This is a genomic window from Pseudomonas sp. NPDC090201 (assembly GCF_044746825.1).
Classification (GTDB): Bacteria; Pseudomonadota; Gammaproteobacteria; order Pseudomonadales; family Pseudomonadaceae; genus Aquipseudomonas; species Aquipseudomonas putida_AD.
In genome coordinates this window covers 435,583-548,896 of sequence record NZ_JBIVCX010000001.1, presented here as the reverse complement: position 1 = coordinate 548,896, position 113,314 = coordinate 435,583, and the positions used below count along the sequence as shown (strand labels likewise).

The window sequence follows — 113,314 nt, the reverse complement described above, 5'->3', positions numbered from 1 at the left end:
CCCGGCCTACCGGCGTTAACCTGTTCTGGGCGCTGAACCGCATGCGCGAGCGCCTCTATCGCCTCAAGGATCACGAAGATCCGCGCGCCGTCATGGAAGCCGAGGCGCTGGCGATCCACGAAAGCGACCGCGAAGCCAACCTGACCATGGCCCAGTTGGGCGCCGAGCTGATCCGCAAGCATCAGGGCAACCTGCAGACGGTGTTCACCCATTGCAACACCGGCGCGCTGGCCACCGGCGGTTTCGGCACGGCCCTGGGCGTGATCCGCGCAGCTTATATAGAAGGCATGATCGAGCGCGTGTATGCCGGGGAAACCCGCCCGTGGCTGCAGGGCTCGCGCCTGACGGCCTGGGAGCTGGCCAACGAAGACATCCCGGTCACGGTGACGGCGGATTCGGCGGCTGCGCACCTGATGAAGACCAAGGGCATCACCTGGGTCATCGTCGGCGCGGATCGCATCACCGCCAATGGCGACATCGCCAACAAGATCGGCACCTATCACCTGGCGGTGGCGGCGATGCACCACGGCGTGCGTTTCATGGTGGTTGCGCCCAGCTCGACCATCGACATGAACCTGGCCAGCGGCGAGGACATCCTGCTCGAGGAGCGCGACGGTCGCGAATTGCTGGAGCTCAACGGCCAGCCGGTCGGTGCGCAGGTCGATGCCTTCAACCCGGTGTTCGATGTGACGCCTGCGGACCTGATCGATGCCATCGTGACCGAGAAAGGCATCGTCGAGCGTCCCGATACGGCCAAAATGGCGCAACTGATGTGCCGTAAGCGCCTGCATTGAGCCCATTGTCGTCAGTGCTACCGACGTTCCGGGGGAGGGCTGTCGGGCCCTGTAAGCCCTTCTCAGGCGCCTAATGGCGAAATGGCTCACTTTCAAGGGCTTCAAACACTTCGTGCCTGACGGCGTTTGTGGTAATATCCGGCGGTTTCCAGGAGGGCGCACTGCGGCCCTCTTCATTGCGCAAATCCATGGCTTAACTCGCTGATTTGTCGTAAGTCGCCCCAGGCACAGGCCTGCGGCGGCGAGCTTCGTTTATCCCGGATGGATGCGCGAAGTTTCACCAGAAAAAGGAATCAGGCTTCTCATGGGCGAACTGGCCAAAGAAATCCTCCCGGTCAATATCGAAGACGAGCTGAAACAGTCCTACCTCGACTACGCGATGAGCGTCATCGTCGGACGTGCTCTGCCCGATGCGCGCGACGGCTTGAAGCCCGTGCACCGGCGTGTTCTGTACGCGATGAGCGAACTGGGTAACGACTGGAACAAGCCGTACAAGAAATCCGCCCGTGTGGTCGGTGACGTCATCGGTAAGTACCACCCCCATGGCGACACCGCTGTCTACGACACCATCGTGCGTATGGCACAACCTTTCTCCCTGCGCTACCTGCTGGTAGACGGCCAGGGCAACTTCGGTTCGGTCGACGGCGACAACGCCGCGGCCATGCGATACACCGAAGTGCGCATGACCAAGCTGGCCCACGAGCTGCTGGCGGACCTGCACAAGGAAACCGTCGACTGGGTGCCCAACTACGACGGCACCGAGCAGATCCCGGCGGTCATGCCGACCCGTATCCCCAACCTGCTGGTCAACGGTTCCAGCGGTATCGCCGTGGGCATGGCGACCAACATCCCGCCGCACAACCTGGGCGAAATCATTGATGGCTGCCTGGCGCTGATCGACAACGGCGACCTGACCGTCGACGAGCTGATGCAGTACATCCCCGGCCCCGATTTCCCGACTGCGGGCATCATCAACGGCCGCGCCGGCATCGTCGAAGCCTACAAGACCGGTCGTGGCCGCATCTACATGCGCGCCCGTTCCACTGTCGAAGACATCGACAAGGTCGGTGGCCGCCAGCAGATCGTCATCACCGAGCTGCCGTACCAGCTGAACAAGGCGCGCCTGATCGAGAAGATCGCCGAGCTGGTCAAGGAGAAGAAGCTCGAAGGCATCACCGAGCTGCGCGACGAGTCCGACAAGGACGGCATGCGCGTGGTCATCGAGCTGCGTCGTGGCGAAGTGCCTGAGGTCATCCTCAACAACCTCTACGCCCAGACCCAGCTGCAAAGCGTGTTCGGCATCAACATCGTTGCGCTGATCGACGGTCGTCCGCGGATCCTCAACCTCAAGGACCTGCTGGAAGCCTTCATCCGTCACCGTCGCGAAGTGGTCACCCGCCGCACCGTGTTCGAACTGCGCAAGGCTCGCGAGCGTGGTCACATCCTCGAAGGCCAGGCGGTTGCCCTGTCCAACATCGACCCGGTCATCGAACTGATCAAGGCTTCGCCGACCCCGGCCGAAGCGAAGGAAGGCCTGATCAGCACGCCGTGGGAATCGAGCGCCGTGGTGGAGATGGTCGAGCGCGCTGGCGCCGAGTCGTCCCGCCCGGAAAACCTCGATCCACAGTACGGCCTGCGTGACGGCAAGTACTTCCTGTCGCCGGAACAGGCCCAGGCCATCCTGGAACTGCGTCTGCACCGCCTGACCGGTCTGGAACACGAAAAACTGCTGACCGAGTACCAGGAAATCCTGACTCAGATCGGCGAGCTGATCCGCATCCTCAACAGCTCCACGCGCCTGATGGAAGTCATCCGCGAAGAGCTGGAACTGATCCGTGCCGAATACGGCGACGTGCGCCGCACCGAGATTCTCGATGCGCGCCTGGACCTGACCCTGGGCGACATGATCCCGGAAGAAGAGCGCGTCGTGACCATCTCCCACGGTGGCTACGCCAAGACTCAACCGCTGGCCGTGTACCAGGCCCAGCGTCGCGGAGGCAAGGGCAAATCGGCTACCGGCATCAAGGATGAGGACTACATCGCTCACCTGCTGGTCGCCAACAGCCACACCACGCTGTTGATGTTCTCCAGCAAAGGCAAGGTCTACTGGCTCAAGACCTACGAGATTCCGGAAGCGTCCCGCGCTGCCCGTGGTCGTCCGCTGGTCAACCTGTTGCCGCTCAGCGAAGGTGAATACATCACCACCATGCTGCCGGTCGATCTGGAAGCCATGCGCAAGCAGGCTGACGAAGAAGAGGCCGAAGGCGTCGAGTCCGATGTCGACGACATCGAGAACAGCAACGAGACCGAAGAAGAGCGCCGTGCGCGCATCAAGGCCGCCGACAAGAAGAAGGCTCCGTTCATCTTCATGTCCACCGCCAACGGTACGGTCAAGAAGACCCCGCTGGTGGCCTTCAGCCGTCAGCGTAGCGTCGGTCTGATCGCCCTGGAGCTGGACGAAGGCGACATCCTGATTTCCGCCGCCATCACCGACGGCGAGCAGGAAATCATGCTGTTCTCCGACGGCGGCAAGGTCACCCGCTTCAAGGAATCCGACGTCCGCGCCATGGGCCGTACGGCTCGCGGTGTGCGTGGCATGCGCCTGGCCGAGGGCCAGAAGCTGATCTCCATGCTGATTCCGGAAGAGGGCAGCCAGATCCTCACCGCCTCCGAGCGCGGTTATGGCAAACGTACCGCCATCACCGAATTCCCTGAGTACAAGCGTGGCGGCCAGGGCGTGATCGCCATGGTCAGCAACGAGCGTAACGGCCGTCTGGTCGGTGCGGTTCAGGTGCAGGACGGTGAAGAGATCATGCTGATCTCCGACCAGGGCACCCTGGTTCGTACCCGCGTCGACGAAGTGTCGAGCCTGGGCCGCAACACTCAGGGTGTGACCCTGATCAAGCTGGCCAAGGACGAGAAGCTGGTGGGTCTGGAACGTGTCCAGGAGCCTTCCGAAGTCGAGGGCGATGAGCTCGAGGGAGAAGGTTTCGACGGCGAAGTGCTGGAAGGCGAGGTCACTCACCTCCCTGACGCCGACGACGCTGCCGGCGACCTGCAAGCCGATGCCGGAGCCGACGAAGAAGAGTCGCAGGACTGATAGACGTTGTATTTGAGGGCCCATTCGTGGGCCCTCTTGGCTTTGGCCAGAACTGCAGCTTCGTCGCCGGGCGCGTGGTTGCGGATGTTTCGAATTCAACGATTTGACGAGAGTGGATATGAGCAAGCGAGCCTTTAACTTCTGCGCTGGTCCCGCCGCGCTTCCTGAAGCAGTCCTGCAGCGTGCCCAGGCCGAAATGCTGGACTGGCGTGGCAAGGGCTTGTCGGTGATGGAGATGAGCCATCGCAGCGACGATTACGTGGCCATTGCCGAGAAGGCCGAGCAGGACCTGCGTGACTTGCTGTCCGTCCCCTCCAACTACAAGGTGCTGTTCCTGCAGGGCGGCGCCAGCCAGCAGTTCGCCGAGATCCCGCTGAACCTGCTGCCGGAAACCGGCACCGCAGACTACATCGAGACCGGTATCTGGTCGAAAAAGGCCATCGAGGAAGGGCGCCACTTCGGCAACATCAACGTTGCTGCCAGTGCCAAGCCCTACGATTACCTGGCGATTCCGGGCCAGAACGAGTGGCAGCTGACCAAGAACGCCGCCTACGTGCACTACGCCTCCAACGAAACCATTGGCGGCCTGCAGTTCGACTGGGTTCCAGAGACAGGCGACGTGCCGCTGGTGGTCGACATGTCTTCGGACATCCTCTCGCGCCCGATCGACGTTTCGCAGTACGGCCTGATCTACGCCGGTGCGCAGAAGAACATCGGCCCGAGCGGCCTGGTGGTGGTGATCGTGCGTGAAGACCTGCTGGGCCGTGCCCGCAGCAGCTGCCCGACCATGCTCAACTACAAGGTCTCGGCCGACAACGGCTCGATGTACAACACCCCGGCGACCTACTCCTGGTACCTGTCGGGCCTGGTGTTCGAATGGCTCAAGGAGCAGGGCGGTGTCGAGGCCATGGAGCAGCGCAACCGCGCCAAGAAAGACCGCCTGTACGGCTTCATCGACAGCAGCGACTTCTACACCAACCCGATCAGCCACAACGCCCGTTCGTGGATGAACGTGCCGTTCCGCCTGGCTGACGAGCGCCTGGACAAGGCGTTCCTGGCCGGCGCCGACGCCCGTGGCCTGCTCAACCTCAAGGGCCACCGCTCGGTGGGCGGCATGCGCGCCTCGATCTACAACGCCCTGGGCCTGGACGCGGTCGAAGCCCTGGTGGCCTACATGGCTGAATTCGAGAAGGAACACGGCTGATGTCTGAACAAGAGCTCAAGGCGCTGCGGGTTCGCATCGACAGCCTGGACGAAAAGGTCCTGGAGCTGATCAGCGAGCGGGCACGCTGCGCGCAGGAAGTGGCGCGAGTCAAGATGGCCAACCTGGCCGAGGGCGAGGAGCCGGTGTTCTACCGTCCCGAGCGTGAAGCCGCCGTGCTCAAGCGCGTGATGGAACGCAACCGTGGCCCGCTGAGCAACGAAGAGATGGCGCGTCTGTTCCGCGAAATCATGTCCTCGTGCCTGGCGCTGGAGCAACCCCTGAAGGTCGCTTACCTGGGCCCTGAAGGCACCTTCACCCAGGCTGCGGCACTCAAGCATTTCGGCCATGCCGTCATCAGCAAGCCGATGGCTGCCATCGACGAAGTGTTCCGCGAAGTGGCCGCCGGTGCGGTCAACTTCGGCGTGGTGCCGGTGGAAAACTCCACCGAGGGTGCGGTCAACCACACCCTGGACAGCTTCCTCGAGCATGACATGGTCATCTGCGGCGAGGTCGAGCTGCGCATTCACCACCACCTGCTGGTGGGTGAAAACACCAAGACCGACAGCATCAGCCGCATCTACTCCCACGCCCAGTCGCTGGCCCAGTGCCGCAAGTGGCTGGACGCCCATTACCCGAATGTCGAGCGCGTGGCGGTGTCCAGCAACGCCGAAGCGGCCAAGCGGGTCAAGGGCGAGTGGAACTCGGCGGCCATCGCCGGTGACATGGCGGCAAGCCTGTATGGCCTGACGCGCATTGCCGAAAAGATCGAAGACCGTCCGGACAACTCGACGCGTTTCCTGATGATCGGCAACCAGGAAGTGCCACCGACCGGCGACGACAAGACGTCGATCATCGTGTCGATGAGCAACAAGCCTGGCGCGCTGCATGAATTGCTGGTGCCTTTCCATGAAAACGGCATCGACCTGACCCGTATCGAGACCCGGCCTTCGCGCAGCGGTAAATGGACCTACGTGTTCTTCATCGATTTCGTCGGCCACCACCGTGATCCTCTGATCAAGGCGGTGCTGGAGCGGATCAGTGGCGAAGCCGTGGCCCTCAAGGTGCTGGGTTCCTACCCGAAGGCCGTGCTCTAAACGGTTTTGATCTTGTAGCAGCACGGCTTGCCGGCGGGGGCGTCCTCAAGATCGCCCCCGCCGGCAAGCGGAGCGCCGCCCGGCCGGGCTGCTACGGTCCGGGTAACCATCGATCTGCGTTTTAGAAGAGGTAAAGCGGTAAATGAGCGGCGACTTCCTCGCGCTGGCACAGCCTGGCGTGCAAAAACTTTCGCCATACGTTCCCGGCAAGCCGGTGGACGAGTTGGCCCGTGAGCTGGATATCGATCCGGCGCGCATCATCAAGCTGGCCAGCAACGAAAACCCCATGGGCGCCAGCCCCAAGGCGTTGCAGGCCATCCAGGATGCGCTGGTCGAGCTGACCCGCTACCCTGACGGCAACGGCTTCGACCTCAAGCAGGCGCTGTCGGTGCGTTGCGGCGTCACGCCCGCTCAAGTGACGCTGGGCAACGGCTCCAACGACATTCTTGAAATCGTCGCGCGCGCCTATCTGGCGCCGGGCTTGAATGCAGTGTTCAGCGAACACGCCTTTGCGATCTATCCAATCGTCACCCAGGCCGTGGGCGCCAGTGCGCGCGTGGCCAAGGCCAAGGACTGGGGGCATGACCTGCCGGCCATGCTGGCGGCCATCGACGGCAATACTCGGGTGGTGTTCATCGCCAACCCGAACAACCCTACCGGCACCTGGTTCGGTCCGCAGGCCCTGGCTGACTTCCTCGCCGACGTGCCCAAGGATGTTCTGGTGGTGCTGGACGAGGCCTACATCGAGTACGCAGAAGGCGCCGAGTTGCCCGATGGTCTGAACTTCCTGGCCGATTACCCGAACCTGCTGGTGTCGCGGACCTTCTCCAAGGCCTACGGCCTGGCCTCGCTGCGGGTCGGCTATGCGCTGTCTTCGCCGGCGGTGGCCGACGTGCTCAACCGCGTCCGCCAGCCATTCAACGTCAACAGCCTCGCGCTGGCCGCTGCCTGTGCCGCGCTGGACGACGCCGAGTACGTCGCCCAGAGCCGTCTTTTGAACGAAGCCGGCATGCAGCAACTGGAAAGTGGCCTGCGCCAGTTGGGGCTGGGCTGGATCCCCTCCAAGGCCAACTTCATCGCCGTGGACCTGGGCCGTGAAGCGGCGTCGGTCTATGACGGCCTGCTGCGTGAAGGCGTGATCGTGCGCCCGGTTGCCGGCTACGGCATGCCGAACCACCTGCGGGTCAGCATTGGCCTTGCGGATGAGAACACCCGTTTCCTCGAAGCATTGAGCAAGGTTCTGGCGCGTGGTTGATGTCATTGCAGTGCAATCCGCTGCACCTATGATCGGCCGCCTGGTGGTGGTCGGTCTCGGTCTGATCGGGGGCTCGTTCGCCAAAGGCTTGAAGGAAAGCGGCCTGTGTCGCGAAGTGGTCGGCGTCGATCTCGACCCGCAGTCGCGCAAACTGGCCGTCGAACTGGGTGTGGTCGACCGTTGTGAAGACAATCTTGCTACAGCTTGCGTCGGGGCCGATGTCATTCAGTTGGCCGTGCCGATCCTGGCCATGGAGAAACTGCTGGGCGTGCTGGCCAAGCTCGACCTGGGCGATGCCGTGCTGACCGACGTGGGCAGTGCCAAGGGCAACGTCGTGCGTGCTGCACGGGAAGCCTTCGGCGAAATGCCTGCGCGTTTCGTGCCCGGCCACCCGATTGCCGGTTCCGAGCAGAGCGGGGTGGAGGCCTCCAACGCCCAGTTGTTCCGTCGCCACAAGGTCATTCTTACGCCGCTGCCGCAAACCGATGCCGACGCCCTGGCGCTGGTGGACCGCATGTGGTCGGCGCTGGGTGCCGATGTCGAGCATATGCAGGTCGAGCGTCACGACGAAGTGCTGGCCGCGACCAGCCATCTGCCGCACCTGCTGGCGTTCGGCCTGGTGGATTCGCTGGCCAAGCGCAATGAAAACCTGGACATCTTCCGTTACGCAGCCGGCGGTTTCCGCGATTTCACCCGCATCGCCGGCAGTGATCCGGTGATGTGGCACGACATCTTCCTCGCCAACCGCGAGGCGGTGCTGCGCACCCTGGACACCTTCCGCAGCGATCTGGACGCCCTGCGCGACGCCGTGGACGCTGGCGACGGTCACCAACTGCTGGGCGTGTTCACCCGCGCCCGGGTGGCCCGCGAGCATTTCGGCAAGATTCTGGCCCGCCGCGCCTACGTTGAAAAAGTCTCTGCCCAAGAGCAGGTCTTTGTCGCCCAGCCTGGCGGCAGCGTCAGCGGGCAGATTCGCGTGCCGGGCGACAAGTCGATTTCCCATCGCTCGATCATGCTCGGCTCGCTGGCCGAAGGCACGACCGAAGTCGAGGGTTTCCTCGAAAGCGAAGACGCCCTGGCGACCTTGCAGGCGTTTCGCGACATGGGCGTAGTCATCGAAGGTCCGCACCACGGGCGCCTGACGATTCACGGCGTCGGCCTCAATGGTCTGCAACCCGCGCCGGGTCCGATCTACCTGGGCAATTCCGGCACTTCGATGCGCTTGCTGGCCGGGCTGTTGGCGGCGCAACGCTTCGACAGCGTGCTCACTGGCGATGCGTCATTGTCCAAGCGTCCGATGGAACGCGTGGCCGAGCCGCTGCGACAGATGGGTGCGGTCATCGAAACCGCAGCCGACGGGCGCCCGCCGCTGACCATTCGCGGCGGCAAGCCGCTGTCGGGCATCAGTTACGTCATGCCGATGGCCAGCGCCCAGGTCAAATCCTGCCTGTTGCTGGCCGGTCTTTATGCAGACGGCACCACCACCGTGACCGAGCCTGCGCCGACCCGCGACCATACCGAGCGCATGCTGCGCGGTTTCGGTTATGCGGTGGCGGGCAACGGCGCGACGGCTTCGGTGAAGGCGGGCGGCGCGCTCGTGGCATCGCGCATCGAGGTCCCGGCGGATATTTCCTCGGCGGCGTTCTTCCTGGTTGCGGCGTCCATCGCCCAGGATTCGGAATTGTTGCTTGAGCATGTCGGCGTCAATCCGACTCGTACCGGGGTGATCGACATTTTGCGTTTGATGGGGGCGGACATCGCCGTGCAGAATCTGCGCGAAGTCGGTGGCGAGCCTGTGGCGGACCTGCGTGTTCGTCATGCCAGACTCAAGGGCATCGAGATTCCAGAGGCCCTGGTGCCACTGGCCATCGACGAGTTCCCGGTGCTGTTCGTCGCCGCAGCCTGCGCCGAAGGGCGTACCGTGTTGCGAGGCGCCCAGGAGTTGCGCGTCAAGGAGTCCGACCGCATCCAGGCGATGGCCGACGGTCTGACCGTGCTGGGCATCAAGGTTGAACCCACCGCCGATGGCCTCATCATTGAAGGTGGCACGCTCGGTGGTGGCGAAGTCGATGGTCACGGCGATCATCGCATTGCCATGGCATTCAGTATCGCGTCGTTGCGCGCAGCGGCCCCGATCCGTATTCGGGACTGCGCGAACGTCGCGACTTCATTCCCCAATTTCCTGGCCCTGTGTGGCCAGGTGGGTATTCGTGTAGCGCAAGAGGGGCAATCGTGAAAGTTCAAGCTCCGGTCATTACGATCGACGGACCAAGCGGTTCCGGGAAAGGGACGGTAGCGGGCCTGTTGGCCAAGCGCCTTGGGTGGTGCCTGCTGGATTCGGGCGCGCTGTATCGTCTGCTGGCGTTCGCTGCCCGCAATCACGGCGTAGACCTGACCAACGAGGAAGCGCTCAAGCTTCTGGCCGCGCATCTGGATGTGCAGTTCGAGGCGGCGACCGACGATCATGGTCAGCGCATCATTCTCGAAGGTGAAGACGTCACCCTGGCGATCCGCAACGAACAGATCGGCAGCGGCGCCTCGCAAGTGGCTTCGCTGCCTGCTGTGCGTGAAGCCTTGCTGCAGCGCCAGCGGGCATTCCAGGAGTTCCCAGGCCTGATCGCCGACGGCCGCGACATGGGTACCGTGGTGTTCCCGGCCGCGCCGCTGAAGGTTTTCCTGACCGCCAGCGCCGAGGAGCGTGCTCGTCGGCGATATTTGCAGTTGAAGGCCAAGGGCGACGATGTTAGTCTGTCGAGTCTGCTAGATGAGATACGTGTCCGTGATGAACGCGACACCCAGCGAGCGGTAGCCCCGCTCAAGCCGGCGCAAGACGCCATTCAGCTGGATTCCACCGAATTGTCCATCGAGCAGGTGCTGGAACGCATCCTGAGTGAAGTCGCCCTTCGCGATCTCGCTGGATGACCAGAAAGCCATACGGGAAGACCAGTCATAGTCCCGTAGGCTTTCTTTCATATGAACGAAACCCACGTGGTCTGGAACGTGGCAGATGGGCGGCTACTTCGCCCTTATCCAACAGGAATTAAAATGAGCGAAAGCTTTGCAGAACTTTTTGAAGAAAGCCTGAAGACCCTCAACCTTCAGCCAGGTGCCATCATCACCGGTCTGGTTGTCGATATCGACGGCGACTGGGTTACCGTACACGCTGGCCTGAAGTCCGAGGGCGTCATCCCGCTCGAGCAGTTCTACAACGAAGCTGGCGAGCTGACCATCAAGGTCGGTGACGAAGTTCACGTTGCGCTGGACGCGGTCGAAGACGGCTTTGGCGAAACCAAACTGTCCCGCGAAAAAGCCAAGCGTGCTGAGTGCTGGATCGTTCTGGAAGCGGCTTTCGCAGCTGAAGAAGTGGTCAAGGGCGTTATCAACGGTAAGGTTAAAGGCGGCTTCACTGTCGACGTTAACGGCATCCGTGCGTTCCTGCAGGTTCTCTGGTTGACGTCCGTCCAGTGCGCGACACCACGCACCTGGAAGGCAAAGAGCTGGAATTCAAGGTCATCAAGCTGGACCAGAAGCGCAACAACGTTGTCGTTTCCCGTCGCAGTGTCCTGGAAGCCGAGAACAGCGCCGAGCGCGAAGCTCTGCTGGAATCCCTGCAGGAAGGTCAGCAAGTCAAGGGTATCGTCAAGAACCTCACCGACTACGGCGCATTCGTCGACCTGGGCGGCGTCGATGGCCTGCTGCACATCACCGACATGGCCTGGAAGCGCATCAAGCATCCATCGGAAATCGTCAACGTTGGCGATGAGATCGATGTAAAAGTCCTGAAGTACGATCGCGAGCGCAATCGTGTTTCCCTGGGTCTGAAGCAACTGGGTGAAGACCCATGGGTTGCTATCAAGGCTCGTTACCCGGAAAGCACCCGCGTTACCGCGCGTGTAACCAACCTGACCGACTACGGCTGCTTCGCAGAGCTGGAAGAAGGCGTGGAAGGCCTGGTACACGTTTCCGAAATGGACTGGACCAACAAGAACATCCACCCATCGAAAGTCGTTCAGGTTGGCGACGAAGTGGAAGTCATGGTTCTGGACATCGACGAAGAGCGTCGTCGTATCTCCCTGGGCATCAAGCAGTGCAAATCTAACCCATGGGAAGATTTCTCTGGCCAGTTCAACAAGGGCGACAAGATCTCCGGCACCATCAAGTCGATCACCGATTTCGGTATCTTCATTGGTCTGGACGGCGGCATCGACGGTCTGGTTCACCTGTCCGACATCTCCTGGAACGAAGTGGGCGAAGAAGCCGTACGTCGCTTCAAGAAGGGCGACGAGCTCGACACCGTGATCCTGTCTGTTGATCCAGAGCGTGAGCGCATCTCGCTGGGTATCAAGCAGCTGGAAAGCGATCCGTTCTCCGAGTACGTCACTGTCAATGACAAAGGCGCTATCGTTCGCGGTACCGTTAAAGAAGTTGACGCCAAAGGCGCCATCATCACTCTGGCCGACGACATCGAAGCTACCCTCAAAGCCTCCGAAATCAGCCGTGACCGCGTTGAAGACGCGCGTAACGTTCTGAAAGAAGGCGAAGAGATCGAAGCCAAGATCATCAGCGTTGACCGTAAGAGCCGTGTGATTTCTCTGTCCATCAAGTCGAAAGACGTTGAAGACGAGAAAGAAGCCATTCAGAGCCTGCGTAGCAAGCCTGAAACCGCAGAAAACACTGGTCCTACCACTCTGGGTGACCTGCTGCGTGCTCAAATGGAAAAACAGAACTGAGTTCTGTCTGACCATTGAAAAAGGGCGACTTCGGTCGCCCTTTTTTGTGGGCGGTGTTTTTTTCGGCAATCACCAGGCGCAAGTGATCACATAAGTGGGGCAGTGGGGCTGTTCAAATCCATTCGGTCATGCTAAAACCTTCAAAGCGCTTTACCTAGCTGCTTGAAAAAGAAGGGAAAAATATGACGAAGTCGGAGTTGATCGAACGAATTGTCACCCATCAAGGACTGCTCTCATCCAAGGATGTGGAGCTGGCCATCAAGACCATGCTTGAGCAGATGTCGCAATGCCTCGCCACAGGCGACCGTATCGAGATACGGGGCTTTGGCAGCTTTTCCCTGCATTACCGCGCGCCTCGTGTAGGCCGCAATCCAAAGACCGGACAGTCGGTCAGTCTGGACGGCAAGTTCGTCCCGCACTTCAAGCCCGGCAAGGAATTGCGTGATCGGGTGAACGAAGAGGAGGAGCATGAGCTCCAATAGCGTTCTAAAGGAGTGCTGAATGCGAAATCTCAAACGCCTGGTTTTTTTTATAGTCGTCGTGCTGATCGTCTCGGCGACGGTAGTATTCATGCTTGAAAACCAGCAGCCGGTGGCGTTGGTGTTCTTTGGCTGGTCGGCGCCCGAGTTTTCGGTGGCTGTACCGGTGATACTGGCGTTGTTGCTGGGCATGGCGATTGGGCCTGCTCTGGCATGCCTGATGAAACTTAAAAGAAAATCCACCCCGAGGGCTCCCGCCACTCGTCAGGTTTAGACATGGCTGCGGCTGCCGCGCAGCACACATTTTCAATACTCGTTGCCGTTCACGTCTGTGCCCCCCCGCTCGAGAGGTGCAGCGCTGTGCGTTCTTCGATTTCTTGACCCCACACGTTAGGACAAGGCCAGCCACAATGGCAAATAGCTCATCGACTGAAAAAACAACTGACGAAATCGATGTCATGGAAGTACTGACGGTGCTTTGGCAGCAGAAAGTGCTCGTGCTGGCCGCCATTGTCGTCTGCACGCTGATCGCGGCCGCCTATGTGTCGCAGATCAAGCCGGTGTACGAGGCGCGAGGGTATCTATTACCTCCGACCAATGACGACATCAAGGAGATGAACAAGGGCCGCGGTGAGGAGTTGAGCCTCAAGCCCTTTACCGACAAGGACATGTATGACGTCTACACGCGCGAGCTTCAGGCAGAGGCAACGCGCAAGGCCGTATTTGACCGGGTCGTCCTGCCCGCCAACGCCGCTGCGGCTAACGGTGAGTCCCGGGAGGCGGCCTATGAACGCTTCCTGAAATCCGTGACCGTTTCGCCTGTCGGTGCCGAGCTGGACAAACGCTTTGCGATCACCGTTCAAGGCCAGGACCCGGCGCAGGCCGCCGCAGTGATCAAGGCCATGATTTTCGAGGCCCAGGAGGTAGCCGTTCCGGAAGTGATCGCATGGAGCGGGCGCCAGACCACCGTGGCCCTGGCCGATATTTCCCGGGACATCGCTCATCTGCGCGAAATCGAGAGCGAGACGCGCGAAGATGAGATCACTCGTCTTCAGGAGGCCCTGTCTGTCGCGCAGGCGATGGGTCTGGAGAATCCGGCCCCTGTCTCGGCATCGGGCAAGGCCCAGGTGGATGCGCTCGTGAATGACAAGCTCAGTTACATGCGCGGGACCAAAGCCCTCGCTGCGCAGATCCAGGTGCTGTCGGAGCGCAAGTCCGGTGACCCCTTCATCCCGAATCTGCGGACCCTGCAGATGAAAGAGCGCTTCATCGACAATCTCCAGATCAATCCCGAGCGTGTTCGCCTGTATCGTCTTGACGGTTCAATCGATGTACCTACCCAGCCGATGAGTTCGCGCAAGCGCCTGATTCTCGCGATGGGCGTGTTGGGCGGAGCGGGTCTGGGTGTATTCCTGGCCCTGGCCCGTTATTTCCTGATGGGCCGCCGCAAGATAAGTTGAGCCTGAAGGAGCATGTCGGCTAGCTGGATGAATGTCCGGCTCGCCGACATGGCTTGTAAGATTTTTGCCCAAACAGTCGGTCAAGTGCTCTGTAAGCTTGCGCACCCTTATATGCAGTGTTGCCATGGTGTAGTGTAAAGAGATGTCAATGCGCCATGAATGATCCGGCATCTGTAACCCTGGCGGGGCAATTGTGTAATGGGCGGGAGCGCAACGGTCGAAATATTTATCGGCGACCAACTCTTTCAGATAATCGAAGGCATAATGTCCGGCAGTTCGGCGTCATGTGTTCAGACTTTGGCGACGGCGGGCGCAGGCACGTATCTTCCTTGATGTGGCGTGCAGGCGGAGCGGGCTGAAGAAAGCGGGCAATGTTCGGCCAATAGCCGTAACAAATAACGATTATGGTCTCGCTGCTATCAAATTCATGATCTGAAGGTATGACAGGATGGCTTATCTTACGGACTCCCAGTTGGCCGAGGCAGGCTTCAGGAAACTGGGTAAGCACGTGAAAATCAGTGACAAGGCGTGCATCTACAATGCCGACCAGATCGAGATAGGAGACTACTCCCGTATCGATGACTTCTGCGTGATTTCAGGCAACGTGCGGCTGGGCAAATATAACCATATTACGCCCATGTGCCTGATCGCCGGAGGAGTGCCCGGTGTCTTCCTCGAAGACTTCTGTACGCTGGCTTATGGCGTCAAGGTCTTTTCGCAGTCTGACGACTACAGTGGTCACACCATGACCAACTCCCTGGTGTCGAAGAAGTTCAAGAACGAGACCTTTGCCGCCGTGCATCTGGGCAAGCATGTGATCATTGGTGCCTCTGCTGTCGTCTTCCCAGGTGTGACGGTTGCCGAAGGCTGTGCGATTGGCGCCATGGCGCTCGTCACCAAAAGCACCGCCCCATGGGGTGTGTACGCGGGGATACCGGCCAGGAGGGTCAAGGACAGGGAGAGAAGAATTCTGGAACTGGAGCCCTTGTTCCTCGAGGAACAGGCTCTGGCGGGCAATTCATAGGAAGGTGCCGTCAGCGGCACACATTCCCCCCATGGTTCGCTGATGCGCAGCGACCAGGGGCGTAAACACTTAAAGATTTGACTTAAGGCTATAGAATGAAAAGTATCGAAAACATCAAGTTGGCCATCGTGGGCCTGGGTTATGTAGGACTTCCGCTTGCCGTGGAGTTCGGCAAGATCCGCTCGGTGGTGGGATTTGATATCAACCAGTCCCGCATCGATGCCCTGAACGCCGGGCAGGATTCGACCCTGGAAGTCAGCGAAGAAGAACTCAAGCAGGCCAGACACCTGGTCTACAGCGCCGACCTGGAACAGCTCAAGCAGTGCAACACCTACGTGGTCACGGTGCCTACTCCGATCGACGAGTACAAGCAGCCTGACCTGACCCCCTTGATCCGTGCATCCGAGACCATCGGCAAGGTGCTGAAGGCCGGCGACATCGTCATCTACGAATCGACTGTCTACCCGGGTGCGACCGAGGAAGACTGCGTGCCGGTACTCGAGCGCGTCTCGGGCCTGAAATTCAACGTGGACTTCTTCGCGGGCTACAGCCCCGAGCGCATCAACCCGGGCGACAAGGAGCACCGCGTCACCACCATCAAGAAGGTGACTTCCGGTTCCACCCCTGAAATCGCCGAAGTGGTCGATCAGCTCTACAACCAGATCATCATCGCCGGTACTCACAAGGCCAGCAGCATCCGCGTTGCAGAAGCGGCCAAGGTCATCGAGAACACCCAGCGCGACCTGAACATCGCCCTCATCAACGAACTGGCCATCATCTTCAACAAGATGGGCATCGACACCGAAGAAGTGTTGAAGGCAGCCGGCACCAAGTGGAACTTCCTGCCGTTCCGTCCAGGTCTGGTCGGTGGCCACTGCATCGGCGTTGACCCGTACTACCTGACCCACAAGGCCCAGGCCATCGGCTACCACCCTGAAATCATCCTCGCTGGCCGTCGCCTCAACGACAGCATGGGCGCTTACGTCGTTTCCCAGATGGTCAAGTCCATGCTCAAGCGCCGCATCCATGTCGAGGGCGCGCGCGTCCTGGTCATGGGTCTGACCTTCAAGGAAAACTGCCCGGACCTGCGCAACACCCGCATCGTGGACATCGTTCAGGAACTGGCTGAGTACAACATCAGCGTGGACGTCTTCGATCCATGGGTCGATATCGCAGAAGCGCAGCATGAATACGGCATCACCCCGGTCACTGCTCCTGCAGAGGGCCAGTACGACGGCATCTTCCTGGCCGTGGCGCACAATGAATTCCGTGAACTGGGCGCGGCCCGGATTCGCAAGTTCGGCAAGGCGGAACACGTTCTCTACGACTTGAAATACCTGCTGACGGCTGAAGAATCGGATATCCGTCTGTAATCCGGGTGTTTCAAATTGCGTGTATCTGTCACGCTGAATGATTGGTTCAAGAGGTAAACATGAGTCGATATGACGAGGTTTTGAAGTCCCTTGCTTCAGAACCGAAAAAATGGCTGGTCACCGGGGTGGCCGGCTTCATCGGGTCGAATCTGCTGGAGACCCTGCTCAAGCTGGGTCAGACCGTCGTCGGCCTGGACAACTTCGCCACCGGCCATCAGCGCAACCTCGATGAGGTCAAGTCGCAGGTGGGTCCGGAGCAGTGGGGCAACTTCACTTTCATCGAGGGCGACATCCGCACGCTCGATGATTGCCACCGCGCCTGTGCCTCGGTCGATTACGTACTGCACCAGGCTGCGCTCGGGTCTGTTCCGCGTTCCCTGAATGACCCGATCACGACCAACGCGACCAATATCGACGGCTTCCTCAATATGCTGGTGGCTGCCCGTGACGCGAAGGTGAAAAGCTTCACCTACGCGGCCAGCAGCTCCACCTATGGCGACCATCCCGGCCTGCCCAAGGTCGAGGACGTGATTGGCAAGCCGCTGTCGCCCTACGCTGTGACCAAGTACGTCAACGAGCTGTACGCCGACGTGTTCGCGAAGAGCTACGGCTTCACCACCATCGGGCTGCGCTACTTCAACGTCTTCGGCAAGCGCCAGGACCCGGATGGTGCCTACGCCGCCGTGATTCCGAAGTGGACCTCGGCGATGGTCAACAATGAAGACGTCTTCATCAATGGCGATGGCCAGACCAGCCGCGACTTCTGCTTCATCGAGAACACCGTGCAGGCCAACATCCTGGCAGCGGTCGCCGAGGATGAGCAGGCGCGCAATCAGGTCTACAACGTGGCAGTCAGCGGCAGGACTGACCTGAATCAGTTGTTCGACCTGATCAAACTGAACCTGGGTGCGAACGGCGTGGTCTACGACAAATCGCCTGTATACCGCGATTTCCGTGCCGGCGACGTCCGTCATTCCCAAGCGGACATCGGCAAGATCACCCGCATCCTGGGGTATCAGCCAGATTTCGACATCGGGCAAGGAATTGCCAAAGCCATGCCGTGGTATATCGACTTCCTGTAAGTTCGATAAGGGGCCAGGTTTTCAGCGGTAACCTGGCCCTCTCTACGGAAAAAGCAAAAATTATAATGATAGTGACCGAATCATGATTCCATTCAACCGCCCTCCCTACACTGGTAACGAAGACCAGTACATTCTGTCTGCCATCAAGAGCGACAAGATTTCCGGCGACGGTGCATTCAGCAAGCGATGCCAGGCCTGGTTCGAAGAAGACCTGGGCTGCGCCAAGGTACTCCTGACCTCTTCGTGCACCCATTCGCTCGAAATGGCGGCGATCCTGATCGACGTGCAGCCTGGGGATGAAATCATCATGCCCAGTTACACCTTCGTCAGCACGGCCAACGCATTCGTACTGCGCGGCGCCACGATCGTGTTCGTCGATATCCGCCCGGACACGATGAACATCGACGAGACGCTGATCGAACAGGCCATCACACCCCGGACCAAGGCGATCGTTCCCGTTCACTACGCCGGCGTGGCCTGTGAAATGGACACCATCATGGACATCGCCAGGCGCCATGACCTCTACGTCGTCGAGGATGCCGCACAGGGCATGACGTCTTTCTACAAAGGCCGTCCACTGGGCACCATCGGTCACCTGGGTGCGTTCAGCTTCCACGAGACCAAGAACTACACCAGCGGCGGCGAGGGCGGGTTGCTCATCATCAATCACGAAGACTTCGCCAACCGGGCGGAAATCATTCGTGAGAAAGGCACCAACCGCAGCCAGTTCTTCCGCGGAATGGTCGACAAGTACACCTGGGTGGACGTGGGCAGCAGTTACCTTCCTTCGGACTTGCAGGCCGCATACCTGTGGGGGCAACTGGAGAAGTGCGACGAGATCAAGCGCAACAGACTGGCGACATGGAACACCTACCATGAGCTTCTGACGCCGCTGATGGCTGCCGGGCATATCGAGCTGCCGACGCTGCCAGAGGGCTGTGAACACAACGCCCACATGTTTTACGTGAAGGTGAAAGACATCGACGTGCGGACGGCGCTGCTCAAGCATCTGTCCGAGAACGGTGTCTACGCAGTGTTCCATTACGTACCTTTGCACACCGCGGTCGCCGGGCCTCGGTTCAGCCGTTTCCATGGGCAGGACACCTACACGACCCTGGAAAGCGAACGGCTCATCAGGCTGCCGATCTTCTACGGCCTGAGTTCGACCGACTTGCAACACATTGCCTCGCAACTGGAGAGGTTCTTCAGTTGAAGTTGAAGGCGGTTGCTGTTTATGCCACCGGTACGGTACTTGGCGCTTTCTTCAGCTTGTTCACCCTGCCGGTCATGGCATGGTTCTTCAGTCAGGAGGATGTAGGTCGAATCGCACTGTTTCAGGTCGTGCTGTCGCTAGCGGTCGTCGGACTGAGCCTGGGCCTGGATCAGGCGTACGTCAGGCGGTTCAACGAGGAGCAGGGCGGCGAGCGGCTGGCCAAGACCTGCCTTGTGCCGGGCCTTGTGCTGCTGCTGGTGCTCGTCGCGGTGCTGGCCTGCTTTGGTGACAGGCTGTCGGGGCTGCTGTTCGATCTGGACAGTTTTGCCCTGTACGGACTGGCCGCGCTGACCCTGCTGATTCTGTATCTCGAACGCTTCCTGTCCGTGTTCCTGCGGATGAAGGAAATGCCGTTCGCGTACTCGTTGACCCGAATCATCCCCAAGGCGCTGATCCTGGGGATGGTCGCGGCCGTCTACCTGTTTCCCGCCTACAAGAACTTCACCTACCTGGTGATAGCGCAAGTCGTGGGCTGGGGCATGGCGGTCGCGATCATGTTCTATTACTTGCGGCCCAGTCTGACCCGGTACTTCGGTGCGCCCGTCGACAAGGCGAGTATCAGCACCCTGTTGTCGTTCGGCCTGCCTCTGGTGATCAATGGCATCGCGTTCTGGGGGCTGAGCTTCATGGACCGGATCATGGTCAAGGCGTACTCCTCGCTCTCGGAGTTGGGCGTGTACGCCCTGGCGTCGACCCTGGCCGGTATTGCCATCCTGTTTCAGCAAATATTTTCGACCATCTGGCACCCGATGATCTATAGATGGGTGGCAGAAGGCGTTTCGGTCGACAGGATTGTCGAGGTGAGTGAAGGCCTTCAGGTCTTTTCCTTCGTACTGGTGTGCATCGTCGCCATGTTCGCGTGGTGCGTGCCTTACTTTCTGCCGGCAGGTTATGGCGCTATCGAGTACATCCTGATGGCCTGCCTTCTACCGCCGTTGTTCATCATGATTGCAGAGGCGACAGGTGTTGGAATCAACATCTCCAATGCCACCAGGTTCGCGCCTCTGGTGACGTTGCTCGCGCTGCTGATCAATGCCGGACTCAATGTGTGGCTGATTCCAGCCCACGGCGCTGCCGGTGCTGCTGCCGCTTCGGCGATTTCGTTTTATGCGTACGTGGTGTTTCGCACGGAAGCATCGATCCGGGTGTGGAAATATATGCCAAGACTACGTTTTTACTCCTGCGCCCTTATCGTGACTGCGATGGCCTGTGCCCAGGCATTGGCAGGGACGCTGCTGGGTTCCTATTCGCCTGTGATGTGGGTTTTTGCCTTGGTCACCTGTCTCATTGCTTATCGGCATAGCCTGGTGGCGTCGGTTTTGTATATACGGAAATTTGATTGATATGCTTCTAATCCATGGTTCGTTGGCGATTGGCGGGATTGAGACATTCTTCGTGCGCCTGGCAAAGGAGAGGGCTGCCCAGCATCTGCCCACCAGTATTCTCCTGTTGAGCCCTCCGTCTAAAAGTAATGCGGAACTGGTTGAGAAGGCGCGTCTTTACGCAAACGTCTATTTCCTGACCGACTGGATCAACCCTGTGCTGGGTCCCTTGACTCGCCGGGTGCCGTTTCACCTGTCCTCCATGCTTCCGTTGAACAGGAAAGCCGTGAAGGATGCATTTGCAACTGTTGACTCAGTCCATGTTTCCAACGGGTTCTGTGCGCACTTTGCATTTCGCCTGATGGCGCTGGCCAAGGTCAATGTGCCCATCAGCATGGGACTTTATCATTCGCTCGAGTACTGCTGGGGCGCCCCCCGCCTGCCGCACTACGAGCGATGCAATCGTCGGCTGTTTTCCCAGGTGCTGCAGCGCAACAACCTGCTGTTCTTCAATGAAGTGCTGGTGGATTTCTACCAACGCCAGTACCAGCAGAGTTTCGCCGACGTGAATGTGTTCCCGTTGGGTGTCATCGATTTGAACACCCGGCAGACTTACGAACGCGCACCCGTGCCTGAATTTGTGCTGGGCAGTGTGGGCAGGCTGGTGACGTTCAAGAGTTACAACTTCTGGATGCTGGATGTCGTCAAGGCACTGCGTGACCAGCAGATTCCCGCGAAATATGTCATCTATGGGGAAGGGCCGCAGAAAGAAGAGATGGCCAGCAAGATCGATGCATTGGGTATTCAGGAGTATGTCAGCCTGAAGGGTAATCTGGAGCACTCGAATTTTGTCCGCGAAGTGAGCCAGTTCGACGTCTTCGTAGGCTCCGGTACTGCCATCGTGGAAGCCGCGGGTGCGGGTGTTCCGTCCGTCATTGGCATTGAGAACCTCAACGAGCCCCTGACTTATGGCTTCTTCAGCGACATCCCCGGTTTCTCGTACAACGAAGATGGCCTGTACCCGAAACAGCAAGCCCTGCAACTGTTGCTCGACTACTACGCCTCGTCGCCAGAGCAGAAGCGTGAACTGAGCACCCGGCAGGTAGAGAAGGCTGCGCTGTTTTCCATCCAGCAGTGCTCGAACAACTTCCGTGACCTGAAGTTGACACCACTCAGTGATGCCGAGATCCAGAAACGAGGCGGCTTTCTGTTCCGCCTGGCGTACGGCACCAGCTTCCTGATGTTTTCGATAGGGGTCAGGCTGAGCGGGAAAACCTTGAACGATGTTATCAGCACACCCGCCGGTGGCTGAGCAGTTAAATAGAGCAGGGATTTATTCAAGGTGAGATCTAACCTTATGTACCCACCGGTGACCTTTCAGACGATTGTTCATCATCATCGCTACAGGTGTCTGTTCCTGGCTTTCGTCTTCGCGGCCATCCTGGCAAGCCTGCCAGTGGACATGTTTATCGATCGCGATAACTACATCCTGTACGCCATTGACGCCGTGAACGTGTTCAAGTCGAACTTGAGCCAGGGCTGGCTCAGGAGCCTGACCAATGAACCGGTCTGGCTGGGCATCAACATACTGCTGGGGAATCTGGCCGACCCGAAGGGCGTCCTGCGGATCATCATCTTCATATCGTCGTTCGTGGTCGCTTATCTGACGTTGCAGACCGAGCCCCGTGCGCTGATTATCCTGGTGCTGTTCCTGTTGCTCCCGCAGATCCTCAAGAACCATGTGATCCACTTGAGACAGGGCGTCGCGGTGGCGGTGTTCCTGCTGGCGTGGTTCGGTGCAAGCAAGTCCACCCGGGTCGTGCTGTTGTGCCTGACACCGCTTATTCATGCCTCGTTCTTTTTCGTCATCTTTCTCTACGCATTGAACTGCTTTTTCGTCAGGTTCAACTTCTCCGCCGGGTTGCGGCTTCTCACCTACCTGATCGTCAGTTTGCTGCTGGCCGGTACGAGTCTCTGGCTGGCCTCGCAACTGGGCGCCAGGCAGGGTGATCAATACCAGTCTGCCGCGTTGGAGATCAGTGGCCTGGGCTTCGTGTTCTGGCTGGGCTTTTTCACGCTCTTTATCTTGCAGGGTCCCACTTTCCTGCGAGCCAACAGCTTTCAGGCGGGGCTCTTGCTGTTCTACCTGGTCAGCTACTTTGCGCTTCCGATCGGGGCGAGGATCTTTGAAAGCGGACTGATCCTCATCATGTTGGCTGCCCTGCAACTGACAGGCTGGCGCAAGCAGGCCTTCTATCTGATGTTTGCTTTCTACTTCTGCATGCAATGGTTGCCGAGACTGTTCTTGCCCGGGTTCGGCTGGGCGGTCTGAAAAAGAGCTGTGCATGCACGCTCTCTTGAATTCGGCCTTCTCGAGAGCAATGGCGATGTCACGTATGATGCCGGATGGACGTAAATGGAGTTGCAATGAATCGCCGTATTTTGTTTGTAGTCAATGACCCTGCTTTTTTCGTATCCCATCGCATGGCGATCGCGTTGAAAGTCAGTGCCATGGGCTGGGATACCCACGTGGCGACCATGCCGGGCGCCGCAGTCGAGGAGATAACGGCACAGGGTTTGAAACACCATCCCCTGCCTCTGGATCGAAGTGGTCGTAACCCGTTGAAGGAGCTGGTGCTGTTCTGGGCGATTTTGCGGCTGTTTCGCTCACTGAAACCGGATCTGGTCCATCTAGTGACGATCAAGCCTGTGATCTATGGCGGTATAGCGGCTCGCATTGCCCGCGTGCACTCCGTCGTCGTCGCGGTGTCGGGGCTGGGTTTCATCTTCATGGCCCAGGGCTTGAAAGCCCGCATCGTGCGGACACTGGTCACGACCCTGTACCGCATTGCACTGGGCAAGCGAAACCTGACCGCCATTTTCCAGAACACCGACGACCGCGACACGCTGATCGAGGCTGGCGCCCTGTCGGGTGAAAAGGCCTGCATCATTCGCGGTTCGGGGGTGGATCTGTCCCTCTACAAGGCCAGTGACGAGCCTGTGGGCGACCGTGTTGTCGTCGCCATGGCGGCCCGGCTGTTGAATGACAAAGGGGTACGGGAGTTCGTGCGCGCCGCGCAAATTCTCCAGCAGCGCAATGTGCCCGTGCACTTTCGCCTGGTGGGCGACATCGACCCGGGCAACCCGACCTCGGTTTCGGCGCAGGAGCTGGACGTCTGGCGTCAGGCCGGTACCGTGGAAGTGATGGGCTATCGCCGGGATATTGCCGGGATCTTTGCCGATTCGAACATTGTCGTGCTGCCGTCCTATCGCGAAGGCCTGCCCAAGGTACTGGTCGAAGCGGCTGCGTGCGCCCGGGCGGTGGTGACCACCGATGTCCCGGGATGTCGCGATGCCATCGAGCCCGGCACCACCGGGCTGCTGGTTCCCGTTCAGGACGCCGAGGCCCTGGCGGACGCCATCGAACGCCTGGTCAGGGATGCCGAACTTCGCACCCGGCTGGCACGCAACGGCTGGGAGTTGGCGCAAAGAGAATTTGGCATCGACAAGATCGTCGATGCGCACCTGCACATCTACCAGCAGTTGGAGGCCCGAGCGTGAGCCAGGAACGTGATGGCAAGATCCTGATTACCGGCGCCAACGGTTTTGTGGGTGGGGCTTTGCTCCAGGCATTGCTCGAGCGCGGCAGTGGCGAACTGGTTGCCGCCGTCCGCCGTGCAGATGCCCATTTGCCCGATGACCCGCGTGTCAACAGGCTGGTGTTCTCGCTGGCCCCGGAGTTTTCCTGGGCCCAAGGGTTGGCAGGGGTTTCGACCGTCATTCATGCGGCCGCCCGGGTTCACATGATGGACGACCAAAGCGCCGATCCGCTCAGCGAGTTCAGGAAGGTCAATGTGGCGGGCACCCTGACCCTGGCTCGCCAGGCTGCACAAGCGGGTGTGAAACGCTTCATCTTCATCAGTTCGATCAAGGTGAACGGGGAGGGGACACCCCCATCCTCGGCGTATACCGCGAACGACACGCCGATGCCGGCAGACCCCTACGGCATCTCGAAGCACGAGGCTGAACAGGGCTTGCTGGAACTGGCTGCGGCCACCGGGATGGATGTCGTCATCATTCGCCCGCCTCTGGTCTACGGGCCGGGCGTGAGGGCCAACTTCCTGAGCATGATGCGCTGGCTCGACAAGGGCGTTCCCTTGCCGCTGGGGGCGATCCACAACCGACGCAGCCTGGTGGCGCTGGGCAACCTGGTGGATCTGGTGGTGACCTGTATCGAGCATCCTGCGGCTGCCAATCAGGTCTTCCTGGTCAGCGATGGAGAAGATCTGTCCACCAGCGATCTGCTGCGCCGGATGGCCCAGGCCCTTGGCCGGCCCGCGCGCCTGTTGCCGGTACCAGAAAGCCTGTTGCGCGCCGGTGCCGGGTTACTGGGCAAACAGGCTTTTTCACAACGACTCTTCGGGTCGTTGCAAGTTGATATCAGCAAGACTCGCTCCCTGTTGGGATGGGAGCCTCCGTTGGCGGTGAATGATGCATTGAAGCTCGCCGCCAGGCATTTTCAGGAACATCAAGACAAATGATCTATTGGTTACTGTTTCCCCTCGTGGCCGTCGTTTCGCTGCTGCTGACCTGGCAACTGCGTCGCTATGCGCTGGCCCGCAGCATCATCGATATCCCCAACGCGCGCAGTTCGCACACCATCCCCACGCCACGCGGTGGCGGGGTGGCGATCGTCGTCTCGTTCATCGCGTCGCTGCCACTGCTGTACGGGGCAGGTCTGGCCACAGCCAGCCAGGTCATTGCCATCGGCGGGGCAGGGGCACTGATCGCCGTGATCGGTTTCATGGATGACCACGGTCACATCGCCGCAAGATGGCGCCTGCTGGGGCATTTCGCGGCTGCTGTCTGGGCGTTGTTCTGGATGGGCGGGTTGCCGACCGTGATTCTGTTCGGGGTGAGCATCGAGCCGGGCTGGATCGGCCTGGTGCTTGCTGCCTTCTATCTGGTCTGGATGCTCAACCTGTACAACTTCATGGACGGTATCGACGGGATCGCCAGTGTCGAGGCGATCTGTGCGTGCCTGGGCGCGATTCTGATCTACTGCTTCAGTGGCGCCGCCGATCTGATCTGGCTGCCACTGGTGCTGGCCATGGCAGTGGCTGGCTTCCTGTACTGGAACTTTCCGCCTGCACGTATCTTCATGGGCGACGCCGGCAGCGGGTTCCTCGGGATCGCACTGGGCATCATCGCGCTTCAGGCGGCATGGTCCTCCACGCAGCTGTTCTGGGCCTGGTTGATCCTGCTGGGCGTGTTCATCGTTGACGCGACCTTCACCCTGGGCCGTCGCCTGCTGCGTGGAGACAAGGTTTACGAGGCTCACCGCAGCCACGCCTATCAATACGCATCGCGCAAGGTCGGCAGGCACTTGCCGGTGACGCTTGCAGTTGCCGCGATCAACCTCTTCTGGCTGCTGCCGGTGGCATGCTGCGTGGCGCTGCTGGGCCTGGATGGCATCGTCGGGCTGGTCCTGGCGTACGTGCCGCTGGTTCTGCTGGCGGTCAAATACCACGCCGGCGAACTCGAGAAGGCGGCGTAGACAGGCCATTGGCCATGCGGACCCGGGCCAGCCAGGCACGGGTTCCGCTCATCGACAACTGGCGGTTTTCCTTGCGATCCGCGCAGCTATGACGTTATCTGAAACGATTGCCCCTGGTGGTTGCCAGACTTTGTAACACTTTGTGTGATCGGTACGATCGGACATGTGTACAGCGCTATCTTGGCAGGGTGAATGTTCAGCAACTAACAATAATCAAGCTCGCGTGATTGCAAGGACGGTGACATGACGAAAGCTAGTGCGACTACCCCCACCCATGAACAGGAAATCAAGACCGGCGAACGATTCGAGTTTGGCGAAAACTGGACCCGTTTCCTGAAGTTGCTCGATGAATCAAGAATCCAGCAGGCCGTCGACAGCCTCAAGCAGATGTTGGGTGTCGATGATCTGACCGGGAAGCGATTCCTCGATATTGGCAGTGGCAGTGGCCTGTTTTCCCTCGCGGCACGGCGCCTGGGCGCAAAAGTGGTTTCCTTCGACTATGACCCCAAATCGGTCGCGTGCGCAGTAGAGCTGCGCAGACGCTATTTTCCTGCCGACCGCGATTGGGACGTGCAGACAGGTTCGGTGCTTGATCGTCAGTATCTGGCAGGCCTGGGGACTTTCGATATCGTCTACTCGTGGGGTGTGCTGCACCATACGGGCAAGATGTGGGAAGCCCTGGCCAATGTCGACGCCAATGTGGCGGAGCAGGGGAAGTTGTTCATAGCCCTGTACAACGACCAGTCATTCGTCAGCCGGTACTGGACCTTCGTCAAGAGGACCTACAACAAGTACTCCTTCACCCGCCCGCTCTTCGTTTTCATCCACGGCCTGTATCCAACACTCCCCAGCATACTTCTGAAGGTATTGAAGAACAGGACCTATCCTCGGGGAATGAACGTCTGGTATGACCTTTACGACTGGTTGGGCGGTTATCCGTTTGAAGTCTCCAGCCCTGGGCAGATCTTCGACTTCTATAAAAACCGGGGCTATGAGTTGCGCACACTGAAAACAGTGGGCGGCAAGATGGGCTGCAACGAATACGTGTTTCAAAAGAATCGCGCAATAACCTCTCCCCAATAAAAAAGCCGCCGGGAAGTTCCGGCGGCTTTCTTTCAGGTCAGGGGCTGCTGATGTGCTGTAGCCCCTGTTCTGCGTGTCTCGGTCCGTCTCAGACCAGTGCTGGTCTGAGCCGTGGCCGTTCTTTCATTTGCCAGAGCCAATACCATCCGAGTGCCGAGAACGAGTACATGACTGGCATCATGAATACCCGCTGGCGCGTACTCCATTCGCCAAAGAACACGATGTAGGCTACGGCGATAATGCCCAGGAGTGCGACCAGCATCAGGGTTTTCAGGTTTCTCCTGGCCATGATGATCAACCCCAGCAGCGTGCCCGGTAGCGCGATGACCCAGGTCGTCGCTGCCAGCATGTAGAGCTCGAGCTGGTTGTTGCCGGCCAGGCCGTGGGTGAGGGCGACCCATGGGTACGGCGCAAGCAGCGTGCGAACAACGGCCCGCGCCAGTGCGCTGACGGGTTGGTCATGCAGGTAGGAACGCCAGCCGATCACCGAGCCGTCCGCCCCTTCCTCGTTCGCCGTGGCGGTCAAGGTAGTGGTCTGGCCCTGAAGGGTGGTGGCCTGTGCCTTGAGGGTGGTCGTTACTGTGGTGGTCAGCGAAAATGAGGCAGTTTCGGTCGGCTTGCTTGCGCTTGGGGCAGCAGGCGGCGTGGTCTTTGCCGGAGGAGCGGCGGTCAGTACCTGCTCTACCTGAGCGGGAGTGGCCTTCGCTGGAAGCGGCGCGGTGGCCACGGTCGCCGGTTGGGTCAGCTTCTGCTCGAATGGCACGTAGTAGAGCACGCCCCATATCATGACTGCCGCCATTGACGCCGAAACGAAGGCCGCTGCCGTTGCCCTGGGCTTCTTCACGACAAAATAGAGCGCCAGCACGCAGAAGACCATGCAGAAGGAGATGAACGCGACGTACTTGACCGCTGCCAGAAAGCCCAGCGAGACAGCAAGGATACTGGCGAACTTGAGGGTCGGTCTGTTGCACAGTTGGCAGGCGCTGATGATGACGACCATGCACAGCAACGTGGCCAGGGTGTCTTTCAGCAACCAGGCACTGTTCAGTGCGATGGACGGCTCAAGGGCGACCAGCAGTGCTGCAAAGTGGCACACCTTCGGTGGCCCGCCCAGTTCACGGGTAATGATATAGGTAGCGGCCGGGAAGGCGCCTGTCAGTATGGAGTTGGCGATGATTGCCGAGGCAAGGCTGTTGCCTGCCAGCGTCCACAGGCCAAGCAGGCCCGAGAATATCCACTCGTGGCTGCCGAACACGCCCGCGTAGGGAATCTGGTCAGTGGGCAGCCAGACGGGATGCCCGCCGTGTGTCCACATGTTGAGCAGTCCCGCCAGCTCGTACACATTCGCGTCGACGGACTGGCCCGTCCAGTGGAGAAACAGCGCCTGGGCGTGGTGTTGATAGATGAGCGAGTCCAGAGGGGTGTCCAGCCACTGCGGGGTCATCTGGATCAGCAGGCTCTTGCAGACCCCCAACGAAATGCCGATCAGCGTCCAGCAGGCAACCGTTTTCCGGATCTCTTTGTCGGCCAGCATCTTCATTGAAAACACCAGCACCACGACGACTACAGCCAGGCTCAAAAACGTTGAATTCATTGTCTTCCGTTGATATTCGTGGGGCAGAAATTAGTGTCGAGAGCGCGTTCACCCAGGCCAGATTCACTGCGGGGCGCACTGTGCAGACTGCCATGTCTGATTTTTCGCGTTTGCTGACCCCGTGTCGGTGGCAGATTGTAGGAGATGTGGTTCGTGAACTCCAGAAACAAGTTGTTGTCCCTTGCAATCGGGTTTTTCGCAGACCTGCTGTAATCCCCGATTATGCTGGGCGAAGAGGCGATTTGATGAGGTAATGATGCGCCTCGAAAGATGGCGGGTGACATGTTCTGTGCGTGGCCTGCAACCGGTGATCCGCTGTTGAGGGCATCGGCAATGTGGCTGATATTTTCACTTGGCACCTGAGCGTTAATATGTTTCCTTGAAGATGGAATGCTTCTCAAGGGTCCATGCTTGTGGCAGTATGGGCGCGCAGTCTGCGCTAAGTCTTTAATTAAAAGGCGCATTTTTACTCTTCTATTGGCTTGTTTTTGTTTTAGTTGCGGTTCTTTAAATGAAGCAGCAGTTGATTGCAGTGGTGGTATTGACGGCCTGTTCTCAGTTGGCCGCTTTTTTCAAGTTGTGGTTTACTGCGGGCGTCTTTGGTGTTGGTAGTGAACTGGACGGTTATAACCTGGCGCTGGTCGCCCCGACTTTTCTGTCGGGCGTTCTGTCTGGCGTGCTTCAGGTAGGTTTTTTTCCGGTCCGGGCACGCTTGCATGCCGCCGGGGATGCCGCCGCCACCATGGCGTTCGAACGTGCGGTGTTCTGGTGCTGCGGATTGATCGGAGTGCTTGTTGCACTTGCGATTGCACTGGGCAGCCCGTTGTTGGCTCATTATTTTGTGCCTGATAATCAATTGGCGGTTCGCGATACTTTCTTGTTTGTATTGCCGTTAGTTGCTTTTCTGATTCCGCTGAACATGGCCGGTGACAGTGCCGGTTATATGCTCGCCATGCGTGACCGGTTCGGCTACGCGGCGGGGGCGCCCATCGTCAACGGTATAATCGGCGGATTGTTGCTGTTTGCCTTTCCTGAACTTGGAATGGTCAGCATGGTATTGGGCACGCTGATCGGTTTGTTGGCGCAGTTTCTGATCTGCATCTATGGCCTGCACCTGAGCGCATTTTCGTTTTTTGGCCGATTGCCGACCCGCAGCAGTTTTCTGGAATCGGGCAAGTCCATGCTGACCCTGGGCGGGTGGATTCTTCCCGGGATTTTCTTTTCCAATATCGTCGCCTCGATACCGCCAGTGTGGGCTGCATCATATGGCGAAGGTGTGGTTTCGGCGTTCGGATATGCCTACCGGTTGCACATGTCGGTGGTTCAGCTTTTGATCATGTCGAGTTCAACCCTGATTCTTGCGCGATTTTCGACACTGGTTTCACAGAATGACCAGGCGGGCATCAAGATTCTGGTGAAGCAGGCGACATTAATGTCGATCGTGCTGGGCGTGATATGTCCGCTCTGCGTGCTGTTGCTCGGCGAGCCGGTTCTTGCGTTGCTGTTCAGCGGGCGTTTTGACGCTGCCGCAGCGCATCAGGTGACGCGTCTGTGGTTCTGGCTCACGATCGGAATCGGCCTGATCATCCTGAGCAATGTGTTTGGCAAGCTTTGGCAGGCGCAGGCGCGGCCCAAGCTGATGTCGATGATGTCGGCGTTCAGTTTGCTGGGTGTGTACGGCTCATATTTCATCTTTCGGCAATTTCTGGATGAAAGGTCAGTGGCCCTTGCGCTGCTGGGAAGCCCTGCAGCGGTCATTTTCGTCGGCTTCTGGCTTCTCAATCCGTTGAAACGGGCAAAGTCTGAAAGAACGTCTTGATGTGTGCCGGTTTCTCGAAAACAATCTGAGTTTTTTGGTGGCGTGGTCGTACGCTTTTTCACTTTAGTGGTTTTTGGTCCCCAGAGCGTAATATGAAATTGCTTTATGTCATCGGTTCCATGGAGGTTGGAGGCGCAGAGCAACACTTGCTGCGCGTCTCCAGTGAGCTACGCCAGAGAGGCTTCAAGCCGGCGGTGTTCGCGATAACGACTGGTGGACCTCTCACCCAAGCCTTTGTCGAGGCGAATGTTCCCGTACACGGCATCAAGCTGCCTGCCTGGATCAGGAAAATCCTGCCGAGCGAGCGAGCGCGAGTGCGCGTCGAGCTGGTGTATGCATCCTTTGCCCTGTGGTGCCTGTACTGGCGGATGCGCCCTCAGGTCGTCCATTTCTTTCTTCCCGCAGCGTATATCGTGGGCGGCATCACCTCGCTGGCTGCACCTCGCGCCCGCCGTATCATGAGCCGCCGGAGCCTGAATCATTACCAGGCCAAGCATCTGACCCTGTCACGCCTGGAGCACTGGCTTCATACCAAGATGGACGCTGTTTGCGGCAACTCCAAGGCGGTAGTGCGTGATCTCGAGGGAGAGGGTGTCAGGTCGGAGCAGCTGCGACTGATCTACAACGGCCTGAACCTGCAGCGTTTTGCGCGCACCCGTACCCGTTCCCAAGTCAGGGCCGAGCTGGGTATTGCGGACGGTGCCCTGGTGTTCACCATCGTCGCCAACCTGATTCCCTACAAGGGTCATTCCGACCTGATCGAGGCGTTTGGCATGATCCGTCAGGCGCTGCCACAGGACTGGCACTGCCTGTTCATTGGCAGGGACGACGGCATCGGTGCATCGCTCAAGCAGCAGGCCGAATCGCTGGGCATCGGCGAGCGCATCCATCTGCTGGGATCCAGAAAAGACGTGCCGGATCTTCTCAATGCTGCGGACATCGGTATCCTCGCGTCCCACGAAGAAGGTTTTTCCAACGCGATCCTCGAGGGGATGGCTGCCCGGCTTCCCATGGTGGTTACCGATGTCGGCGGAAATGCCGAGGCGGTCCTGCACGAAGTCACCGGGCTGGTAGTGCCTGCGCGTGCTCCCCGCGAGCTTTCGCAAGCGTTGCTTGCCGTTGCCAGCAACCCAGAACGGAATCTCATGGGAGAGGCCGGGTTCCACAGGATCGAGACCGTGTTTTCCATGGAAGCCTGCCTGCAAGGTTATGCTGACTTGTACGTCGCTCCTGCGATCCCCGAGATTTCCCTTAAAAAAATCAAGTGACCTAATTACCTATGTGCGGAATCGCTGGACAGTTGAAATGGCCCGGGCAGGCGACGCAAGCGTCGCTGCACGACGAATGTTTGCGGATGGCCGATGCCATTCTTCATCGCGGCCCGGACGATCATGGTGTCTGGGTCAGCCCTGACGTCAGCGTGGGCCTTGCCCACCGTCGCCTGGCGATCGTCGACCTTTCCCCGGCCGGCCACCAGCCGATGCTGGCGGATTCGGGGCGGTACACCATGGTGTTCAACGGTGAGATCTACAATCACCTGGACCTGCGCCGCCAGCTCGATGAAACGGGCAGGGTGCATGCATGGCGCGGTCATTCCGACACCGAGACGCTGCTGGCTGCGTTCGATGCCTGGGGCATCGAGCAGACCCTGAAACAGTGTATCGGCATGTTCGCTATTGCCCTGTGGGACCTTCAGGAGCAGACGCTGATCCTCGCCCGCGATCGTCTGGGCGAGAAGCCGCTGTACTACGGCTGGCAAGGGCAGGGCGAGCAGGCGGTGTTCATGTTCGGTTCGGAATTGAAGGCCCTGCGCGCGCACCCTTCGTTCAGCCCGTCCATCGACCGCAACGCCTTGGCGTTATACTTCCGACACAACTACATCCCTGCGCCGCATTCGATCTACCAGGGCATCAGCAAGCTGCAGCCAGGCTGCATCCTGCGTGTGTCGGTCAAGCAGCCAGAGCCTGTCATCCAGGAATACTGGTCGGTGCTGCAGGTGGTGCAAGACGGTTCCGCCTCGCGCCAGCAGGAGCGCGACCCCGTTCAGGCGGTCGACGAGCTTGAAACGCTGCTCAAGTCGGCTGTTTCGCAACAAATGATGGCGGACGTTCCCCTGGGCGCGTTCCTGTCGGGCGGCATTGACTCCTCCACCATCGTGGCGCTGATGCAGGCGCAGTCGAGCCGGCCGGTGAAAACCTTCACCATCGGTTTCCACGAAAAGGGCTACAACGAAGCCGAACATGCCAAGGCCGTGGCCGCCCACCTGGGCACCGACCACACCGAGCTGTACGTGACTTCACAGCAGGCGCTCTCGGTAATTCCGTCGCTGCCGGGCATCTACGACGAGCCGTTTTCCGACTCTTCGCAGATTCCGACCTTCCTGGTTTCCCAACTGGCGCGCCAGCACGTCACCGTGTCCCTGTCGGGCGATGCCGGGGACGAGCTGTTCAGCGGATACACCCGTTACACCGCCGGTGCCAGTGCCTGGAGCAAGATCGAGCGTCTGCCTGTGGCCCTGCGCAAGCCGCTGGCCAGTGCCATCACGTCGATCTCGCCGGATACCTGGTCGAAACTTGCCGGCTGGCTGCCATCGCCGATCTTCCGCAACCGCTTCGGCGACAAGGTGCACAAGGGCGCTGGCGTGCTGGCAAGCACCTCGATCAACCAGTATTACCACGCGCTGGTGTCGCACTGGTCCGACCCTGCACAGGTGGTGATTGGCGGCCAGGAACCGACCACCTGGCTGACCGGAAACGTCCCGCAGATCGACGCCCTGGACCCGATCGAGCGCATGATGGTCCTGGACCTGTTGACCTACCTGCCCGATGACATCCTCACCAAGGTGGATCGTGCCTCGATGGCGGTGACGCTCGAGTCCCGTGTGCCGATGCTCGACCATCGTGTGGTGGAGTTCGCCTGGCAGTTGCCGCAGTCGCTCAAGCAGCGTGACGGCGTGGGCAAGTGGGCCTTGCGCCAAGTGCTGTACCGGCACGTGCCGCAGTCCCTCATCGACCGTCCGAAGATGGGCTTCGGCGTACCGATCGACGCCTGGCTGCGTGGCCCGCTCAAAGACTGGGCTGAGGCGTTGCTGGACGAGGGGCGCTTGCGCAGGGAAGGCTATCTGCACCCTGAGCCGATCCGGCAGAAATGGGCCGAGCACCTGAGCGGTAGCCGCAACTGGGCCTACCACCTGTGGGATGTCCTGATGTTCCAGGCCTGGCTGGAAGAAAACCCGGTTTGATCCGTTCTGCGCCACTCTGGCGCGGATGCACCTGCCGTCTCGAATCCAGCCCCGTCGTGCTGGATTCGAGGCGTGCAGGCCCCTTCGCTACACCTTCCTCACGCTTTTCCCGCCGTTCGTCACTTGCTGCGCGATGCACGCAAAGGGCCGGGTTTGAGCACTCGAGCACATTTGACACCCCTGCAAACACATTCAGCCAGGCACTGCCTTGCCAGCGCCGCAGGTGCGGCTATCGTTCTTGCCGTACAGGGCAGGTGTGAGGGTGGCCGAGATAAATGTCGTGGTATTGATAACAAATCCGCTTTTTCGGTGCCTAAGGGTCGCCTCACGCTGTTATGCACGAGGGTAGCGTGCAGTCCGTTCAGAGGGCTGCTTCATACTAAACAGAGGAGCCTTCGGGCTGTTTCGTCGCATAGGTCTTACACATGAAACCCGACTATCCCGTAATTCAGACCCGTTGTTTCAAAGCCTACGATATTCGCGGGCAGGTCCCAACCGATCTGGACGCCGACATCGCCTATCGTATCGGGCGCGCCATGGTGGCGCAGTTGGGCGCGAAAACTATCGTCGTCGGCAGGGACATGCGTCTTGAAAGCCCTGGCCTGGCCCAGGCTCTGATGAATGGCATCCAGGAAGCAGGCGCGGATGTGATCGACATCGGCCTTTGCGGAACCGAAGAAGTGTATTTTGCCACCAGCCACTACAAGGCTGATGGCGGGGTGATGGTCACCGCCAGCCACAACCCCAAAGGCTACAACGGCATGAAACTGGTGCAGCGCGAATCCCGTCCCATCAGCGGCGACAGCGGCCTGGACGCGATCCGCCAGCGTGTCGATGCCGGTGATTTCGGCCAGGCTTCAGCCACGCCAGGCAAAGTCAGACAGGCGCCGGACAAGTCCGCCTACATCGCTCACTTGCTGACCTACATCGAAGGCGCGCAACTGCGCCCGCTGAAGATTCTCGCCGACCCGGGCAACGGTGCAGTCGGCCCGGCACTGGAAGCGATCAAGGGCAAGCTGCCCTTTGAATGGGTGATCATCAACGCCGAGCCTGACGGCAACTTCCCCAATGGCGTGCCCAACCCGCTGCTGCCGGAAAACCGCACCATCACCCGCGAAGCGTTGCTCAAGCACGGCTGCGACATTGGCCTGGCCTGGGACGGGGACTTCGATCGCTGCTTCTTCTTCGACGAGCGCGGGCGTTTCGTCGAAGGCTACTACCTGGTAGGGCTGCTGGCGGAAATGTTGCTCAAACAACATCCGGGTTCCAAGATCATCCATGACCCGCGCCTGACCTGGAACACCATCGATCAGGTCCAGCTTGCCGGCGGCACGCCAGTGCTGTGCAAAACCGGTCACGCGTTCATCAAAGAGCGGATGCGCAAGGAAGACGCCGTGTACGGCGGCGAAATGAGCGCACACCACTATTTCCGCGATTTTGCCTACTGCGACAGCGGGATGATTCCGTGGTTGCTCGTCACGGCGCTGATGTCGGTGTCGGGCAAGCGCTTTTCCGAGCTGGTCGATGAGCGCATGGAGGCCTACCCGTGCAGCGGCGAGATCAACTACAAGGTGTCGGACGTCAAGGGGATCCTGGCCAAGGTGCTGGAGCATTATTCGGCCTTGAGCACGAACGTCGATAAAACCGATGGTATCAGCGTTGAATTTGCCGAGTGGCGGTTCAACCTGCGTGGCTCCAATACCGAGCCGCTGTTGCGTCTGAACGTGGAAAGTCGCCGTGACATGCCGCTGGTCGAGGCCAAGGTAAAGGAAATCGAAGCGCTGTTGAACGCCGGGTAACGCCCGGCCCATGACGGCCACCGGACCTGAACGTCAGGTGGCCGTCAGGGTTTTTTTCTGTTTCCCACGACATCTGTCCGGCAATCGCGAGGTGAATTTCTCGCGGTTTTCCAGTGTATGGCTTATTCTTGCCCAGAATTTTGTCGTAGACACTGCAGTTACCCTCATTTGCCGGCCTCAGTGCGGCAGCAAAGTATTGGGGCTCCGGGAAGCAGTGCCGTCTCACCGTTGAACCACGGTGAGCACAGCTTCAGGTGATGCCTGATGTCGGTGTGATCATTTTCTGGTCGTTGTCACTCGCCAAGCTGTCGCGATTTGCGCGCATGATGTCCGCGTCGTCGGGCAGCCATGGAGCCGTCGTGGGGCACGAGGATGGCTGTAGTCAGCGCTGAGGCGATTTTTCCGCCTTTGTGGGGACCCTTGCATGGCAGGGATAGATTCCCGGTATTTGCGGGTCGATAGGAGATAGAACATTTGTTCGAGGGAAGCATGGATAAAGTACGCGCTTTGCTGCTCGCGTTGCCACGTCGCAAGAAACGCATCATTCAGGTCATCACAGACATCTTTCTAGTCTGGTTCTCGCTGTGGATGGCGTTCGTGGTTCGTCTCGGCATCGACGAGATGATCAACCCGTTTGAAGTGCATACCTGGCTTTTCCTCTGCGCCCCCGTCGTGGCCATTCCCTTCTTCGTCCGTTTCGGCATGTACCGTGCGGTCATGCGCTACTTCGGCAACGATGCCCTGGTGGCGATCATCAAGGCCGTCAGCCTGTCTGCACTGAGCCTCGGCATGGTGGTGTACCTCTACAGCAACCACCAGCATGTAGTGCCGCGCTCGCTGATGTTCAACTACTGGTGGCTCAGCCTGGTCATGATCGGTGGCCTGCGGCTGGCCATGCGCCAATATTTCCTGGGTGACTGGTTCTCGGCCGCGCAGCACGTGCCGTTCACCAGTCGCGACAATGGCCTGCCAAGGGTTGCGATCTACGGCGCAGGCGCTGCCGGCAACCAGTTGGCCACGGCACTGCGCATGGGCCGGGCGATGCGTCCGGTCGCGTTCATCGATGACGATTCCTCGATCTCCAACCGGGTCATTTCCGGCTTGCAGGTCTACAAGCCCAAGCACATCCAGCAGATGATCGACGTGACGGGGGCGCAGGAAATTCTCCTGGCCATCCCTTCGTCGGCCCGGGCACGGCGCCGGGAAATCCTGGGTTTCCTCGAAGGTTTTCCGCTGCATGTGCGCAGCGTTCCGAATTTCTCCGACCTGGCCACTGGTCGGGTCAAGGTCGATGACCTGCAGGAAGTCGATATCGCCGACCTGCTCGGCCGGGACTCTGTGCCCGCCCAGGAGGGCCTGCTGGAGCACTGCATCAAGGGCCAGGTCGTACTGGTGACCGGTGCGGGCGGCTCCATCGGCTCGGAGCTGTGCCGGCAGATTCTCTCCCTGCACCCCAGCACCTTGCTGCTGGTCGATCACGGCGAGTTCAACCTGTACTCGATCCTGTCCGAGCTTGAGCAGCGGGTGAATGCCGAATCCCTGCGGGTGAATGTGCTGCCCATCCTTGGCTCGGTGCGCAATCACGAGAAGCTGCTGGACGTCATGAAGACCTGGAAGGTCGACACCGTCTACCACGCCGCCGCCTACAAGCATGTGCCAATGGTCGAGCACAACATTGCCGAAGGTGTGATCAATAACGTCATCGGCACGCTGAATACGGCGCAGGCTGCGTTGCAGGCCGGTGTGGCCAACTTCGTGCTGATTTCCACCGACAAAGCCGTGCGGCCCACCAACGTGATGGGCAGCACCAAGCGCCTGGCCGAGATGATCCTGCAGGCCCTGAGCCGCGAAGTGGCACCGGTGATGTTCGGTGACCGCTCCCGGGTTCACCAGGTCAACAAGACACGCTTCATCATGGTCCGCTTCGGCAACGTGCTGGGGTCATCGGGCTCGGTCATTCCGCTGTTCCACAAGCAGATCAAGTCAGGTGGCCCGGTAACGGTCACCCATCCGCGCATCACCCGGTACTTCATGACGATTCCGGAAGCGGCCCAATTGGTGATCCAGGCGGGTTCCATGGGGCAGGGCGGCGATGTGTTCGTGCTCGACATGGGTGAGCCGGTCAAGATCATCGAGCTGGCGGAGAAGATGGTGCACCTGTCGGGCCTGAGCGTTCGGTCCGAAAAGAACCCTCACGGCGACATCGCCATCGAGTTCACCGGGCTGCGGCCGGGTGAAAAGTTATACGAGGAGTTGCTGATCGGCGATAACGTCGTTGCCACCAGCCACCCGATGATCATGAGTGCCCACGAAGACTTCCTGCCCTGGGAAGGCTTCAAGCTGGTGCTCTCGGACCTGCTCAAGGCCGTGGAAGAGGACGACTACGACCGGGTCCGGCAGATTCTGCGGGACACCGTGAGTGGCTACGCACCGGAAGGCGAAATCGTCGACTGGATACACCAGCAGCGCCGCCAGGAGCCCTGATCCGGATCCCTGATGCGTTGCCCCGGCTTCCCGTTGCGGGGGACATATCCGGTGACGCATCATCGCGGGTGAGTTCATGAGATTGGTCTAGGTTAGGGAAGCAGCTCAGGAAAGCTGCTCCCTAATCAACGATGTCATGGAGTATTACTCATGCGCATGTCCTACCTTTCTTCCCTCGTCTTCGCCGTGGTCGCCAGCTTCTCGATGGCTGCCAACGCACAAACCCCCGCCGCGACAGCCAGCCCGGCGCCCGCCACGACGATGGCCGCACCCGCAGCGCAGTCGGGCAAAGTCAACATCAACACCGCTTCGGCGGACGTCCTGCACAAGGAACTGTCCGGCATTGGCGCGGGCAAGGCAGCGGCGATCGTCGCCTATCGTGATGAAAACGGTGCGTTTGCGTCGGTCGACGAGTTGATTGAGGTCAAGGGCATCGGCAAGGCGCTGGTCGACAGGAACCGGGAAAAGCTGGCGCTTGACTGACCCGCGGACGCAGCAGAAGACCGATCGATGATCGGTCTTTTTTTACCCAGTGACAGTTGGGGGATGAGGGTTGCAGTCATCGCCCGGGCTTGACACTTCAAATGACAAAAATCATATAATCTTGAAAATTACGGTCGTAATATACCTCGATTGCTACGCTCAACGCCCATGGACCCAGACTCATGGGCAATCGCAGGCACGACGTTACACATCTGGCGCATGAATCTGCGCCTTTCCATGCAATGAAGGTTTAAAGGGTGAAGCCATGAACGCACGTCGCATCGTAGTCACGGGGATGGGGCTGGTGACGCCTTTGGGTACGGGAGTCGAGGCCGTCTGGCAGCGGCTGCTCGAAGGGCGCTCCGGTATCGTCCGGCTGCCTGAGGAAACAGTGGCCGATCTGCCGGCCAAGGTCGGCGGGCCAGTGCCGACGCTGGCCGAGGATCCCGAAGCCGGGTTCGACGCTGACGCCGCAGCGCCGCCCAAAGAGCAGAAGAAGATGGACCGTTTCATCCTGTTCGCCCTCGGTGCGGCCCAGCAGGCGGTGGCGCAGGCGGGCTGGGCGCCTTCCACCGATGAGGAGCGCGAGCGCACGGCAACGATCATCGGTTCCGGGGTGGGCGGCTTCGTCTCGATTGCCGATGCGGTACGCACCACCGATTCCCGTGGGCCACGCCGGCTTTCGCCGTTCACCATTCCATCGTTTCTGGTCAATCTGGCGGCCGGGCACGTTTCTATTCAGCATGGTTTCCAGGGACCGCTTGGCGCACCAGTGACCGCTTGCGCCGCAGGTGTGCAGGCGATCGGCGATGCGGCGCGGATGATCCTCGCCGGTGAGGCGGACATCGCCATATGCGGCGGGGCCGAGGCCTGCATCGACCGAGTGTCGCTGGGTGGATTCGCGGCGGCCCGGGCGCTCTCCAGTGGCTTCAACGACACGCCAGAGCGCGCCTCGCGGCCGTTCGATCAGGACCGCGACGGCTTCGTGATGGGTGAGGGTGCCGGCATCATGGTCATCGAGTCTCTTGAGCATGCGCTGGCGCGAGGTGCCAAGCCAATTGTCGAACTGGTGGGTTATGGCACCAGCGCCGACGCCTATCACCTGACCGCCGGCCCCGAGGACGGCAGCGGCGCACGTCGGGCCATGCAGGCGGCCATCCGCCAGGCCGGCATCAAGCCGTCCGACATTGAGCATCTGAACGCCCACGCCACTTCAACGCCGGTGGGTGACAAGGGCGAGATGGCGGCGATCAAGACAGTGTTCGGCGATCAGGGCGGGGTGGCGGTGACGTCGACCAAGTCAGCGACCGGGCACCTGCTGGGTGCGGCGGGTGGCATCGAGGCGATTTTCACCGCACTGGCCATTCGGGATCAGATAGCGCCGATGACGCTGAACCTGGAGAAGCCGGATGAGGCGGCAGCGGGCATCGATATCGTCCACGGCAAGGCGCGTCCGATGAAGATCGAGTATGCGCTGTCCAACGGCTTCGGCTTTGGCGGCGTCAATGCGAGCGTGTTGTTCCGCCGCTTCGAAGCCTGATTGAAACGCCATGCCCCTGCCTGTGGCGGCAGGGGCATTTCACCTCATGCCTGAGGGATCTGCAGCTTGAGCTGCTCGCGGGTGGTCTTGAGGATGCGCTCGGCCAGTTGCGGGTCTTTGGCGCTACGGGCCAGGACCAGAGCGCCGACCAGGCTGGACATCATCATCACGGCCTTGTCGCTGTTCTCGGAGCCCTCGGGCATGCCGGCCTGAAGTGCCGCGAGCATGCTGTTGATCAGCTCGTCGGTGATTTCGCTCGGCTGGCCGCGCTGGCCGAGCTCCGAGGACATGGTCGGCAACGGGCAGCCGTTCTCCGGCTCCAGACGATGAGCCGGGGCCAGGTACATATCGATGAACGCCTCGGCCGAGGTGTCATTGCCCAGCTTTTCAGCGCGCGACGCCTGCAGGCTGTCTACCGCGCAACGCAGGGCCTTTTCGACCAGATCATCCTTGGATTTGAAGTGGGCGTAAAAGCCACCGTGGGTCAGCCCCAATGCCTTCATCAGCGGCTGCAAACCGGTCGCGCCGATACCGTCACGACGAAACCGCGCGCCCGCCTCGACAAGGATGCGCTGATGGGTTTGGGCTTTATGATCTTCGGCGTAACGCATTGAAAGGAGCCTCCCGACTATGGCTCTTGAAATGTTGATCGACATTCTTACATGGATGAACAGCCGGCGCAGTATCCACGGTTCGGGAGGGGGCGACCATTGGTCAGAAGGTCACAGGGGTATTACAGACATCTGCGTCGCCTGACAGGGCCCTATCGCGAGCAAGCTCACTCCTACAGGACTGTGCATTTCAAATAATCGGTGGACCGCTGTAGGAGCGCGCTTGCCCGCGACGGCGGTGGTACATCCGCCACATCTCTATTGCCTGGCATGGCCCTGTCGCGGGCAAGCGCGCTCCTACGGGGTGTGGCAAATAATCGATGCGCCGCTGTAGGAGCGCGCTTGCCCGCGATGACGGTGGTACATCCGCCACATCTCCATCGCCTGGCATGGCCTGTCGCGGGCAAGCGCGCTCCTACGGGGTATGGCAAATAATCGGTGGACCGCTGTAGGCGCGCGCTTGCCCGCGATGACGGAGGTACATCCGCCACATCGCTATCGCCTGGCACGGCCCCGTCGCGGGCAAGCGCGCTCCTACGGGGTATGGCAAATAATCGATGCGCCGCTGTAGGAGCGCGCTTGCCCGCGACGGCGGTGGTACATCCGGTACATCTCCATTGCCTGGCACGGCCCCGTAGCGGGCAAGCGCGCTCCTACGGGGTGTGGCAAATAATCGGTGGACCGCTGTAGGAGCGCGCTTGCCCGCGATGACGGTGGTACATCCGCCACACCTCTATTGCCTGGCAGGGCCCTGTCGCGGGCAAGCGCGCTCCTACGGATGGATGCGAGGCGAGGGAATGCTGCAATCCTGTAGGAGTGAGCTTGCTCGCGATGAGGCCGGTACATCCTGCACAGCTCTCGGGCTTATTTGGGCCCCATCATCTTCGCCAGCACGTCAGGCCGTGGGGCGCCTTGTTGCTGTTGCAGGTGGCCATTGGCGTCCTTGTAGAAAATCGACGGTGTCGCCGACAGGCCCATGTCGTCCATCAGCTTCATGTTCGCATCGAGCTTGGCCTGGATGTCTTTGGGGATGGTGTCCATGGCCTTGAGCGTGCTGCTCTTGCCCGCCTGTTCGTGCTTCTGCAGGGCCAGTTCAGGGTTGGCATCAGCCAGCAGGGTGGCGGCCTTCGCGGCGCTGTCTTCGCGGATCACGCCGACCATGATGTGACGCAACTGCACCTTGCCGGACTTGACCCAGGGCCGCGCCTGTTCCCAGAAGATGTTGCAGTACGGGCAGTTGGCGTCGCTGAACAGGTAGATGACCTTGGGCGCGGTCTTGGCGCCGTCGGCGATCCAGGTGCTGTTTTCCATCTGGTTCCACATCTCTTTGGTCATGGGCTCGTAGACCAGCTTCTGCAGCGGCGCCTCGCTCAAATCTTCGCCTTTCTCGTCAAACAGATTGCCCGCCAGCACGTGCTTGCCGTCGGCGGTCAGGTACAGTGCCATGCCCTGTTTCTGGTACTCGGCGGCATAACCCTTGAGCCCGCCGGGTGCGTCGAAGCTGCCCTTGATCGTCGCACCCTTGGCTTCCAGCGCCTTGATCGGCGCGGGCAGTTCTTCGGCCTGCAACAGGGCGGTCTGGAAGGTGAGCAGGCTGGCGACGGCCAAGGTAGAAATCCGCATGTAACTCATTGAGTACTCCTGATTCGGGAGGAAGCCAGTGCCGCCGGTTCAGCGAGCTGCCCAAGGGCATGGGTCAGGCTGGCGTTGGACAGTTCGCCCAGGTGGCTGGCCGAAAGGCGGCCATCGGGGCGGTAGAAAAGGGTGGTAGGGAGCGCGGCCGAGCCGACGCGTCGGGCCAGTTCACCTGAGCCATCGAACAGCAGGTTGTCTGGTTGCAGACCCTGGTTTGTCAGAAAAGTCCCGACCTCCCGTGGGGTCTCGGCCTGATTGACGAACAGGAAGACCACATCGGGGTTCGCCTGCTGGGCCGCCTGCAACACCGGCATCTCGCGCCGACACGGCGGGCACCAGGTGGCCCACAGGTTGACGACCAGTTTCTTGCCTTGGAAATCGCTCAACTGCACAGGCATACCTGCGGCGTTGCGCAAGGTCAGGTCCGGCAGGCGCGCATCCTGTTGCGATGCGCTGACCGCAAGGCTGGCCAGCCACCAGAACACCAGGCCACTGACCACGCCTATCCCCATCGGGGTGCGCAAGGCGGGCCGCCTGAAGCCGTGCACCAGGGCGCCGATCACCACGGCGACCACCCCCGGCCAGACCAGAAACCCGCCATCGCGGATGTCGATGCTGCTCGCCGGATGGCTCTGGTACTGCGTCCAGTACACCAGCACGAAACCCACGCGCGCCAGCAACAGCCCCAGCAGAAACAGGCCGAACAGCGCGCGTTCCGGGTTGACCCCTTGGCGACGGCCGCTGAGCCAGCCGACAAAGGTCGCCAGCACCAGAGCCGCCAACAGCAGCAAGTGGTTGAGCGCCAGGGAGAAGGGCCCCAGGGAAAAACTCAGCATCAACCCTGCTCCCGGGTCGCTTGCCACTGCTGCAGGAAGCCCCTGTCATCCACCTCGCCGGTGATGCGGTGCGACCGGCGCTCGCTGCCGTCCGGGCCTAGCCACAACAGGGTTGGCGGGCCGGGGACCTTGTAGCGTTCGAGCAATTGACGGCTGGCGTCGTTGTCGGCGGTCACGTCCAGGCGCAGCAGGCGCACACCGTTCAGCGCCTCGATGACCTGGCTCTGCCCGAACACGGTCTTTTCCATGATCTTGCAGGACACGCACCAGTCGGCGTAATAGTCCACCAGCACCCATTGGCCATTGGCGCTGGCTGCGGCGAGTTCGCGGTCCAGTGTGGCCGCATCCTTGATGGTGGTGAAGGCATCGTGGTTGCTTGCGCTTTCGCTGTTGGTCCTGGAACCGCTGTAGACCTTCAGCGGTTGCCAGGGATCGTCCGCGCCCCCGGCTGCACCGACCAGCATCATCGTGCCCCACAAACCGAGAATCAGCCCGACTGGCGCACAGATCGGTGCCGCGCGTTTAAGGCTGCGGGTCTGAGCGATAGCGCTGAACGCGAGGATCAGCAGCAAGGCGCCGAACAGCGCAAGCCACAGGGGTTCGGCCAGCAGCGGACGAACCATGAAGAGTGCCGTGCCCAGCAACAGGAAGCCGAACACGCCCTTGACCAGGTCCATCCAGGCGCCCGGTTTTGGCAGAAAGCGGTTGCCCACGGTCACCACCAGCAACAGCGGCAGGCCAATGCCCAATCCCAGAATGAACAGCACTAGACCGCCCTGCAAGGCGTTGCCGCTCTGGGCGATATACAGCAGTGCGCCGGCCAGCGGCGCGGTCATGCAGGGGCCGACCAGCAACCCGGACAGCGCCCCGAGAACGGCCGCGCCCACCAGACTGCCACCCTGACGCTGGCGTCCGGCATTCTCCAAACGATCACGCACAAAGGCCGGCAATTGCAGTTCGAAAAAGCCGAACATCGGCAGCGAGAGCAACACGAACAATCCGGCGAAACTGCCCAGCAGCCAGGGTTGTTGCAGCGTGGATTGCAGGTTGCCACCCAGCAGCGCCGCGACCACGCCCAGCCCCGCGTAGATCAACGCCATGCTCAGCACATAGACCCCGGCCAGGGCGAAACCGCGACGCGGGCGGGCGCCACTGCCCACTACCACGCCGGCGAGAATCGGCAGCATCGGCAGCGAGCAGGGGGTGAAGGCCAGCAGCAGACCCAGACCAAAGAAAATCAGCAGGCTCAGGCCCAACGAGCGTTCCTGCAGCGTGCTGGCCAGCGCCTGATCCTGTGACTGGCCGTTGACCACGGTCGCACCGCCTTTGCCCAAGTCCACCACCTGGGTTTGCGGCGGATAGCACAGGCCCGCGTCGGCACAGCCTTGCCAACCCACCTTCACCTGCCCGCTGGCAGAGGCCGGGATCGTCAGCTCAAGGCCCTGCCGATAGACCTGCTGCTGGCCGAAATACTCGTCGTTGTGGTCTTCGCCAGCCGGCAGAACCGGCAGCAGGCCCGCACTGAGGCCGTCGAACTTGAGGCGCTTCTGATAAAGGTAATAGCCGTCTGCGATTTGCCAGTACAGACGGGTTTCTCCGGACTCGAGACGCTCGGAGCTGAATATGAAGGCCTGCTCGACAGGCAGGAAATCGGGCTTCTTGAACAGATCGCCGCCGGGCAACGCCTGAGCCAGCAGCGGGAACAACAGAAGCACCAGTATCAACAACTTACGCATGCGCACACCTTGCCAATCATCTATGAGCCGAGGTTGGAGCCCTGTGATTAAGTGCCGATTAACCCATCAACCAACCTGTCGAAATACCCGCCCGGGGATCATGCATAATCCACTCTTAATCCCGCGTTGTTTCAATTGCCTTTTCTGCCGAGGCCGCCCATGCACGTACTGCTTTGTGAAGACGACGACCTGATTGCCAGCGGCATCGTCGCCGGCCTCGATGCCCAGGGGCTGACCGTGGACCGCGTCGCCAACGCTGCGGGCGCGCGGGCGATGCTGTCGGCGGCGCACTTCGATGTCATGGTGCTGGACCTGGGGCTGCCTGACGAAGACGGCCTCAGGTTGCTGCGCCATCTTCGCCAGCAGGGGGTGGAAATTCCAGTGTTGATCCTCACGGCCCGCGACACTGTTACCGACCGTGTCGATGGCCTGCAGGCGGGCGCCGATGACTACCTGCTCAAGCCCTTCGACCTGCGTGAACTGAGCGCCCGGCTGCATACGCTGGTGCGGCGAATGGCGGGGCGCAGCGTCAACGTGATCGAGCATGGCCCCTTGACCTATGACCCCAGCACCCGCGAAACCCGCCTCTCGGGCCAGGCGGTTGACCTGTCCCGGCGCGAACAGGCGCTGCTTCAGGCCCTGCTCAACAATCACGGGCGCGTGCTGTCCAGCGAACAGCTCAAGGATTGCGTCTACGGCTTTGGCGATGAAGTGGAGAGCAACGCATTGAACGTCCATATCCATCACCTGCGGCGCAAGCTCGGCAGCAGGATCATCGAAACCGTTCGTGGCCTGGGCTACCGCCTGGGGCCGGCCGGCGATGTCGCGGAGCAACAGGGATGATGAGCCTGCGCACGCGCCTGAGCCTGATCCTGGGTTCGGCGTTCATCCTGATCTGGGTGCTGGCAGCGGCGTGGATGCTGCGCGACCTGCGCACGCAGATGATGCAGTCCCTTGACCAGCGGCTGGAGGCTTCGGCGCGGATGGTGGCGGGGTTGCTGGAGCAGATGCAGATGCCCGACGACGGCCAGAGCAGCTCGATGCACACCGCTGATCTGCGCATCCCCAACGGCATGGCCTGTCAGTTGAGCAGCCTGCGCGGCCAGGTGCTGGCGCGCACCGAAAGCTCGCCCGCCGAACCCTTGAAAGCTGACGCCAGCGGCTTTGTCGACCAGATGATCAACGGCGAGCACTGGCGCGTGTACACGATGATGCACGGCAACGTGCGGGTGAGCACCGCGGACCGGCAGATCGAGCGCGATGTGCTCGGCCAGTCGGTGCTGCTGGCGGCGTCGGTGCCGGTGCTGGTGGCGTTGTTCGGCAGCCTGATCCTGGTCTGGTTCGGCATTGGTCGCGGGCTGGCGCCGCTCAATCGCATGCGTGACGCCTTGAACCGGCACAGCGCCGATTCGGTCGAGCCACTGGACGTGCCGAACCTGCCCAGCGAGCTGCAGCCGTTGCTCAAGAGCCAGAACCAGTTGTTCCTGCGCATCGCCCAGACCCTGGAGCGCGAGCGCCGCCTGACCGGGGATGCGGCCCACGAACTGCGCAGCCCGCTGACCGCCATCAAGACCCACCTGCAAGTGGCGCGCATGACCGAGGGCGACAAGCGCGACAGGGCGCTGGCCCATGCCGAGGAGGGCGCTGACCGCATGCACCGCACCCTGGAGCAGTTGTTGCTGCTGGCACGGGTGGAGGGCAGTCTGTCGTTCGATGACGGCGTGCAGTGCGATGCCGAGAAGGTCGCACGGCTGGCGATTCACGATGCCAACCATGGCGATGACGAGCGCATCCAGTTGATCCTGCCGGGGCACCTGTCTACCGCCCCGGTGGAAATGCCGGCGGCGCTGGCGGTCGCTGCATTGCGCAACCTGCTGGACAACGCACTGCGCCACACCCAGCCCGGTGCGCGAGTGGAGTTGAGCCTTGAGACCTTTGACGGCCATGCGCATTTCCGGGTGCGCGACTACGGCCCGGGCATTCCGGAGCCGGATCTGGACAAGATGACCCAGCGCTTCTGGCGCAACGGCAAGAGCCCGGGCGCGGGGCTGGGGCTTGCGATCGTGCAGGCGATCGTCCAGCGCTGCGCCTGCTCGTTGCGGTTTGACAGCCGCAACGATGGATTGCGGGTCGAGTTGAGCGTGCCGTTGCGGCGAATTGACGCCTGACACGTAGGAGCGCGCTTGGTCTGGGCCGCATCCGGACGATGGCGGTGTGTCAAATGGCATTGATTGACCTGACACACCGCTGTCGCGGGCAAGCGCGCTCCTACAAGAGGGGGATTTTTGCCCCCATCCAACCGTCGGAAACCTCTGAATCTGCGACCATCCCTCCGACAACCCTTTGATTCTGCTCTCTAATCCCGGACAATCGCGCCCCTTTCCCTGTACAGAACCGGTCAGGGGCGCTGACTGCCAAGTTTTTCGACGCGCTTTTGACCTTGTAGCTATCACCGGCAACGGAGAAATCGACCGGATGAATGATCAGGCCAACAGCGTCGAGCAACCTATCGACGCCGCGCCCGCGAGCGTGACTTCCAGCCTCACCAAATGGCAGCGCCACGACACCACCTGGATGCTCGGGTTGTTCGGCACCGCCATCGGCGCAGGCACCCTGTTCCTGCCGATTAACGCGGGCATCGGTGGCTTCTGGCCGCTGTTGATCCTGGCCCTGCTGGCCTTCCCGATGACGTTCTTCGCACACCGCGGCCTGACGCGTTTCGTGCTCTCGGGCCGTGAAGGCGCGGACATCACCGAAGTCGTCGAGCAGCACTTCGGCAAGAAAGCCGGTGCGCTGATCACCCTGCTGTACTTCTTCGCGGTGTTCCCGATTCTGCTGATCTACAGCGTGGCACTGACCAACACCGTCAGCAGCTTCCTGGAACATCAACTGCACGTTCAGCCGCCTTCGCGTGCGCTGCTGGCCTTCGTGCTGATCCTCGGCCTGCTGGCCGTGGTGCGCTGCGGGGAGCAGTTGATCGTCAAGGCCATGAGCCTGATGGTCTATCCGTTCATCGTCGCCTTGCTGTTCCTGGCGGTGTTCCTGATTCCGCACTGGACCGGCGGCATCCTCACCACCGCAAGCCAGGTGCCTGCGCCCTCGGCGCTGCTGCACACCCTGTGGCTGGCGATTCCGGTGATGGTGTTCTCGTTCAACCACTCGCCGATCATCTCCGCGTTCGCCGTGGATCAGCGTCGCCAGTACGGCCCGGCTGCCGAACAGCGCAGCTCGCAGATTCTGTCCCGCGCCCACGGCTTGATGGTGGTCATGGTGCTGTTCTTCGTGTTCAGCTGCGTACTGACCCTGTCTCCTGAGCAACTGGCCGAAGCCAAGGCGCAGAACCTGTCGATCCTGTCGTACCTGGCCAACCACTTCAGCAACCCGACCATCGCCTTTGCCGCGCCGTTGATTGCCTTCGTGGCCATTACCAAGTCTTTCCTGGGCCATTACATCGGCGCCAGCGAAGGCCTCAAGGGTCTGGTCATCAAGAGCGGCAGCCGTCCGTCGCCCAAGATGCTGGACCGCCTCACCGCTGGCTTCATGCTGGTGGTCTGCTGGCTGGTGGCGACGCTCAACCCAAGCATCCTGGGTATGATCGAAACCCTGGGTGGCCCGGTGATTGCGGCGCTGCTGTTCCTGATGCCGATGTACGCCGTGCGCAAGGTCCCGGCCATGCGTCAGTACGCGGGCAAGCTGTCCAATGTATTTGTGGTGGTGGTCGGCCTGGTGTCGATTTCGGCCCTGGTGTATTCGCTGCTGCCTTGATTCATTCTCGCAGCACATGATCTCCGGGCTTGAGCCACCGCGTCAGCCGGTAAAAGCTGAAGCTGAAGCCCGGAAAGATCACCGTCACCTTGCCGCTGTTGCTCTGATACCAACTGCGGCACCCTCCCCAGGACCACACGGTGCGTTTCATCTCCCGATGAATCATTGCGGTGTAGCGCTCTTCCGCTTCGGGGCGCACTTCGATGCTGCCTTGGGCTGAGTTTCTCACGCTGGCAATACTGGCTATCACGTAATGCATCTGCGCTTGGAGCATGAACAGTGCCGAGGTGTGGCCGGTGCTGGTGTTGGGCCCGGTGATCAGGAACAGATTGGGAAAGCCCGGTACGCAGGTGCCCAGGTAGGCCCGCGGGAAGGGCTGCCAGACCTCCGCCAACCGCCGGCCGTCCCTACCCTCGATTGGATAGGGAATGGCGTTATCGGTGGTCTCGAAACCGGTGGCCCAGACGATCAGGTCCAGCGCCAGATGCTCGCCGTCCGTGGTGACGATACCGTTCTGGTCGAGCCGGGCGATGGACGCGCTGTGCAGCGTCACGTTGCTGCGCTGCAGCGCCGGGTAGAGTTCGCTGGAGAGCAGCACGCGCTTGCAGCCCAGGGTGAAGTCGGGTGTCAGCTTGCGCCGTAGCTCAGCGTTCGGCACTTGCCGCTTCAGATGCCTGCGGGCCATCCATTGCACCAGCGCAAGCCCGGCCTTCGAATACTTGAAGCCGATGAAGCGGGTCTCAAGCTTCAGGTAAATCAGCGCGCGCAGCAGGCGCAAGGCCAGGGGGCTGGTCAACAGTCGGCGTTGCAGGTGGCTGAAGGTGTGATCGGGGCGCGGCAGCACCCAGTGGGCGGTGCGCTGGAAGACGTGCAATTGGGAGACATCCGAGGCAATCGCCGGAATGATCTGCGCAGCGCTGGCGCCGCTTCCTACAATCGCCACCCTTTTGCCCCGGTGATCGAAGCCAAGGTCCCAGTGATTACTGTGGAAACTCGTGCCTTTGAATACATCCATACCCTCGAACGAGGGAATATGTGGCTGACTGAGGGGACCGCTGGCATTGATGACGAACCGGCTGCTGAACGTGCCTTTGCTGGTCTGGACTGTCCAGTGCCGAGTGGCGTCATCCCAGGTGAGCCCTTGGACCTCGGCGCCGGTTTCGATCCTGTCCAGCAGCCCGAAGCGTTCGACCACATGCCGGGTGTAGCGCTGCAGTTCTTCCTGGCCCGCGTACATCTGTGTCCAGGGAAAGGGCGCGAACGACAGCGAGTAAAGCGGCGAGGGAATGTCCACCGTGGCGCCGGGGTAGGTGTTCTGGCACCAGGTACCGCCGAAGAAGTCGCGCCGCTCCAGCAGGCGAAAGTCGTCGATGCCGGCCTTGAGCAGGTTGATCGCCGCGCACTGTCCGCCAAAGCCGCTGCCGATGATCAGCACCTCAAACGTCTTCATGGCTGGTCTCTTTCAATCCTCATGGAGGCACCCGTAGCAGTCCGGCTTGCCGGCGGCCGTCCCGTCGAAAATGCCGACGCCGGCAAGCCGGACTGCTACGGGGTTGATCGATGATTTATAGCTGGGGTTTGACCAGTCGTCTGGAAAGTGTCGCGAGGTCATGATCCGGACGTTGCCTATCGTCGATAGTGGCCACATGCTGTCACCACCTTTTTCCCCGGAACCGTGGTCGATCATGAGCATTGAATCCCTGCAGCCAGGCACCGACAGCGACGTTTACAAAACCTTGCTCGAATCGACCCGGGCGATTCCCTGGCGGATTGATTGGCAGAGCATGACGTTCAGCTACATCGGCCCGCAGATCGAACAGTTGCTGGGCTGGGAGCAGGGCAGTTGGGTCGGGATCAACGACTGGGTCGAGCGCATGCATCCAGATGATCGCGATTACGTGGTCAACTTCTGCGTGTCGCAGTCCAAGGCCGGCGTCGATCACGAGGCCGATTACCGCGCCCTGACCAGGGATGGCGACTACGTATGGATTCGCGATGTGGTGCATGTGGTGCGCAAGAACGGCGAGGTCGAGGCGCTGGTCGGCTTCATGTTCGACATCAGCGAGCGCAAGAAGACCGAAGAGCACCTAGTGCGTCTTCAGAAACAGCTCGAAGCGTTTTCCTATCAGGACGGCCTGACCGGCATCGCCAACCGACGCATGTTCGACACCGTGCTCGAACGCGAGTGGGCCAGCGCCCAGGAAACCCATCAGCCGCTGTCGTTGATCATGATGGATATCGACTACTTCAAGCAGTACAACGACCACTACGGCCACATCAAGGGCGATGAAGCACTGCGCACCGTGGCCAAGACGCTGTCGCTGGCGGCGAACGAACCGGGTGATTTCATTGCCCGTATCGGCGGCGAAGAGTTCGTCTGGCTGCTGCCGCACACCTCTCGGGACAAGGCGCACCGGGTGGCCGAGAAATGCATGCAACTGGTTCGACAGCAGCAGATCCCCCACGAAAAATCCGACGTGTCGCCGCTGCTCACCCTGAGCCTGGGCGTGGGGACTGTCACGCCGGCGGCGGGCGATAGCGCGGTGGCGTTCATCGAGAAGGTCGATGCCTTGCTCTATCGGGTCAAGCGCAACGGTCGCATGCGCGCCGAGTACGGCGAGTTCTGAGCGGGGTAGTAGCGGTTTGTGACCGGCGGGTCGCAAATCGACGAATGGTTTCTGAAGCTGGTCTATAGTCTCCCGGCGCCCTTGCGCACATCTTTTTTGGACAGGGAGGCTCAAACATGACTGACAGATCCGTAGTATCGACGAGCGCAGAAATCCTGGACTCGTCCGTGTCCTTCAAACCTGTTGACTATCCCCGTATCGGGAGAGCCAGAGCGGAGTCAGGCAATTTCGAGCTGAGCGAACTCAAACCATGGTTCACGCTTGTGGACGACGAGGAAGAAGAGGAGGAATAGCCACCTTGAGACCGCCGAGAAAGACCAGGGGTGTCACGGTCGTGCGCCTCTGGTCCCCACCCGTTTGGCTGCCCCTCTCCCAGTCTGGTTCTTTGGCTCGCATTGTCGTCATGTTTGACACTGGCGTCGTTGCCCACGCATGATCTTGCTCGTTCATGAGCGATCCAGCGTGATACCGAGGCCATTATGTCTGCCAATCCCGAAGCCTTTCCCGGCGAGCGTCAGCGTCTGATTACCGAGCGTCTGGCCGTTCATGGCCGGGTGATTGCTGCAGAGCTGGCCGCTGAATTCAACGTCTCCGAGCATTCCATCCGCCGTGACCTGGGCACGCTGGCGTCGGCCGGGTTGTGCAAGCGGGTGTACGGTGGGGCCATTTCCCTGGCCAGCGACGGGCCGTTGACGGTACGCATCGAGCACGAACCTGGACGCAAACGCGCATTGGGCGTGGCGGCGGCGGGCCTGATCGGTGCCGGTCAGCACGTGTTCATCGATGGCGGCTCGACTAACCTTGCGATTGCCCGCGCCCTCGATCCGCAGATGGCCCTGACGATCACCACTAATTCCCCGGTGATCGCCGTGGAGTTGATGAAACTGCCGCAAGTGGAAGTGATCCTGCTGGGTGGGCGACTGAGCCCGGTGGCGGGCAGCACCTATGGTTTCACCACCATTTCGCAACTGACCCACTTCAATTTCGACCTGTGCTTTCTGGGCGCCTGCGCGCTGGATGCGGTCAAGGGCGTCACTGCGTTCGACATGGACGTGGCCGAGTTCAAGCGCGCCGTGGTGGCGCGCAGCGGGCAGGTGATGGTGGCGGTGATCAACGAGAAGCTTGCCAGCATCGCGCACTATCAGGTCGCCCCCTGCGACGAGGTCGGCACGCTGGTGGTCGAGCACGACGCGCCGTCTGACCGGCTGGAGCTGTTTCGCGGCCAGGTCGCGCAGATCGTCAAGGCTCAAGCCAGCGAGTGAGCCACCACGCTGCTGCCCTGCCAGATTTCCGTGCGATTGCGCCCGTCATGCTTGGCCAGATAGAGCGCGGCGTCGGCCCGTTCGACGAACTCCTCCAGGCTGGTGCACTCGTGGGCCGCGCAGCCGTAGACCCCCAGGCTGATGCTGACGATGCCCACAGGATTGCCCTGATGTTCCAGGGCGCGGGTCAGCACTGACAGACGAATCTTCTCGGCCAGCAGGAACGCGCCCTGGGCATCGCTGTAGGGCAGGAACACGGCCATTTCTTCGCCGCCATAGCGCACCGCCAGGTCACCGGTGCGGTTGAGGTTGCTGCGCACGCACTCGGCCACCGCGACGATGCACTTGTCGCCGGCCACGTGGCCATAGTTGTCGTTGTAGCTTTTGAAGAAATCGATGTCGATCATGATCAGGCTCAGCGGGTGCAGATTGGCCTGGCCGTTGGCGAACTCCAGCCCGAGGATTTCCTGGAAATGGCGGCGGTTGGCCAGGCCCGTCAGGCTGTCCTGCAAGGCGAGTTTTTCCAGGGAGTGACTGGCGATGCGCAATTGCGATTCGGCATTGAGGCCGAAACGGATCTGCTGGAACAACAACACCCCGAACAGCAGGTTGGCCACTACCACGCAGACGATGATCGCCAGCGAACGCCAGGCGTACTGACGCCATTCCTCCAGCACTTCGTCCTCCGAGAGCCCCGCCAGCACCACCAGCGGGTAGCGGTCCAGGCGCTTGTAGCCGTACAGGCGCAGCTCGTGGTCCAGCACCGAGCGCACGGTCGCGGTGCCTTCGTAGTTTTCCTTCAGGTATTTGCGAAACAGCTCACCGTCGGCGATGGACGCGCCCCGCACGTTATCGATCGCCGGACGACGGGCCAGCACGATGCCGTCGGCCATGGCCAGGGTAATCACGCCCCGCTGGCCGATGCTGAAACGGTCGAAGAAGCGGTCGAAATACGCAAGTTCGATGGTTGCCAGCACCACCCCTGCGAAGTTGCCGGCAGAGTCGTTGACCCGTCGGGAAATGGGGATGATCCAGTCGCCGGTGGTGCGGCTGCGCAGGGCGTGGCCGATGTGGGGCAGGGTGCTGTCGATGTTCTTGTGGAACTGGAAATATTCGCGATCGGCGTTATTGGCGTTTTCCGGCATGCGGTTCATCGAGGTGGCCGCCCAGTTGCCGTCCTTGTCGTAGATGAACAGGCCCTGGATCTGTTCGACGCTGCCGGCCGTGGCCCGCAGGAATTCATGCATGCGTGAACTGGTGGCCGCGCCGAAGCCGTCATAGGACAGACGCTCGACGATGCCCGCCACCGGAATGTCAGCCTGATCAAAGGTGTCCTGGGCCTGCTGCGCCATCGAGCGCGACAGGTTGGCAACATTGGTGTCGGCCAGTTCCAGCTCGTGGATGCGCGTCTGGCGCAATTGCCACAGCGTGATACTGGTAATGGAAAAACACACCAGCACGGTGAAAAAACCGGCAAGCCAAAGCACCGGCATGCGCTTGAGGCGCCTGCTCCTTGCGTCCAGGTCCGTCCCTTCTACCTGTCTCAATCCCCGCCCTCGCTGACGAACATGACTTCAGACCCGCCCACGGGACGAACGCCTCGCGGTTCGTGGCCATGGGTATCGCAACAGCGATCATAGAATCACAGCGTAGGACAAGTACGGGATTTTGAAGGGAAAATTGTCGAATCTTGTCAGATGAAGGAGGCTCGCCGGGTTGTTCAGTGAAAATGCCTGCGTGGAGCAGGGCACAGGTGCGGCCAATGACACACCAATGTCGCTGCCGATGCGGGCCTTTCATCCCCATGACCGGTATCATTGGCCTATCTACCCGACCTCGGTGCGACATGAATTCTCCGGAACCTGGCAAGGCGCCTTCCCCTGATCGCGATCGTATTTCCGCATCCTTGCTGGGGCCGGGTTGCGAGCCTGATCCTCGCTTCACCCTGGCCAACGAGCGAACCTTCCTGGCCTGGATTCGCACGGCGCTGGCGTTCCTGGCGGGCGGCATTGCGGTAGAAGCCTTCACCGGCGATGTGTTCAGCCCGGGGCTGCGCCGTGCGGTGGCGTTGTCCTTGCTGGTGCTGGCCATGCTGGTCAGCGCCAGCGCCTGCATCAGATGGCTGAAGGTCGAGCGGGCCATGCGTGTGCGCAAGCCGCTGCCATTGCCGGTGCTGGTGCCGATCCTCTCGCTGGGCGGTGCGCTGGTGGCCGCGGGGCTGATCGTCTTTCTGATCTACGGCGCGTCGTGAGCCGCCGCGCCCAGGCGCCTGCCACGCTGGGGCACGACGACCCCGGCCTGCAGCCGGAACGCACCTTGCTGGCCTGGCGGCGTACGCTGATGACGCTGCTGGTGGTGTGCACGATTTTCCTGCGCTGGATTCCACACTTCGGGCTGATTGCCTTGCTGCCCATCGTGTTCTCGCTGATGGCCGGGATCCTGATCCAGATCGGCCTCAACGCCCGCTATCGCAAGAGCGCCAAAGGCCTGAAGCAGGAGCGCATCCCCGCGCCCTTGCGCGAAGTGGTGGTGCTGGGCGCGACGGTGATCGTGCTCAGTGGGGTGGGAATCTATGCGGTGGTGTTCGGCTAAGAAACGCCGCACGACGCAACCGCAACCCCAATCCGCCCGCAACCGCCAACGCCAACGCGAACGCCAACCCCAACCCCAACGCCTGTAGGAGCGCGCTTGCCCGCGACTGCGGTGTGTCAGGCGGTGCATGATTGACAGACACACCGCCATCGCGGGCAAGCGCGCTCCTACAGTTCAGGGCTGGCGATCGGTTGCGATGGTTTGCCCCTCTGCCGCAGCCCCTGCGCGGCTCTCCTTGCGTTCGCTCAGCCAATCGGCGACCTGCGCGCCGAATTCCGGCGGTGCCTTGCGGCCGGTGCGCCGCGCAAGGTCGAGGATGGTCTGCTGCGCCAGGGCCTCTTCCATGCGCTTCTGCGCGGTCATCATGGCGGCGTTTATCCCGCACATCCCTTCGGTTGCCCACTCGGGCGCGCAGCCGTCGAAAACTGCGCAACGGCCACGAATGTCCCGGCAATCGAAAATCAGCTTGCGCCCGTCAATCGCCGTGACGATGTCCAGCAGGGTGATTTCGTCCGAGGGCCGTCCCAGCCGAAATCCGCCGCGCACCCCTTCGGTGGCAACCACCAGCCTGGCCTTGGCCAGTTTGGTGAACACCTTGGCCAGGTATTCCTGAGGCACACCTTGCAGCTCTGCCAGGTCGCGCACGCTGGCCTCGCGGCTGTCGCCGCGTTCATCCACCAGGTACAGCAGGCAGTGAATGCCGTATTCGACACCGGCACTGTAGAGAGACATGTCGATCTCCGACTGAATTGATCGTGCAAAAGCTAACAATTTGCGCAGTTCCTCGCAAGGAACGCTGAGCCCTGGCGATCAGTGGCAGCAGCGGCAAACCTGTTCCTGCGCCAGGTCGACGGTCGGTTTCTCTTCATAATCTATTGATTAATAACGTATTTATTAAGATGCATGACGTGAATCTGGTATTGCACCTGAAAAAAGTGCTTGCCGAAATAAACTCCGATCAATACAGTCGTAGTTGCCTTGAGGCGGTCGCCAACTCCGACCCGCACACACCTGAAACGTCCTTTTGTTATTTGGAGCACACGATGAAAAAGCAGATTCTGATTGTCGGCGCGGGTTTTGGCGGCATGTGGAGTGCCCTGAGTTCCACCCGTTTGCTGGACATGCATCAGCGCCACGACGTCGAAGTCACGGTGCTGGCGCCTGAAGCGGTGCTGGGTGTACGTCCGCGTTACTACGAGCAGCAAGTGCATCAGATGCAGTCGCCGCTGGGTCCGTTGTTCGATGCCGTGGGCGTGAACTTCATCAAGGGCATGGCCGACACCATCGACGTGGCCGGCAAAAAGGTGGGCTACACCGATGCCAACGGCGTCCAGACCTCGATCAACTACGACAAACTGGTTCTGGCCACCGGCAGCCGTGTCGTGCGCCCGGCTTCCGTGCCTGGGGTCGAACATGCATTCGACGTTGACCACATGAACGAGGCGACTCGCCTTGAGCAGCACATCAAGTCGTTGGCCCAGCAGCCTGAGTCGGCGATGCGCAACACAGTCGTGGTGGCGGGCGGCGGCTTCACCGGCATCGAAACAGCGACCGAAATGCCTGCGCGCCTGCGTGAAGCCCTGGGGGCGCATGCCAAAGTGCGCGTCATCATCGTTGACCGTGGCGAGAAGGTCGGCGCTGCACTGGGCGCGAACATCAGCCCGGCCATCGTCGAAGCCACCGAGGCGCTGGGCGTGGAATGGGTCGTCGATGCGTCTGTCGCCGCCGTGGATGCCAATGGCGTGACCCTGGCGGACGGGCGTCGCATCGATGCCAAGACCGTGGTGTGGACCGTTGGCGTGCGCGCCAGCTCCCTGACCGAGCAGATCCCCGGCGAGCGCGATGCCGCAGGCCGCCTGCACGTTGACCGCAACCTGAAAGTCATCGGCCAGGCCGACATCTTCGCCACCGGCGACACCGCCTACGCCGCCACCGACGATGAAGGCAACTTCGCCCTGATGACCTGCCAGCACGCCATCGCGCTGGGCCGCTCGGCCGGCAACAACGTCGCCGCCGACCTGCTGGGCGAAGCGCCGATTCCGTACAGCCAGGTGAAATACGTCACCTGCCTGGACCTTGGCGCCTGGGGCGCGGTGTACACCGAAGGCTGGGATCGCCAGGTCAAGCTCATCAAGGAAGAAGCCAAGCAACTCAAGCAGCAGATCAACTCGGTGTGGATCTACCCGCCAGTGGCCGAACGTGAGGCCGCGCTGGCTGCGGCGGACCCGTTGATTCCTGTGGTCGCATGACAACGCTGATCGCGAGCAAGCTCACTCCTACAGGGGCATGCACCGTCCTGTAGGAGCGCGCTTGCCCGCGACCGCCTTCGTGGCGTTATCCGCTCAACGATTCATATCCAGAATCATGCAGGTGGTGGTACCGGTCGCGAACAACCGTCCCTCGGCGTCGTAGATCTTGCCTTCGGCGAGCGCGGTCGAGCGGCCGACATGCACCACGGTGCCCTCGGCGCGGATCGGGCCGCTCTTGTCGGTCAGGGCGCGGATGTAGCTGATGCGCAAATCCAGGGTGGTGTAGCCCTGGCCTTTCTTCAGGCGGGTGTGGACTGAACAGCCCATGCAGGAGTCGAGCAGGGTGGCGGCGTATCCGCCGTGCACGATGCCCAGCGGGTTGTAATGCTGCGGGCCGGGAGTGCCCTGAAAGATGAAGGAGCCGGGCGTCCACTGGATCGGCACGAAGTCCATCAGTTCGCCGATTGGCGGGTGAGGGTAGAGCCCGCTGCCGATACCGTTGAAGAACTCCTCCGGCGTCAACTGCGCCACCTCCATCAGGTTCATGCTGCCAGCCTTGCCCAGCCGGGCACGCATTTCCTTTTCCTGTGCTTGCCAGAGGGCCAGGGTTTCTTCGCGAGAGGTGCTTTGCATGGGCGTACGCTCCGGGACGCATCCGGCGGAATGTCGGATGAGAAAAATTACGGTCATAATCCCGCTGCTTGATGTCGACCGCAATATCAAAAATGTCCAACAGTGGCAAAAGCGCCCGGCAGGTTTTTGTCTGTTGCGACACATCAAGTGTCGATTTGCACGTCCGTGGTTCGACTACTGTTCGAAACCCTGGACTATGGTGTTCGGGGAACCCTCTACAGAAGGACGCCGACCATGCGATTCATGATGCTGATGATCCCCAAGGGATACGAAACCGCAGCCCCTGGCACCCTGCCCGAGGCTGACGCCGTGGAGCGGATGATGAAATACAACGAATCCTTGCAGCAGGCCGGGGTGCTGCTGACCCTCGACGGCCTGCATCCGCCGACCATGGGCGCCCGCGTCACGTTCGACAAGGGCCAGGCACAGGTAATCCAGGCGCCGTTTCCGGGCGTCAGCGAAGTGCTGGGTGGCTACTGGATGCTTGAATTGCCGTCCCTTGAAGCCGCCATCGACTGGGCGAAACGCTGCCCGGCGGGGGACAATGAAACCGTCGAAGTGCGTCAGGTGATGAGCTTCGATGATTTTACGCCGGACATTCAGCAAGCAGCGGCGGGGTTCAACGAGATGCACCAGGACAAGCCCTGAACTGTCCCGTAGCAGCACGGCTTGCCGGCGGGAGCGGTGCATCAGAGAAAAATGCGCCGCCTGACACAACGCTCCCGCCGGCAAGCCGTGCTGCTACGAGGGCGGGGCCTCACACATGCCCATCCTTCTTCACAAAATGCTTGTGCATGTCTGCTGTCAGCGCCTCGACGCGTTCGGTCAGCACCTTGGTCATCTCCGTCAGGCGAGTGTTCTGCTCCAGCAGTTCAAGCATCTGGGCGGTGTTCTGCGCGGCGCGGGCCATGCGTTCTTCGTTGGCGACGGCCAGTGCTTCGCGGTGCTGGGCGTCGGCGTCGGAACTGGCCTTGTCGCGGGCGGCCTGACGGGTCTGCGCCAGCAGAATCAGCGGCGCGGCGTAGGCCGATTGCAGGCTGAACGCCAGGTTGAGGAGGATGAACGGGTAGACGTCGAAGGTCACCAACCCCGTCATGTTCGCCCCCACCCAGAGCAGCACGATCAGCGTCTGCGCCCCCAAAAAGGTAGGCGTGCCGAAGAACCGCGCAAAGGCTTCGGCTTTCAGCGCAAAGGCGTCAGTGCCGAAGGTCGGCCCCAGGTGCGCGTGGCCCTTGTGGAAACGCAGGTGATGATCGGTCGGGGACTGGCCCGGTTCGGCGGAGGATGGCGTGGCAGACATGGAGGCTTTCCTGAGGGCAGAAACATCCGCCCACTATAGGCCGCCTCCAGGGCTCTGTGCACTGAACGCCGGTGGAACGAGCCGCCGGGTGTCAGTCCAGCGGGTCCGGATACAGGGGCTTGGAGCGGTACATGATATTGGCGTAGTCGTAGACGTACTGCCGCCCCGCGTGGCTGGTCAGGCGCAGGTTGTCGATCAGTTGCCGCTCTTTCTTGTTCAGGTATCTCACCCCTTGGAGGCCACTGGACTTGAGGCGATCTCGTTCATGGGCGTCAGGAAAGGTGATGACGTTCGTCATGAAAAATCTCCTTGATGGGGTCCATACCCGGCTCCCTGTGCCGGTGTCGCCGTTTATCGTGCGACGGCCCACCATACTCACAACAGGTCGGAGCCTTCAACCCCGCGAGCGATCGATGGCTCATGCGATCTGGATGATCTCGAAGGATTGGCGGCTGCCATTGACGGTGATTTCCAGCTCATCGCCGTCGAACTTGCCCAGCAGATTCTGCCCCAGCGGCGCCCTGGCGGTGATCACCGTCACCAGGGTCTGGTCCAGGCTGACCTTGAGGCCAGCCGCATCGGGGCCCAGGAACAGCGTCTGTTGAACGCCGGCTTCCGCTTCCAGGCTGATCAGGTCACCGGGCTGAATGCCGCGCTGGTCGTCGAAGGGCTTGAGCACCAAGCTGCGGTAGGCCGCCAGCGCCAGACGGATTTCCTCGACCCGACGCGCCTGCCCGGCGGCCAGGTACGACGCCTCCAGCCCGAGGGTGTCGTACTTGTTTTCGGCGATGTTTTCTTCATGAGTCGCGGTTTCGTAGGCCGTTTGTGCGGCGCGAATCGCGACCTCCAGGTCGATTTCCAGCTTTTCGACGATCCGTTGCAGGACCTGTTGCTTGTTCATAGGGCTTGCTTGTCTCTCGCGGTTCAGCCGCAGTACTGATAAATGGCGGCGCGGCTCTTTTCGCTCGGCGCGGTCTGGTTCTGCTGCATCCAGAACTGGCATTTGGGGCCATTGAAGCTGCGTTGGCGCTCGGCCTGTTCGGCCTCCTGCGCCTGGCGGGCTTCACTGTCGCGCAGGATCTGCCGGTACTGGTCGAACATCGGGTTGTCGCTTTCAGGTTTGGCTTTTGCCGCAGGCGGCGCAGTCAATTGCGTGGCTGCGTTGCTCACGGCCTGCGTCTGCTCGGCGGGCAGCAGCCGGTAGATCAGCCAGCCGGTCAGCGCGACGGCGAGAAACCCCAGCCAGATACCCGCGGCAATGGACAGCACCAGCTTCAGAGGACGCAGCGTGACGGACAATTCGCGATGGTTGACGTACATGGCAGACTCCCTACTTGCGCATATGAGGTCGACTCGGGCTGCAATTGTCGCATGATCGGGGGTGGTGATTGTGCGCCGGAATGAAGGACAATCCGCTTTTTTGAACAGTCTCGAGGAGCCGGGATGAAAGCCTCTTGGGATATTTTCTGCACCGTTGTGGATAACTTTGGCGACGTCGGCGTGACCTTTCGCCTGGCTCGCCAGTTGGTGGCAGAGCACGGCATGGACGTGCGCCTGTGGATCGACGATCTGTCGGCGTTCGCCCGTCTGTGCCCTGGCGCGGACGCTGAGGCCCGTCAGCAGTGGCGCGAGGGCGTCAATGTGTGTTTCTGGCCCGCAGACTGGCAGCCAGTGGAGCCTGCCGATGTGGTGATCGAAGCCTTTGGCTGCCATCTGCCGCCTGCGCAGATCGAAGCGATGAAGGCCCGCGACCCCAAGCCGCTGTGGCTGAACCTGGATTACCTCAGCGCCGAGGAGTGGGTCACCGGTTGTCACGGCCTGCCGTCGCTGCAATCGAGCGGCATCCAGAAATTCTTTTTCTTTCCGGGGTTTCGTCCGACCACGGGTGGGCTTTTGCGCGAGGCCGGGCTGATCGAGCGCCGTCACGCATTCGAGCAGGACCCGGCGGCGCAACAGGCGTTTCTGGCGCAGTTGGGCGTTTATCCACAGCCCGGCGCGCAGCTGATTTCGCTGTTTGCCTATGAGCACGCAGGGCTGGGGTCATGGCTGGACAGCCTGGCCCAGGCCGGGCAGGCCACCCATCTGCTGGTGCCCGAAGGCCGCATCATCGGTGACGTGCAGCGCTGGCTGGGTGTCCAGGGGTTGAACGCTGGGGCGCTGCATGTGCGCGACAACCTGACGATTCAGGTTCTGCCTTTCGTCCGCCAGGAGCAGTACGACCTCTTGCTGTGGTGCTGCGCATTCAACGTGGTGCGCGGCGAAGACTCGTTCGTTCGGGCGCAATGGGCGGGCCGGCCGTTCATCTGGCACATCTATGAGCAGGACGATGACGCCCACTGGGCCAAGCTCGATGCGTTTCTGGAACTGTATCTGGCGGGGTTGTCCGAGGTGGCGGGGCAGGCACTGACCCAGGTCTGGCGTGCGTGGAACGCCGGGCAGGACATGGCCGAAAGCTGGAACACCCTGCAACACCATCGCCAGGAGCTTGCAGGGCACGCCGAGCGCTGGTGTCTGGAACAGGCCTTGCAAGATGATCTGACGACTGCGCTGGTAACGTTTTACCGAAATTGGATATGATACGCGGCCTTGTATTAAGCCCTGTACGAAAAGTGGCTTTTCGTACAGGGCTTAGAAAGAACTTCAATCCAAATTCGGATACTCGTAATGAAAACTGGTAAAGAGCTTAAACCCGGCACCGTGATCCGTATCGACAACGATCCTTGGCTGGTTCAGAAAGCTGAATTCACCAAGTCGGGTCGTAACAGCGCGATCATGAAGACCAAGCTGAAGAACCTGCTGACCGGCTACAAGACTGAAACCGTCTACTTCGCCGACGACAAGCTGGACGACGTGATCCTGGATCGCAAAGAAGCCACCCTGTCTTTCATCAGCGGTGACTCCTACACGTTCATGGACACCACCGACTACACCATGTACGAGCTGAACGCCGAAGACATCGAAAGCGTTCTGCCATTCATCGAAGAAGGCATGACCGACGTCTGCGAAGCCGTTTTCTTCGAAGGCCGTCTGGTTTCCGTAGAGCTGCCGACCACCATCGTGCGTCGCGTTGACTACACCGAAGGTTCCGCTCGCGGCGACACTTCGGGCAAGGTCATGAAGCCTGCCAAGCTGGCTAACGGCACCGAGCTGCAAGTAGCCGACTTCATTGAAATCGACGACATGATCGAGATCGACACCCGTGAAGGCGGTTCGTACAAAGGCCGTGCTAAGTAAGCACTGCTTTTTGTAACGCCGGATACAAAAAAGCCCGACCATTGAGTCGGGCTTTTTTGTGGGCGGCGGTTACCAGTTCATGGGACTTTCCCTGCAAATGTTTGCTGCTTGTCGGTACGCCGTCGCGGGCAAGCGCGCTCCTACAGGAGGCGGTGCGCACCGTAGGAGCGCGCTTGCCCGCGACGGCGTCAGATGCATCTGCAACGATGCATCCGGCCTGCGCCGTTTACTTCAAATGAACCTTCAATTCCTGCGAGGCCTGCAACATTGCCGAGCGCACTTCCGGCACCTGGCTGACCACGTTCAGCAGACCGTAGTCATGAATCATGCCGTTGTAGCGCACCGCCGTGACTGGAACCCCCGCCTGGTCGAGCTTGCGGGCATAGGCTTCGCCTTCGTCGCGCAGCACGTCGGCACCGGCTGTCTGCACCAGCGCAGGCGGCAGGCCCTTCAGCTGATCCAGGGTTGCGCGCAGAGGTGATGCGTAAATCTCGGCGCGTTGCTTTGGATCGGTGGTGTAGTTGTCCCAGAACCACTTCATCATGTTGCGAGTGAGGAAGTGCCCCTCGGCGAACTGCTCGTAGGAGCCGGTATCGAAGTTGGCGTCGGTCACCGGCCACAGCAGCACCTGGTAGCGAATGGCCGGCGTGCCCTTGTCTTTGGCCATCAGGCTGACGACCGCCGCCATGTTGCCGCCGACACTGTTACCCGCCACCGCCAGACGCTTGCCGTCGACGTTGATTTCCTTGCCATGTTCAGCCACCCATTTGGTCGCTGCGTAGGCCTGGTTGATCGCCGTCGGGTAGTGCGCTTCAGGCGAAGGGGTGTAGTTGACGAACACCGCCACCGCACCGGAACCCTCCACCAGATCACGCACCAGACGCTCGTGGGTCGGGTAGTCGCCCAGCACCCAGCCGCCGCCATGGAAGTACATGAACACAGGCAAGGTGCCCTTGACCCCAGCCGGACGCACGATGGTCAGGCTGATGTTCTGGCCGTCGACCGAGATGGTCTTCTGGCTGACATCGGCCTTGGGCAGGGTCAGCTTGACCCCTGCCTGGGCGCCGGTCAGTACGGCGCGGGCGTCTTTGGGCGAAAGCTGCTCAATCGGTTTGCCGGTGCCCGAGTTCAGGGCATCGAGGAACGCTTGAGTGTTGTGCTCAACGCCGGTATCGGTTGTCGCGAAGGCATTGCCGATGGACAGCGCGAGCAGCGAACCAGCCAGAATCTTGCCGAACGTGTTCATGGTCATCTCCAGAGCAGGCGGGTGAGTTAGACGGTCACGTGCAGACGGACGTCAACGTTGCCACGGGTGGCGTTGGAGTACGGGCAGACCTGGTGAGCCGCATCGACCAGCGCTTGAGCGTCGGCTTGATCCAGACCCGGCAGGTTGATGTTCAGGTCGATGTCCAGACCGAAACCGCCAGGGATCTGGCCGATGCCGACGTGGGCAGTGATCGAGGCATCAGCCGGGATGCTGCGCTTGCTTTGACCGGCAACGAATTTCAGTGCGCCGATGAAGCAGGCCGAGTAGCCGGCAGCGAACAGCTGCTCAGGGTTGGTCGCTTCGCCACCGGCACCGCCCAGTTCTTTCGGGGTGGCCAGTTTCACGTCGAGAATCTTGTCGCTGGAAACAGCACGGCCATCACGGCCACCGGTTGCGGTTGCGACTGCGGTATAGAGAGCTTGCATGATATTTCCTCACTTGATGATGTTGGGCTGAAGCCGGTTGTGCTTCGCGCTAAAGTTTTGTGCGCTAAGCAAGTGAGATGAAATGTACTGCGCAAATAGTTTGCGCGCAAGATTAATTTTCAGATTTTCTTCGCTTGCAGCTCATTTTTTGCTTATCTATCTGATTTATAAGCGTAAAAAAATCACGTAGGAGCGGCGCTTGCCCGCGACCGCGGTGTTCCAGTGGATACATCGACATCTGACTTACCGCGGTCGCGGGCAAGCGCGCTCCTACAGCCAAAAAAAAGGCCAGCGCGATGGCTGGCCTTTCGGAAAGAGAAGCGGCTTACAGACTGTCGTGCAAATTCCCGCGCACGTTGACCAGGTCTTCCTGCAGTGCCTTGAGCTGCTCCAGCGAAATGCCGCTGGCGGAAAGTATGCACGGCGGGATGCTGCGGGCCTTGTCGTACAGGGCCTTGCCCTGATCGGTCAGGTACAGTTGCACAACACGTTCGTCTTCCTTGCTGCGAGTGCGGCGGATCAGGCCTTCGCCTTCGAGGCGCTTGAGCAGGGGGGTCAGCGATCCGGGGTCGGTCAGCAGCCGTGCGCTGATTTCGCCCACCGTGATCCCTTCGCGCTCCCACAGTACCAGCATTGCCAGGTACTGCGGATAGGTCAGGTTCAGTGCCTGGAGCAGCGGTTTATAGACCTTGGTCATCATCAGCGAGGTGGAATACAAGGCAAAACACAATTGGCTGTCCAGCAGCAATTCGTTACAGCTGCCAGCGCCGGCTGCGGTGTCGCTTGGGTCGGCGGTCATCGTGGGTGTCCTCGGGGTGTCAGTCATGGGCGCTAATTTAGTGTGGTGATGTTTAATGCACCAGATAATTTAGGCAATCGGTCATGTGGCCTTTATCTATCGGCCTGCTCACAAGGCCCAGGCGTCAATTGGAACACGAACTGTGAATCAACTCATCACAGAACGTCGATGTTATTGGCCCGCTGTGGATTTCCTCGGCCGGCCCGACTGCGTAGCATGCGCGCAGAATTCATACAGAGGACCGGTCGTGATCGTGGATGTTGTGATGTACCTGTTGTTGGGCGCGGCCATGGGCACCTTGGGCGGGCTGTTCGGAATCGGCGGCGGGCTGGTGGCGATTCCGGCGCTGGGCGTGCTGTTTGGCCTGGATCAGCAACTGGCCCAAGGCACGGCGCTGTTGATGGTACTGCCTAATGTGCTGCTGGCGCTGTGGCGTTACAACCAGCGTAACCGGATTTCCGTGCGCAATGCGATGATGCTGATCGTGCCCAGCTTCGTCGTGTCCTGGCTGACCTCGCTGTGGGCCGTGCGGGTCGACGCCCAGAGCATGCGCATCGGCTTCGTCGCGTTTCTGGTGGTGCTGACCCTGTTCAACCTGATCCAGATGTACTGGCGCAAGGGCAACGCCGATGCGCAACTGCGTCACAGCAAGTGGCTGTGGGTGCTGGGGGTAGGGTCCGGTGTGACGGCGGGCATGTTTGGCGTGGGCGGCGGGGTGATCGCGACGCCGATCCTGACCGGCGTTTTCGGCGCGACGCAGGTGGTCGCCCAGGGCCTGGCGCTGGCCCTGGCAGCCCCTGCGACGGTGATCACCCTGACCACTTACGCCTTTCACGGTCATGTGAACTGGCTGATGGGCATCCCGCTGGCCATTGGCGGCCTTGCGAGCATCAGCTGGGGCGTCGCGCTGGCCCACAGCCTGCCAGAGCGCCTGTTGCGCTCGCTGTTCTGCGTGTTCCTGGTGATCTGCGCGATCATGCTCTGCTTCAGGATCTAAAGCTTGAAGCCCTCGGCGATGTGATCGGCCAGGCATTCGGTGATCGGCGAGGGATTGTTCGGGTTGCGCAGCAGCACGATGCTGGCCGAGGGCAGTTGCGGCAAGCCCTCGTCCTCGCCGAGTACCCGCAGATCCGAGGTGATAAGGCTCTGCAGCTGGGCCGTGACCGCAAGCCCCGCGCTGACCACCGCCATGATCGCCGAGAGGCTGGCGCTGGTGTAGGCCACACGATATTCACGGCCTGCCGCATCCAGTGCGTTGCTCGCCCACAGCCTGCAGAAACAGTCGCTGTTGAACATCGCCAGCGGAATCGGCGTTTGTTCGTGTGGGCAGAATCCTGCGGCCTCAGCCCAGACGAAACGCTCCTGACGCAGGATCTGCCCGATTTCCTTCCCGGGCTCGCGGGTCACGATGCTCAGGTCCAGGTCCTGGCGTTGCAGCAACTGCGCCGATGACTCGCAGTGCACCTCCACTTGAATCAGCGGATAGGCTTGTGCGAAGCGCGAGAGAATGCCGGGCAGGAAGCGCATCACGTAATCGTCCGGCGTGCCGATTTTCACCGTGCCGACCATGTGCGGCTCGCGCAGGGTGTTGAACACTTCACTGTGCAATTTGAGGATGCGCCGGGCATACCCCAGCAGGACCTGGCCTTCAGCGGTGAGGTTCAGCACGCGGCCGTCTTTCTGGAACAGCGGGCGCTGCACGACGTCGTCTTCCAGCCGCTTCATCTGCATGCTCACCGCCGACTGCGTGCGGTTCACCACCTCGCCGGCCTTGGTGAAGCCGCCCTGATCGGCAATGGCGACAAAGGTGCGCAGCAGCTCGCTGTCGATACTTGGATAGGTGGCCATTGCATCAATCTCCCAGATGGGGTGCATCAGAAACATTCGTTGGTTTGATCTTATTCCCGGGCAGACAATCTAGCCATCCCCACTTGGAGGGCAAGACGATGAAAGGTCAAAAAGGTTATGTACTGGTACTGAAAACCCTGTCGGGTGAGTCCACCCTTGAGCGCTGGATGAAATCGGGGGTGGCCCAGGTAGCCCGCTGGCGCAAGCTGCATCACGAGCGCGCCATACTGGCGAGCCTGAGCGATGACGCCCTCAAGGACATCGGCCTGAGCCGTGCCGATGTGCTGGAGGAAACCGACCGCCCGTTCTGGGACGACCCGCTCAAGCATTGATGCGATGTCGCGGGCCCGTAGCAGCACGGCTTGCCGGCGGGGCGGTTTCAAGATCGCCCCCGCCGGCAAGCCGTGCTGCTACGGGCCCGTGTTATGCCTCACCTGATCGCACCACCCCTAAGCCCACACATGGCGGCGTTGGCCCGGATCAGGTAGCTTTGCGGATCGATCAGGAGGTTCTGAATGTCCGCAGATCTGTCGACTCAACAACTGTCCGTCAAGCAAGCACGCCGGGTAGCGCTGGTGGCCCAGGGTTTCAATGGCCGCCAGCCGCCTGCGACGGTCACTTCGCGTCACGTCACGCAACTGATCGAACGCTTGGGTGTGGTGCAGATCGATTCGGTCAACGCCCTGGTGCGCTCGCATTACCTGCCGCTCTATTCCCGCCTTGGCAATTACCCGCAGAAGCTGCTGGATCAGGCCGCATGGAGCCAGGGCCGACAACGCAAACTCTTCGAATACTGGGGCCATGAGGCCTCGTTGTTGCCCATCGAGCTGTACCCGCTGATGCGCTGGCGCATGCAGCGTGCATCCCAGGGCGAAGGCATTTATCAACAGCTGGCCAAATTCGGCCGTGAACAAGCCTCGACCCTCGCCCGTGTCCTGCAGGCCGTGCGCGACCAGGGCGCATTGGGGGCGGGCAGTATCAGCACCCGCGAAGACCGTGCCGGGCAATGGTGGGACTGGAGCGCCGAGAAGCTCGCGCTGGAATGGCTGTTCGCTGCGGGTGAGGTGACGGTCGCCGGGCGACGCGGGTTCGAACGACTCTACGATCTTCCGGAACGTGTGCTGCCGTCGCCGATCATCAATCACCCCGAACTGACCGAAGCCGATGCCCAGCGCGGCTTGCTGTTGCACGCGGTCAAGGCCTTGGGCATCGGCACCGAGAAAGACATCCGCGATTATTTCCGTCAGGATCCGGCGCCCGCCAAGATTGGACTTGCAGAACTGGTAGAAGAGGGCGCCATCGAGGTGGTTCGGGTCAAGGACTGGAAACAGCCGGCCTATATGCTGCCGAACACCAACGTGCCGCGAAAAGTCACTGCCAGTGCACTGCTTTCGCCTTTTGATTCACTGGTGTGGGAGCGGGCGCGCACCGAGCGTCTGTTCGATTTTCACTACCGGCTCGAGATCTACACCCCGGCGCACAAGCGGGTGTACGGCTACTACGTGCTGCCATTCCTGCACAACGAACGCATCGCCGCGCGCATTGACCTGCGAGCCGAGCGCGCGGCCGGGCGCCTGGCGGTGCATGCCGTGCATGAGGAGCAGCCGGGGCTGGACGAGGAGGGGATGCACGCGCTGGCCGCTAACCTGCGGCAACTGGCGAACTGGCTGGGGTTGCCAGAGGTGCTGATCAACTGCCAGCGCGCCAGTGCCGCGCGCCTGCGGGTGGCGTTTGTGGCGAAAGGGTTGGACCATTTGTAACTCTTTGATGGACGCATACCCACTGTAGGAGCGCGCTTGCCCGCGACGGCGGTTTACCTGTGACGCCTATGTCGACTGACACGACGACGTCGCGGGCAAGCGCGCTCCTACAGCAAGCGCCGGCTACCTGCGCACCTGCTTCAACGTCTCGGCGATCAGAAACGCCAGTTCCAGCGACTGATCGGCGTTCATTCGCGGGTCGCAGTGGGTGTGGTAGCGATCCGACAACCCATCCTCGGTGATCGGCCGTGCGCCGCCGATGCATTCGGTGACGTTCTGCCCGGTCATTTCGATGTGGATGCCGCCGGCATAGGTGCCTTCCGCCTGGTGCACCTGGAAGAACTGCTTCACCTCGCCAAGAATCTGCGCAAAGTCGCGGGTCTTGTAGCCGCTGCTGGCCTTGATGGTGTTGCCGTGCATCGGGTCCGAGCTCCACAGCACCTTCTTGCCTTCGCGCTCGACGGCGCGAATCAGCCCCGGCAGATGGTCGCCGACCTTGTTGGCGCCCATCCGCGCGATCAGGTTCAGGCGGCCGGGGTCGTTGTCCGGGTTGAGAATGTCGATCAGGCGAATCAGGTCGTCGGTGTTCATGCTCGGGCCGACTTTCACGCCAATCGGGTTCTTCACCCCGCGCAGGAACTCCACATGGGCACCGTCGAGCTGGCGCGTGCGGTCGCCGATCCACAGCATGTGCGCCGAGCAATCGTAGAAGTCGTTGGTCAGGCTGTCGCGCCGCACGAAGGCTTCTTCGTAGTTCAGCAGCAGGGCTTCGTGGGCGGTGAAGAAACTGGTTTCGCGCAGTTGTGGCGAGGTGTCCATGCCACAGGCGCGCATGAAGGCCAGGGTTTCGTCGATGCGGTTGGCCAACTGGCTGTACTTGTCGGACAGCGCCGAGCCCGCGATGAAGTCCAGGTTCCATTGGTGCACCTGATGCAGGTCGGCAAAACCGCCCTGGGCGAACGCGCGCAAAAGGTTCAGGGTCGCGGTGGACTGGTGATAGGCCTGCAACAGGCGATCAGGGTCCGGCACGCGGCTCTTTTCGTCGAAGCCAATGCCGTTGACGATGTCGCCGCGGTAGGCGGGCAGGGTCACCCCGTCGATGGTCTCGTCATTCGACGAACGCGGCTTGGCGAACTGACCGGCCATGCGCCCGACCTTGACCACCGGGCAGCCGGCGGCGAAGGTCATGACGATTGCCATCTGCAGCAACACCTTGAAAGTGTCGCGGATCTTCGCGGCGGAGAATTCGAAGAAGCTCTCGGCGCAATCGCCACCCTGCAACAGGAAGGCGCGGCCTTCGGTGACCTCGGCAAACTGGCGGCGCAACTCGCGGGCCTCACCGGCAAACACCAGCGGCGGATAACTGGCCAGCGTCTGCTCGACACGCAGCACGTGCTCGGCGTCAGGGTACTGGGGTTGTTGCTGGATAGGCAGGGTCCGCCAGCTGTCGGGGCTCCAGGGTTGGCTCATCATGAACTCGAAGTCAGTGCGATCGGACAGCCATGTTAGCAGCAAGCCCCGAGAATTTGCGTGACCTGCCGGGGCGCAATCGCCGACAATCCGCCGCTTATCCAGGCCGTTGTCGCGGCCCGTAGCAGTCCGGCTTGCCGGCGACCGCGTTTTTGCAGCGGCCACGCGCCTCAAGCCGTACACCCCGACCGACCATTGGCAAGAGAACAGCAATGACCCAGGAGCGTGTAGAGCGCGTGCTGGCCGAAGTCCATGATGACTTCGGCATGATCCGCGTGCTGGAAGTGGAAGACTACCGCTTCCTGGAGTTCGGCGACGCCATCGAGCAGAGCTGCACCTTCACCGCCGATCCCGCGTGGCTGGAGTACGACTACACCCGCGCCATGCTGATCGGCGCGCTGTGCCACGAAGCGCCGGAAAGCGCCCTGTTCATGGGCCTCGGCGCGGGTACGCTGACCCAGGCCTGCCTCAAGTTCCTGCCGCTGGACGACGTCGAAGCCATCGAGCTGCGTCCCGATGTGCCGCGCCTGGCCATGGAATACATGGGTCTTTCGGACGATCCCCGGCTGTACATCCGCATCGGCGATGCGCTGGAACTGCTGCCCACGGCCGAAAGCGCCGACCTGATCTTCGTCGACCTTTATACCGATACCGGCCCTGCGGTAGGCCATCTGGCGTGGGGCTTTTTGGAGAAGTGCCAGCAGCGGCTGAACCCCGGTGGCTGGCTCATCATCAACCAGTGGGCGTCGGACGACGGCAAGCCGCTGGGCGCGGCGCTGTTGCGCGGCCTCTACCACCGCCACTACTGGGAGCTGCCGGTGAAGGAGGGCAACGTGATTCTCATGGTGCCGGCCGACCTTGAGCAGACGCTGGACATCGACGCCCTGACCCAGCGTGCCGAGGCCCTGGCCCCGCAGTTGGGTTATTCCCTGCTGTCGTTGATCCAGAGCGTTCGCCCGGCCACCTAAGCCGCCTGTTCAATGGCCGGTGAAGTGCCCCGGCCTGCGTTCTATCAAGGCGCGCAGGCCCTCCTTGGCATCCTCGCTGGACATCACCTGCCTGACCTGAGCCAGCAACTGTAGCGCGGCGGCCTGCTCGCCTTCGCGCACCGCCTGGCGCGCCGAGGCCAGAGTCGCCCTGACCCCCAGCGGCGCCCGCTCGGCGATGCGCCCGGCCAGGTGCAGCGCGCAGGGCAGCAGGTCCTCCTGCGCCATGATTTCCTGCACCAGCCCAAGGCGCAGTGCTTCGTGGGCATCGAACTCATCGCCCGTCAGCAACCAGCGCATGGCGTTGCCCCAACCCGCCAACTGGTGCATGCGCAGGGTCGCGCCACCAAAGGCGAACAGGCCGCGCTGCACCTCGATCTGGGAAAAGCGGGCGTTGCTCGCGCACAGGTTGATGTCGGCGGCCAGCATCAGTTCGATCCCCAGCGTCAGGCAATAGCCCTGCGCTGCGACGATGACCGGTTTGGTGACCCTTGGCCCTGCGAAAACACCCCAGGGATCGTAGCCGCCTTCGGGCAGTTGCCAGCCATTGGCGAGGGTCGGGCCGGTGTCGGCCAGGTCCAGCCCGCCGGTGAAGTGATCACCATGGGCGAAGACCACGGCCACCCGCGCCTCTGGGTTGCGCTCGAACTCGCCGTACGCGAGGCTGAGCTGGTTGAGCATTTCCATGTCGAATGCGTTGCGCTTGGCCACGCGATCCAGCCCGATGAGCAGGATGGCGCCTCGCTGTTCCCGGGTGACGTGGCCTTTTGTCGGAGAGGTCATGTCGCAAGTTCCTGCTGATGAGTAGGAAAGGAGAGTGGGCTGCCTGACTGATCAAGATGAATCGTTTAAGCTGCTACCACCAGTAATACCGGGCACTAGAAAAATAGACAGTGGCACAGCTTTGCGCAAAGCCTGTGACACTTGGACGCAAGGTCTTATCTGGCCGAAAAAAATCCTCACATTTTTCGGCATTTCCGGTATAGTGCGCGCCGGCCTTTCATAGGGCCCTCGTCACGGTATGGTTTGTGAAGCCTTCTTCACTGGCCGGTTCGCTTGCGAACAGTCCCTGACGATCCATTCATCCATACGTTTTCGCAAATCCCCGCCGACAAAGCAGCCAGGGTGACCTTCGGGTCTTACACGGCACGCGCAGCTTTGAAGCATGGGTCTTTGCGGATGCACTCAGAGGCAGACCCATGACCCAGGAAACCGGCGGCTTCGCCGCTCTTGATCTTCACCCAAGTATTGTTGCCGCCGTAATCGCCACTGGCTACGAAGAGCCTTCGGCCATTCAGCAGCAATCGATCCCTATTATTCTTGCCGGCCACGACATGATCGGTCAGGCGCAGACAGGTACCGGTAAAACCGCAGCCTTCGCCCTGCCAATCCTGAACCGCATCGACCCGGCAAAACGTGAGCCGCAAGCGCTGATCCTCGCGCCGACTCGCGAACTGGCCCTGCAAGTGGCCACCGCGTTCGAAACCTACGCCAAGCAGATGCCAGGCGTGACCGTGGTTGCGGTCTACGGCGGTGCGCCAATGGGCCCGCAGCTCAAGGCCATCCGCAACGGCGCGCAAATCGTCGTCGCCACCCCGGGCCGTCTGTGCGACCACCTGCGTCGTGACGAGAAAGTCCTGGCGACCGTGAACCACCTGGTTCTCGACGAAGCCGACGAAATGCTCAAGCTGGGCTTCATGGATGACCTGGAAGTGATCTTCAAGGCCATGCCGGAAACCCGCCAGACCGTACTGTTCTCGGCGACCCTGCCGCAGTCGATCCGTGCGATCGCCGAGCGTCACCTGAAAGACCCGAAACACGTCAAGATCCAGAGCAAGACCCAGACCGTCACCGCGATCGAGCAGGCTCACCTGCTGGTTCACGCCGACCAGAAGACCTCTGCCGTTCTGAGCCTGCTGGAAGTCGAAGACTTCGACGCCCTGATCATGTTCGTGCGTACCAAGCAGGCCACCCTGGACCTGGCCAGCGCCCTGGAAGCCAAAGGCTACAAGGCCGCTGCGCTGAACGGCGACATCGCCCAGAACCAGCGTGAGCGCGTCATCGACTCGCTCAAAGATGGCCGTCTGGACATCGTTGTCGCGACCGACGTTGCTGCCCGTGGTCTGGACGTTCCGCGCATCACCCACGTATTCAACGTGGACATGCCGTACGATCCAGAGTCCTACGTTCACCGTATCGGTCGTACCGGCCGTGCCGGTCGCGAAGGCCGCGCGCTGCTGCTGGTCACCCCGCGTGAGCGCCGCATGCTGCAAGTGATCGAGCGTGTCACCGGTCAGAAGGTTGCCGAAGTTCGCCTGCCGGACTCCCAGGCCGTTCTCGATGCACGCATCAAGAAACTGACCAACAGCCTGGCGCCGCTGGTTGCCGACGCTGAAGCCAGCCACGGTGATCTGCTGGACCGTCTGACTGCCGACATCGGTTGCTCGCCACGTGCACTGGCCGCTGCGCTGCTGCGCAAGGCTACCAACGGTCAGGCCCTGACCCTGGCTGCCATCGAGAAGGAACGTCCACTGGTGCCGAACAGCGCGCCGCGTGGCGATCGTCCGGATCGTCCATCGGGTGACCGTCCTGATCGTGGCGACCGCGAGCGTCGTGCGCCAATGCCGCTGGCCGAAGGCCGTGCCCGTTGCCGTACCGCGCTGGGCGCGCGTGATGGCATCGCTGCCAAGAACCTGCTGGGCGCCATCCTCAACGAAGGTGGTCTGGCCCGTGAAGCCATCGGTCGCATCCAGGTGCGTGACAGCTTCAGCCTCGTCGAGCTGCCGGAAGAAGGCCTCGAGCGTCTGCTGGCCAAGCTGAAAGACACCCGCGTTGCCGGCAAGCAGCTGAAACTGCGTCGCTACCGCGAAGACTGATCAGCCCCTGTGCTGATCGTCTGAAATAAAAAATCCCCGACTGGTTCGGGGATTTTTTTTGCCTCATGGAATGCGATCCGCCGTTATCGCAGCGACGACCTTGCGACCGACCCGCCGGCAAGCCGTGCTGCTACGTGATGCAGGGTGTCATCCTTCCAGCGGTGACCACGAACCCGTAGCAGCACGGCTTGCCGGCGGGAGCGATCTCAAGACGCTCACCCAAACCGGTAGATATCCATCCCCAGCGCACCCATGGTGAAACCCTGATGCGCAATGCTGAACTCGCCACCCGCACCACGGGCGAAGTAGAGGGGCAGCAGGTGCTCGTCACTCGGATGGTTTCGCACCGCGTTCGGCGCCTGTCGGCGGTAGTCGTGCAGGGCTTCGTCGTCGCCAGCGGCGAGTCTTTCCACCATCCAGTTGCGGAATGACAGCGCCCAAGGCTCGACGCTCTCTGGCCCTGCATGCCAGTCCAGCTCGCGCAGGTTGTGGGTAATGCTGCCCGACCCGATCACCAACACCTCTTCCTCGCGCAATTTCGCCAGTGCCTGGCCGACGCGGGTCTGCAGTTCAGGGCCCAGGCGTGTTGGCAGGGATACCTGCACCACAGGGATGTCCGCCTGCGGGTACATCAACGACAGCGGCACCCAGACCCCATGGTCGAACGGTCGGCGAGTGTCCATGCGCGCAGTCAGATCTGCGTCCGCCAGCAGCTGCATGACGCGATGAGTGATGTCCAGCTGGCCCCGCGCCGGGTATTGCACGGCGAACAGCGCCGCCGGGAAGCCGCCAAAGTCATGCCAGGTTTCCGGCTGTGGGTTGCCGTTGACCAGCAACTCGTTGCTCTCCCAGTGGGCAGAGACGATCACGATGGCCTTTGGTCGGGGAAGCTCGGCCGCCAGACGTGCCAGCGCCGGGCCGCTTTCGCCGGGTTCCAGTGCAAGCATGGGGGAGCCGTGAGAAATGAACAGGCTGGGGAGCATGTCGGGAGTCCTGAGCGTATAAGATGACTGCATGATCGGGCAGATCATCGATCTAAATCTAATATAAGTTTTAGGGCTTTTTGATCGAAGTATCAGGAGTATTTATGGAGCCGCAGTTTTGGCATGAACGCTGGGCGATCAATCAGATTGGTTTCAATCAGTCGGACGTGAATCCATATCTGGTGAAGTTGTGGCCCGAGTTGAATGTGAATCTAGGTGAACGGGTCCTGGTGCCGTTGTGCGGCAAGACCATCGACATGACCTGGCTGGTTTCCCAGGGGTTGCACGTGGTGGGCGCCGAGCTGTCGGAAACGGCGGTGGCGGCCTGGTTCAGTGAAAACGGACTGACGCCGGTAATCGAGAAGCGGGGAGCCTTCAAGGTTTACCGTCACGACCATTGTGAAATCTGGTGTGGTGATTTCTTCGCGCTCAAACCGGGGGATGTAGGTCATTGCACGGCGTTCTACGACCGCGCGGCGTTGATTGCGCTGCCTGCGGACATGCGCTGGCGCTATGTCGAGCAACTGAACAGGCTGGTGGCTCAGGATTGCCGAGGCCTGCTGGTGACGCTGGACTATGATCAGTCGCAGATTCCCGGGCCGCCTTTTTCGGTCGATGAAGACGAGGTACAACAGCTGCTGTCGCCGGAATGGCGGGTGAAGATGGTCGGCGACTGGGATGTGCTGGAGCAGAGCGCCAAGTTCAAACAGGCAGGCGTGACACGCTTGATGGAATACGCCTATCGGCTGTTCCGCCGCTGATCGTAGCAGCACGGCACTGACACCGTCCCGTAGCAGCACGGCTTGCCGGCGGGGACGGACTTGAGATCGCTCCCGCCGGCAAGCCGTGCTGCTACAGAGCGGGGAGTGAAAGAAAAGGGCGACTCGAAGTCGCCCTTTCTTATCGCAGCAGCTTTGGAATCAACCGCGCCGGCGCAGGGCCTCGATGCGGTCTTCCAGGGCCGGGTGGCTCATGAACAGGCCGGCGAGGCCGTGTTTCAGGCCGCCGTTGATGCCGAAGGCGGTCAGGCTGTCTGGCATCTGTACCGGAACGCCCTGTTCGGAACGCAGGCGCTGCAGGGCGCTGATCATTGCGCCAGTACCGGCCAGGCGTGCACCGGCGTCGTCGGCGCGGTATTCACGCTTGCGCGAGAACCACATGACGATGGCGCTGGCCAGGAAGCCCAGCACGATTTCGGCGAAGATGGTCGCGATGTAGTACGCAATACCTTGGCCTTCCTCGTTCTTGAAGATCACCTTGTCGACGAAGTTGCCGATGATCCGGGCGAAGAACATCACGAAGGTGTTCACCACGCCCTGCACCAGCGCCAGGGTGACCATGTCACCGTTGGCGACGTGGCCGATCTCGTGGGCCAGCACCGCTTTCACTTCCTCGGGCGAGAAACGCTCCAGCAGGCCTTGGCTGACGGCGACCAGCGCGTCGTTCTTGTTCCAGCCGGTGGCGAAGGCGTTGGCTTCATAGGCCGGGAAAATCCCGACTTCCGGCATCTTGATGCCAGCGTCGCGGGACAGTTGTTCAACGGTCTGCATCAGCCATTGTTCGTGGCGGGTGCGTGGTTGGGTGATGATCTGGGTACCGGTGCTCATCTTTGCCATCCATTTGGAGATGAACAGCGAGAACAGCGAACCGGCGAAACCAAACACGGCGCAGAAAATCAGCAGCTGATTGAGGTTCAGGTCAACCCCGTTGGCCGCCATGAACCCGTTGAAGCCAAAAAGGCTCAGGGTGATGCTGGCAATCAGCACGACCGCAAGGTTAGTGGCCAAAAACAGCAAGATGCGCATCATGGTGTGGAGTGTCTCCTCGTGAAGAATGTGTAACGTGTTGCGGGGTATATAAGGTGATGTCGGTGGCTATTCAACCGGGCGACTATTTCAAACTGTGTCGTTTCGAGCCGCCAGGGCAATTATGGCCCATTGGCGAGAGGGCGGGGGTAGAGCGATTGGTCGCGCAGACCTGTAGGAGCGCGCTTGCCCGCGACCGCGATCTACGGGGAAATCATGTGCCTGCTGACACACCGCAGTCGCGGGCAAGCGCGCTCCTACAACAAAGCGGGGTTACTGCTTGTAGGATTTGAGGAAGTTGCCAATCCGCCCAATGGCCTGTTCCAGATCGTCCACACGCGGCAGCGTCACCACGCGGAAGTGGTCCGGCCATGGCCAGTTGAACGCCGTGCCCTGAACGATCAGCAGCTTCTCGGAAAGCAGCAGGTCGAGTGCGAACTTCTCGTCGTTGTGGATCGGGCAGACTTTCGGATCGATGCGCGGGAAGGCGTACAGCGCACCCATCGGCTTGACGCAGCTCACGCCCGGAATGTCGTTGAGCAACTCCCAGGTGCGGTTGCGCTGTTCCAGCAGGCGGCCGGGCGGCAGGATCAGGTCGTTGATGCTCTGGTAGCCACCCAGCGCGGTCTGGATCGCGTGCTGGCTCGGCACGTTGGCGCACAGGCGCATGTTGGCCAGGATGTCGATGCCTTCGATGTAGCTCTGGGCGTTGTGTTTCGGGCCCGAGATGGCGATCCAGCCGGAGCGGAAACCGGCCACGCGGTAGGACTTGGACAGGCCGTTGAAGGTCAGGCACAACAGGTCCGGCGCCAGCGAAGCGGTGCAGATGTGCACGGCGTCGTCGTACAGGATCTTGTCGTAGATTTCGTCGGAGAACACCACCAGGTTGTGCTGACGGGCGATTTCCAGCATCCCCAGCAGCACTTCTTTCGAATACACGGCGCCGGTCGGGTTGTTCGGGTTGATGATGACCATGGCCTTGGTGTTCGGCGTGATCTTGGCCTTGATGTCGTCAAGGTCCGGCCACCAGTTGGCCTGCTCGTCGCACAGGTAATGCACCGGGTTGCCACCGGACAGCGCCACGGCGGCGGTCCACAGCGGGTAGTCGGGGGCCGGGACCAGCACTTCGTCGCCGTTGTTGAGCAGCGCCTGCATCGACATCACGATCAGCTCGGATACACCGTTGCCCAGGTAAATGTCTTCGATGCCTACACCTTCGACCTGCTTTTGCTGGTAGTACTGCATCACCGCCTTGCGCGCGCTGAACAGGCCTTTGGAATCGCTGTAGCCTTGAGCGGTCGGCAGGTTGCGGATCACGTCTTGGAGGATTTCGTCCGGCGCCTCGAAACCAAACGGCGCCGGGTTGCCGATGTTCAGCTTGAGGATGCGATGGCCTTCCTCTTCCAGGCGTTTGGCGTGCTTGAGCACGGGCCCGCGGATGTCATAGCAGACGTTGGCGAGCTTGTTCGATTTGCTGAACTGCATGTGATTGATCCCAAAATATAAGGGTGCGCGCTGGATGGAAAAGGCGGACCGCTAAGCACAACGCCATCAAAATGAATTTGTATGCCTGTAAGGCCGGTGACAGACTGGCGTCAAACGAAGGCGCAATCATACGTGCCACCCGACCCGTGGAAAAGACACAGATCGGGCTTTTTCAGCTGTGGAGGTGTACCCGTGGAGAAGCTTGCGAAAACCCTTGAAGAATGGAAGCAGATGCTCGATCCAGAGCAGTACCAGGTCTGCCGCTTGAAGGCCACCGAGCGGCCGTTCACCGGCAAGTACAACAGCACCAAGACCGCCGGCGTCTATCACTGCGTGTGCTGCAACGAGCCGTTGTTCGATTCCACCACCAAGTTCGATTCGGGCTGCGGCTGGCCCAGCTTTTATGCACCGCTGGAAGGCAGCGCGGTGGTGGAGGTGCGTGACGTCAGCCACGGCATGATTCGTACCGAAGTGGTCTGCGCCAAATGCGACGCGCACCTGGGCCACGTATTCCCTGATGGTCCGCCGCCGACCGGCCTGCGCTATTGCATCAATTCGGTCTGTCTGGACCTGGTGCCCCGCCAGGCCTGATGCTCTGATATCACCGTGGATAATTCGATAGCGCGCCAATCAGTGGCGCGCTAACTTGGCGGTTTAACTCTCGAGGCATCGTCATGAGCGACAATTTGCTGAACATCCCGGTGCAGACGATCAAGGGCGAGCAAAAGACCCTCGCCGATTACGCAGGCAAGGCAGTGCTGGTGGTCAATACCGCGAGCAAGTGCGGCTTCACCCCGCAGTACAAGGGGCTTGAAGAGCTGTGGCAGCGTTACCGCGACCAGGGGCTGGTGGTGCTGGGGTTTCCCTGCAACCAGTTCGGCAAGCAGGAGCCAGGTAATGAAGGGGCAATTTCCGAGTTCTGCGAGCTGAACTACGGGGTGAGCTTTCCGCTGTTCAAGAAGATCGATGTCAACGGCAGCGCCGCCCATCCGTTGTTCGTGCAATTGAAGAAACAGGCGCCGGGGTTGCTGGGCTCGGAGCGGATCAAATGGAATTTCACCAAATTCCTCATCGGCCGCAACGGCCAGTTGGTCAAGCGCTACGCGCCGTTGACCAAGCCCGAAGACCTTGAGTCCGATATCAAAGCCCTCCTTAAGTAAACGCCCCGTAGCGGTCCGGCTTGCCGGCGTCGTCGATCATGAGGCCGCCCCCGCCGGCAAGCCGTGCTGCTACGAGTCAGCGTTCAGACTCCAATCTCGCATACGCCCACGCCCCCGTAGCAGCACGGCTTGCCGGCGGGGGCGATCTTGAGGGCGCCGGTCAGTGATCCTGCGTGACCGGGATCCACTGGTCGAGAATGGCGATAAGCTCTTCGCGATGGAACGGCTTGGCCAGGTAATCGTTCATGCCGGCGGTTTTGCAATGCTCGCGTTCTTCGGGCATGGCGTTGGCGGTGAGGGCGATCACCGGCAGGTCTGGCCATTTCTCGCTCTGGCGAATCTGCCGGGTGGCTTCATACCCGTCCATCACCGGCATGTTGCAGTCCATCAGCACCAGGTCGAACTGGCCGCGCTCAAGCTGCTGCAACGCCTCGCCGCCATGGCTGCTGACCACCACTTCACACCCCAGCTTGCCCAGCATGCCCTTGGCGACGAGCTGGTTCACCGGGTTGTCCTCGACCAGCAGAATCCGCGCGCGATACGACGCCGACTGGCTGCTGGCCAGGCGCGCACTCGGCTGTTGGCCCTCGATCCCCAGCACCCGGCCCAGCGCCCGATGCAGGACACTGCGCGACAGCGGCCGCGCCTGCTGCTGCAGCGGCGCCATCGCCTGCACCTGCTCGCCGGGCATGAAGTTGCCGTAAGCGGTCACCAGCAGGATCGGAATGCGGGTGGCGGGGCCGATGCCGATCAGGCATTCGGGGCAGTCGGTAATCAGCAGGTCGGGCTCGATCTGCGGCTGGGGCGCGTTGGCCGAAAAATGCCGATACTCGATGCCCCATTCCGGCAGCAGCCCGCTGAGCAACTCCACCAGGCCACTGCCCGGCGTGCTCACCACCACCACCCGGCCTTTCATCGCAGGCCAATGCGGTGCCGGCGTGTGAGCGGGCAGGGGCAGGTCAACATAGAAGCGGCTGCCGACCCCAGGGGTAGATTCGATGCGCAGTTGCCCGTTCATCGCTTCGCACAGGTTGTGCGTCAGACTCAGGCCCAGCCCCGTTCCGCCGTACTGACGAGTGATGGCGGCCTCGGCCTGGGTGAACGGCTGGAAGATCCTGGCCTGGGCGTCCTGGGCGATCCCGATGCCGGTGTCGCAGACCTCGATCCGCGCCTTGTCCGCCTGTTGGGTCAGACGCACGTCCACACGTCCGACCTGGGTGAACTTGAGCGCGTTGGAGAGCAGGTTGCTGACGATCTGCCGCACCCGCGTCGGGTCGCCCAGCACCAGCGCCGGGAAATGTGGATCGATCAGGCAGGTCAGCTCCACTTTTGGCGCGGCGTTCTGTGACAGCAGGTTGGCCGTGTCTTCGATCAAGGTGCCCAGGTCAAACGGGATGCGTTCGAGCTCCAGTTGGCCGGCATCGAATTTCGACAGGTCGAGAATATCGTTGAGCAGCTCCACCAGCACTTTGCCCGAGTCATGGGCGATCGACAGTTGCTGGCGTTGTTCGGCACTCAGAGGGCCGTCGAGCGACAGCGCGAGCATGCCCAGGAGGCCGTTGAGCGGGGTGCGGATCTCGTGGCTCATGTGCGCCAGAAAGGCCGAGCGGGCATTGGCCATGTCCAGTGCGGTGCTGCGGGCAATCTCCAGTTCTTCGTTGGACTGGCTCAGCCGCGTGTTGCTGGATTTGAGTTCCTGGGTGCGCGCCTCGACGATGTCTTCAAGCTCGTTGAGGTGGTCGGTCAGGCGGTTTTCCGCTTCCAGGCGCCTGCCGAACTCGCTGGCGACATGGTCGAACTGCTGGTTGGCGACGTGGATCAACACACCGATCTCGTCGTTTTCATGACCGGGCGGGCAGGGCAGCGGGGCCTGCTTGGGGCTGCGTGAATCGCGGCTGGCCAGGGCGCGGATGATCCCGGTCAACGGCTTGGTCAGCGTCAGGTAGAACAGCCCCATGAGAATGCAGGTCAGCACCAGGCTGCGCACGAAGCCGTTGAGCAGAGTGATTTCCGCCCGTTGCAGGAAGTGGCTGCCGAACGCGAAGGTGTCCACTTCCAGGAACAGCGTGCCGATGGCCTCCTTGGGCATGTGGTCCAGATGCAACACGTCCTCGAACTGCCGGCTCTTGCCAAACAGGCTGTCGCTGAGCATCCGGTAGCGGCTTTCGGCCAGCGGGCGGGACACTGCGGCCAGCAGCACATTGTTGTTATCGGTCAGGCGTGCGCTGACCACCGCAGGAGAATGCAGCAGCCCCAGGGTCAGCTCCTGGGCCAGTTCAGCGTCGATGTTGTAGGCGATGCGCGAGGCGGGGTTGTGACTGATTTGCAGCAGGGAGCGAATTTCACGATCGATCGAGGCGTCTTCGCTGGCATAATCGATGGCAATCTGAACAAAGCTGAGCAGGGTTCCCAGCAGGAAGCCGATCAGAACGGTCAAACGGGCCTGTTTGAACGATAGCCGGTGGGTGATCGGTATTTCCATAAGGGCGCTGTCACTTCCTGGGTCCTTCGCGGGCAAAGCATAGCCGATCGCAGACCGGCTTTAACCAGTTAAATCAAGGAGACATCGTGGATTCTAGGTTGAACGCATTCCTGGAACGCGCCGAATCGGTTCTGGCGCGACTCGAACCTCTGCTGCCTGCCGTGCGCGAGCCAGTGGACTGGGACAAGGCACTGGCGGCGCGCTGGGTGCGCGAGGGCCGCAGCGGCTATCTGCTGCCGCTGGACGTGACCCTGGACATGCGCCTGTCGGACCTGATCGGTGTCGATCAACAGCGCGCTCAACTGGGGCGCAACACCCAGCAATTCATCGACGGGCTGCCGGCCAACCACGCGCTGCTCTGGGGCTCGCGCGGCACTGGCAAATCATCGCTGGTACGTGCGCTGCTCGCCGAGCATGCCAAGGCCGGCCTGCGCCTGATCGAGATCGAACGCGATCATCTGGGGGACCTGCCGCGGGTGGTCGAGCAACTGCAGAAGCTGCCGCAGCGTTTCGTGCTGTTCTGCGATGACCTGTCGTTCGATTCCGGCGAAGGCGACTACCGCGTGCTCAAGAGCGTGCTCGATGGCTCGCTGGAGCAGGCACCGGACAACGTCCTGCTGTACGCCACCTCCAACCGCCGCCACCTGGTGCCGGAGAAGGAGAGCGACAACGCCCATTGGCAACGGGGCGATGACGGCGAAATTCATCCAAGTGAAGCGGTCGAGGACAAGATTGCCCTGTCTGATCGTTTCGGCTTGTGGCTGTCTTTCTATCCATTCACCCAGGAACATTTCCTGGACGTGGTGGAACACTGGATTGGCGAACTGGCGGCCAAGGCCGGGCTCTCGTGGCAGCGGGACCATGAACTGGACATCCTGGCCGTGCGCTGGGCGACCGGTCGTGGCAACCGCAATGGCCGCTGCGCCTATCAGTTCGCCCGTTATTGGGTTGGTTTGAAAATGCTGGAGCAACATCCATGATCGATTTGAGTGCAGCAGGCCAGGGTCTCGGCGGCTACCGCCTGCTGGCCGCACAGCTTGAGTCCTTGCTTGCGGACGAGCGCGATTTTATCGCCAACGCCGCGCAATTCTCGGCGTTTCTTTACACCCAGTTGGACGACCTCAACTGGGCCGGCTTTTATCTGAACCGCAACGAAGAGCTGGTGCTGGGGCCGTTCCAGGGCCAGATCGCCTGCGTGCGGATTCCGTTTGGCAAGGGCGTGTGCGGGGCTGCGGCACAAAGCCGTGAAACCCAGCGCGTGCTGGACGTGCATGAATTCCCGGGGCACATCGCCTGCGACAGCGCGTCCAACAGTGAGTTGGTGGTGCCGCTGGTCAAGGAAGGGCGCCTGATTGGCGTGCTGGACCTGGACAGCCCGAGCCTGGCGCGTTTCAGCGAGGCGGATCAGGTGGGTATCGAAGCGCTGGCGCAGATTTTCCTGCGTCTGACTGACTGCTGAGGCCTCAGCTTTAAACCGTAGCAGCACGGCTTGCCGGCGGGAGCGGTGTGTCTGTGACGAATATACCGTCTGACACACCGCCCCGCCGGCAAGCCGTGCTGCTACAGGATCAACGTCAATCGTAGATGGCTTTCTTCTTCCACTGTGCATCCGATTCGTCGGCTTTCAGGCCTTCGGTCAGCTCGTTGTGGTCGTCTTCGGTGGGGGCGATGGTGTCCAGCACCATGGCGTTGGCCCGCGCCAACTGACGCTCCATGGCCTGCAGGTGGGTTTTCCACGGTGCCGGCTCGGCCTGGTTCTTCAGGTATTGCACGCCACGCTCGAACGCCAGCCGCGCTTGCCCCGGCTGATCCTGATTCAGTGCCTGGGTGCCCAGGTTATTGAAGAACTCAATGTGCAGCAGCACCAGCATGTTGCGAATCTCGCGAATCCAGTGCTTGGCTTCGGCGGTCTGCAGGAAACCGTCGTGGGCGGCGCGCGTCACCTGACCATGCATGGCTTCGAGCAGAAAGCGCACATCCTTGGCCTTGGCTTCGGTCTGGATGGGGCTGGCCGGGTTGTCCACCTTGATGTTGTCGCCCTGGGCCACCAGCGCTTCGAGTTCGGTTTCGCGTTCCTGGATGCCAGGGTTGTTTCTTCTTTCCAGGGCGATCAGCCGTTTGACGACGTTCAGCTCCAGACGCACCAGCAACAGCTTGAGCGCCGGGCTCATCAATTGCCCGGGGAAGGTCTCGGACAATTCGCAGCAGCGACGCAGGCGATCGTTGAGCTCGACCAGCGTGCGCGCGCGCTCGACCTTCTTCGCCTCTGCGACGTGGTTCAGATAGCCGACGGCGATCAAGAGTACGATGCCTGTTACAACCATCAGGGTGATAATGAGTGGTGTCACCGTACAAGCCTCAATCCGGGTAAATGTGCGCCGAGTGTAGTGGCTATGCACTAGCACTGGAAGGGTGGTGGTCGGGATGTCTATATAGAGATACATCCGCCTGATCCCTGTATCGGCCACCCATTACCTAAATAGAGGGCGAAGTCATTGATTTGAATAAATTTTCATTGGGGGGTTGACGACCTCCCCAACCATCCATAGAATGCGCGCCACTTGCAGCGTAAAGCACACAGCGAAGCGCAGCAGGGAGTGAATGTTGTAGTGTGTCCCCTTCGTCTAGTGGCCTAGGACACCGCCCTTTCACGGCGGTAACAGGGGTTCGAGTCCCCTAGGGGACGCCAAAGCGGGAATAGCTCAGTTGGTAGAGCACGACCTTGCCAAGGTCGGGGTCGCGAGTTCGAGTCTCGTTTCCCGCTCCAATTTTTAAGCAGCTTGGCCTTCGGGCGGAGCTGAGTGAAACCAGGAAGCATCTTCGGGTGTATTTCTGGAACTGAAACACTACACCATGGTGTTTCAGGCAGTGTCCCCTTCGTCTAGTGGCCTAGGACACCGCCCTTTCACGGCGGTAACAGGGGTTCGAGTCCCCTAGGGGACGCCATATTGCGGGAATAGCTCAGTTGGTAGAGCACGACCTTGCCAAGGTCGGGGTCGCGAGTTCGAGTCTCGTTTCCCGCTCCAAATTCACAAAAACGCCGCTCAATAGAGCGGCGTTTTTGTTTGTGTGCGTTTTTTATTTCCTTCCTTTATATGGCTGCGCAAACCTGCGGCGCAGCATCTCTGCGAATCAGCGGGCCGCCTGCGTATCCTTTTTCAGTGCCGCCTGTTCGGCAGCCAGTCGAATGGCGTTGAAGTCCGGATCAAATCCCTGCGACACATCGACATGTTTGTTCAGAATGCCTTCGCGCTGATAAATGTCGGCGGTGTTTTGCAGGCCCTTGATCACGCCGTCATCAATGCTCACGCGCTCCATGGTGGTTTCCCTGGCGGTGGCCAGGTGCACTTCAACCGGTAGGCCGGTGACTTTGGCCTGGGCGGCGGCGTACTCGGCAGGGTGAGTGTTGACCCAGCGATAGGCGCGATCCAGGCGCACGACGAAGTCGTCCAGTTGAGCGCGTTTTTCGGTGATGGCCTTGCTGGTGGCGGCGAGGTAGGAGTGATTGGTCAAAAGGTCCGGGCCGTTGGGCAGGATACGTGCGCCACTCTGGGTGGCCACGGTGGTGTAGGGCGCCCAGGTGGCCCAGGCGTCGGCGTTGCCATTGTCCAGGATCAGCCGGGACTCGCTGGGCAGCAGATACACGAAGCTGACATCGCTGGATTTCAGGCCGGCTTCGTTGAGTGCGCGGATGGCCAAGTAATGCCCGATCGAGCCGCGGCCGGTGACGATGCGCTTGCCCTTGAGGTCGGCCACGCTCTTGATGGAAGAGTCGTTGCGCACGATCAGGGCCGTGGTGTAGCGGCCACTGACATGGGTGATGCTGATGACTTTCAAAGAAGCACCGGCGCCCAGTGCAAACACATAAGGCGCATCGCCCAGGGCGCCGACGTCTACGGCCCCGGCATTCAGGGCTTCACCCAAGGGCGAGGCCGACGGGAATTCGGAGAATTTGATTTCGTAAGGCACGTCCTTCAGTTCGCCCGAGGCCTGGAGCAGGACTTTGAGCGCCGATTTCTGGTTGGCGACGAGCAGGGGCTCGAGGGCTTGGGCAGCTTGGGCAGATTGATAGACGGCCAACAGCAGTAATGCGGCAGACAGGAGGCGGGTGAGAGGGATGTTCATGGGGGATCTCCAGGCTTGAATGCGAGAGCGGCCTCCGCCTGGAGAAGGGGTCGGCCATCGAATGGGTGAATGCCCGCGGTGGGGCGATTTAGGGCGATGGAAATGTGGGGGATGAGCCATCGCCGTCGCGGGCAAGCGCGCTCCTACAGCGCGCGCTGATTATTTGCCTTGCACCAATCCTGTAGGAGTGAGCTTGCTCGCGATAGCGGTGTGTCTGCGAGACATGTGCTCACTGACACACCTCAATCGCGGGCAAGCGCGCTCCTACAGGGGGGGCGGTTAGATCACGTAGAAACCATGGGTGCCGTCGCGAGCCAACTGCTCCACCAGGCCGAACTCCCAATCCAGATACGCCTGCATCGCTTCGCGGGGGGCATCGGTGCCTTCATAAGGGCGACGGTAGCGGTCGATGCGCTGGGAGGCGAGGTGGCTTTCGCCAGTTTCCAGTTCAAAGCCTGCCGCGACCCAGCTCGCCGTGCCGCCGCCCAGCAGAAACACTGGCTTGCCGGTCAGGGCCTCGACTTCCGGCACCACCAGGCGCGCCAGCTTGCTGCTGCCGCAGGTCAGCACGTACCGCTCGGCGGCGGGGATCTTCTGCAGGGCGCTTGAGAGGTTGGCGCGCAGTGTCCACCAGGCGCCGGGGATGTGCTGTTTCACGTAATTGGCGCTGGCGGTGAAATCCAGCACCGCGACGCCACCCTGTTGTTGCCACTGGCGCAGGGTGTCGGGGCTGATCTCTTCGACCTGCCACGGGGTCGGGATCGGGGCATTCCAGGCGCCTTTTTCCTTGAAGTCCTGCGGCTTGAGGCCGTCCAGCACGAAGACTTCCCAGCCCATTTGCGCCAGCCACGAGGCCGACATGTTGGCGCGTACGCCATCGTCATCCACCAGCACGATCCGGGCGCCGCGCACACTGGCGTAGTGATCGGTTTCCTGCACCAACTGGCCGCCTGGCGTCGAGCGCGCGCCCGGCAGGTGGCCTGCTTCAAATTCTTCGGGAGTACGCACATCGAACAGGTAGGTGGTGCGCGTCGTCTCGGCCTGCCAGGTGTCCAGATCAGCGCGGATGCCGCGTTTCACTTTCGCCGTGTCGGCCACTTTGCGCGCATCGGCCTGGGCGGCTTGTTGGGTCTGCTCGCTGACTGCGCCAAAGCGCCGTGCCTGGCCGTGATCCAGGGTCTGGCCAGCCAGCAGCCAGCCGATGGTGCCGTTGCGCAGGGCGGAGATCGGGTTGGGCAGCCCGGCATTCACCAGTGACTGGGTGCCGATGATGCTGCGGGTGCGCCCGGCGCAGTTGACGATGATCCGGGTCTTGGGATCCGGCGCCAGCTCGCGGGCGCGCAGCACCAGTTCGGCACCGGGCACGCTGACGCCGGTGGGTATGCTCATGGTCTGGTATTCATCGAATCGGCGGGCATCGAGCACCACCACATCAGCCTTGCTGTCGAGCAGGGCTTTGACTTCCTCGGCAGCCAGGGACGGGGTGTGGCGATGGTGTTCCACCAGCTCGCCAAAAGATTTGCTCGGCACGTTGACGTCGATGAACAGCTCACCGCCGGCCTCGCGCCAGCCTTGCAGGCCTCCTTCCAAAGCCTTGGCGTTGGTGTAGCCCAGCGCGGCCAGACGGGCGAGGGCCGGCTGGACCAGGCCTTCGCCGTTGTCATAGACCGTGATTTGCGTGTCTCGGCGCGGGATGCGGGAGAACACTTCCAGTTCCAGCTTCGACAGCGGAATGTTGGCCGCGAATAACGGGTGCGCCTCGGCGAAGGGCGCTTCCTCGCGCACATCCACCAACGCCACTTCCTGGCGAGCGAGCAGGGCATTTCGGATATCGCTGTAGGATCGAGTGCTTTGAGTCATCAGTTCTGGTTCTCTTTGGACAGGTCCCAAATGTTGGGGAGAAAGGCGTTGGAATAGCCGGAGATAAACAGTTTTTCGCTGCCGTCAGCTTGATAGACGGCACGCTTGACCGCGCCGATGTTGGCGCCGTAGACGTGGATGCTGATCGACACCTGGTCGGCGAAGGCGTTGCTGACCTGATGGATATCGTTGCTGCGTGGCGACAGGGCTTCGACGTGGCCGGGATCCAGGCGAATGGCCGGGCCTTCCTTCTCAAGCCGGCCGTCGGTGGTGCGGGCGAACCCTTGGGAGAACTCGGCACCGCGCAACATGCCGATCAGACCCCAGACCCGGTGATCGTGAATCGGCGTGCTCTGACCCGGCCCCCAGACAAAACTGACAATCGAAAAGCGCTGCCGGGAGTCGGCATGCAGCAGGAATTGCTGATAACGGGTGGGGTCGGGTATGGCGAACTCGTCCGGTAGCCAGTCGTCGTGCCTGACCAGTTGGCCCAGCAGCTTGCCGCCACGATGCAGCAGGTCGGTTTCGTGGGGGTGACTGTCCACCAGTTCAGCCAGTGCGGCGATGAAGGCCCGGAGTCGTTCGGGGTGTCGAGAGGTGCGCATGTCGGCTCCGCATCTAAGGATTACGACAATATAAGCATAATGCCGGCGTTTAATATGCTATTTATTAATGATTAGGTTATAACGAAAAGGCATTTGATAACCCAAGTGAAGGTCGGCGGGCTATCCATGGGCGGCATTTGGAATTATGCTTTTTGCCTATCTCTTGCCTTTTTTATATGTGCCTTTCGAATGAAAATTGATGATATCGATGCCTTTGTCGCGGTGATTCGCTGTCAGTCGATCAGCCATGCGGCCGAGTCCCTGGCGCTGACCCAGCCGGCGATCACCCGACGGGTGCAAAACTTCGAGCAGGCGCTGGGGGTCGAGCTGTTCGACCGCAACACCAAACCGCTCAAGCCGACGCCCATGGGTACACAGGTGTATCAGAAGTGTCTGGCCATCCTGCGGGAAATGGACTCGCTGCGCGAACTGGTGGCCAACGATACGCCGCCCAGCGGGCTTCTGCGCCTGGGCGTGCCGCAGACCATCGGCGATGTGGTGCTGCTCGATGCGCTCAAACACTTGCGCGGGCAGTTCCCGGAACTGCGTGCCCAGGTCGCCACGGGCTGGGGCAGCCATCTGGTGAGCAAGATCGAGAATGGCGAGCTTGACGCTGCAGCGGTGCTGTTTCCTGCGGGCAAGATTTTCCCGGAAGGCATCATCGGCGAGTCCATCGGCAAGATGGAGCTGGTAATGGTTTGCGCCGCAGACCGCGTGCCGAAGAAGCCGGTCAAGCTGGCTGATTGTTATGACCAGGGGTTCGTGCTCAATCCGGACGGGTGCGGTTTTCGCGCGGGGCTGCAGCGTACCCTGGCCGATCAGGGGTTGAGCCTGAAGGTCAACCTGGAAACCTTTGGCACCGAATTGCAATTGGGCCTGGTGGCTGACGGCATGGGCCTTGGCCTGGTGCCGCGACCTTTGCTTGAACGCAGCGCCCACCGGGAATCCCTGGCGGTGTTGCCACTCAAGGATTTCAAACCGGTGATGGATTTGTGGCTGATCTATCCAAGGTTCCTCGGCAACCTGCAGGCGCCGGTGGCGTCCTTCGGGCGCCTGGTGGCGGATGCGTTGAGGCAGGGCAAAGAGGCGGCGTAACGTCGCGTCGATTCAATCCGTAGCAGTCCGGCTTGCCGGCGTCGGCGTAATTGTGATCGCTGACGCCGGCAAGCCGGACTGCTACGTCAGATCGTTCCCATTTCGGTCACGCAACCTTCTCACGCTTCTCCCGTTCGCGCCGGGCCACCAGTTCGCGGGTCAGCGGGATCAGTTTCCTGCCGTAATCGATGGCATCGTCCAGCGGGTCGAAACCACGGATCAGGAAGGTGGTTATCCCCAGGTCGTAGTAATCGAGCAGCGCGTCGGCCACCTGTTCGGCAGTGCCCACCAGTGCAGTCGAGTTGCCCTTGGCGCCCAGAAGCCCAGCGATTCCGGTCCACAGGCGCTTGTCCAGGCGCGCACCCTGTGCGGCCGCTTGCAGCAGGCGTTTCGAGCCTTCGTTGGCTGGCTCCCGGCGCTCGAATCCGCTGGCCTGCGCCAATGCCTTGGCTCGCTCCAGAATACTGTCGGCGCGGGCCCAGGCCTTTTCCTCGGTCTCTGCCAGAATTGGCCGCAACGACAAGCTGAAACGTACCGTGCGCCCATGCTTTGCGGCTTCGGCACGCACTTGTTTGACGATATCCCTGACCTGCTCGTAGGTCTCACCCCACAACGCGTAGACATCGGCATGTTTGCCCGCGACTTCGATGGCTGCCTGTGAGGCGCCGCCGAAGTACAGCGGGATATGCGGCTGTTGTGGCGACTTGACCAGCGAATGGGCGCCTTCGAACTGGTAATAGGTGCCGTGGTGGTCGAAGGGCTTTTCTTCAGTCCATTCCTTGCGCACCACGCTCAGGTATTCATCGGTGCGTGCATAGCGCTCGTCCTTGCCGATGAAGCTGCCGTCGGCACGCAGCTCCTGATCATCGCCCCCGGTAATGATATGCACCGCCGTGCGCCCGCCGTTGAACACATCCAGCGTGGTGAACTGCCGGGCGGCGACGGTGGGGGAGATGAAGCCTGGGCGGTGAGCGACGAGAAACTTCAGCTTTTTCGTGACGCTGGCGGCGTAGGATGCAACGAACGCGCTGTCCGGGCTGTTGGAGTGGTAGGCGACCAATGCGCGATCGAAGCCCGCTTCCTCGTGGGCGCGAGCGACCTTTTCGACATATTCGGGCTGAATCGTCTGACCGCTGCGTGGGTGGATTTCCGAGCCGGGTTGCGTGGCGATATAGCCGATGAATTCGACGCTCATGACAATTCCTTGTGTTGATGAAAGACCGGGCGCAGAAGTCGGCGCCAGCGCTAGTCAGCAACATAAGGGGATGGGCGCAAGCTGTGAAATTCGATTTGGCGCTAAGCTAATTATAAAAATAATGCATTTACTTGAAATGCTTATATTACAAAACTGTAGCAGCACGGCTTGCCGGCGTCAGCGATCCCAGATACGCCGACGCCGGCAAGCCGGATTGCTACCTGCGTGTCGATATCAGTGGCGCGGGCCGTCCTGTCCCAAGGCCAGCAACTGCTTTTCCTGTTCCCAATCGAACGGTTCTTCGTTTTCTTCAGCCTCGAAACGGCGCTCTTCGAGGGCGGTGTACATGTCGATTTCTTCGTCGGGCATGAAGTGCAGGCAGTCGCCGCCGAAGAACCACAGCAGGTCGCGGGGCACCAGATGGGCGATCTGCGGATAGCGCTGGATCACCTGGCAGAGCAGGTCCTGGCCCAGGTACTGGCTTTTGATCGGCTCCACAGGTAGCAGGGCCATCAGTTCGTCATAACGCTCCAGGAACAGGTCATGGCTTTCTTCGGGAACCTGTTCTGCTTCACCCAGCGCGACCAGGATGCCGCGCAGGTGCGTCAGCAGGTTCAGAGTGTGGTCGAGATTGGCGTTGGCCATGATGAGGTCCTCAGAGACAAAAACAGGCGCGGGAGTATAGATCTCCCCAAGGCCTGCCGATAGTCCGCCGAGGACCTGCGGTCGTGCAAGGCGTGCGGGTTCAGTGCCAGAGGCCGGCCAGGTATCGGTGCCCGGCTTCGGTCAGGGCGATGTGGGAGAAGGTGTTGTCAGGGCTGGGCTGGCGTGTCACGAAGCCGATGAGTAACAGGGTTTGCAGGGTCTGGGTGGGTTTGCCGCTGTGAAGGTCCTCCCCCGAGGCGATTTCAGCAAGCAGGCAGCGATGAGTCATGCGTTGATCGATCATGATGCGTCCCCTTGGTGTTTTCTTGTTGTTACCGGGGAGTGTAGGACAAGGTTGGGGGATGTGCAGGCTAGAGCGGTAATCGAGCCGCCGGACGCGCAACTTTCTGTAGGAGCGCGCTTGCCCGCGACTGCGATCTTGCCGTGCCATATCGGCTGGCTGAACGATCGCGGTCGCGGGCAAGCGCGCTCCTACAGGTGTTGCCTCTAGCGGATTTTGCCCTCGGACGCGGTCAACTGCTCCTTGTCGAAATCATCCACGTCGATCACCTTGCGCCGTGCGGTTTCGGCGGCGCGCAGTTTCTCGGCTTCGGCCACCTGCAACACTCCGGCATTGAGCGCGGCATCGACCACATGCTCGCCGGCAGCGGGTTTCACCTGCCCACCTTTGAGCGCCTGATGCAGCCGAGCATGCAGCGGTTTGGCTTCGTGCAGGCGGTCCGCCGCGTGTTGCAGGGCACCGACCGGATCGTCTTCGGCGGTGGGGCGGTAACAGCCGGCCAGCACCGACTCCAGCGCCGGATCGCCCTTGGCGCGGCCGATGATCTGCGCGACCTCGGCATCCAGTGCATCGGACGGGCCTTTGTGGCGGCGGCCAAACGGGAACACGATCACCCGCAGCATCCCGCCCAGAATCCGGTTCGGGAAGTTGCTGAGCAACTCATCCAGTGCGCGTTCCGATTCGCCAAGCGCTTCCTCCATCGACCAGCGCAACAGTGGCGCCAGTGCTTCGGGGTAGTCCAGGTCGTGGTAGCGCTTGAGGGCCGCCGAGGCCAGGTACATGTGGCTCAGCACGTCGCCCAGTCGCGCCGACAGACGCTCGCGGCGTTTCAGTTCGCCGCCCAGCAGCATCATCGACAGGTCGGCAAGCATGGCGAAGGCCGCAGCCTGACGATTCAGCGCGCGGAAGTAGCCCTGGCTCAGGCGGTCCCCCGGCTGGTTTTCAAAATGCCCGAAGCCCAGGTTCAGCACCAGGGTGCTGGCGGCGTTGCGCACGGCGAAGCCGATGTGTTGCAGCAGCAGGTCATCGAATTCGACCACGGCCTGGTCGTGATCTTCACGTCCGGCCAGGGCCATTTCCTTGAGCACGAATGGATGGCAACGGATCGCGCCCTGACCGAAGATCATCAGGTTGCGCGACAGGATGTTCGCGCCTTCCACCGTGATGAAGATCGGCGCACCTTGCCATGCGCGGCCGAGGTAATTGTTCGGCCCCATGATGATGGCCTTGCCGCCGTGGACGTCCATGGCGTGGGTGATGCACTCGCGGCCGCGTTCGGTCAGGTGGTACTTAAGTATCGCCGACAGCACCGACGGTTTCTCGCCCAGGTCCACCGCATTGGCGGTCAGCATCCGCGCGCTGTCCATCAGCCATGCATTGCCGCCGATGCGCGCCAGGGCTTCCTGAATTCCTTCGAACGCCGCCAGTGGCACGTTGAACTGCTCGCGGATCTGCGTGTACTGGCCGGTGACCAGGCTCGCCTGCTTGGCCGCGCCGGTGCCTACAGCAGGGAGGGAAATCGAACGGCCCACGGACAGACAATTCATCAGCATCATCCAGCCTTTGCCGAGCATGTCCTGGCCGCCAATCAGATACTCCAGCGGGATGAACACGTCCTTGCCGGAGTTGGGCCCGTTCATGAACGCGGCGCCCAGCGGCAGGTGACGACGACCGATTTCCACGCCCGGCGTGTCGGTGGGGATCAGCGCCAGGCTGATGCCCAGATCTTCTTCCTCACCCAGCAGGTGTTCAGGGTCGTAGGCCTTGAACGCAAGGCCTAGCAGGGTGGCGACGGGCCCGAGGGTGATGTAGCGCTTTTCCCAGTTCAGGCGCAGGCCAATGACTTCTTCGCCCTGCCACTGGCCTTTGCAGATGATCCCGGTGTCGGGCATGGCGCCTGCGTCGGAGCCTGCCAGCGGGCCGGTCAAGGCAAAGCAGGGAATGTCATCGCCACGGGCCAGGCGCGGCAGGTAGTGATTGCGCTGCTCGTCAGTCCCGTAATGCAGCAGCAGTTCTGCCGGTCCCAAGGAGTTGGGCACCATGACGGTGGACGCCAGATCGCCGCTGCGGGTTGCCAGCTTCATCGCCACCTGCGAGTGGGCGTAGGCCGAGAAGCCTTTGCCGCCGTACTCCTTGGGGATAATCAGGGCAAAGAAACCGTGGGTCTTGATGTGCGCCCAGGCTTCGGGCGGCAGGTCCATCGCCTGGCCGATTTCCCAGTCGCTGACCATGGCGCACAGCTCGTTGGTCGGGCCATCGATAAACGCCTGTTCTTCTTCGGTCAGCTGACTTTTCGGATAGCTCAGCAGGGTGTTCCAGTCCGGGCGGCCGCTGAACAGCTCGCCGTCCCACCAGACCGTGCCAGCGTCGATGGCATCACGCTCGGTTTCTGACATAGGCGGCAACACTTTCTGGAACCAGGCGAACATCGGCGCGCTGAAATACTTGCGGCGCAGGTCCGGCAGCGCCAGCGGCAAGGCCACTGCCAGCCACAACGCCCAAGGGACTATCATCCAGCCATGGGCATGGCTGAGCGCCCCCATCACCAGCAGGTAAACCGCCACAATTCCAAGGGCGGGGAAGGGCGCGACGCGCCGATGGGCCAGCCAGGCCACGCCGATCACCAGAACCACGATCCACAACAACAGCATAGGAATCCCTCCATAAAGACGGCGAAACAGGCGCCATCGAGCACGCAGACAAGGCTCTGCCCTGCGCATCGATAGTGACCCCTGCCTGCCATGGGAGTTCGAACCGTGGCCGATGCGCGTGAGGGTGTGGCTCTAATACCCCCTTGGCCCTGCGGTCGGGTAGACTGCCTGCCCACAGGCATATGCCACTAATTCATTGTCACCGTACGCAGGAGAATAAAAAGATGCTGAAGATCTGGGGTCGCAAGAATTCGTCCAACGTTCGCAAGGCGTTGTGGATAGCGCAGGAACTGGGGCTCCAATACGAGTCGATCAACGCGGGCGGCGCGTTCGGCCTCAACGATCAGCCTGAGTACCTGGCAAAGAACCCCAACGGCGTGGTGCCGATGATCGAAGACGGCGACTTCGTGCTGTGGGAATCCAACGCCATCGTGCGCTACCTGGCGGCGCAGTACGGTGCCGATGCGGCGCTTTATCCTGCCGACCCCAAAGCCAGGGCCCAGGCCGATAAATGGATGGACTGGACCACCTCGACTTTCGCCGGCCCTTTCCGCACCGTGTTCTGGGGCGTGCTGCGCACCCCGGCCGAGCAACAGGACTGGAACCAGATCAACGCCGCCAGGGCGACGGTCGAAAATCTGCTGCGCATCGTCGACAAGACCCTGGCGAGCCAGCCGTACCTCTCGGGCAATGAATTCGGCATGGGCGACATCCCGCTGGGCAGCTTTATCTACGCCTGGCTGGAAATGCCGATTGAACGTAGCGAGCTGCCTCACCTCAAAGCCTGGTACGAGCGTTTGCAGCAGCGTGAAGCCTATCGCACGGCGGTCATGACGCCGCTGACCTGAATGCCCGCCGCGTTGAATTAATATCTACTATCAATAGAACTCGCTGTACTTGCGCGGCCTCGGCAAGCACCATGGCTATCCGGGCCGCGTTTGCAACGGAATGTTTCAGTGGCGGTCGTTTTGTATTAGTCCTCTTTTCCCTTTTCCTTTTATTGGTGTGTTTTCAGTCATGAGTTCAGCTCTGTCCATCCGGCAGCTAACCAAGACCTACGGCAATGGATTCCAGGCCCTCAAGGGCATCGATCTGGACGTTGCCGAGGGTGATTTCTTCGCATTGCTCGGCCCAAACGGTGCCGGCAAATCCACCACCATCGGCATCATCTCGACCCTGGTCAACAAGACCACCGGCACGGTGAACATCTTCGGCAACGACCTGGACCGCAACCCGGCGCAGCTCAAGCGCTCGATCGGCGTGGTGCCCCAGGAGTTCAACTTCAACCAGTTCGAGAAGACCTTCGACATCGTGGTGACCCAGGCCGGTTATTACGGTATCCCGCCGAAGATCGCCAAGGAGCGCGCCGAGCAATACCTGACCCAGCTCGGGCTGTGGGACAAGCGCGCAGTGCCGTCGCGGTCGCTGTCGGGCGGCATGAAACGGCGTTTGATGATCGCCCGCGCGCTGATTCACGAGCCGCGCCTGTTGATCCTCGATGAGCCGACTGCGGGCGTGGACATCGAACTGCGCCGTTCGATGTGGACCTTCCTCACCGAGCTCAACGAGAAGGGCATCACCATCATCCTCACCACCCACTATCTGGAAGAGGCTGAGCAGCTGTGCCGCAACATCGGCATCATCGACCACGGCACCATCATCGAAAACACCGGGATGAAGACGCTGCTCAACAAGCTGCACGTCGAGACTTTCCTGCTGGACCTCAAGGATCCGATGGCCGTTGCTCCGCAACTTGCCGGCTATCCGTCGCGTCTGGTGGATAACCATACCCTGGAAGTGCAGGTGGACAAGACCATCGGCATTACCGCGCTGTTCGGTCAACTGGCCCTGCAAAATGTTCAGGTGCTGAGCCTGCGCAATAAAACCAATCGCCTTGAGGAGCTGTTCGTGGGCCTGGTCGAGAAGAATCTGTCGAAGGTGGCGGTATGAGTTCGGAGCTGCGCCCCAACCTGATCGCCATGAACACCATCGTCTACCGGGAAGTGCGCCGTTTCATGCGCATCTGGCCGCAGACATTGCTGCCGCCTGCGATCACCATGGTTCTGTACTTCGTGATCTTCGGCAACCTGATCGGCCGGCAGATCGGCGACATGGGTGGCTTCACCTACATGCAGTACATCGTGCCGGGTTTGATCATGATGTCGGTGATCACCAACTCCTACGGCAACGTGGTGTCCAGCTTCTTCGGCGCCAAGTTCCAGCGCTCGGTGGAAGAGTTGATGGTGTCTCCGGTGTCGCCACACACGATTCTGATCGGCTTCACCCTGGGAGGGATGCTGCGCGGTCTGATGGTGGGCGTCATCGTCACCATTCTGTCGATGTTCTTCACTGACCTGCAGGTGCACCATCTGGGCGTGACCATCGTCGTGGTGCTCCTGACCGCAACGATCTTCTCGCTGCTGGGCTTCATCAACGCGGTCTTCGCACGTAACTTCGACGATATCTCGATCATCCCGACCTTCGTCCTGACCCCGCTGACATACCTGGGCGGCGTGTTCTACTCCATCAACCTGCTGCCGCCGTTCTGGCAGACCGTGTCCCTGGCCAACCCTGTGCTGCACATGGTCAACGCCTTCCGCTTCGGGATCCTGGGTGTGTCGGACATCAAGATCAGCATCGCCCTGGCGTTCATGGTCGTGGCGACCATCGTGCTGTACCTGGGCTGCGCCCGCCTGCTGGTGAGTGGGCGCGGGATGCGGCAATAGCTATCTGCCAACCCTGTGGGAGCGGGCTCGCCCGCGAATAGGTCCATTCGACACATTCGTTGTGCCGGTCGGGCCCGATTCGCGGGCGAGCCCGCTCCCACAGTGGATTGCCTTGAGTCTCAAGAGCTGCGTTTGTGCTGACGCGCTTTCCACTGCCGTCCCACCCACCAACGCCAATACCCCATCGTCCCGAAATACCCCACCAAGCCCAGCACAATCCCCGCCACCACAGAACCCAGCAGAAACGGCTGCCACAGCGTCGAGAGCTGGCCGCTGATCCATTCCCAGCTCATCTCGTCCGGAAAACTGCGCGGCGGCAGGCCCATCAGCAGCGCGCCGATCTTGTAGGTGCAGTAGAAAACCGGTGGCATGGTCAGGGGGTTGGTCAGCCAGCACAGGCTGACGGCAATCGGCATGTTGGCCCGTACCCAGACAGCCAGAAAGGCGGCCAGCAACATCTGCAGCGGCATGGGCATCAGCGCGGCGAACAGACCGATGCCCATGGCACGAGCCACGGAGTGCCGGTTCAGGTGCCAGAGGTTCGGATCGTGCAGCAGGCGCCCGAGAAAACGTAAGGACTTGTGTTCCCGGATGCTGTGCGGATCGGGCATGTAGCGTTTGATCAAGTGACGTGGCATTCGGTAATCCGGCGGCTGGACGGAAAAGTGCGGGCAAGTATGCATGGATGGTGACCGATGCAAATTCAGACTTTGTGACAATTAATAAAAAGCGCTCGCTGTCCAGTGGGCTAAGCCATGGGGGTGTCTTTCATACACCTGCAAGGAAAGCCTTATGCGCACAGGGATGGTGGCGCTTGCGCTGGGGCTGTTGACCCTGCGCTTTCTGCCGGAATTACCGCCGGTCTGGTTGCTGCTGGTCATGCCGGTGCTGGGGTTGATGCTGCTGCCGTTTCGCACCTATCCGCTGGCGTTGTTTCTGTTCGGGCTGACGTGGGCCTGTGTGTCGGCCAGGTCCGCGCTGGATGATCGGCTGCCCGCGCGCCTCGATGGCCAGACCTTGTGGCTGGAGGGCAGGGTGGTTGGCCTGCCGGGCGCGGTGGACGGCGTGGTGCGGTTTCAGATCGACAGCCCGCAGTCCCGGCGTACGGCGCTGCCGCAACGCATCCGTGTCGCCTGGTACAACGGCCCTGCGGTGGGTTCAGGCGAGCGCTGGCGGCTGGCGGTCAAGCTCAAGCGTCCGGCGGGCCTGGTCAATCCGGGTGCGTTCGACTACGAGGCCTGGCTGCTGGCGCAGCGTGTGGGCGCAACCGGGACGGTGATCGACGGGCAGTTGCTTCAGGCGGCTGCTCCTTCATGGCGCGATGGCGTTCGTCAGCGCTTGCTGGCGGTTGACGCACAGGGGCGTGAAGGCGCGCTGGCGGCACTGGTGCTGGGGGACGATTCCGGGCTGAGCGCCGCCGACTGGAAAGCCTTGCAGGACACCGGCACGGTTCACCTGCTGGTGATCTCCGGCACCCACATCGGGCTGCTGGCCGGATTGCTTTACGCCCTGGTAGCGGGCCTCGCACGCCTGGGCCTGTGGCCGCGCTTTGTGCCGTGGCTGCCCTCGGCGTGCGGCCTGGCGTTCGGCGGGGCGCTGGCCTATGGCCTGCTGGCGGGTTTCGAGGTGCCGGTGCAGCGCGCCTGCGTGATGCTCGGGCTGGTGCTGTTGTGGCGGTTGCGCTTCCGGCATCTGGGCATGACCTGGCCTTTTCTGATCGCCTTGAATCTGGTGTTGATCGCCGAACCGCTAAGCAGCCTGCGACCGGGGCTGTGGCTTTCGTTCGCGGCGGTGGCGATCCTCATGCTGATTTTCAGTGGTCGCCTGGGCGCCTGGGGCTGGCTGCAGAGCTGGTCGCGGGCACAGTGGCTGATTGCCCTGGGGTTGCTGCCTGCGTTGCTGGCGTTGAATCTTCCGGTGAGCCTGAGCGGTCCACTGGTCAATCTGGTGGCAGTGCCCTGGGTCAGTGTTTTCATTCTGCCGCTGGCGCTGTTCGGCACACTTCTTCTCGGGCTTGAGCCGATTGGCCAGGGATTGCTCTGGCTGGCAGGCGGCTCGATGGAGTGGCTCTTCGCGTTTCTGGGCTGGGCGGCGGACCTGCAGCCTGCCTGGACCGGTCCGGCCGTACCGCCTTGGGTCTGGCCGCTGAGCCTGCTGGGCGCGTTCCTGCTGTTGCTGCCCAGAGGCTTGCCAATGCGCCCGCTGGGTTGGCCGATGTTGTTGCTGTGTGTGTTCGTGCCGCAGAAGAGCCTGACGCCCGGCCGCGTCGAGGTGATGCAGCTGGACGTTGGGCAGGGCCTGGCAATCCTGCTGCGCACCAAGGGGCACAGCTTGCTGTATGACGCGGGGCCCAGGGTCGGGGATGTCGATATCGGCGAGCGGGTGGTGCTTCCCGCGATCCGCCGGGCGGCAGTCAGGCAACTGGACATGATGCTCCTCAGTCATGCCCATCTGGACCACATCGGCGGTGCCCAGGCCATCGTGCGCGCACTGCCGGTGACCAGAGTCCTGGCCGGTGACCATCAGCGCATGCCCCGCTCACTGCGCGGCGACGCCTGCCGGGATGGCGAGACATGGACCTGGGACGAAGTGACGTTCACCACCTGGGTCTGGAGTCAGGCGAAAGAGAGCAACCCTGCATCCTGCGTGCTGCGGGTCGAAGCCAACGGCGAACGGCTGCTGCTGACCGGCGACATCGATGTGCACGCCGAACGCGCCATGCTGGCCCAGGGGTTTGATGTCAGGGCCGACTGGCTGCAATCGCCCCATCACGGCAGCCGCAGTTCTTCGTCCCAGGTGTTCCTGCGGGCCGTGGCGCCTCGCGCTGTGTTGATATCCCGTGGACGCAACAACACCTTTGGTCATCCACACCCGCTGGTGATGGCGCGCTATCAGCGACTGGGCATGCAGATTCACGACAGTGCCGAGCTGGGTGCCATCACCTTGCAATTAGGCGAGTTCGGGGACGCCCGGGCCGAGCGTAGGACGCGTCACTTCTGGCGTGAATGAAATGGCTGGTTTTTCGTCGCCGGGTTCGGTGAGGCTGCGACGCTATGTTAGAGTACCGCCACTTTTTTTCAGGGGGTGGTCGCTGTGTGGGAGCTGGTCAAATCTGGTGGCTGGATGATGCTACCGATCATTTTGAGTTCCATCGCCGCCGTCGGGATCATCATCGAGCGCCTGTGGACCCTGCGCGCCAGCCGCATTACGCCACCGCATCTGCTCGGTCAGGTGTGGCGCTGGATCCAGGACAAGCAACTGAGCAGCGACAAGCTCAAGGAGCTGCGCGCCGACTCGCCGCTGGGTGAAATCCTGGCGGCAGGCCTGGCCAACTCCCGGCATGGTCGCGAGATCATGAAAGAGTGCATCGAGGAAGCCGCCGCCCGGGTCATTCATGATCTGGAACGCTATTTGGCAACCCTGGGCACCATCGCCGCGATGGCGCCGCTGCTGGGGCTGCTGGGCACCGTGCTCGGCATGATCGACATCTTCAGTTCGTTCACCGCCACCGGCATGACCGGCAACGCAGGCATGCTCGCCGGCGGTATCGCCAAGGCGCTGATCTGCACCGCGTCGGGCCTGACCGTGGCGATTCCGGCGATCTTCTTCCATCGTTACCTGCAAAACCGGGTCGATGAGCTGGTCGTCGGCATGGAGCAGGAAGCCATCAAGCTGGTGGAAGTGGTGCAGGGCGACCGTGACGTCGACCTGACCGACGCCCAGCCAGACCTCAAGGCCGCAGCCCGTGGCGAGGGTCGCAAGAAGTGAAATTCCGCCGTCGCAAACCCCGGGAGACCATCGACATCAACCTGGTGTCGCTGATCGACGTGGTGTTCATCCTGCTGCTGTTCTTCGTGGTCACCACCACCTTCACCCGTGAGACACAGTTGCGCGTGGATCTGCCCCAGGCCGTGACCGGGGCCTCGGCCGACGATGTCGACAAGAAGCACGTCGATATAACCATCAATGCCGATGGCGTCTATTCGGTGAACAACACCCTGCTGGCCGACAGCAAGCTGGACACGCTGATCGATGCCCTGCAGAAGGAATCCGGGGGCGACACCAGCCTGCCGCTTTCAATCAGCGCCGACGGCAAGACCCCGCACCAGGCGGTCATCACCGCCATGGACGCTGCCGGGAAAATGGGCTTCGCCCATCTGCGCATGACCACTGTCGAGGCCGCCTCGGGTAACTGATGGCACTGACCGACCGCTTGCTCGATGCCTGGTACAACGGCCATCCGGCCCTGGCCTTGCTGCGTCCGCTGGAATGCCTGTATCGCCGGGTGGTCAACGGCAAGCGTGCGCGGTTCGTCGCGGGGCAGGGCGACATCTACAAGGCGCCGGTACCGGTAATCGTGGTGGGCAATATCACGGTGGGCGGCACGGGCAAGACGCCGCTGATCCTGTGGATGATCGATTACTGCCGCCGTCGCGGGTTGCGGGTGGGCGTGGTCAGCCGTGGCTACGGTGCCAGGCCGCCGAGCCTGCCATGGCGGGTATTGGCGCAGCACAGCGCCGATCAGGTCGGGGACGAGCCGCTGCTGATCGTCAAGCGCACCGGCGTGCCCCTGATGATCGACCCGGATCGCGCACAAGCGGTCCGTGGCCTGCTGGCACAGGAGCCGCTGGACCTGATCCTCACCGACGACGGCCTGCAGCATTATCGCCTGGCCCGGGACCTTGAACTGGTGTTGATCGACGCCGCCCGTGGCCTGGGCAATCGCCGCTGCCTGCCTGCTGGTCCCTTGCGTGAGCCGGTGGAGCGCCTGCAGAGCGTCGATACGCTGCTGTACAACGGCGCCAGCGAGGACCGCGACGATGGCTACGCCTTCAAGCTGCAGCCGTCGGCACTGGTCAACCTGCTGACCGGCGAGCGCCAGCCTGTGGACTATTTCCCGGCCGGCCAGGCGCTGCACGCGGTGGCCGGTATCGGTAACCCCCAGCGTTTCTTCAACACCCTCGAAGGGCTACACTGGCGGCCTGTTCCCCATGCATTCGCCGATCATGCCGTTTTCAGCCCGCAGGCGCTGGCGTTCACGCCGGACCTGCCGTTGGTCATGACCGAAAAAGACGCCGTGAAGTGTTCATCCTTCGCGGCGGCCAACTGGTGGTACCTAGCGGTAGAGGCCGTGCCCTCCGCAGCGTTCGTCAGTTGGTTCGATTCCCAGTTAAACCGCCTTCTTCCATGACTCGTTCAGGATCTCCTATGGACACCAAATTGCTCGACATCCTCGCCTGCCCGGTCTGCAAGGGTCCGCTCAAGCTCAGCGCCGACAAGACCGAGCTCATCAGCAAGGGCGCAGGCCTTGCGTTCCCGATCCGCGACGGCATTCCAGTCATGCTGGAAAGCGAAGCCCGCACCCTGACCACCGACGAGCGCCTGGACAAATGACCGCAGCGTTTACCGTTGTCATCCCGGCGCGTTACGGCTCCAGCCGTTTCCCCGGCAAGCCGCTGAAAACCATCGCTGGCAAGCCGATGATCCAGCACGTCTGGGAACAGGCGCGCAAGAGCAGCGCCCAGCGCGTGGTGGTAGCCACCGACGATCAGCGCATCGTCGAGGCCTGCCAGGCATTCGGCGCCGAGGTCCTGATGACCCGCGACGACCACAACTCCGGCACCGACCGCCTGGCTGAAGTGGCTTCGCTGCTGGGGCTGGCCAACGATGCCATCGTGGTCAACGTTCAGGGCGACGAGCCTATGATCCCGCCTGCAGTGATCGACCAGGTCGCTGATAACCTGGCGGCGCACACCGAGGCGCGCATGTCGACCCTGGCCGAGCCTATCGATGACGTGGCCGCGCTGTTCAATCCCAACGTGGTCAAGGTCAGTTCCGACCTCAACGGCCTGGCCCTGACCTTCAGCCGCGCGCCGCTGCCATGGGCGCGTGATGCCCTGGCCAAGAGCCGCGACGAATTGCCTGAAGGCGTGCCGTACCGTCGTCACATCGGCATCTATGCCTACCGCGCCGGTTTCCTGCATGACTTCGTCAGCTGGGGCCCGTGCTGGCTGGAAAACACCGAGAACCTGGAGCAGTTGCGTGCCTTGTGGCACGGCGTGCGTATCCACGTTGCCGACGCGCTGGAAGCACCGCCCGCCGGTGTGGACACTGCCGAGGATCTGGAACGCGTGCGCCGTCTGCTGGAGGTTTGATGTTTCACGTGCAATCGGATGTTTCTCTCAAGCCGTTCAACACCTTTGGCGTTGAGGTCAAGGCGCGCTGGTTCGTCGAAGCTCACAACGACAGCGACGTGCGTGATGCGCTGGCCTGGGCCTCTGAAAAGAACATCGAAGTGCTGGTGGTCGGCGGCGGCAGCAACCTGCTGCTGACCGGCGACATCGATGCGCTGGTGCTGCGCATGGCCAGTCGCGGGATTCGCATCACCCACGAAGACTGTGGAGGGGCGATTGTCGAGGCCGAGGCAGGCGAACCCTGGCATCCCTTCGTGCAGGATATGCTGGCGCGCGGATTGTCGGGGCTTGAAAACCTCAGCCTGATTCCCGGCACGGTCGGCGCTGCACCGATGCAGAACATCGGCGCTTATGGCGTCGAGATCAAGGATGTTTTCCACAGCCTGGTCGCGCTGGACCGTCAGACTGGCGAGTTGCGCGAGTTTGCGTTGCAGGATTGCGCCTTTGGCTATCGCGACAGCGTGTTCAAGCATCAGGTGGGGCGCTGGCTGATTCTGCGGGTGCGGTTCAAGCTGAGCTTTGCTGCGACGCTGCATCTGGATTACGGCCCAGTGCGCCAGCGTCTGCAGGAGCAGGGCATCGAGCAGCCGACGCCGATCCACGTCAGCCGTGCGATCTGCGCAATTCGCAGCGAGAAGTTGCCGGATCCCGCCGTGCTGGGCAATGCCGGCAGTTTCTTCAAGAATCCTGTGGTTCCTGCTGAACTGGCGGGGCGCATCAAGCAGGAACATCCGGGGCTGGTGGCTTATCCACAGGCCGGCGGGCAAGTGAAGCTTGCTGCTGGCTGGCTCATCGAGCAAGCCGGCTGGAAGGGCTTTCGCGAGGGGGATGCCGGTGTTCACGCCTTGCAGTCGCTGGTACTGGTGAACTACGGCGCTGCCACCGGGCTTGAGTTATTGAAGCTGGCGCAGCGCATCCAGGCCGATATTCTTGAGCGCTTTGGTGTTTCGCTGGAAATGGAGCCTAACCTCTACTGAGGTTGGGCGTTCAGGCCCGGCTTTTGCTTTTACGACCTCATCGGCCATCCATGAGTAAACGCCATGAACCAGACCCTGTGCGCCATCGTCCTTGCCGCCGGGCAGGGCAGCCGCTATCGGCAGGTGGCCGGCGAGCATCGCAACAAGCTCCTTGCGCAATGCACGGGGCGTGATGGCGTCGAGCGCTGCGTCCTGGAGCATGTGCTGTTCAATCTGAGCGCAACGGTCGACAAGATCGTGTTGCTGACCCGTCCCGATTATTCCTGTGTGGCAGAGATCGGCCTGCGCCATGGCTGTGAGGTGGTGGTGCTGGATTCGTCAGGCATGGGCGACAGCATCGCTGCTGCGGTAGCGGCGCAGCCGAACCATCGCGGTTGGCTCATCGCCCTGGGCGACATGCCATTCATTCATCCGGATACCCTCGAAAAGGTGGCTGCCTCTCTGGAACCGGGGGCGATCAGTGTGCCTGTCCATGATGGGCGGTACGGGCACCCCGTGGGGTTTGGTCGAGAGTTCGGGCCTGCATTGACGGGGCTAGCCGGGGAGAAGGGCGCCAGACGCCTGTTCGAGGCCGCCAGGGTAATCGAGCTTGAGGTGAATGACCCAGGTGCGCTGTGGGATGTGGACGTGCCTTCGGCGCTGGTGTTCAGAGAAAAGCCTTGACGCACACTTCGTAGGAGCGCGCTTGCCCGCGCTTGGCCGTGCAGGCGATGAAGATGTGTGGATGTGCCCGCGACAGGGCCGTTTCCGGCGATGCAGATGTATCGGATGTACCGACGTGATCGCGGGCAAGCGCGCTCCTACAGGTTGGTGGTGTTCTTTCGTCTGTGTAGGAGCGCGCTTGCCCGCGACGGGGCCGTGCCAGGCGATGAATATGTGTCGGGTGTACCCCCGCCATCGCGGGCAAGCGCGCTCCTACAGTGTGGTGGTGTTCTTTCGTCTGGTGCAGATCCTGTAGGAGTGAGCTTGCTCGCGATTGGGCGGGTCAGACGATGGCGGATTGGCGGATGTGCCACCAAATCCCGGGCATAAAAAAGCCCCAGCTGCTTGCGCAGTTGGGGCTTTTTTTACCTGGAGATTACACGAGCGGTTTGTGCTCTTTGTTTTCTTCCAGTTCTTCACCGTTTTCAGTCACGACTTCCCGCGCTGGCTCGAAAGCTGGCGTAGGTGCTGCGGCTGCAGCGGCCTCCGCTTCTTTCTGCAGGCGTTCTGCTTCCAGGCGGCGACGGCGAACTTCACGAGGATCGTTCGGTGCGCGACCCGAGCTTGCCATCGGCAGCGCAGGCTTTTCCTCGACCGAAGCTGGAGCCGGCTCGACCGCAGCAGGGGCTGCGACGATTTCCGGTGCGGCCAGTTCAACCGGTGCAGGTGCCGGAGCCACAGGCTCGGCGACCACTGGCTGTTCTACCACTGGCTTCTCGACAACTGGCTGTTCAACCGCAGGCTGTTCAACAACGGTCTCGGCGGCTTTCGGCGCTTCGACAGGTGCCGCAACAGGGGCCTCGACGACCGGAGCCGGTGCCGGAGCAACAGGCGCTGGAGCGACAGCTTCAACCGCTGGCGCTTCAACATCAGCTGGGGCTTCAACCTGTTCGGCTTCAGCGGCGGCTTTCACCTGGCGCTCGAACGGGCTGAGGCTGGCGTCGAACTGTGCCACTGCAACTTCCGGCAGGATCGAGCGCTTGGCCGGTGCTGCTGGAGCCTCGACAACTTCCTGCTGAACCACTTCGGTTTCAACGACAGTCGCTTCGACAGCGGCAGTCGCACGCTCGGCCTGACGATTCGCATCGGCTTCGGCTGGGGCGCTGATCACGCTTTCTGCAACGGCGGCGGTCACGGCCAGGCCTGCGGCGATTTCCGCGCCGGTGCCTTCGCTGCGTACGGTTGCGTTCGCGGCGGACGGTTCCTGTTCGCCTTCGTTGCCTTCGCCGTTCTCGATCACGTCACCGTTGGCGTCACGCTGACGCTCACGGCGGTTGCTGCGACGACGCTGGCCACGGGAGCGACGACGAGGACGATCGCCTTCGGCGGCTTCCTGGTTGTCATCCTGCAGCTCTTCGCTGTTCGGCAATGCTTCGTCTTCGGCTGCTGCAGCGACCTGTTCGGCGCGTGGCTGGCGTTCTTCACGCGGTGGACGTGGCTGACGCTCTTCACGCGGGGCACGCTCAGGGCGTTCTTCACGTTGCAGGTTGACAGCTGGAGCGGCGTCCAGCGGTTCGCGCAGTTCACGCACGCGCTCTTCACGCGGCTTGCGCTCACGTGGTGCACGCTCTTCACGTGGGGCACGCGGTGCGCGTTCTTCACGCGGTGCGCTGTCTTCGCGGGCTTCACGTGGCTCGCGAGGAGCACGTTCTTCACGCGGGGCACGTTCCTCGCGCGGTGCACGCTCTTCACGAGGTGCACGCTCTTCGCGTGGGGCGCGTTCTTCACGCTCGGCACGCGGCGCACGTTCTTCACGCGGCTTGCGCTCTTCATCGCGGCGGCCGTTACGGCTGCGGCTCTGCTGGCGACCGTTGCGGCGCTCTTCGTTACGTGCAGGACGCTCGGCAGCCGGTTTCTCGACCACGGCAGCCGGTGCGACAGGCTCTTCCTTGGTGGCGAACAGGCTCACCAGGGATTTCACCAGGCCCTTGAACAGGCTTGGCTCGTGAGCGACCGGAGCAGGGGCCACCGGTGCTGCGACTTCGGTCGGGACCGGAGCGTTGGCACGGGCAGGTGCGGTCTTGACCGCAGCTTCCTGGCGAACCAGGGTGCGGGTGGCTGCGGTCGGCTGGACTTCTTCCACTTCGGCGGCAGCGGCTGCGATCTCGTAGCTCGATTGCAGGCTGTGGGCTTCAGGGCTGTCGTCACGCAGGCGCTGCACTTCGAAGTGCGGCGTTTCCAGGTGATCGTTCGGCAGGATGACGATGCGCGCACGGGTACGCAGTTCGATCTTGGTGATCGAGTTGCGTTTCTCGTTGAGCAGGAACGCGGCGACCGGGATCGGCACCTGGGCGCGGACTTCGGCAGTGCGGTCCTTCAGGGCTTCTTCTTCGATCAGGCGCAGGATCGCCAGCGACAGCGACTCGACGTCACGGATGATGCCGGTGCCGTTGCAACGCGGGCAGACGATGCCGCTGCTTTCGCCCAAGGATGGACGCAGGCGCTGACGGGACATTTCCAGCAGGCCGAAGCGCGAGATGCGGCCAACCTGAACGCGGGCGCGGTCGGCTTCCAGGCTTTCGCGGACTTTCTCTTCCACGGCGCGCTGGTTCTTGGCCGGGGTCATGTCGATGAAGTCGATGACGATCAGGCCGCCGATGTCGCGCAGACGCAGTTGACGGGCGATTTCCTCAGCCGCTTCAAGGTTGGTCTGCAGGGCGGTTTCTTCGATGTCGCTGCCTTTGGTGGCGCGCGCCGAGTTGATGTCGATGGACACCAGAGCTTCGGTCGGATCGATGACGATGGAGCCACCGGAAGGCAGTTCGACGACGCGCTGGAAGGCGGTTTCGATCTGGCTTTCGATCTGGAAGCGGTTGAACAGCGGAACGCTGTCTTCGTACAGCTTGATCTTGCTGGCGTACTGCGGCATCACCTGGCGGATGAAGGTCAGGGCTTCTTCCTGGGCTTCGACGCTGTCGATCAGGACTTCACCGATGTCCTGGCGCAGGTAGTCGCGGATGGCGCGGATGATGACGTTGCTTTCCTGGTAGATCAGGAACGGCGCGGCGCGATCCTGGGACGCTTCCTTGATGGCGGTCCACAGTTGCAGCAGGTAATCGAGGTCCCACTGCATTTCTTCGCTGCTGCGGCCAAGGCCGGCAGTGCGCACGATCAGGCCCATGTCGGCCGGGGCGATCAGGCCGTTCAGCGCTTCACGCAGTTCGTTGCGCTCTTCGCCTTCGATGCGACGCGAGATGCCGCCGGCACGCGGGTTGTTGGGCATCAGCACCAGGTAACGACCGGCCAGGCTGATGAAGGTGGTCAGGGCGGCGCCCTTGTTGCCACGTTCTTCTTTCTCGACCTGAACGATGACTTCCTGGCCTTCGCTCAGGACGTCCTTGATGTTGACGCGGCCTTCAACGGACTTCTTGAAGTATTCGCGGGAGATTTCCTTCAGCGGCAGGAAGCCGTGACGCTCGGAGCCGAAGTCGACGAAAGCCGCTTCCAGGCTCGGCTCGATGCGCGTGATCCGGCCTTTGTAGATGTTGGCCTTCTTCTGTTCGCGGGCCCCGGATTCGATGTCCAGGTCGTATAGGCGCTGGCCGTCTACCAGCGCAACACGCAACTCTTCGGGTTGAGTTGCGTTAATCAGCATTCTTTTCATGTAGTACCGTCGGTTTCCGGGCTGCCGGAAACGGCGTTCGGCACACACGACTTCTCACGGTCGGTGTCAGGGCACGTCAGGAGTGCTTGAACACTCCAGTGTCTAACGATGTTCGGCCAGCGGGGCCGGAGTCGCGACGACGTTTCCTGCTTGCTGTGGTGACAAATGACACCCTGTCAGCAAAAGCTTTGTCAGGAGGAGGAATCAACCATCGGTAGCGGACGGGGTTAAGCGTCTTGATAAAGCCTTGTGCTACACAGTCCGACGGTTGTGCGTCTCCACCCCACACGTATCCCTGATAATTCGGGTGCTGCCGCGCGCTGAATCCGCAGCGGGTTTGCATTTACGCGAGCTTCGATGGGAAGTTCGCGCCTCATGGCTCAAATTAAGGCGTGGTTTGCGAAACGTTCGCCCGGATCGATCACCAGCGACTGCACTTTGTGAACTGCCCTGGAACGTGGGCCTCGATGGCGAGTGATTGACTCTGCGATCGGACTTGGTTCAGGCCTCATGTCACCTGCGCCTGTTACGCCTGCTGACCTTCCGTTGTCACCGAAAGTCCCGTGGGACGGCCTCGCGCCCCTGTGAATTGCGTTGGTCAGGGCCGGCTGTTTTGCCGTTGGTCCGCTGTCCAGGCCGCTTTTGGCGGCGTTCGCGACTATAGCAGCAATCATTAAGTGCTTCAAATCCATAAAAAATTGTTATGATTTGCGGCATGACGAATTCTACTCCTCCAACCCCCGGCGTTCAGCTGGTAGAGGTTGCCCCGGAACTTGCCGGTCAACGCATCGATAATTTTCTGATCACGTACCTCAAGGGCGTTCCCAAGACCTTGATTTACCGCATATTGCGCAAGGGCGAAGTGCGAGTGAACAAGGGGCGGATCAAGCCGGAGTACAAGCTTCAGGCGGGCGATATCGTGCGCGTTCCACCCGTTCGAGTGCCTGAGCGCGACGAACCGGTGCCTGTCGCCCAGGCTTTGCTGCAGCGCCTGGAAGCGGCCATCATCCACGAAGACAAGGGCCTGATTGTCCTCAACAAGCCCGCTGGCATCGCGGTTCATGGCGGCAGCGGCCTGAGTTTCGGCGTGATCGAAGCCTTTCGTCAGTTGCGTCCCGACGCCAAGGAGCTGGAACTGGTCCATCGCCTTGACCGGGACACCTCGGGCCTGCTGATGATCGCCAAAAAGCGCAGCATGCTGCGTCATCTGCACGAGCAGTTGCGCGGTGACGGCGTCGACAAGCGCTACATGGCGCTGGTGCGCGGCAACTGGCCGACCTCTCAGAAGCAGGTCCGCGCGCCGTTGCTCAAGAGCAACCTGCGTTCGGGCGAGCGCATGGTCGAGGTCAACGACGAGGGCAAGGAGGCGCTGACCCTGTTCAAGGTGCTGCGCCGCTTCGGCGATTTCGCGACCATGGTCGAAGCGCGGCCGATCACCGGGCGCACCCACCAGATTCGCGTGCACGCCCTGCATGCCGGGCACAGCATTGCCGGGGACAGCAAGTACGGCGACGAAGATTTCACCAAGGAAATTCGAGATCTGGGCGGCAAGCGTCTGTTCCTGCATGCTTACGCTCTGACCGTGCCGCTGCCCGATGGCAGCAAGCTCGAATTGACAGCCCCTGTCGATGACATGTGGGCCAGTACCGTGGAGCGATTGCTGAGTGCGCCGTGATTACGATCTGCTGATTTTCGACTGGGACGGCACGCTGTCCGATTCCATTGGCCGGATTGTCGTCGCCATGCGCGAAGCCGCCGGGCTTGCCGGGCGGCCGGTGCGTGATGATTTCGCCATCAAGGGCATCATCGGCCTCGGCTTGCCGGAGGCGATCCGCACCCTCTACCCGGATATCACCACCAACGACCTGATCGATTTTCGCCAGCACTACGCCGATTGCTACATGGCGATGGATGTCGAGCCGTCGAAGCTGTTCGACGGTGTGCTTGAATCCCTGGAAGCGTTCCGCGCCGAGGGCTATCGCATGGCCGTCGCGACCGGCAAGGCCCGCCGCGGACTGGACCGGGTGCTCAAGGCCCATGGCTGGCTGGATTATTTCGATGCCACCCGCGCGGCGGATGAAACTGCCAGCAAGCCCGACCCTCTGATGCTCAATGAAATCATGGCGCATTGCGCGGTGCCCCCTGAGCGCTCGCTGATGGTGGGCGATGCGTCGTTCGACCTGATGATGGCGCGCAATGCGGGCATGGATTCGGTCGCGGTCGGTTACGGCGCCCAGGCGCTGGACTCCCTGCGCCAGTACGAGCCGCGTCTGGCCATCGAACATTTTTCCGAATTGCGCACCTGGTTGGGTGCGCGGACTGCCTAATCTCTGTTGTCGGGGTAATTGATCTATGTCGGACGAATGGAAATCACCGTCTTCGCAAGAACGCGACGATACCGGTGACGCAAAAAGCTGGAAGCTTTTGGAGAAGACCCTGCTGGCGGGCGTGCAGGAGCAGCGCCGCTCCCGTCGCTGGGGGATTTTCTTCAAATCCCTGACCTTTGTTTATCTGTTTGTTGCGCTGGCGATCTTTTCGCCGCTGATGGACCTGGGCAAGGGTGCGTCACGCAAGACCAGCCACACTGCGCTGATCGAAGTGAAAGGCATGATCGCCGACACCGAGCCTGCGAGTGCGGACAACATCGTCGGCAGCCTGCGCGCGGCCTTCGATGACGAGAAAACCAAGGGCGTGATCCTGCGCATCAACAGCCCGGGCGGCAGTCCGGTGCAGTCGGGTTACATCTACGATGAAATCCGCCGTCTGCGCGCCAAGAAGCCGGAGATCAAGGTCTATGCGGTGATCACCGACCTGGGTGCATCCGGTGCGTACTACATCGCCAGCGCCGCCGACCAGATTTATGCCGACAAGGCCAGTCTGGTGGGCTCCATCGGCGTGACTGCTGCCAGTTTCGGTTTCGTCGGGACCATGGACAAGCTCGGCGTGGATCGTCGCGTCTACACCTCGGGCGAGCACAAGGCGTTTCTTGACCCGTTCCAGCCGCAGAAGCCTGATGAGACGGCATTCTGGCAGGGCGTGCTGGATACCACTCATAAGCAGTTCATTGCCAGCGTGAAGGCTGGGCGTGGTGATCGGCTGAAGGACAAGGACCACCCTGAACTGTTCTCGGGCCTGGTCTGGACTGGTGAGCAGGCAGTCGGCCTGGGGTTGGTGGACGGGTTGGGCAGTGCCAGTTATGTGGCGCGCGACGTGATCGGCGAGAAAGAGATGGTCGATTACACCGTGCAGGAATCGCCGTTTGATCGTTTCTCCAAGAAGCTGGGTTCCAGCGTGGCGGAGAAGATTGCGATGTGGGCAGGTTTCAACGGGCCATCGCTGCGTTGATCGATGCGTTATAAAAAGAACCCGGCCATTGGTCGGGTTTTTTTGTGTGTCCGAGAATGTCCCCGCCGGCAAGCCGTGCTGCTACGGGGGAGGGAGAAAGCGCATTTTCGGATTTGACGCTTAATCGTCGTAGCAGTCCGGCTTGCCGGCGGGAGCGGTCTTGAGGGTATCGCTGGGTCAGGGGATTTTGACGCCCTCGGCGAGCAACATATCCACCAGCCTTATTAAAGGCAGGCCGATCAGGCTGGTGGCGTCTGAGCCCTCGGTGCTGCGGAACAGGCTCACTCCCAGGCCCTCGGCCTTGAAGCTCCCTGCACAGTCATACGGCTGCTCGGCTTTGAGGTACCGCGCGATGCGGTCGGTGTCCAGCTCGCGCATGTGCACGGTAAGCGCCACGCAATCGACCTGGCACTGCCCGGTCTGGCTGTTATACAGCGCAAGCCCGGTCAAAAAGCTCACGCTCTTGCCGCTGCTCGCGCTCAATTGCTCCAGTGCGCGTTCGAAGGTGTGAGGCTTGCCGAGGATCTGCTCGCCCAACACAGCCACCTGGTCGGAGCCAATGATAAGATGGCCCGCAAATCGCTCTGCCAACGCCTGCGCTTTCTCGCAAGCCAGGCGCTTGACCAGTTCGATGGCAGGCTCGCCCGGACGATGGCTTTCGTCGATGTCAGGCGATGCGCAGACGAACGGTAGGCGCAGGCGTTCGAGCAATTCCCGGCGATAGGGCGAGCTTGAGGCAAGGAGCAGAGGCAGCATGGGGTTCTCCGAAACATGAAAGTCGAGTGTAATCAGCAGGTCAGGTTGCGAACAGCCCTGAATTTCCTTTGACAGTCGCAGGGCTCGTCCCTAGAATGCTGCGCCTATGTTGAATGACCCGATTCCACCTCACGTTGACCCGCGCAAATTGGCTGATCGCGGCACTACCCTTCAAGGGGAGTTGCTGCTGGCCGATTTGGAGAGACTCTGCGACCCGCTTGCTGACAATCTCGGTACAGTGCAGGCGAAATTCGTTTTTGAACGAGACGAGCGACGCTCTGTGGTTGTCCACAGTGACATCGACGTCGAAGTCAAAATGGTTTGCCAGCGTTGTCTTGAGCTGGTCACCCTGCCGATCCACAGCGAATGCAGTTACGCCGTGGTGAAGGAGGGTGCAAATACCCAGTCGTTGCCGAAAGGCTATGACGTGCTGGAACTCGGCGAAGATCCATTGGATCTGAAGGCGCTAATCGAGGAGGAGCTTCTGCTCGCCTTGCCTATCGTGCCTGTTCATGATCCGAAAGAATGCCAGCAGCCGGCGGGCGCCGATGAGCCCGAACCGAGCGTGGACGAGGTAACGCGGTCCAACCCGTTCAGTGTATTGGCGCAGTTAAAGCGTGACCCAAACGTTTAGGAGTTAATCAATTATGGCTGTTCAGCAGAACAAAAAATCCCGCTCTGCCCGTGACATGCGCCGTTCGCACGACGCGCTCGAGGCTAGCACCCTGTCCGTGGAAAAGACCACTGGTGAAGTTCACCTGCGTCACCACGTATCGCCAGAAGGCGTATACCGTGGTCGTAAAGTGATCGACAAGGGCGCTGACGAGTAATTTCTTGTCCGCTCCGGTCATCGCGATCGACGCAATGGGCGGGGACTTCGGTCCCCGCAACATTGTTCAGGCCAGCATTGCCTGCCT

102 protein-coding genes, 4 tRNA genes and 1 pseudogene (2 of these 107 running past the window's edge) are annotated in these 113,314 nt (G+C 61.3%); 72 read left to right on the top strand and 35 right to left on the bottom strand.

The window, feature by feature from the left end:
- The 22 genes and pseudogenes from mtnA to ACIPOO_RS02385 form a co-directional block, all read left to right on the top strand.
- A protein-coding gene (gene mtnA, locus ACIPOO_RS02490) for an S-methyl-5-thioribose-1-phosphate isomerase (RefSeq protein ID WP_400604172.1) crosses the window boundary here: on the top strand, positions 1–794 show its 3' portion. The gene continues 283 nt to the left of window position 1, outside the view; the window shows 794 of its 1,077 coding nt (coding positions 284–1,077); the start codon falls outside the window, past its left edge; it ends in the stop codon at positions 792–794.
- A 304-nt stretch (positions 795–1,098) separates the two neighbouring features.
- Positions 1,099–3,894 (top strand): DNA gyrase subunit A, encoded by a 2,796-nt coding sequence (gene gyrA, locus ACIPOO_RS02485; protein ID WP_274132322.1) that lies wholly within the window; start codon positions 1,099–1,101, stop codon positions 3,892–3,894.
- Between the two features lie 118 nt (positions 3,895–4,012).
- The gene (gene serC, locus ACIPOO_RS02480) at positions 4,013–5,098 is read left to right on the top strand and encodes a 3-phosphoserine/phosphohydroxythreonine transaminase (protein ID WP_400604169.1); all 1,086 of its coding nucleotides are present in this window, start codon (positions 4,013–4,015) and stop codon (positions 5,096–5,098) included.
- Positions 5,098–6,192, top strand: a complete 1,095-nt coding sequence (gene pheA, locus ACIPOO_RS02475; RefSeq protein WP_400604167.1) for a prephenate dehydratase — start codon at positions 5,098–5,100, stop codon at positions 6,190–6,192. Before serC ends, pheA begins: the two co-directional genes overlap by 1 nt.
- 142 nt (positions 6,193–6,334) lie before the next feature.
- Positions 6,335–7,447, top strand: coding sequence for a histidinol-phosphate transaminase (hisC, locus tag ACIPOO_RS02470; RefSeq protein ID WP_400604165.1), 1,113 nt, complete (start codon positions 6,335–6,337; stop codon positions 7,445–7,447).
- Positions 7,448–7,475: 28 nt separating this feature from the next.
- Positions 7,476–9,683: a bifunctional prephenate dehydrogenase/3-phosphoshikimate 1-carboxyvinyltransferase gene (locus ACIPOO_RS02465; protein ID WP_400605163.1), complete on the top strand. Its 2,208-nt coding sequence runs from the start codon at positions 7,476–7,478 to the stop codon at positions 9,681–9,683.
- Complete coding sequence (gene cmk, locus ACIPOO_RS02460) at positions 9,680–10,369, top strand: (d)CMP kinase (RefSeq protein ID WP_274132318.1); 690 nt, start codon at positions 9,680–9,682, stop codon at positions 10,367–10,369. Before ACIPOO_RS02465 ends, cmk begins: the two co-directional genes overlap by 4 nt.
- Before the next feature lie 123 nt (positions 10,370–10,492).
- A pseudogene (gene rpsA / locus ACIPOO_RS02455) lies at positions 10,493–12,177 on the top strand (30S ribosomal protein S1).
- A gap of 182 nt (positions 12,178–12,359) precedes the next feature.
- On the top strand, positions 12,360–12,659 hold the full coding sequence (gene ihfB / locus ACIPOO_RS02450; RefSeq protein ID WP_037011901.1) for an integration host factor subunit beta: 300 nt from the start codon (positions 12,360–12,362) through the stop codon (positions 12,657–12,659).
- Between the two features lie 19 nt (positions 12,660–12,678).
- Positions 12,679–12,930 carry a lipopolysaccharide assembly protein LapA domain-containing protein gene (locus tag ACIPOO_RS02445; RefSeq protein ID WP_400604163.1) on the top strand — a complete coding sequence of 84 codons (252 nt, stop codon included), beginning with the start codon at positions 12,679–12,681 and terminating at the stop codon, positions 12,928–12,930.
- Between the two features lie 136 nt (positions 12,931–13,066).
- Complete coding sequence (locus ACIPOO_RS02440) at positions 13,067–14,116, top strand: Wzz/FepE/Etk N-terminal domain-containing protein (RefSeq protein ID WP_400604161.1); 1,050 nt, start codon at positions 13,067–13,069, stop codon at positions 14,114–14,116.
- A gap of 448 nt (positions 14,117–14,564) precedes the next feature.
- Positions 14,565–15,140, top strand: a complete 576-nt coding sequence (locus tag ACIPOO_RS02435; RefSeq protein WP_274132313.1) for an acyltransferase — start codon at positions 14,565–14,567, stop codon at positions 15,138–15,140.
- A 95-nt stretch (positions 15,141–15,235) separates the two neighbouring features.
- Positions 15,236–16,513, top strand: a complete 1,278-nt coding sequence (gene tviB, locus ACIPOO_RS02430; RefSeq protein ID WP_274132311.1) for a Vi polysaccharide biosynthesis UDP-N-acetylglucosamine C-6 dehydrogenase TviB — start codon at positions 15,236–15,238, stop codon at positions 16,511–16,513.
- A 59-nt stretch (positions 16,514–16,572) separates the two neighbouring features.
- The gene (locus tag ACIPOO_RS02425) at positions 16,573–17,595 is read left to right on the top strand and encodes an NAD-dependent epimerase/dehydratase family protein (protein ID WP_274132310.1); all 1,023 of its coding nucleotides are present in this window, start codon (positions 16,573–16,575) and stop codon (positions 17,593–17,595) included.
- Between the two features lie 82 nt (positions 17,596–17,677).
- Positions 17,678–18,808, top strand: coding sequence for a dTDP-4-amino-4,6-dideoxygalactose transaminase (rffA, locus tag ACIPOO_RS02420; RefSeq protein WP_274132309.1), 1,131 nt, complete (start codon positions 17,678–17,680; stop codon positions 18,806–18,808).
- A complete protein-coding gene (locus ACIPOO_RS02415) occupies positions 18,805–20,211 on the top strand; it encodes a lipopolysaccharide biosynthesis protein (protein ID WP_400604157.1) in 1,407 nt (468 codons plus the stop codon). Before rffA ends, ACIPOO_RS02415 begins: the two co-directional genes overlap by 4 nt.
- Position 20,212: 1 nt before the next feature.
- Complete coding sequence (locus tag ACIPOO_RS02410; RefSeq protein WP_400604155.1) at positions 20,213–21,502, top strand: glycosyltransferase family 4 protein; 1,290 nt, start codon at positions 20,213–20,215, stop codon at positions 21,500–21,502.
- A gap of 45 nt (positions 21,503–21,547) precedes the next feature.
- Positions 21,548–22,522, top strand: a complete 975-nt coding sequence (locus ACIPOO_RS02405; RefSeq protein WP_274132305.1) for a hypothetical protein — start codon at positions 21,548–21,550, stop codon at positions 22,520–22,522.
- 95 nt (positions 22,523–22,617) lie between these two features.
- On the top strand, positions 22,618–23,751 hold the full coding sequence (locus ACIPOO_RS02400) for a glycosyltransferase family 4 protein (protein WP_400604153.1): 1,134 nt from the start codon (positions 22,618–22,620) through the stop codon (positions 23,749–23,751).
- Entirely contained in the window at positions 23,748–24,731 is a 984-nt protein-coding gene (locus ACIPOO_RS02395) for a UDP-glucose 4-epimerase family protein (protein ID WP_400604151.1), read from the top strand. The genes ACIPOO_RS02400 and ACIPOO_RS02395 overlap by 4 nt, the downstream gene beginning before the upstream one ends.
- On the top strand, positions 24,728–25,747 hold the full coding sequence (locus ACIPOO_RS02390; protein ID WP_274132300.1) for a glycosyltransferase family 4 protein: 1,020 nt from the start codon (positions 24,728–24,730) through the stop codon (positions 25,745–25,747). The genes ACIPOO_RS02395 and ACIPOO_RS02390 overlap by 4 nt, the downstream gene beginning before the upstream one ends.
- Before the next feature lie 243 nt (positions 25,748–25,990).
- Positions 25,991–26,830 carry a bifunctional 2-polyprenyl-6-hydroxyphenol methylase/3-demethylubiquinol 3-O-methyltransferase UbiG gene (locus tag ACIPOO_RS02385; protein ID WP_274132297.1) on the top strand — a complete coding sequence of 280 codons (840 nt, stop codon included), beginning with the start codon at positions 25,991–25,993 and terminating at the stop codon, positions 26,828–26,830.
- A gap of 88 nt (positions 26,831–26,918) precedes the next feature.
- Here ACIPOO_RS02385 and ACIPOO_RS02380 read toward each other — a convergent pair whose 3' ends face one another.
- Positions 26,919–28,424, bottom strand: coding sequence for a hypothetical protein (locus ACIPOO_RS02380; protein WP_400604148.1), 1,506 nt, complete (start codon positions 28,422–28,424; stop codon positions 26,919–26,921).
- A 511-nt stretch (positions 28,425–28,935) separates the two neighbouring features.
- Between ACIPOO_RS02380 and ACIPOO_RS02375 the strand changes: the two genes are divergently transcribed.
- The 7 genes from ACIPOO_RS02375 to fabF all read left to right on the top strand — a co-directional run bounded on the left by ACIPOO_RS02375 (position 28,936) and on the right by fabF (position 39,790).
- On the top strand, positions 28,936–30,243 hold the full coding sequence (locus ACIPOO_RS02375) for a lipid II flippase MurJ (protein ID WP_400604146.1): 1,308 nt from the start codon (positions 28,936–28,938) through the stop codon (positions 30,241–30,243).
- A gap of 92 nt (positions 30,244–30,335) precedes the next feature.
- A complete protein-coding gene (locus tag ACIPOO_RS02370; protein WP_400604144.1) occupies positions 30,336–31,511 on the top strand; it encodes a glycosyltransferase in 1,176 nt (391 codons plus the stop codon).
- 11 nt (positions 31,512–31,522) lie between these two features.
- Entirely contained in the window at positions 31,523–33,484 is a 1,962-nt protein-coding gene (gene asnB, locus ACIPOO_RS02365; RefSeq protein WP_274132293.1) for an asparagine synthase (glutamine-hydrolyzing), read from the top strand.
- A 425-nt stretch (positions 33,485–33,909) separates the two neighbouring features.
- Complete coding sequence (locus tag ACIPOO_RS02360; RefSeq protein ID WP_400604142.1) at positions 33,910–35,283, top strand: phosphomannomutase; 1,374 nt, start codon at positions 33,910–33,912, stop codon at positions 35,281–35,283.
- 489 nt (positions 35,284–35,772) lie between these two features.
- The gene (locus ACIPOO_RS02355; protein WP_400604140.1) at positions 35,773–37,767 is read left to right on the top strand and encodes a polysaccharide biosynthesis protein; all 1,995 of its coding nucleotides are present in this window, start codon (positions 35,773–35,775) and stop codon (positions 37,765–37,767) included.
- 150 nt (positions 37,768–37,917) lie between these two features.
- Positions 37,918–38,250, top strand: a complete 333-nt coding sequence (locus tag ACIPOO_RS02350; protein WP_400604138.1) for a ComEA family DNA-binding protein — start codon at positions 37,918–37,920, stop codon at positions 38,248–38,250.
- A gap of 265 nt (positions 38,251–38,515) precedes the next feature.
- Positions 38,516–39,790 carry a beta-ketoacyl-ACP synthase II gene (fabF, locus tag ACIPOO_RS02345; RefSeq protein WP_400604136.1) on the top strand — a complete coding sequence of 425 codons (1,275 nt, stop codon included), beginning with the start codon at positions 38,516–38,518 and terminating at the stop codon, positions 39,788–39,790.
- A gap of 44 nt (positions 39,791–39,834) precedes the next feature.
- Here the strand turns inward: fabF and ACIPOO_RS02340 are convergent, their stop codons facing one another.
- The 4 genes from ACIPOO_RS02340 to dsbD form a co-directional block, all read right to left on the bottom strand.
- A complete protein-coding gene (locus ACIPOO_RS02340) occupies positions 39,835–40,401 on the bottom strand; it encodes a TetR/AcrR family transcriptional regulator (protein ID WP_274132286.1) in 567 nt (188 codons plus the stop codon).
- An 864-nt stretch (positions 40,402–41,265) separates the two neighbouring features.
- The gene (gene dsbG / locus ACIPOO_RS02335; protein ID WP_400605161.1) at positions 41,266–42,024 is read right to left on the bottom strand and encodes a thiol:disulfide interchange protein DsbG; all 759 of its coding nucleotides are present in this window, start codon (positions 42,022–42,024) and stop codon (positions 41,266–41,268) included.
- Positions 42,025–42,029: 5 nt separating this feature from the next.
- Positions 42,030–42,872 carry a prolipoprotein diacylglyceryl transferase family protein gene (locus ACIPOO_RS02330; protein WP_400604133.1) on the bottom strand — a complete coding sequence of 281 codons (843 nt, stop codon included), beginning with the start codon at positions 42,870–42,872 and terminating at the stop codon, positions 42,030–42,032.
- Entirely contained in the window at positions 42,872–44,608 is a 1,737-nt protein-coding gene (gene dsbD / locus ACIPOO_RS02325) for a protein-disulfide reductase DsbD (RefSeq protein WP_400604131.1), read from the bottom strand. The genes ACIPOO_RS02330 and dsbD overlap by 1 nt, the downstream gene beginning before the upstream one ends.
- A 159-nt stretch (positions 44,609–44,767) precedes the next feature.
- On the opposite strand from dsbD, the gene ACIPOO_RS02320 reads away from it, so the two are divergent.
- The 3 genes from ACIPOO_RS02320 (at position 44,768) to ACIPOO_RS02310 (ending at position 48,373) form a co-directional block, all read left to right on the top strand.
- Entirely contained in the window at positions 44,768–45,451 is a 684-nt protein-coding gene (locus ACIPOO_RS02320; RefSeq protein ID WP_274132280.1) for a response regulator, read from the top strand.
- Positions 45,448–46,776: an ATP-binding protein gene (locus ACIPOO_RS02315; RefSeq protein WP_400604129.1), complete on the top strand. Its 1,329-nt coding sequence runs from the start codon at positions 45,448–45,450 to the stop codon at positions 46,774–46,776. Before ACIPOO_RS02320 ends, ACIPOO_RS02315 begins: the two co-directional genes overlap by 4 nt.
- Before the next feature lie 307 nt (positions 46,777–47,083).
- Positions 47,084–48,373, top strand: a complete 1,290-nt coding sequence (locus tag ACIPOO_RS02310) for a serine/threonine transporter (RefSeq protein WP_400604127.1) — start codon at positions 47,084–47,086, stop codon at positions 48,371–48,373.
- Position 48,374: 1 nt separating this feature from the next.
- Here ACIPOO_RS02310 and ACIPOO_RS02305 read toward each other — a convergent pair whose 3' ends face one another.
- Both ACIPOO_RS02305 and ACIPOO_RS02300 read right to left on the bottom strand, forming a co-directional pair.
- Positions 48,375–49,823 carry a flavin-containing monooxygenase gene (locus ACIPOO_RS02305; protein ID WP_400604125.1) on the bottom strand — a complete coding sequence of 483 codons (1,449 nt, stop codon included), beginning with the start codon at positions 49,821–49,823 and terminating at the stop codon, positions 48,375–48,377.
- 12 nt (positions 49,824–49,835) lie between these two features.
- Complete coding sequence (locus tag ACIPOO_RS02300; RefSeq protein ID WP_274132276.1) at positions 49,836–50,060, bottom strand: hypothetical protein; 225 nt, start codon at positions 50,058–50,060, stop codon at positions 49,836–49,838.
- Here ACIPOO_RS02300 and ACIPOO_RS02295 point away from each other — a divergent pair.
- Positions 50,059–51,000, top strand: a complete 942-nt coding sequence (locus ACIPOO_RS02295; RefSeq protein WP_400604122.1) for a diguanylate cyclase domain-containing protein — start codon at positions 50,059–50,061, stop codon at positions 50,998–51,000. The genes ACIPOO_RS02300 and ACIPOO_RS02295 overlap by 2 nt on opposite strands.
- A 479-nt stretch (positions 51,001–51,479) precedes the next feature.
- On the top strand, positions 51,480–52,262 hold the full coding sequence (locus tag ACIPOO_RS02290) for a DeoR/GlpR family DNA-binding transcription regulator (RefSeq protein ID WP_400604120.1): 783 nt from the start codon (positions 51,480–51,482) through the stop codon (positions 52,260–52,262).
- On the opposite strand, the gene ACIPOO_RS02285 is transcribed toward ACIPOO_RS02290, so the two are convergent.
- On the bottom strand, positions 52,247–53,755 hold the full coding sequence (locus ACIPOO_RS02285; RefSeq protein WP_400604118.1) for a diguanylate cyclase: 1,509 nt from the start codon (positions 53,753–53,755) through the stop codon (positions 52,247–52,249). The genes ACIPOO_RS02290 and ACIPOO_RS02285 overlap by 16 nt on opposite strands.
- 353 nt (positions 53,756–54,108) lie before the next feature.
- Here ACIPOO_RS02285 and ACIPOO_RS02280 point away from each other — a divergent pair, with 353 nt between their 5' ends.
- Together ACIPOO_RS02280 and ACIPOO_RS02275 are read left to right on the top strand one after the other, a co-directional pair.
- Positions 54,109–54,513, top strand: a complete 405-nt coding sequence (locus tag ACIPOO_RS02280) for a YidH family protein (protein ID WP_274132271.1) — start codon at positions 54,109–54,111, stop codon at positions 54,511–54,513.
- Positions 54,510–54,854 (top strand): DUF202 domain-containing protein, encoded by a 345-nt coding sequence (locus ACIPOO_RS02275; RefSeq protein ID WP_400604116.1) that lies wholly within the window; start codon positions 54,510–54,512, stop codon positions 54,852–54,854. The genes ACIPOO_RS02280 and ACIPOO_RS02275 overlap by 4 nt, the downstream gene beginning before the upstream one ends.
- A gap of 174 nt (positions 54,855–55,028) precedes the next feature.
- On the opposite strand, the gene ACIPOO_RS02270 is transcribed toward ACIPOO_RS02275, so the two are convergent.
- Positions 55,029–55,586 carry an RrF2 family transcriptional regulator gene (locus ACIPOO_RS02270; RefSeq protein WP_400604114.1) on the bottom strand — a complete coding sequence of 186 codons (558 nt, stop codon included), beginning with the start codon at positions 55,584–55,586 and terminating at the stop codon, positions 55,029–55,031.
- Between the two features lie 311 nt (positions 55,587–55,897).
- On the opposite strand from ACIPOO_RS02270, the gene ACIPOO_RS02265 reads away from it, so the two are divergent.
- The gene (locus ACIPOO_RS02265) at positions 55,898–57,103 is read left to right on the top strand and encodes an NAD(P)/FAD-dependent oxidoreductase (RefSeq protein WP_400604112.1); all 1,206 of its coding nucleotides are present in this window, start codon (positions 55,898–55,900) and stop codon (positions 57,101–57,103) included.
- Positions 57,104–57,196: 93 nt separating this feature from the next.
- Here ACIPOO_RS02265 and ACIPOO_RS02260 read toward each other — a convergent pair whose 3' ends face one another.
- Complete coding sequence (locus ACIPOO_RS02260; RefSeq protein ID WP_400604110.1) at positions 57,197–57,736, bottom strand: PaaI family thioesterase; 540 nt, start codon at positions 57,734–57,736, stop codon at positions 57,197–57,199.
- A 234-nt stretch (positions 57,737–57,970) separates the two neighbouring features.
- Here ACIPOO_RS02260 and ACIPOO_RS02255 point away from each other — a divergent pair, with 234 nt between their 5' ends.
- The gene (locus tag ACIPOO_RS02255) at positions 57,971–58,384 is read left to right on the top strand and encodes a YciI family protein (RefSeq protein WP_274132264.1); all 414 of its coding nucleotides are present in this window, start codon (positions 57,971–57,973) and stop codon (positions 58,382–58,384) included.
- A gap of 109 nt (positions 58,385–58,493) precedes the next feature.
- On the opposite strand, the gene ACIPOO_RS02250 is transcribed toward ACIPOO_RS02255, so the two are convergent.
- The 4 genes from ACIPOO_RS02250 to ACIPOO_RS02235 all read right to left on the bottom strand — a co-directional run bounded on the left by ACIPOO_RS02250 (position 58,494) and on the right by ACIPOO_RS02235 (position 60,356).
- Positions 58,494–59,036 (bottom strand): DUF1003 domain-containing protein, encoded by a 543-nt coding sequence (locus tag ACIPOO_RS02250; protein ID WP_274132263.1) that lies wholly within the window; start codon positions 59,034–59,036, stop codon positions 58,494–58,496.
- 91 nt (positions 59,037–59,127) lie between these two features.
- Positions 59,128–59,334, bottom strand: coding sequence for a hypothetical protein (locus tag ACIPOO_RS02245; protein ID WP_274132262.1), 207 nt, complete (start codon positions 59,332–59,334; stop codon positions 59,128–59,130).
- A gap of 120 nt (positions 59,335–59,454) precedes the next feature.
- A complete protein-coding gene (locus ACIPOO_RS02240; protein WP_400604107.1) occupies positions 59,455–59,937 on the bottom strand; it encodes a transcription elongation factor GreAB in 483 nt (160 codons plus the stop codon).
- A 23-nt stretch (positions 59,938–59,960) separates the two neighbouring features.
- Positions 59,961–60,356: a hypothetical protein gene (locus tag ACIPOO_RS02235; protein WP_274132258.1), complete on the bottom strand. Its 396-nt coding sequence runs from the start codon at positions 60,354–60,356 to the stop codon at positions 59,961–59,963.
- A 123-nt stretch (positions 60,357–60,479) separates the two neighbouring features.
- Between ACIPOO_RS02235 and earP the strand changes: the two genes are divergently transcribed.
- Together earP and ACIPOO_RS02225 are read left to right on the top strand one after the other, a co-directional pair.
- On the top strand, positions 60,480–61,613 hold the full coding sequence (earP, locus tag ACIPOO_RS02230) for an elongation factor P maturation arginine rhamnosyltransferase EarP (RefSeq protein ID WP_400604104.1): 1,134 nt from the start codon (positions 60,480–60,482) through the stop codon (positions 61,611–61,613).
- An 87-nt stretch (positions 61,614–61,700) separates the two neighbouring features.
- Positions 61,701–62,270 carry an elongation factor P gene (locus tag ACIPOO_RS02225; RefSeq protein ID WP_274132254.1) on the top strand — a complete coding sequence of 190 codons (570 nt, stop codon included), beginning with the start codon at positions 61,701–61,703 and terminating at the stop codon, positions 62,268–62,270.
- Between the two features lie 226 nt (positions 62,271–62,496).
- Here ACIPOO_RS02225 and ACIPOO_RS02220 read toward each other — a convergent pair whose 3' ends face one another.
- The 3 genes from ACIPOO_RS02220 to ACIPOO_RS02210 all read right to left on the bottom strand — a co-directional run bounded on the left by ACIPOO_RS02220 (position 62,497) and on the right by ACIPOO_RS02210 (position 64,761).
- Positions 62,497–63,516, bottom strand: a complete 1,020-nt coding sequence (locus ACIPOO_RS02220; protein ID WP_400604102.1) for an alpha/beta hydrolase — start codon at positions 63,514–63,516, stop codon at positions 62,497–62,499.
- 26 nt (positions 63,517–63,542) lie between these two features.
- The gene (locus ACIPOO_RS02215) at positions 63,543–63,962 is read right to left on the bottom strand and encodes an organic hydroperoxide resistance protein (protein ID WP_274132252.1); all 420 of its coding nucleotides are present in this window, start codon (positions 63,960–63,962) and stop codon (positions 63,543–63,545) included.
- 325 nt (positions 63,963–64,287) lie between these two features.
- Positions 64,288–64,761 (bottom strand): MarR family winged helix-turn-helix transcriptional regulator, encoded by a 474-nt coding sequence (locus ACIPOO_RS02210; RefSeq protein ID WP_400604100.1) that lies wholly within the window; start codon positions 64,759–64,761, stop codon positions 64,288–64,290.
- A 265-nt stretch (positions 64,762–65,026) separates the two neighbouring features.
- Between ACIPOO_RS02210 and ACIPOO_RS02205 the strand changes: the two genes are divergently transcribed.
- Positions 65,027–65,758, top strand: a complete 732-nt coding sequence (locus tag ACIPOO_RS02205) for a sulfite exporter TauE/SafE family protein (RefSeq protein ID WP_400605159.1) — start codon at positions 65,027–65,029, stop codon at positions 65,756–65,758.
- Here the strand turns inward: ACIPOO_RS02205 and ACIPOO_RS02200 are convergent.
- A complete protein-coding gene (locus ACIPOO_RS02200) occupies positions 65,755–66,609 on the bottom strand; it encodes a LysR substrate-binding domain-containing protein (RefSeq protein ID WP_274132249.1) in 855 nt (284 codons plus the stop codon). The two genes, ACIPOO_RS02205 and ACIPOO_RS02200, sit on opposite strands and share 4 nt — an antisense overlap.
- A 167-nt stretch (positions 66,610–66,776) precedes the next feature.
- Between ACIPOO_RS02200 and ACIPOO_RS02195 the strand changes: the two genes are divergently transcribed.
- Positions 66,777–66,941 (top strand): DUF1127 domain-containing protein, encoded by a 165-nt coding sequence (locus ACIPOO_RS02195; RefSeq protein ID WP_400605157.1) that lies wholly within the window; start codon positions 66,777–66,779, stop codon positions 66,939–66,941.
- Positions 66,942–67,124: 183 nt separating this feature from the next.
- Complete coding sequence (locus ACIPOO_RS02190; protein ID WP_400604097.1) at positions 67,125–68,369, top strand: winged helix-turn-helix domain-containing protein; 1,245 nt, start codon at positions 67,125–67,127, stop codon at positions 68,367–68,369.
- 123 nt (positions 68,370–68,492) lie between these two features.
- Here the strand turns inward: ACIPOO_RS02190 and ACIPOO_RS02185 are convergent, their stop codons facing one another.
- On the bottom strand, positions 68,493–69,839 hold the full coding sequence (locus ACIPOO_RS02185; protein ID WP_274132243.1) for a class II 3-deoxy-7-phosphoheptulonate synthase: 1,347 nt from the start codon (positions 69,837–69,839) through the stop codon (positions 68,493–68,495).
- 212 nt (positions 69,840–70,051) lie between these two features.
- Here ACIPOO_RS02185 and ACIPOO_RS02180 point away from each other — a divergent pair, with 212 nt between their 5' ends.
- The gene (locus tag ACIPOO_RS02180) at positions 70,052–70,807 is read left to right on the top strand and encodes a spermidine synthase (protein WP_400604095.1); all 756 of its coding nucleotides are present in this window, start codon (positions 70,052–70,054) and stop codon (positions 70,805–70,807) included.
- A 9-nt stretch (positions 70,808–70,816) separates the two neighbouring features.
- Here the strand turns inward: ACIPOO_RS02180 and ACIPOO_RS02175 are convergent, their stop codons facing one another.
- Entirely contained in the window at positions 70,817–71,608 is a 792-nt protein-coding gene (locus tag ACIPOO_RS02175) for a crotonase/enoyl-CoA hydratase family protein (RefSeq protein WP_400604093.1), read from the bottom strand.
- Positions 71,609–72,024: 416 nt separating this feature from the next.
- On the opposite strand from ACIPOO_RS02175, the gene ACIPOO_RS02170 reads away from it, so the two are divergent.
- Positions 72,025–73,701, top strand: coding sequence for a DEAD/DEAH box helicase (locus ACIPOO_RS02170; RefSeq protein WP_274132239.1), 1,677 nt, complete (start codon positions 72,025–72,027; stop codon positions 73,699–73,701).
- 215 nt (positions 73,702–73,916) lie between these two features.
- Here the strand turns inward: ACIPOO_RS02170 and ACIPOO_RS02165 are convergent, their stop codons facing one another.
- Positions 73,917–74,684 carry a DODA-type extradiol aromatic ring-opening family dioxygenase gene (locus ACIPOO_RS02165; RefSeq protein ID WP_400604090.1) on the bottom strand — a complete coding sequence of 256 codons (768 nt, stop codon included), beginning with the start codon at positions 74,682–74,684 and terminating at the stop codon, positions 73,917–73,919.
- Between the two features lie 104 nt (positions 74,685–74,788).
- Here ACIPOO_RS02165 and ACIPOO_RS02160 point away from each other — a divergent pair, with 104 nt between their 5' ends.
- Positions 74,789–75,445: a thiopurine S-methyltransferase gene (locus tag ACIPOO_RS02160; RefSeq protein WP_400604088.1), complete on the top strand. Its 657-nt coding sequence runs from the start codon at positions 74,789–74,791 to the stop codon at positions 75,443–75,445.
- Between the two features lie 159 nt (positions 75,446–75,604).
- On the opposite strand, the gene htpX is transcribed toward ACIPOO_RS02160, so the two are convergent.
- Complete coding sequence (htpX, locus tag ACIPOO_RS02155) at positions 75,605–76,492, bottom strand: protease HtpX (protein ID WP_274132236.1); 888 nt, start codon at positions 76,490–76,492, stop codon at positions 75,605–75,607.
- Between the two features lie 270 nt (positions 76,493–76,762).
- Complete coding sequence (locus ACIPOO_RS02150; RefSeq protein WP_074757687.1) at positions 76,763–77,974, bottom strand: pyridoxal phosphate-dependent aminotransferase; 1,212 nt, start codon at positions 77,972–77,974, stop codon at positions 76,763–76,765.
- Between the two features lie 192 nt (positions 77,975–78,166).
- On the opposite strand from ACIPOO_RS02150, the gene msrB reads away from it, so the two are divergent.
- Both msrB and ACIPOO_RS02140 read left to right on the top strand, forming a co-directional pair.
- Complete coding sequence (gene msrB, locus ACIPOO_RS02145; RefSeq protein WP_400604086.1) at positions 78,167–78,565, top strand: peptide-methionine (R)-S-oxide reductase MsrB; 399 nt, start codon at positions 78,167–78,169, stop codon at positions 78,563–78,565.
- A gap of 83 nt (positions 78,566–78,648) precedes the next feature.
- The gene (locus ACIPOO_RS02140) at positions 78,649–79,134 is read left to right on the top strand and encodes a glutathione peroxidase (RefSeq protein ID WP_274132234.1); all 486 of its coding nucleotides are present in this window, start codon (positions 78,649–78,651) and stop codon (positions 79,132–79,134) included.
- A gap of 160 nt (positions 79,135–79,294) precedes the next feature.
- On the opposite strand, the gene ACIPOO_RS02135 is transcribed toward ACIPOO_RS02140, so the two are convergent.
- Positions 79,295–81,616 (bottom strand): ATP-binding protein, encoded by a 2,322-nt coding sequence (locus tag ACIPOO_RS02135; protein ID WP_400604083.1) that lies wholly within the window; start codon positions 81,614–81,616, stop codon positions 79,295–79,297.
- 86 nt (positions 81,617–81,702) lie between these two features.
- Between ACIPOO_RS02135 and ACIPOO_RS02130 the strand changes: the two genes are divergently transcribed.
- Positions 81,703–82,596: an ATP-binding protein gene (locus ACIPOO_RS02130; RefSeq protein ID WP_274132232.1), complete on the top strand. Its 894-nt coding sequence runs from the start codon at positions 81,703–81,705 to the stop codon at positions 82,594–82,596.
- A complete protein-coding gene (locus ACIPOO_RS02125) occupies positions 82,593–83,075 on the top strand; it encodes a GAF domain-containing protein (protein WP_400604081.1) in 483 nt (160 codons plus the stop codon). Before ACIPOO_RS02130 ends, ACIPOO_RS02125 begins: the two co-directional genes overlap by 4 nt.
- A gap of 115 nt (positions 83,076–83,190) precedes the next feature.
- Here ACIPOO_RS02125 and ACIPOO_RS02120 read toward each other — a convergent pair whose 3' ends face one another.
- Entirely contained in the window at positions 83,191–83,964 is a 774-nt protein-coding gene (locus ACIPOO_RS02120) for a hypothetical protein (protein WP_274132230.1), read from the bottom strand.
- A 265-nt stretch (positions 83,965–84,229) separates the two neighbouring features.
- Between ACIPOO_RS02120 and ACIPOO_RS02115 the strand changes: the two genes are divergently transcribed.
- The 4 genes from ACIPOO_RS02115 to ACIPOO_RS02100 all read left to right on the top strand — a co-directional run bounded on the left by ACIPOO_RS02115 (position 84,230) and on the right by ACIPOO_RS02100 (position 84,642).
- Positions 84,230–84,305: transfer RNA gene (locus tag ACIPOO_RS02115), tRNA-Glu, on the top strand.
- 2 nt (positions 84,306–84,307) lie between these two features.
- Positions 84,308–84,383, top strand: a tRNA-Gly gene (locus ACIPOO_RS02110).
- A 103-nt stretch (positions 84,384–84,486) separates the two neighbouring features.
- A tRNA-Glu gene (locus ACIPOO_RS02105) sits at positions 84,487–84,562 on the top strand.
- A 4-nt stretch (positions 84,563–84,566) separates the two neighbouring features.
- Positions 84,567–84,642 (top strand) — tRNA-Gly (locus ACIPOO_RS02100).
- A gap of 106 nt (positions 84,643–84,748) precedes the next feature.
- On the opposite strand, the gene ACIPOO_RS02095 is transcribed toward ACIPOO_RS02100, so the two are convergent.
- The 3 genes from ACIPOO_RS02095 to ACIPOO_RS02085 form a co-directional block, all read right to left on the bottom strand.
- Positions 84,749–85,741, bottom strand: a complete 993-nt coding sequence (locus ACIPOO_RS02095) for an ABC transporter substrate-binding protein (RefSeq protein ID WP_400604078.1) — start codon at positions 85,739–85,741, stop codon at positions 84,749–84,751.
- A gap of 279 nt (positions 85,742–86,020) precedes the next feature.
- Positions 86,021–87,604, bottom strand: a complete 1,584-nt coding sequence (locus tag ACIPOO_RS02090) for a rhodanese-related sulfurtransferase (protein WP_400605155.1) — start codon at positions 87,602–87,604, stop codon at positions 86,021–86,023.
- Complete coding sequence (locus tag ACIPOO_RS02085; RefSeq protein ID WP_400604076.1) at positions 87,601–88,206, bottom strand: cysteine dioxygenase; 606 nt, start codon at positions 88,204–88,206, stop codon at positions 87,601–87,603. Before ACIPOO_RS02085 ends, ACIPOO_RS02090 begins: the two co-directional genes overlap by 4 nt.
- 189 nt (positions 88,207–88,395) lie before the next feature.
- On the opposite strand from ACIPOO_RS02085, the gene ACIPOO_RS02080 reads away from it, so the two are divergent.
- A complete protein-coding gene (locus tag ACIPOO_RS02080; protein ID WP_400604074.1) occupies positions 88,396–89,301 on the top strand; it encodes a LysR family transcriptional regulator in 906 nt (301 codons plus the stop codon).
- A 106-nt stretch (positions 89,302–89,407) separates the two neighbouring features.
- Here ACIPOO_RS02080 and ACIPOO_RS02075 read toward each other — a convergent pair whose 3' ends face one another.
- The 4 genes from ACIPOO_RS02075 to ACIPOO_RS02060 all read right to left on the bottom strand — a co-directional run bounded on the left by ACIPOO_RS02075 (position 89,408) and on the right by ACIPOO_RS02060 (position 94,093).
- Positions 89,408–90,496, bottom strand: a complete 1,089-nt coding sequence (locus ACIPOO_RS02075) for an LLM class flavin-dependent oxidoreductase (protein ID WP_274132226.1) — start codon at positions 90,494–90,496, stop codon at positions 89,408–89,410.
- A gap of 234 nt (positions 90,497–90,730) precedes the next feature.
- Positions 90,731–91,141, bottom strand: a complete 411-nt coding sequence (locus ACIPOO_RS02070; protein WP_400604071.1) for a PA2817 family protein — start codon at positions 91,139–91,141, stop codon at positions 90,731–90,733.
- 100 nt (positions 91,142–91,241) lie between these two features.
- Positions 91,242–91,445: a hypothetical protein gene (locus ACIPOO_RS02065; protein WP_274132224.1), complete on the bottom strand. Its 204-nt coding sequence runs from the start codon at positions 91,443–91,445 to the stop codon at positions 91,242–91,244.
- Positions 91,446–91,648: 203 nt separating this feature from the next.
- Entirely contained in the window at positions 91,649–94,093 is a 2,445-nt protein-coding gene (locus tag ACIPOO_RS02060) for an acyl-CoA dehydrogenase (RefSeq protein ID WP_400604069.1), read from the bottom strand.
- A gap of 224 nt (positions 94,094–94,317) precedes the next feature.
- On the opposite strand from ACIPOO_RS02060, the gene ACIPOO_RS02055 reads away from it, so the two are divergent.
- The 3 genes from ACIPOO_RS02055 (at position 94,318) to ACIPOO_RS02045 (ending at position 96,819) form a co-directional block, all read left to right on the top strand.
- Positions 94,318–94,941, top strand: a complete 624-nt coding sequence (locus ACIPOO_RS02055) for a glutathione S-transferase family protein (protein ID WP_274132222.1) — start codon at positions 94,318–94,320, stop codon at positions 94,939–94,941.
- A 169-nt stretch (positions 94,942–95,110) separates the two neighbouring features.
- Entirely contained in the window at positions 95,111–96,043 is a 933-nt protein-coding gene (locus ACIPOO_RS02050; RefSeq protein WP_400604066.1) for an ABC transporter ATP-binding protein, read from the top strand.
- Positions 96,040–96,819: an ABC transporter permease gene (locus tag ACIPOO_RS02045; RefSeq protein ID WP_274132220.1), complete on the top strand. Its 780-nt coding sequence runs from the start codon at positions 96,040–96,042 to the stop codon at positions 96,817–96,819. The genes ACIPOO_RS02050 and ACIPOO_RS02045 overlap by 4 nt, the downstream gene beginning before the upstream one ends.
- 119 nt (positions 96,820–96,938) lie before the next feature.
- Here the strand turns inward: ACIPOO_RS02045 and ACIPOO_RS02040 are convergent, their stop codons facing one another.
- Positions 96,939–97,457 (bottom strand): DUF2062 domain-containing protein, encoded by a 519-nt coding sequence (locus ACIPOO_RS02040; RefSeq protein WP_274132219.1) that lies wholly within the window; start codon positions 97,455–97,457, stop codon positions 96,939–96,941.
- A gap of 154 nt (positions 97,458–97,611) precedes the next feature.
- On the opposite strand from ACIPOO_RS02040, the gene ACIPOO_RS02035 reads away from it, so the two are divergent.
- From ACIPOO_RS02035 to ACIPOO_RS02000, 8 genes are all read left to right on the top strand, one after another.
- Positions 97,612–99,828, top strand: a complete 2,217-nt coding sequence (locus tag ACIPOO_RS02035) for a DNA internalization-related competence protein ComEC/Rec2 (protein ID WP_400604063.1) — start codon at positions 97,612–97,614, stop codon at positions 99,826–99,828.
- Between the two features lie 84 nt (positions 99,829–99,912).
- Positions 99,913–100,587 carry a MotA/TolQ/ExbB proton channel family protein gene (locus ACIPOO_RS02030; RefSeq protein ID WP_274132217.1) on the top strand — a complete coding sequence of 225 codons (675 nt, stop codon included), beginning with the start codon at positions 99,913–99,915 and terminating at the stop codon, positions 100,585–100,587.
- A complete protein-coding gene (locus tag ACIPOO_RS02025) occupies positions 100,584–101,015 on the top strand; it encodes an ExbD/TolR family protein (RefSeq protein ID WP_400604061.1) in 432 nt (143 codons plus the stop codon). Before ACIPOO_RS02030 ends, ACIPOO_RS02025 begins: the two co-directional genes overlap by 4 nt.
- Positions 101,015–102,010 carry a tetraacyldisaccharide 4'-kinase gene (lpxK, locus tag ACIPOO_RS02020; protein ID WP_400604059.1) on the top strand — a complete coding sequence of 332 codons (996 nt, stop codon included), beginning with the start codon at positions 101,015–101,017 and terminating at the stop codon, positions 102,008–102,010. The genes ACIPOO_RS02025 and lpxK overlap by 1 nt, the downstream gene beginning before the upstream one ends.
- 17 nt (positions 102,011–102,027) lie before the next feature.
- On the top strand, positions 102,028–102,213 hold the full coding sequence (locus ACIPOO_RS02015; protein ID WP_274132214.1) for a Trm112 family protein: 186 nt from the start codon (positions 102,028–102,030) through the stop codon (positions 102,211–102,213).
- The gene (gene kdsB / locus ACIPOO_RS02010) at positions 102,210–102,974 is read left to right on the top strand and encodes a 3-deoxy-manno-octulosonate cytidylyltransferase (RefSeq protein ID WP_274132212.1); all 765 of its coding nucleotides are present in this window, start codon (positions 102,210–102,212) and stop codon (positions 102,972–102,974) included. The genes ACIPOO_RS02015 and kdsB overlap by 4 nt, the downstream gene beginning before the upstream one ends.
- Positions 102,971–103,990, top strand: coding sequence for a UDP-N-acetylmuramate dehydrogenase (gene murB, locus ACIPOO_RS02005; protein ID WP_400604056.1), 1,020 nt, complete (start codon positions 102,971–102,973; stop codon positions 103,988–103,990). Before kdsB ends, murB begins: the two co-directional genes overlap by 4 nt.
- A gap of 63 nt (positions 103,991–104,053) precedes the next feature.
- Positions 104,054–104,653 carry an NTP transferase domain-containing protein gene (locus ACIPOO_RS02000; RefSeq protein ID WP_400604054.1) on the top strand — a complete coding sequence of 200 codons (600 nt, stop codon included), beginning with the start codon at positions 104,054–104,056 and terminating at the stop codon, positions 104,651–104,653.
- A 415-nt stretch (positions 104,654–105,068) separates the two neighbouring features.
- On the opposite strand, the gene rne is transcribed toward ACIPOO_RS02000, so the two are convergent.
- A complete protein-coding gene (rne, locus tag ACIPOO_RS01995; protein ID WP_400604052.1) occupies positions 105,069–108,296 on the bottom strand; it encodes a ribonuclease E in 3,228 nt (1,075 codons plus the stop codon).
- Between the two features lie 715 nt (positions 108,297–109,011).
- Here rne and rluC point away from each other — a divergent pair.
- Genes rluC through sppA form a run of 3 tightly spaced genes read left to right on the top strand, consistent with a single transcriptional unit; the run spans position 109,012 to position 111,641 of the window.
- Positions 109,012–109,971, top strand: coding sequence for a 23S rRNA pseudouridine(955/2504/2580) synthase RluC (rluC, locus tag ACIPOO_RS01990; RefSeq protein WP_274132206.1), 960 nt, complete (start codon positions 109,012–109,014; stop codon positions 109,969–109,971).
- Positions 109,961–110,623: an HAD-IA family hydrolase gene (locus ACIPOO_RS01985; protein WP_400604049.1), complete on the top strand. Its 663-nt coding sequence runs from the start codon at positions 109,961–109,963 to the stop codon at positions 110,621–110,623. Before rluC ends, ACIPOO_RS01985 begins: the two co-directional genes overlap by 11 nt.
- A gap of 25 nt (positions 110,624–110,648) precedes the next feature.
- Positions 110,649–111,641: a signal peptide peptidase SppA gene (sppA, locus tag ACIPOO_RS01980; RefSeq protein ID WP_274132203.1), complete on the top strand. Its 993-nt coding sequence runs from the start codon at positions 110,649–110,651 to the stop codon at positions 111,639–111,641.
- Positions 111,642–111,818: 177 nt separating this feature from the next.
- On the opposite strand, the gene ACIPOO_RS01975 is transcribed toward sppA, so the two are convergent.
- Entirely contained in the window at positions 111,819–112,397 is a 579-nt protein-coding gene (locus tag ACIPOO_RS01975) for a Maf family protein (protein WP_400604047.1), read from the bottom strand.
- 106 nt (positions 112,398–112,503) lie between these two features.
- Here ACIPOO_RS01975 and ACIPOO_RS01970 point away from each other — a divergent pair, with 106 nt between their 5' ends.
- The 3 genes in view from ACIPOO_RS01970 to plsX are tightly spaced (at most 13 nt apart) and all read left to right on the top strand, a layout consistent with a single transcriptional unit that may run on beyond the window.
- Positions 112,504–113,031, top strand: coding sequence for a YceD family protein (locus tag ACIPOO_RS01970; RefSeq protein ID WP_400604045.1), 528 nt, complete (start codon positions 112,504–112,506; stop codon positions 113,029–113,031).
- A gap of 13 nt (positions 113,032–113,044) precedes the next feature.
- The gene (gene rpmF, locus ACIPOO_RS01965) at positions 113,045–113,227 is read left to right on the top strand and encodes a 50S ribosomal protein L32 (RefSeq protein WP_003179396.1); all 183 of its coding nucleotides are present in this window, start codon (positions 113,045–113,047) and stop codon (positions 113,225–113,227) included.
- A gap of 4 nt (positions 113,228–113,231) precedes the next feature.
- Positions 113,232–113,314: the 5' portion of a phosphate acyltransferase PlsX gene (plsX, locus tag ACIPOO_RS01960; protein WP_400604043.1), read on the top strand. It continues 925 nt past the right edge of the window; the window shows 83 of its 1,008 coding nt (coding positions 1–83); it begins with the start codon at positions 113,232–113,234; its stop codon lies off the right edge, out of view.

Coding starts and splice junctions, on each gene's coding strand:
- ACIPOO_RS02065 (WP_274132224.1), bottom strand. CDS start 91,445: ATGATCGATCAACGCATGACTCATCGCTGCCTGCTTGCTGAAATCGCC.
- ACIPOO_RS02060 (WP_400604069.1), bottom strand. CDS start 94,093: ATGCTGTTGTTGTGGATCGTGGTTCTGGTGATCGGCGTGGCCTGGCTG.
- rne (WP_400604052.1), bottom strand. CDS start 108,296: ATGAAAAGAATGCTGATTAACGCAACTCAACCCGAAGAGTTGCGTGTT.
- fabF (WP_400604136.1), top strand. CDS start 38,516: ATGAACGCACGTCGCATCGTAGTCACGGGGATGGGGCTGGTGACGCCT.
- ACIPOO_RS02330 (WP_400604133.1), bottom strand. CDS start 42,872: ATGCTGAGTTTTTCCCTGGGGCCCTTCTCCCTGGCGCTCAACCACTTG.
- pheA (WP_400604167.1), top strand. CDS start 5,098: ATGTCTGAACAAGAGCTCAAGGCGCTGCGGGTTCGCATCGACAGCCTG.
- ACIPOO_RS02220 (WP_400604102.1), bottom strand. CDS start 63,516: ATGAACACGTTCGGCAAGATTCTGGCTGGTTCGCTGCTCGCGCTGTCC.
- ACIPOO_RS02160 (WP_400604088.1), top strand. CDS start 74,789: ATGGAGCCGCAGTTTTGGCATGAACGCTGGGCGATCAATCAGATTGGT.
- hisC (WP_400604165.1), top strand. CDS start 6,335: ATGAGCGGCGACTTCCTCGCGCTGGCACAGCCTGGCGTGCAAAAACTT.
- ACIPOO_RS02205 (WP_400605159.1), top strand. CDS start 65,027: ATGTACCTGTTGTTGGGCGCGGCCATGGGCACCTTGGGCGGGCTGTTC.
- ACIPOO_RS02070 (WP_400604071.1), bottom strand. CDS start 91,141: ATGGCCAACGCCAATCTCGACCACACTCTGAACCTGCTGACGCACCTG.
- serC (WP_400604169.1), top strand. CDS start 4,013: ATGAGCAAGCGAGCCTTTAACTTCTGCGCTGGTCCCGCCGCGCTTCCT.
- ACIPOO_RS02165 (WP_400604090.1), bottom strand. CDS start 74,684: ATGCTCCCCAGCCTGTTCATTTCTCACGGCTCCCCCATGCTTGCACTG.
- ACIPOO_RS02260 (WP_400604110.1), bottom strand. CDS start 57,736: ATGCAAAGCACCTCTCGCGAAGAAACCCTGGCCCTCTGGCAAGCACAG.
- ACIPOO_RS02305 (WP_400604125.1), bottom strand. CDS start 49,823: ATGAAGACGTTTGAGGTGCTGATCATCGGCAGCGGCTTTGGCGGACAG.
- rluC (WP_274132206.1), top strand. CDS start 109,012: ATGACGAATTCTACTCCTCCAACCCCCGGCGTTCAGCTGGTAGAGGTT.
- ACIPOO_RS02095 (WP_400604078.1), bottom strand. CDS start 85,741: ATGAACATCCCTCTCACCCGCCTCCTGTCTGCCGCATTACTGCTGTTG.
- ACIPOO_RS02085 (WP_400604076.1), bottom strand. CDS start 88,206: ATGCGCACCTCTCGACACCCCGAACGACTCCGGGCCTTCATCGCCGCA.
- ACIPOO_RS02405 (WP_274132305.1), top strand. CDS start 21,548: ATGTACCCACCGGTGACCTTTCAGACGATTGTTCATCATCATCGCTAC.
- ACIPOO_RS02150 (WP_074757687.1), bottom strand. CDS start 77,974: ATGCAGTTCAGCAAATCGAACAAGCTCGCCAACGTCTGCTATGACATC.
- ACIPOO_RS02290 (WP_400604120.1), top strand. CDS start 51,480: ATGTCTGCCAATCCCGAAGCCTTTCCCGGCGAGCGTCAGCGTCTGATT.
- ACIPOO_RS02250 (WP_274132263.1), bottom strand. CDS start 59,036: ATGTCTGCCACGCCATCCTCCGCCGAACCGGGCCAGTCCCCGACCGAT.
- ACIPOO_RS02465 (WP_400605163.1), top strand. CDS start 7,476: ATGATCGGCCGCCTGGTGGTGGTCGGTCTCGGTCTGATCGGGGGCTCG.
- ACIPOO_RS02235 (WP_274132258.1), bottom strand. CDS start 60,356: ATGTACGTCAACCATCGCGAATTGTCCGTCACGCTGCGTCCTCTGAAG.
- ACIPOO_RS02320 (WP_274132280.1), top strand. CDS start 44,768: ATGCACGTACTGCTTTGTGAAGACGACGACCTGATTGCCAGCGGCATC.
- dsbG (WP_400605161.1), bottom strand. CDS start 42,024: ATGCGGATTTCTACCTTGGCCGTCGCCAGCCTGCTCACCTTCCAGACC.
- ACIPOO_RS02140 (WP_274132234.1), top strand. CDS start 78,649: ATGAGCGACAATTTGCTGAACATCCCGGTGCAGACGATCAAGGGCGAG.
- ACIPOO_RS02200 (WP_274132249.1), bottom strand. CDS start 66,609: ATGGCCACCTATCCAAGTATCGACAGCGAGCTGCTGCGCACCTTTGTC.
- gyrA (WP_274132322.1), top strand. CDS start 1,099: ATGGGCGAACTGGCCAAAGAAATCCTCCCGGTCAATATCGAAGACGAG.
- ACIPOO_RS02295 (WP_400604122.1), top strand. CDS start 50,059: ATGAGCATTGAATCCCTGCAGCCAGGCACCGACAGCGACGTTTACAAA.
- ACIPOO_RS02195 (WP_400605157.1), top strand. CDS start 66,777: ATGAAATCGGGGGTGGCCCAGGTAGCCCGCTGGCGCAAGCTGCATCAC.
- sppA (WP_274132203.1), top strand. CDS start 110,649: ATGTCGGACGAATGGAAATCACCGTCTTCGCAAGAACGCGACGATACC.
- ACIPOO_RS02135 (WP_400604083.1), bottom strand. CDS start 81,616: ATGGAAATACCGATCACCCACCGGCTATCGTTCAAACAGGCCCGTTTG.
- ACIPOO_RS02265 (WP_400604112.1), top strand. CDS start 55,898: ATGAAAAAGCAGATTCTGATTGTCGGCGCGGGTTTTGGCGGCATGTGG.
- kdsB (WP_274132212.1), top strand. CDS start 102,210: ATGACCGCAGCGTTTACCGTTGTCATCCCGGCGCGTTACGGCTCCAGC.
- ACIPOO_RS02210 (WP_400604100.1), bottom strand. CDS start 64,761: ATGACCGCCGACCCAAGCGACACCGCAGCCGGCGCTGGCAGCTGTAAC.
- tviB (WP_274132311.1), top strand. CDS start 15,236: ATGAAAAGTATCGAAAACATCAAGTTGGCCATCGTGGGCCTGGGTTAT.
- ACIPOO_RS02180 (WP_400604095.1), top strand. CDS start 70,052: ATGACCCAGGAGCGTGTAGAGCGCGTGCTGGCCGAAGTCCATGATGAC.
- ACIPOO_RS02190 (WP_400604097.1), top strand. CDS start 67,125: ATGTCCGCAGATCTGTCGACTCAACAACTGTCCGTCAAGCAAGCACGC.
- ACIPOO_RS02385 (WP_274132297.1), top strand. CDS start 25,991: ATGACGAAAGCTAGTGCGACTACCCCCACCCATGAACAGGAAATCAAG.
- ACIPOO_RS02425 (WP_274132310.1), top strand. CDS start 16,573: ATGAGTCGATATGACGAGGTTTTGAAGTCCCTTGCTTCAGAACCGAAA.
- ACIPOO_RS02170 (WP_274132239.1), top strand. CDS start 72,025: ATGACCCAGGAAACCGGCGGCTTCGCCGCTCTTGATCTTCACCCAAGT.
- ACIPOO_RS02310 (WP_400604127.1), top strand. CDS start 47,084: ATGAATGATCAGGCCAACAGCGTCGAGCAACCTATCGACGCCGCGCCC.
- ACIPOO_RS02390 (WP_274132300.1), top strand. CDS start 24,728: ATGATCTATTGGTTACTGTTTCCCCTCGTGGCCGTCGTTTCGCTGCTG.
- ACIPOO_RS02380 (WP_400604148.1), bottom strand. CDS start 28,424: ATGAATTCAACGTTTTTGAGCCTGGCTGTAGTCGTCGTGGTGCTGGTG.
- ACIPOO_RS02015 (WP_274132214.1), top strand. CDS start 102,028: ATGGACACCAAATTGCTCGACATCCTCGCCTGCCCGGTCTGCAAGGGT.
- ihfB (WP_037011901.1), top strand. CDS start 12,360: ATGACGAAGTCGGAGTTGATCGAACGAATTGTCACCCATCAAGGACTG.
- ACIPOO_RS02225 (WP_274132254.1), top strand. CDS start 61,701: ATGAAAACTGGTAAAGAGCTTAAACCCGGCACCGTGATCCGTATCGAC.
- ACIPOO_RS02055 (WP_274132222.1), top strand. CDS start 94,318: ATGCTGAAGATCTGGGGTCGCAAGAATTCGTCCAACGTTCGCAAGGCG.
- ACIPOO_RS02340 (WP_274132286.1), bottom strand. CDS start 40,401: ATGCGTTACGCCGAAGATCATAAAGCCCAAACCCATCAGCGCATCCTT.
- ACIPOO_RS02125 (WP_400604081.1), top strand. CDS start 82,593: ATGATCGATTTGAGTGCAGCAGGCCAGGGTCTCGGCGGCTACCGCCTG.
- htpX (WP_274132236.1), bottom strand. CDS start 76,492: ATGATGCGCATCTTGCTGTTTTTGGCCACTAACCTTGCGGTCGTGCTG.
- ACIPOO_RS02435 (WP_274132313.1), top strand. CDS start 14,565: ATGGCTTATCTTACGGACTCCCAGTTGGCCGAGGCAGGCTTCAGGAAA.
- ACIPOO_RS02245 (WP_274132262.1), bottom strand. CDS start 59,334: ATGACGAACGTCATCACCTTTCCTGACGCCCATGAACGAGATCGCCTC.
- ACIPOO_RS02350 (WP_400604138.1), top strand. CDS start 37,918: ATGCGCATGTCCTACCTTTCTTCCCTCGTCTTCGCCGTGGTCGCCAGC.
- ACIPOO_RS02185 (WP_274132243.1), bottom strand. CDS start 69,839: ATGAGCCAACCCTGGAGCCCCGACAGCTGGCGGACCCTGCCTATCCAG.
- ACIPOO_RS02080 (WP_400604074.1), top strand. CDS start 88,396: ATGAAAATTGATGATATCGATGCCTTTGTCGCGGTGATTCGCTGTCAG.
- ACIPOO_RS02445 (WP_400604163.1), top strand. CDS start 12,679: ATGCGAAATCTCAAACGCCTGGTTTTTTTTATAGTCGTCGTGCTGATC.
- ACIPOO_RS02240 (WP_400604107.1), bottom strand. CDS start 59,937: ATGAACAAGCAACAGGTCCTGCAACGGATCGTCGAAAAGCTGGAAATC.
- ACIPOO_RS02045 (WP_274132220.1), top strand. CDS start 96,040: ATGAGTTCGGAGCTGCGCCCCAACCTGATCGCCATGAACACCATCGTC.
- ACIPOO_RS02285 (WP_400604118.1), bottom strand. CDS start 53,755: ATGCCGGTGCTTTGGCTTGCCGGTTTTTTCACCGTGCTGGTGTGTTTT.
- ACIPOO_RS02355 (WP_400604140.1), top strand. CDS start 35,773: ATGGATAAAGTACGCGCTTTGCTGCTCGCGTTGCCACGTCGCAAGAAA.
- earP (WP_400604104.1), top strand. CDS start 60,480: ATGAAAGCCTCTTGGGATATTTTCTGCACCGTTGTGGATAACTTTGGC.
- ACIPOO_RS02400 (WP_400604153.1), top strand. CDS start 22,618: ATGAATCGCCGTATTTTGTTTGTAGTCAATGACCCTGCTTTTTTCGTA.
- ACIPOO_RS02315 (WP_400604129.1), top strand. CDS start 45,448: ATGATGAGCCTGCGCACGCGCCTGAGCCTGATCCTGGGTTCGGCGTTC.
- ACIPOO_RS02040 (WP_274132219.1), bottom strand. CDS start 97,457: ATGCCACGTCACTTGATCAAACGCTACATGCCCGATCCGCACAGCATC.
- ACIPOO_RS01970 (WP_400604045.1), top strand. CDS start 112,504: ATGTTGAATGACCCGATTCCACCTCACGTTGACCCGCGCAAATTGGCT.
- ACIPOO_RS02300 (WP_274132276.1), bottom strand. CDS start 50,060: ATGATCGACCACGGTTCCGGGGAAAAAGGTGGTGACAGCATGTGGCCA.
- ACIPOO_RS02175 (WP_400604093.1), bottom strand. CDS start 71,608: ATGACCTCTCCGACAAAAGGCCACGTCACCCGGGAACAGCGAGGCGCC.
- ACIPOO_RS02000 (WP_400604054.1), top strand. CDS start 104,054: ATGAACCAGACCCTGTGCGCCATCGTCCTTGCCGCCGGGCAGGGCAGC.
- ACIPOO_RS02280 (WP_274132271.1), top strand. CDS start 54,109: ATGAATTCTCCGGAACCTGGCAAGGCGCCTTCCCCTGATCGCGATCGT.
- ACIPOO_RS02270 (WP_400604114.1), bottom strand. CDS start 55,586: ATGTCTCTCTACAGTGCCGGTGTCGAATACGGCATTCACTGCCTGCTG.
- ACIPOO_RS02410 (WP_400604155.1), top strand. CDS start 20,213: ATGCTTCTAATCCATGGTTCGTTGGCGATTGGCGGGATTGAGACATTC.
- ACIPOO_RS02440 (WP_400604161.1), top strand. CDS start 13,067: ATGGCAAATAGCTCATCGACTGAAAAAACAACTGACGAAATCGATGTC.
- ACIPOO_RS02050 (WP_400604066.1), top strand. CDS start 95,111: ATGAGTTCAGCTCTGTCCATCCGGCAGCTAACCAAGACCTACGGCAAT.
- ACIPOO_RS02035 (WP_400604063.1), top strand. CDS start 97,612: ATGCGCACAGGGATGGTGGCGCTTGCGCTGGGGCTGTTGACCCTGCGC.
- lpxK (WP_400604059.1), top strand. CDS start 101,015: ATGGCACTGACCGACCGCTTGCTCGATGCCTGGTACAACGGCCATCCG.
- asnB (WP_274132293.1), top strand. CDS start 31,523: ATGTGCGGAATCGCTGGACAGTTGAAATGGCCCGGGCAGGCGACGCAA.
- rffA (WP_274132309.1), top strand. CDS start 17,678: ATGATTCCATTCAACCGCCCTCCCTACACTGGTAACGAAGACCAGTAC.
- ACIPOO_RS02075 (WP_274132226.1), bottom strand. CDS start 90,496: ATGAGCGTCGAATTCATCGGCTATATCGCCACGCAACCCGGCTCGGAA.
- ACIPOO_RS02370 (WP_400604144.1), top strand. CDS start 30,336: ATGAAATTGCTTTATGTCATCGGTTCCATGGAGGTTGGAGGCGCAGAG.
- rpmF (WP_003179396.1), top strand. CDS start 113,045: ATGGCTGTTCAGCAGAACAAAAAATCCCGCTCTGCCCGTGACATGCGC.
- ACIPOO_RS02375 (WP_400604146.1), top strand. CDS start 28,936: ATGAAGCAGCAGTTGATTGCAGTGGTGGTATTGACGGCCTGTTCTCAG.
- dsbD (WP_400604131.1), bottom strand. CDS start 44,608: ATGCGTAAGTTGTTGATACTGGTGCTTCTGTTGTTCCCGCTGCTGGCT.
- ACIPOO_RS02360 (WP_400604142.1), top strand. CDS start 33,910: ATGAAACCCGACTATCCCGTAATTCAGACCCGTTGTTTCAAAGCCTAC.
- ACIPOO_RS02215 (WP_274132252.1), bottom strand. CDS start 63,962: ATGCAAGCTCTCTATACCGCAGTCGCAACCGCAACCGGTGGCCGTGAT.
- ACIPOO_RS01975 (WP_400604047.1), bottom strand. CDS start 112,397: ATGCTGCCTCTGCTCCTTGCCTCAAGCTCGCCCTATCGCCGGGAATTG.
- ACIPOO_RS02255 (WP_274132264.1), top strand. CDS start 57,971: ATGCGATTCATGATGCTGATGATCCCCAAGGGATACGAAACCGCAGCC.